Origin of the sequence: Candidatus Pantoea gossypiicola (assembly GCF_008632075.1) — a bacterium.
GTDB classification, from domain to species: Bacteria; Pseudomonadota; Gammaproteobacteria; order Enterobacterales; family Enterobacteriaceae; genus Pantoea; species Pantoea gossypiicola.
The window spans coordinates 1-115,343 of the sequence record NZ_VWVM01000017.1; the positions used below are offsets into that span (position 1 = coordinate 1).

107 protein-coding genes, 1 rRNA gene and 1 riboswitch (1 of these 109 running past the window's edge) are annotated in these 115,343 nt (G+C 54.4%); of the genes, 60 read left to right on the forward strand and 48 right to left on the reverse strand.

The genetic code is table 11. The features are described from left to right. The 3 genes from F3I20_RS18615 to btuB all read right to left on the reverse strand — a co-directional run. A 16S ribosomal RNA gene (locus tag F3I20_RS18615) occupies positions 1-125 on the reverse strand; the annotation flags it as partial. Positions 126-521: 396 nt separating this feature from the next. Then, positions 522-1,373 (reverse strand): glutamate racemase, encoded by an 852-nt coding sequence (gene murI / locus F3I20_RS18620; RefSeq protein WP_150038114.1) that lies wholly within the window; start codon positions 1,371-1,373, stop codon positions 522-524. Beyond that, positions 1,318-3,198 (reverse strand): TonB-dependent vitamin B12 receptor BtuB, encoded by a 1,881-nt coding sequence (gene btuB / locus F3I20_RS18625; protein ID WP_150038113.1) that lies wholly within the window; start codon positions 3,196-3,198, stop codon positions 1,318-1,320. The genes murI and btuB overlap by 56 nt, the downstream gene beginning before the upstream one ends. Before the next feature lie 70 nt (positions 3,199-3,268). Next, positions 3,269-3,451: riboswitch (cobalamin riboswitch) on the reverse strand. Positions 3,452-3,561: 110 nt separating this feature from the next. Here btuB and trmA point away from each other — a divergent pair. Beyond that, positions 3,562-4,665, forward strand: a complete 1,104-nt coding sequence (trmA, locus tag F3I20_RS18630; protein ID WP_150014046.1) for a tRNA (uridine(54)-C5)-methyltransferase TrmA — start codon at positions 3,562-3,564, stop codon at positions 4,663-4,665. 52 nt (positions 4,666-4,717) lie between these two features. Here the strand turns inward: trmA and F3I20_RS18635 are convergent, their stop codons facing one another. Together F3I20_RS18635 and fabR are read right to left on the reverse strand one after the other, a co-directional pair. Then, entirely contained in the window at positions 4,718-5,071 is a 354-nt protein-coding gene (locus tag F3I20_RS18635; RefSeq protein WP_150014044.1) for a YijD family membrane protein, read from the reverse strand. Positions 5,072-5,085: 14 nt separating this feature from the next. Further along, the gene (gene fabR / locus F3I20_RS18640) at positions 5,086-5,733 is read right to left on the reverse strand and encodes an HTH-type transcriptional repressor FabR (protein ID WP_013359449.1); all 648 of its coding nucleotides are present in this window, start codon (positions 5,731-5,733) and stop codon (positions 5,086-5,088) included. Positions 5,734-5,925: 192 nt separating this feature from the next. Between fabR and sthA the strand changes: the two genes are divergently transcribed. Continuing rightward, positions 5,926-7,326 (forward strand): Si-specific NAD(P)(+) transhydrogenase, encoded by a 1,401-nt coding sequence (gene sthA, locus F3I20_RS18645; RefSeq protein WP_013359450.1) that lies wholly within the window; start codon positions 5,926-5,928, stop codon positions 7,324-7,326. Here sthA and oxyR read toward each other — a convergent pair. Beyond that, positions 7,309-8,226, reverse strand: coding sequence for a DNA-binding transcriptional regulator OxyR (gene oxyR, locus F3I20_RS18650; RefSeq protein ID WP_033734435.1), 918 nt, complete (start codon positions 8,224-8,226; stop codon positions 7,309-7,311). The two genes, sthA and oxyR, sit on opposite strands and share 18 nt — an antisense overlap. Before the next feature lie 124 nt (positions 8,227-8,350). Between oxyR and F3I20_RS18655 the strand changes: the two genes are divergently transcribed. Then, a complete protein-coding gene (locus F3I20_RS18655) occupies positions 8,351-9,085 on the forward strand; it encodes a glutathione peroxidase (RefSeq protein WP_150038112.1) in 735 nt (244 codons plus the stop codon). 118 nt (positions 9,086-9,203) lie between these two features. Here the strand turns inward: F3I20_RS18655 and argH are convergent, their stop codons facing one another. The 4 genes from argH to argC form a co-directional block, all read right to left on the reverse strand. Then, positions 9,204-10,577 (reverse strand): argininosuccinate lyase, encoded by a 1,374-nt coding sequence (gene argH / locus F3I20_RS18660; RefSeq protein WP_150014038.1) that lies wholly within the window; start codon positions 10,575-10,577, stop codon positions 9,204-9,206. Between the two features lie 90 nt (positions 10,578-10,667). Next, entirely contained in the window at positions 10,668-11,885 is a 1,218-nt protein-coding gene (locus F3I20_RS18665) for an argininosuccinate synthase (protein ID WP_150014036.1), read from the reverse strand. Positions 11,886-11,909: 24 nt separating this feature from the next. Further along, positions 11,910-12,686: an acetylglutamate kinase gene (gene argB / locus F3I20_RS18670; protein ID WP_061061094.1), complete on the reverse strand. Its 777-nt coding sequence runs from the start codon at positions 12,684-12,686 to the stop codon at positions 11,910-11,912. A 14-nt stretch (positions 12,687-12,700) separates the two neighbouring features. Beyond that, positions 12,701-13,705, reverse strand: coding sequence for an N-acetyl-gamma-glutamyl-phosphate reductase (argC, locus tag F3I20_RS18675; RefSeq protein ID WP_150014034.1), 1,005 nt, complete (start codon positions 13,703-13,705; stop codon positions 12,701-12,703). A gap of 167 nt (positions 13,706-13,872) precedes the next feature. Between argC and argE the strand changes: the two genes are divergently transcribed. After that, the gene (gene argE / locus F3I20_RS18680; RefSeq protein WP_150014032.1) at positions 13,873-15,021 is read left to right on the forward strand and encodes an acetylornithine deacetylase; all 1,149 of its coding nucleotides are present in this window, start codon (positions 13,873-13,875) and stop codon (positions 15,019-15,021) included. A 352-nt stretch (positions 15,022-15,373) separates the two neighbouring features. Next, a complete protein-coding gene (ppc, locus tag F3I20_RS18685; protein ID WP_150014030.1) occupies positions 15,374-18,025 on the forward strand; it encodes a phosphoenolpyruvate carboxylase in 2,652 nt (883 codons plus the stop codon). A 95-nt stretch (positions 18,026-18,120) separates the two neighbouring features. Here the strand turns inward: ppc and metF are convergent, their stop codons facing one another. From metF to metB, 3 genes are all read right to left on the reverse strand, one after another. Continuing rightward, positions 18,121-19,020 carry a methylenetetrahydrofolate reductase gene (gene metF, locus F3I20_RS18690; RefSeq protein WP_150014028.1) on the reverse strand — a complete coding sequence of 300 codons (900 nt, stop codon included), beginning with the start codon at positions 19,018-19,020 and terminating at the stop codon, positions 18,121-18,123. A gap of 202 nt (positions 19,021-19,222) precedes the next feature. Further along, positions 19,223-21,658, reverse strand: a complete 2,436-nt coding sequence (locus tag F3I20_RS18695) for a bifunctional aspartate kinase/homoserine dehydrogenase II (protein ID WP_150014026.1) — start codon at positions 21,656-21,658, stop codon at positions 19,223-19,225. 2 nt (positions 21,659-21,660) lie between these two features. Beyond that, positions 21,661-22,821: a cystathionine gamma-synthase gene (gene metB / locus F3I20_RS18700; protein WP_150038111.1), complete on the reverse strand. Its 1,161-nt coding sequence runs from the start codon at positions 22,819-22,821 to the stop codon at positions 21,661-21,663. 273 nt (positions 22,822-23,094) lie between these two features. Here metB and metJ point away from each other — a divergent pair, with 273 nt between their 5' ends. The 3 genes from metJ to F3I20_RS18715 all read left to right on the forward strand — a co-directional run bounded on the left by metJ (position 23,095) and on the right by F3I20_RS18715 (position 27,086). Further along, positions 23,095-23,412 (forward strand): met regulon transcriptional regulator MetJ, encoded by a 318-nt coding sequence (metJ, locus tag F3I20_RS18705; protein ID WP_013359463.1) that lies wholly within the window; start codon positions 23,095-23,097, stop codon positions 23,410-23,412. A 287-nt stretch (positions 23,413-23,699) separates the two neighbouring features. Continuing rightward, the gene (locus F3I20_RS18710; protein WP_150038110.1) at positions 23,700-25,415 is read left to right on the forward strand and encodes a ShlB/FhaC/HecB family hemolysin secretion/activation protein; all 1,716 of its coding nucleotides are present in this window, start codon (positions 23,700-23,702) and stop codon (positions 25,413-25,415) included. 66 nt (positions 25,416-25,481) lie between these two features. Then, a complete protein-coding gene (locus F3I20_RS18715) occupies positions 25,482-27,086 on the forward strand; it encodes a filamentous hemagglutinin N-terminal domain-containing protein (protein ID WP_150014020.1) in 1,605 nt (534 codons plus the stop codon). Positions 27,087-27,160: 74 nt separating this feature from the next. Here the strand turns inward: F3I20_RS18715 and rpmE are convergent, their stop codons facing one another. Beyond that, complete coding sequence (gene rpmE, locus F3I20_RS18720) at positions 27,161-27,376, reverse strand: 50S ribosomal protein L31 (RefSeq protein WP_003851227.1); 216 nt, start codon at positions 27,374-27,376, stop codon at positions 27,161-27,163. Between the two features lie 225 nt (positions 27,377-27,601). Here rpmE and priA point away from each other — a divergent pair, with 225 nt between their 5' ends. From priA to rraA, 6 genes are all read left to right on the forward strand, one after another. Continuing rightward, entirely contained in the window at positions 27,602-29,797 is a 2,196-nt protein-coding gene (priA, locus tag F3I20_RS18725) for a primosomal protein N' (protein ID WP_150014018.1), read from the forward strand. Between the two features lie 164 nt (positions 29,798-29,961). After that, positions 29,962-30,999 carry a DNA-binding transcriptional regulator CytR gene (gene cytR / locus F3I20_RS18730; RefSeq protein ID WP_061061101.1) on the forward strand — a complete coding sequence of 346 codons (1,038 nt, stop codon included), beginning with the start codon at positions 29,962-29,964 and terminating at the stop codon, positions 30,997-30,999. A 152-nt stretch (positions 31,000-31,151) separates the two neighbouring features. Continuing rightward, positions 31,152-32,135 (forward strand): cell division protein FtsN, encoded by a 984-nt coding sequence (ftsN, locus tag F3I20_RS18735; RefSeq protein ID WP_150038109.1) that lies wholly within the window; start codon positions 31,152-31,154, stop codon positions 32,133-32,135. An 88-nt stretch (positions 32,136-32,223) separates the two neighbouring features. After that, a complete protein-coding gene (gene hslV / locus F3I20_RS18740) occupies positions 32,224-32,754 on the forward strand; it encodes an ATP-dependent protease subunit HslV (protein WP_003851234.1) in 531 nt (176 codons plus the stop codon). A 10-nt stretch (positions 32,755-32,764) separates the two neighbouring features. Then, on the forward strand, positions 32,765-34,102 hold the full coding sequence (gene hslU, locus F3I20_RS18745; protein ID WP_150014014.1) for an ATP-dependent protease ATPase subunit HslU: 1,338 nt from the start codon (positions 32,765-32,767) through the stop codon (positions 34,100-34,102). 158 nt (positions 34,103-34,260) lie between these two features. Then, positions 34,261-34,746, forward strand: coding sequence for a ribonuclease E activity regulator RraA (gene rraA / locus F3I20_RS18750; RefSeq protein WP_009088032.1), 486 nt, complete (start codon positions 34,261-34,263; stop codon positions 34,744-34,746). A 53-nt stretch (positions 34,747-34,799) separates the two neighbouring features. Here the strand turns inward: rraA and zapB are convergent, their stop codons facing one another. Beyond that, positions 34,800-35,039: a cell division protein ZapB gene (zapB, locus tag F3I20_RS18755; protein ID WP_003851242.1), complete on the reverse strand. Its 240-nt coding sequence runs from the start codon at positions 35,037-35,039 to the stop codon at positions 34,800-34,802. A 405-nt stretch (positions 35,040-35,444) separates the two neighbouring features. Here zapB and F3I20_RS18760 point away from each other — a divergent pair, with 405 nt between their 5' ends. From F3I20_RS18760 to glpX, 3 genes are all read left to right on the forward strand, one after another. After that, on the forward strand, positions 35,445-36,299 hold the full coding sequence (locus F3I20_RS18760; RefSeq protein ID WP_150014012.1) for an MIP/aquaporin family protein: 855 nt from the start codon (positions 35,445-35,447) through the stop codon (positions 36,297-36,299). 30 nt (positions 36,300-36,329) lie between these two features. After that, complete coding sequence (gene glpK / locus F3I20_RS18765) at positions 36,330-37,841, forward strand: glycerol kinase GlpK (protein ID WP_150038108.1); 1,512 nt, start codon at positions 36,330-36,332, stop codon at positions 37,839-37,841. Positions 37,842-37,937: 96 nt separating this feature from the next. Further along, positions 37,938-38,948: a class II fructose-bisphosphatase gene (gene glpX, locus F3I20_RS18770; protein ID WP_150014010.1), complete on the forward strand. Its 1,011-nt coding sequence runs from the start codon at positions 37,938-37,940 to the stop codon at positions 38,946-38,948. On the opposite strand, the gene emrD is transcribed toward glpX, so the two are convergent. Further along, the gene (gene emrD, locus F3I20_RS18775) at positions 38,938-40,131 is read right to left on the reverse strand and encodes a multidrug efflux MFS transporter EmrD (RefSeq protein ID WP_150014008.1); all 1,194 of its coding nucleotides are present in this window, start codon (positions 40,129-40,131) and stop codon (positions 38,938-38,940) included. The genes glpX and emrD overlap by 11 nt on opposite strands. A gap of 273 nt (positions 40,132-40,404) precedes the next feature. On the opposite strand from emrD, the gene fpr reads away from it, so the two are divergent. Next, positions 40,405-41,151, forward strand: a complete 747-nt coding sequence (gene fpr, locus F3I20_RS18780) for a ferredoxin--NADP(+) reductase (RefSeq protein ID WP_150014006.1) — start codon at positions 40,405-40,407, stop codon at positions 41,149-41,151. Here fpr and F3I20_RS18785 read toward each other — a convergent pair. Then, positions 41,142-41,576 (reverse strand): DUF805 domain-containing protein, encoded by a 435-nt coding sequence (locus F3I20_RS18785; protein WP_150014004.1) that lies wholly within the window; start codon positions 41,574-41,576, stop codon positions 41,142-41,144. The genes fpr and F3I20_RS18785 overlap by 10 nt on opposite strands. Before the next feature lie 96 nt (positions 41,577-41,672). On the opposite strand from F3I20_RS18785, the gene F3I20_RS18790 reads away from it, so the two are divergent. Continuing rightward, positions 41,673-42,263, forward strand: coding sequence for a DUF1454 family protein (locus F3I20_RS18790; protein WP_150014002.1), 591 nt, complete (start codon positions 41,673-41,675; stop codon positions 42,261-42,263). A 120-nt stretch (positions 42,264-42,383) separates the two neighbouring features. Then, on the forward strand, positions 42,384-43,151 hold the full coding sequence (tpiA, locus tag F3I20_RS18795) for a triose-phosphate isomerase (protein ID WP_150014000.1): 768 nt from the start codon (positions 42,384-42,386) through the stop codon (positions 43,149-43,151). Positions 43,152-43,179: 28 nt separating this feature from the next. Here tpiA and F3I20_RS18800 read toward each other — a convergent pair whose 3' ends face one another. The 6 genes from F3I20_RS18800 to cpxP all read right to left on the reverse strand — a co-directional run bounded on the left by F3I20_RS18800 (position 43,180) and on the right by cpxP (position 48,675). Beyond that, positions 43,180-43,953, reverse strand: a complete 774-nt coding sequence (locus F3I20_RS18800) for a CDP-diacylglycerol diphosphatase (protein ID WP_150013998.1) — start codon at positions 43,951-43,953, stop codon at positions 43,180-43,182. 159 nt (positions 43,954-44,112) lie between these two features. Further along, positions 44,113-45,102 carry a sulfate ABC transporter substrate-binding protein gene (locus F3I20_RS18805; RefSeq protein ID WP_150013996.1) on the reverse strand — a complete coding sequence of 330 codons (990 nt, stop codon included), beginning with the start codon at positions 45,100-45,102 and terminating at the stop codon, positions 44,113-44,115. A gap of 143 nt (positions 45,103-45,245) precedes the next feature. Next, a complete protein-coding gene (gene pfkA / locus F3I20_RS18810) occupies positions 45,246-46,208 on the reverse strand; it encodes a 6-phosphofructokinase (protein WP_150013993.1) in 963 nt (320 codons plus the stop codon). A 207-nt stretch (positions 46,209-46,415) separates the two neighbouring features. Beyond that, positions 46,416-47,318, reverse strand: coding sequence for a CDF family cation-efflux transporter FieF (fieF, locus tag F3I20_RS18815; protein WP_150038107.1), 903 nt, complete (start codon positions 47,316-47,318; stop codon positions 46,416-46,418). Positions 47,319-47,554: 236 nt separating this feature from the next. Next, the gene (locus tag F3I20_RS18820; RefSeq protein WP_010258211.1) at positions 47,555-47,710 is read right to left on the reverse strand and encodes a con-10 family general stress protein; all 156 of its coding nucleotides are present in this window, start codon (positions 47,708-47,710) and stop codon (positions 47,555-47,557) included. A gap of 455 nt (positions 47,711-48,165) precedes the next feature. Continuing rightward, positions 48,166-48,675 carry a cell-envelope stress modulator CpxP gene (cpxP, locus tag F3I20_RS18825; RefSeq protein WP_150013988.1) on the reverse strand — a complete coding sequence of 170 codons (510 nt, stop codon included), beginning with the start codon at positions 48,673-48,675 and terminating at the stop codon, positions 48,166-48,168. Between the two features lie 148 nt (positions 48,676-48,823). Here cpxP and cpxR point away from each other — a divergent pair, with 148 nt between their 5' ends. From cpxR to trmL, 3 genes are read left to right on the forward strand one after another with little or no spacing between them, the layout of a single operon-like run. After that, entirely contained in the window at positions 48,824-49,522 is a 699-nt protein-coding gene (gene cpxR, locus F3I20_RS18830) for an envelope stress response regulator transcription factor CpxR (protein ID WP_150013984.1), read from the forward strand. Then, positions 49,519-50,898: an envelope stress sensor histidine kinase CpxA gene (gene cpxA, locus F3I20_RS18835; RefSeq protein ID WP_003851276.1), complete on the forward strand. Its 1,380-nt coding sequence runs from the start codon at positions 49,519-49,521 to the stop codon at positions 50,896-50,898. The genes cpxR and cpxA overlap by 4 nt, the downstream gene beginning before the upstream one ends. Positions 50,899-50,933: 35 nt before the next feature. Further along, the gene (gene trmL, locus F3I20_RS18840; protein WP_150013981.1) at positions 50,934-51,407 is read left to right on the forward strand and encodes a tRNA (uridine(34)/cytosine(34)/5-carboxymethylaminomethyluridine(34)-2'-O)-methyltransferase TrmL; all 474 of its coding nucleotides are present in this window, start codon (positions 50,934-50,936) and stop codon (positions 51,405-51,407) included. On the opposite strand, the gene cysE is transcribed toward trmL, so the two are convergent. From cysE to F3I20_RS18865, 5 genes are all read right to left on the reverse strand, one after another. After that, positions 51,404-52,225 (reverse strand): serine O-acetyltransferase, encoded by an 822-nt coding sequence (gene cysE / locus F3I20_RS18845; protein ID WP_090967199.1) that lies wholly within the window; start codon positions 52,223-52,225, stop codon positions 51,404-51,406. The two genes, trmL and cysE, sit on opposite strands and share 4 nt — an antisense overlap. Positions 52,226-52,293: 68 nt before the next feature. Next, entirely contained in the window at positions 52,294-53,310 is a 1,017-nt protein-coding gene (gene gpsA / locus F3I20_RS18850; protein WP_190285966.1) for an NAD(P)H-dependent glycerol-3-phosphate dehydrogenase, read from the reverse strand. Continuing rightward, entirely contained in the window at positions 53,310-53,780 is a 471-nt protein-coding gene (gene secB / locus F3I20_RS18855) for a protein-export chaperone SecB (protein ID WP_150013975.1), read from the reverse strand. Before secB ends, gpsA begins: the two co-directional genes overlap by 1 nt. Positions 53,781-53,818: 38 nt before the next feature. Beyond that, positions 53,819-54,073, reverse strand: a complete 255-nt coding sequence (grxC, locus tag F3I20_RS18860; RefSeq protein ID WP_008926942.1) for a glutaredoxin 3 — start codon at positions 54,071-54,073, stop codon at positions 53,819-53,821. 19 nt (positions 54,074-54,092) lie between these two features. Beyond that, positions 54,093-54,524, reverse strand: a complete 432-nt coding sequence (locus F3I20_RS18865) for a rhodanese-like domain-containing protein (protein WP_013359488.1) — start codon at positions 54,522-54,524, stop codon at positions 54,093-54,095. A gap of 252 nt (positions 54,525-54,776) precedes the next feature. Here F3I20_RS18865 and envC point away from each other — a divergent pair, with 252 nt between their 5' ends. The 4 genes from envC to F3I20_RS18885 all read left to right on the forward strand — a co-directional run bounded on the left by envC (position 54,777) and on the right by F3I20_RS18885 (position 59,220). Beyond that, entirely contained in the window at positions 54,777-56,078 is a 1,302-nt protein-coding gene (envC, locus tag F3I20_RS18870) for a murein hydrolase activator EnvC (RefSeq protein ID WP_150019516.1), read from the forward strand. Between the two features lie 3 nt (positions 56,079-56,081). Next, a complete protein-coding gene (locus F3I20_RS18875) occupies positions 56,082-56,984 on the forward strand; it encodes a divergent polysaccharide deacetylase family protein (RefSeq protein WP_150038106.1) in 903 nt (300 codons plus the stop codon). Between the two features lie 102 nt (positions 56,985-57,086). Next, positions 57,087-58,316, forward strand: a complete 1,230-nt coding sequence (locus F3I20_RS18880) for a glycosyltransferase (protein WP_150013966.1) — start codon at positions 57,087-57,089, stop codon at positions 58,314-58,316. Beyond that, a complete protein-coding gene (locus F3I20_RS18885) occupies positions 58,309-59,220 on the forward strand; it encodes a hypothetical protein (RefSeq protein WP_150013963.1) in 912 nt (303 codons plus the stop codon). Before F3I20_RS18880 ends, F3I20_RS18885 begins: the two co-directional genes overlap by 8 nt. 31 nt (positions 59,221-59,251) lie before the next feature. On the opposite strand, the gene tdh is transcribed toward F3I20_RS18885, so the two are convergent. Then, on the reverse strand, positions 59,252-60,280 hold the full coding sequence (gene tdh / locus F3I20_RS18890) for an L-threonine 3-dehydrogenase (protein WP_150013960.1): 1,029 nt from the start codon (positions 60,278-60,280) through the stop codon (positions 59,252-59,254). A 10-nt stretch (positions 60,281-60,290) separates the two neighbouring features. After that, positions 60,291-61,487, reverse strand: a complete 1,197-nt coding sequence (locus tag F3I20_RS18895; protein WP_150038115.1) for a glycine C-acetyltransferase — start codon at positions 61,485-61,487, stop codon at positions 60,291-60,293. Positions 61,488-61,717: 230 nt separating this feature from the next. Between F3I20_RS18895 and rfaD the strand changes: the two genes are divergently transcribed. From rfaD to coaD, 11 genes are all read left to right on the forward strand, one after another. Next, the gene (gene rfaD, locus F3I20_RS18900) at positions 61,718-62,650 is read left to right on the forward strand and encodes an ADP-glyceromanno-heptose 6-epimerase (RefSeq protein ID WP_150038105.1); all 933 of its coding nucleotides are present in this window, start codon (positions 61,718-61,720) and stop codon (positions 62,648-62,650) included. Positions 62,651-62,667: 17 nt separating this feature from the next. Then, complete coding sequence (gene rfaF, locus F3I20_RS18905; protein ID WP_150038104.1) at positions 62,668-63,723, forward strand: ADP-heptose--LPS heptosyltransferase RfaF; 1,056 nt, start codon at positions 62,668-62,670, stop codon at positions 63,721-63,723. After that, entirely contained in the window at positions 63,711-64,688 is a 978-nt protein-coding gene (gene rfaC, locus F3I20_RS18910; RefSeq protein WP_150013951.1) for a lipopolysaccharide heptosyltransferase RfaC, read from the forward strand. The genes rfaF and rfaC overlap by 13 nt, the downstream gene beginning before the upstream one ends. Next, on the forward strand, positions 64,685-65,761 hold the full coding sequence (locus F3I20_RS18915) for a glycosyltransferase family 9 protein (RefSeq protein ID WP_150013948.1): 1,077 nt from the start codon (positions 64,685-64,687) through the stop codon (positions 65,759-65,761). The genes rfaC and F3I20_RS18915 overlap by 4 nt, the downstream gene beginning before the upstream one ends. Positions 65,762-65,770: 9 nt before the next feature. After that, positions 65,771-66,775 (forward strand): glycosyltransferase family 8 protein, encoded by a 1,005-nt coding sequence (locus F3I20_RS18920; protein ID WP_150038103.1) that lies wholly within the window; start codon positions 65,771-65,773, stop codon positions 66,773-66,775. Between the two features lie 328 nt (positions 66,776-67,103). Next, positions 67,104-68,090 (forward strand): glycosyltransferase, encoded by a 987-nt coding sequence (locus tag F3I20_RS18925; protein WP_304621849.1) that lies wholly within the window; start codon positions 67,104-67,106, stop codon positions 68,088-68,090. Positions 68,091-68,163: 73 nt separating this feature from the next. Further along, positions 68,164-69,240 carry a putative lipopolysaccharide heptosyltransferase III gene (rfaQ, locus tag F3I20_RS18930; protein WP_150038101.1) on the forward strand — a complete coding sequence of 359 codons (1,077 nt, stop codon included), beginning with the start codon at positions 68,164-68,166 and terminating at the stop codon, positions 69,238-69,240. After that, the gene (locus F3I20_RS18935) at positions 69,233-70,366 is read left to right on the forward strand and encodes a glycosyltransferase family 4 protein (RefSeq protein ID WP_150038100.1); all 1,134 of its coding nucleotides are present in this window, start codon (positions 69,233-69,235) and stop codon (positions 70,364-70,366) included. Before rfaQ ends, F3I20_RS18935 begins: the two co-directional genes overlap by 8 nt. 92 nt (positions 70,367-70,458) lie before the next feature. Beyond that, on the forward strand, positions 70,459-71,733 hold the full coding sequence (waaA, locus tag F3I20_RS18940; RefSeq protein ID WP_150013933.1) for a lipid IV(A) 3-deoxy-D-manno-octulosonic acid transferase: 1,275 nt from the start codon (positions 70,459-70,461) through the stop codon (positions 71,731-71,733). After that, positions 71,733-72,509: a glycosyltransferase family 2 protein gene (locus tag F3I20_RS18945; RefSeq protein WP_150013930.1), complete on the forward strand. Its 777-nt coding sequence runs from the start codon at positions 71,733-71,735 to the stop codon at positions 72,507-72,509. Before waaA ends, F3I20_RS18945 begins: the two co-directional genes overlap by 1 nt. Then, the gene (coaD, locus tag F3I20_RS18950; RefSeq protein ID WP_033734511.1) at positions 72,506-72,985 is read left to right on the forward strand and encodes a pantetheine-phosphate adenylyltransferase; all 480 of its coding nucleotides are present in this window, start codon (positions 72,506-72,508) and stop codon (positions 72,983-72,985) included. Before F3I20_RS18945 ends, coaD begins: the two co-directional genes overlap by 4 nt. On the opposite strand, the gene mutM is transcribed toward coaD, so the two are convergent. From mutM to radC, 4 genes are all read right to left on the reverse strand, one after another. Next, positions 72,982-73,791, reverse strand: coding sequence for a bifunctional DNA-formamidopyrimidine glycosylase/DNA-(apurinic or apyrimidinic site) lyase (gene mutM, locus F3I20_RS18955; protein ID WP_150013928.1), 810 nt, complete (start codon positions 73,789-73,791; stop codon positions 72,982-72,984). The two genes, coaD and mutM, sit on opposite strands and share 4 nt — an antisense overlap. A gap of 69 nt (positions 73,792-73,860) precedes the next feature. Further along, positions 73,861-74,028, reverse strand: a complete 168-nt coding sequence (gene rpmG, locus F3I20_RS18960) for a 50S ribosomal protein L33 (protein ID WP_001051798.1) — start codon at positions 74,026-74,028, stop codon at positions 73,861-73,863. Between the two features lie 19 nt (positions 74,029-74,047). Beyond that, positions 74,048-74,284 carry a 50S ribosomal protein L28 gene (rpmB, locus tag F3I20_RS18965; RefSeq protein WP_013359508.1) on the reverse strand — a complete coding sequence of 79 codons (237 nt, stop codon included), beginning with the start codon at positions 74,282-74,284 and terminating at the stop codon, positions 74,048-74,050. 241 nt (positions 74,285-74,525) lie between these two features. Beyond that, a complete protein-coding gene (gene radC, locus F3I20_RS18970) occupies positions 74,526-75,182 on the reverse strand; it encodes a RadC family protein (RefSeq protein WP_150013925.1) in 657 nt (218 codons plus the stop codon). A gap of 180 nt (positions 75,183-75,362) precedes the next feature. Here radC and coaBC point away from each other — a divergent pair, with 180 nt between their 5' ends. The 3 genes from coaBC (at position 75,363) to slmA (ending at position 77,735) form a co-directional block, all read left to right on the forward strand. Next, the gene (gene coaBC, locus F3I20_RS18975; RefSeq protein WP_150013922.1) at positions 75,363-76,583 is read left to right on the forward strand and encodes a bifunctional phosphopantothenoylcysteine decarboxylase/phosphopantothenate--cysteine ligase CoaBC; all 1,221 of its coding nucleotides are present in this window, start codon (positions 75,363-75,365) and stop codon (positions 76,581-76,583) included. After that, positions 76,561-77,019 carry a dUTP diphosphatase gene (dut, locus tag F3I20_RS18980; RefSeq protein ID WP_013359511.1) on the forward strand — a complete coding sequence of 153 codons (459 nt, stop codon included), beginning with the start codon at positions 76,561-76,563 and terminating at the stop codon, positions 77,017-77,019. The genes coaBC and dut overlap by 23 nt, the downstream gene beginning before the upstream one ends. A gap of 119 nt (positions 77,020-77,138) precedes the next feature. Further along, positions 77,139-77,735, forward strand: a complete 597-nt coding sequence (gene slmA / locus F3I20_RS18985; protein WP_150013919.1) for a nucleoid occlusion factor SlmA — start codon at positions 77,139-77,141, stop codon at positions 77,733-77,735. Positions 77,736-77,770: 35 nt separating this feature from the next. Here slmA and pyrE read toward each other — a convergent pair whose 3' ends face one another. Both pyrE and rph read right to left on the reverse strand, forming a co-directional pair. Continuing rightward, complete coding sequence (pyrE, locus tag F3I20_RS18990; RefSeq protein ID WP_003851333.1) at positions 77,771-78,412, reverse strand: orotate phosphoribosyltransferase; 642 nt, start codon at positions 78,410-78,412, stop codon at positions 77,771-77,773. A 49-nt stretch (positions 78,413-78,461) separates the two neighbouring features. After that, a complete protein-coding gene (gene rph / locus F3I20_RS18995) occupies positions 78,462-79,178 on the reverse strand; it encodes a ribonuclease PH (protein ID WP_003851334.1) in 717 nt (238 codons plus the stop codon). A 150-nt stretch (positions 79,179-79,328) separates the two neighbouring features. On the opposite strand from rph, the gene F3I20_RS19000 reads away from it, so the two are divergent. Then, a complete protein-coding gene (locus tag F3I20_RS19000; protein WP_150013916.1) occupies positions 79,329-80,513 on the forward strand; it encodes a NupC/NupG family nucleoside CNT transporter in 1,185 nt (394 codons plus the stop codon). Between the two features lie 38 nt (positions 80,514-80,551). Here the strand turns inward: F3I20_RS19000 and F3I20_RS19005 are convergent, their stop codons facing one another. After that, a complete protein-coding gene (locus tag F3I20_RS19005) occupies positions 80,552-80,977 on the reverse strand; it encodes a DUF3574 domain-containing protein (RefSeq protein ID WP_150013913.1) in 426 nt (141 codons plus the stop codon). 155 nt (positions 80,978-81,132) lie between these two features. Here F3I20_RS19005 and F3I20_RS19010 point away from each other — a divergent pair, with 155 nt between their 5' ends. The 7 genes from F3I20_RS19010 to F3I20_RS19040 all read left to right on the forward strand — a co-directional run bounded on the left by F3I20_RS19010 (position 81,133) and on the right by F3I20_RS19040 (position 87,676). Further along, on the forward strand, positions 81,133-81,996 hold the full coding sequence (locus tag F3I20_RS19010; protein ID WP_150013910.1) for a YicC/YloC family endoribonuclease: 864 nt from the start codon (positions 81,133-81,135) through the stop codon (positions 81,994-81,996). A gap of 413 nt (positions 81,997-82,409) precedes the next feature. After that, complete coding sequence (gene lpxP / locus F3I20_RS19015; protein WP_150013907.1) at positions 82,410-83,333, forward strand: kdo(2)-lipid IV(A) palmitoleoyltransferase; 924 nt, start codon at positions 82,410-82,412, stop codon at positions 83,331-83,333. A 205-nt stretch (positions 83,334-83,538) separates the two neighbouring features. Next, positions 83,539-84,681 carry an alanine racemase gene (locus F3I20_RS19020; protein WP_150013904.1) on the forward strand — a complete coding sequence of 381 codons (1,143 nt, stop codon included), beginning with the start codon at positions 83,539-83,541 and terminating at the stop codon, positions 84,679-84,681. 135 nt (positions 84,682-84,816) lie between these two features. Next, positions 84,817-85,212, forward strand: a complete 396-nt coding sequence (locus tag F3I20_RS19025; protein WP_150013901.1) for a polyketide cyclase — start codon at positions 84,817-84,819, stop codon at positions 85,210-85,212. Positions 85,213-85,646: 434 nt separating this feature from the next. Then, a complete protein-coding gene (locus F3I20_RS19030; protein WP_223811732.1) occupies positions 85,647-85,835 on the forward strand; it encodes a hypothetical protein in 189 nt (62 codons plus the stop codon). A 161-nt stretch (positions 85,836-85,996) separates the two neighbouring features. After that, a complete protein-coding gene (locus tag F3I20_RS19035; RefSeq protein ID WP_150038099.1) occupies positions 85,997-86,641 on the forward strand; it encodes an oligosaccharide flippase family protein in 645 nt (214 codons plus the stop codon). Positions 86,642-87,058: 417 nt separating this feature from the next. After that, positions 87,059-87,676: a trimeric intracellular cation channel family protein gene (locus F3I20_RS19040; protein WP_013359520.1), complete on the forward strand. Its 618-nt coding sequence runs from the start codon at positions 87,059-87,061 to the stop codon at positions 87,674-87,676. Here F3I20_RS19040 and ligB read toward each other — a convergent pair. Continuing rightward, a complete protein-coding gene (gene ligB / locus F3I20_RS19045) occupies positions 87,614-89,365 on the reverse strand; it encodes an NAD-dependent DNA ligase LigB (protein ID WP_150019643.1) in 1,752 nt (583 codons plus the stop codon). The two genes, F3I20_RS19040 and ligB, sit on opposite strands and share 63 nt — an antisense overlap. A 239-nt stretch (positions 89,366-89,604) precedes the next feature. Here ligB and gmk point away from each other — a divergent pair, with 239 nt between their 5' ends. The 7 genes from gmk (at position 89,605) to F3I20_RS19085 (ending at position 98,738) form a co-directional block, all read left to right on the forward strand. Beyond that, positions 89,605-90,228 (forward strand): guanylate kinase, encoded by a 624-nt coding sequence (gene gmk / locus F3I20_RS19050; protein ID WP_150013892.1) that lies wholly within the window; start codon positions 89,605-89,607, stop codon positions 90,226-90,228. Positions 90,229-90,282: 54 nt separating this feature from the next. Next, entirely contained in the window at positions 90,283-90,558 is a 276-nt protein-coding gene (rpoZ, locus tag F3I20_RS19055) for a DNA-directed RNA polymerase subunit omega (protein ID WP_003851346.1), read from the forward strand. 20 nt (positions 90,559-90,578) lie between these two features. Beyond that, positions 90,579-92,684 carry a bifunctional GTP diphosphokinase/guanosine-3',5'-bis pyrophosphate 3'-pyrophosphohydrolase gene (gene spoT, locus F3I20_RS19060; protein WP_150038098.1) on the forward strand — a complete coding sequence of 702 codons (2,106 nt, stop codon included), beginning with the start codon at positions 90,579-90,581 and terminating at the stop codon, positions 92,682-92,684. Between the two features lie 2 nt (positions 92,685-92,686). Further along, entirely contained in the window at positions 92,687-93,385 is a 699-nt protein-coding gene (gene trmH, locus F3I20_RS19065) for a tRNA (guanosine(18)-2'-O)-methyltransferase TrmH (RefSeq protein WP_150038097.1), read from the forward strand. Continuing rightward, positions 93,382-95,460 carry an ATP-dependent DNA helicase RecG gene (gene recG, locus F3I20_RS19070; RefSeq protein ID WP_150013885.1) on the forward strand — a complete coding sequence of 693 codons (2,079 nt, stop codon included), beginning with the start codon at positions 93,382-93,384 and terminating at the stop codon, positions 95,458-95,460. The genes trmH and recG overlap by 4 nt, the downstream gene beginning before the upstream one ends. Before the next feature lie 106 nt (positions 95,461-95,566). Next, positions 95,567-96,940 (forward strand): nucleobase:cation symporter-2 family protein, encoded by a 1,374-nt coding sequence (locus F3I20_RS19075; protein ID WP_150013883.1) that lies wholly within the window; start codon positions 95,567-95,569, stop codon positions 96,938-96,940. Positions 96,941-97,058: 118 nt separating this feature from the next. Then, the gene (locus tag F3I20_RS19085) at positions 97,059-98,738 is read left to right on the forward strand and encodes an AsmA family protein (protein WP_150038096.1); all 1,680 of its coding nucleotides are present in this window, start codon (positions 97,059-97,061) and stop codon (positions 98,736-98,738) included. Between the two features lie 32 nt (positions 98,739-98,770). On the opposite strand, the gene fabY is transcribed toward F3I20_RS19085, so the two are convergent. From fabY to typA, 5 genes are all read right to left on the reverse strand, one after another. After that, positions 98,771-99,718: a fatty acid biosynthesis protein FabY gene (fabY, locus tag F3I20_RS19090; RefSeq protein ID WP_150038095.1), complete on the reverse strand. Its 948-nt coding sequence runs from the start codon at positions 99,716-99,718 to the stop codon at positions 98,771-98,773. A gap of 56 nt (positions 99,719-99,774) precedes the next feature. Beyond that, positions 99,775-100,212 (reverse strand): D-aminoacyl-tRNA deacylase, encoded by a 438-nt coding sequence (dtd, locus tag F3I20_RS19095; RefSeq protein ID WP_150013877.1) that lies wholly within the window; start codon positions 100,210-100,212, stop codon positions 99,775-99,777. Further along, entirely contained in the window at positions 100,209-101,078 is an 870-nt protein-coding gene (locus F3I20_RS19100; RefSeq protein WP_033734547.1) for a virulence factor BrkB family protein, read from the reverse strand. Before F3I20_RS19100 ends, dtd begins: the two co-directional genes overlap by 4 nt. Before the next feature lie 3 nt (positions 101,079-101,081). After that, entirely contained in the window at positions 101,082-101,678 is a 597-nt protein-coding gene (yihX, locus tag F3I20_RS19105; protein WP_013359531.1) for a glucose-1-phosphatase, read from the reverse strand. A 199-nt stretch (positions 101,679-101,877) separates the two neighbouring features. Then, positions 101,878-103,701 carry a ribosome-dependent GTPase TypA gene (gene typA, locus F3I20_RS19110; protein WP_150013875.1) on the reverse strand — a complete coding sequence of 608 codons (1,824 nt, stop codon included), beginning with the start codon at positions 103,699-103,701 and terminating at the stop codon, positions 101,878-101,880. Positions 103,702-104,138: 437 nt separating this feature from the next. Here typA and glnA point away from each other — a divergent pair, with 437 nt between their 5' ends. The 3 genes from glnA to glnG all read left to right on the forward strand — a co-directional run bounded on the left by glnA (position 104,139) and on the right by glnG (position 108,153). Further along, on the forward strand, positions 104,139-105,548 hold the full coding sequence (gene glnA, locus F3I20_RS19115) for a glutamate--ammonia ligase (RefSeq protein ID WP_013359533.1): 1,410 nt from the start codon (positions 104,139-104,141) through the stop codon (positions 105,546-105,548). Positions 105,549-105,686: 138 nt separating this feature from the next. Continuing rightward, entirely contained in the window at positions 105,687-106,736 is a 1,050-nt protein-coding gene (glnL, locus tag F3I20_RS19120; protein WP_013359534.1) for a nitrogen regulation protein NR(II), read from the forward strand. A gap of 7 nt (positions 106,737-106,743) precedes the next feature. Continuing rightward, positions 106,744-108,153, forward strand: a complete 1,410-nt coding sequence (glnG, locus tag F3I20_RS19125) for a nitrogen regulation protein NR(I) (RefSeq protein WP_010258440.1) — start codon at positions 106,744-106,746, stop codon at positions 108,151-108,153. A gap of 41 nt (positions 108,154-108,194) precedes the next feature. On the opposite strand, the gene hemN is transcribed toward glnG, so the two are convergent. Then, a complete protein-coding gene (gene hemN / locus F3I20_RS19130) occupies positions 108,195-109,568 on the reverse strand; it encodes an oxygen-independent coproporphyrinogen III oxidase (protein WP_150013873.1) in 1,374 nt (457 codons plus the stop codon). 233 nt (positions 109,569-109,801) lie between these two features. Then, positions 109,802-110,326 carry a Der GTPase-activating protein YihI gene (gene yihI / locus F3I20_RS19135; RefSeq protein WP_150013871.1) on the reverse strand — a complete coding sequence of 175 codons (525 nt, stop codon included), beginning with the start codon at positions 110,324-110,326 and terminating at the stop codon, positions 109,802-109,804. Between the two features lie 550 nt (positions 110,327-110,876). On the opposite strand from yihI, the gene yihA reads away from it, so the two are divergent. Then, positions 110,877-111,512: a ribosome biogenesis GTP-binding protein YihA/YsxC gene (gene yihA / locus F3I20_RS19140; RefSeq protein ID WP_013359537.1), complete on the forward strand. Its 636-nt coding sequence runs from the start codon at positions 110,877-110,879 to the stop codon at positions 111,510-111,512. A gap of 85 nt (positions 111,513-111,597) precedes the next feature. Here yihA and spfP read toward each other — a convergent pair whose 3' ends face one another. From spfP to dsbA, 3 genes are all read right to left on the reverse strand, one after another. Further along, the gene (gene spfP / locus F3I20_RS24605) at positions 111,598-111,645 is read right to left on the reverse strand and encodes a small protein SpfP (RefSeq protein WP_071892919.1); all 48 of its coding nucleotides are present in this window, start codon (positions 111,643-111,645) and stop codon (positions 111,598-111,600) included. Positions 111,646-111,929: 284 nt separating this feature from the next. Beyond that, positions 111,930-114,716 carry a DNA polymerase I gene (gene polA, locus F3I20_RS19145; protein WP_150013869.1) on the reverse strand — a complete coding sequence of 929 codons (2,787 nt, stop codon included), beginning with the start codon at positions 114,714-114,716 and terminating at the stop codon, positions 111,930-111,932. A gap of 377 nt (positions 114,717-115,093) precedes the next feature. Continuing rightward, positions 115,094-115,343: the 3' end of a thiol:disulfide interchange protein DsbA gene (dsbA, locus tag F3I20_RS19155; protein WP_150013867.1), read on the reverse strand. 380 nt of this gene lie beyond the right edge of the window; 250 of the gene's 630 nt are visible here — the last part of the coding sequence; its start codon lies beyond the right edge, outside the window — the gene reads right to left on this strand; it ends in the stop codon at positions 115,094-115,096.

Here is a 115,343-nt window from a genome sequence, read left to right on the forward strand (position 1 = left end):
CCAGACATTACTCACCCGTCCGCCACTCGTCACCCGAGAGCAAGCTCTCTGTGCTACCGTCCGACTTGCATGTGTTAGGCCTGCCGCCAGCGTTCAATCTGAGCCATGATCAAACTCTTCAATTTAAGTTTGATTTGCTGCAACAAGTGCAGCGATGCTCATCTGTAAAACGTCATAATGAATTTCATTATGTGTTCACTCGTGAGGCTTTGATATTTTTGTGCGTCCAAAGACGCTGATATCAATCCTGCGAGTGCCCACACAGATTGTCTGATAAATTGTTAAAGAGCATGCCGCGATTTACTGCGGCGCGGGCTGCGTATATTACGCTTTCCGCATTGTCAGTCAAGCATTTATTTTCGCTTAACTCACTGGCTCGTATGATTTCGAACCTACTCAACCCGGCGCTTCGTAAGCCATTGTGCCGTGTCAGTGGAGGCGCATTATAGGGAGTTCTCGAAGGCTGACAAGTGCTAATTTCAAATAAAATTCCGAGTGCTGATTTTTTCAGCTAAAAGCCGCTAAAGCGCCAGTTTTTCGAGCATCGGGAAGCCATAACGCTGCAAAACGGGTGATAATTGTACAGCTTCGCCATCCAGTGCCGTACAGAATGCGACATTCTGCTGCAAGGAGTGCACCTCAGGCGCTTCATGCTCAAGCAGCCAGACGGTACGTCGGGCGATTGCCGCACCGGAATCGATCAGACGCGTCCCTTCAGGTAATACCTGCTGCAGCTCTTCGCGCAGTAAAGGAAAATGCGTACAGCCTAAGACCACCGTATCCGGTGGCTCAGCCATCCTCAGCCACGGCTGAACAATGCGGCGCACCTCGTCCAGTGCAACCTCCTCACCGTGCAGCTTCGCTTCTGCCAGCTCCACCAGCTCCGCCGAGCCCAGCATCTCGATGCTGCAGGAACCAGCAAACTGCGCCACCAGCTCATGTGTATAAGGACGGCGTACGGTTGCACGCGTTGCCAGTAATCCCACCACGCCATTACGCGTCAGGCGCGCGGCTGGTTTAATCGCCGGCACCACCCCTACGACAGGAAACGCAAAGCGTTCACGTAAAGCGGGTAATGAAACCGTGCTGGCCGTATTACAGGCGATGATGACCAATGAGAGAGGATAGCGCTGCGTAATAGCCTCAACGATAGCGACCACCCGCTCCACGATGAAGGTTTCGCTTTTCTCACCGTAAGGAAAGCCTGCGTTATCGAAGGCATAGAGGTAATGCAGGTCCGGCAGCAGCTGACGGACCTCGTCATAGACAGAAAGCCCACCGACGCCGGAATCAAACACCAGCACGGTAGGGCGCAAATCAGAAGTTGTAGCTGCCGCTGAGGTAATACTCTCGTCCTGGGGTCTGATAGCCATACACTGTCTCGTAATCTTTATCGAACAGGTTGGCAATTCTACCACGAACCGTGAGCTGTGAAGTGACCGGATATGAGACGGCGAGATCCCACAGGCTCACTCCCCCTGGCTTCACGCGTCGGCTGGGCGTGCTGTTAAAGTCGGTATCATAGCGGTCACCCAGATAATGATAAGTCACGGACCAGTCAAACTCATACAGCGTCCAGTCAAGCTGATACTTCACCTGCTGCTTAGCCCGGCGAATAAGTGGCTGATCGGTGCTGCCATCCCGCGCATCAACATAATCATAAGAGAGCTGATGCGTCAGTGGCCCGGTATCAAATCCGGCGGTGGCTTCAACGCCTTTAATACGCGCCTGCTCAATGTTGTAGTAGCGGAAGGTCTGCGGATCGCCTTCAATCAGATTATCGATATCATTGCGATAGCCCGACACGCGCCAGTTCACCGGTCCGCTCAACCCTTCGAAACCGCCCTCCCACTGCTTACTTTTTTCCGGATCGAGGTCGCGATTACCATAAAACGGACTGTAAACCTGCGACAGATTCGGTGCTTTAAACGCAGTGCCATAAGAGGCGAACGCACGGTAGCCGGAGATAAACTCCCATGACGCCGCCGTCTGCCAGGTGTTATGCCAGCCGAACTGATTGTTGTCATCACCGCGTACCGCACCTTCAAGGGTAACGCTGCCAAACTGCTGCTGGCCAGTCAGGTAGAGGCCGGTGTTACGCTGCTTATAACCATCTGACAGATAGTTCGTGCCCGGCTCGGTCGTCTCTTTCTGCCAGTCGACACCGGCGCTGATCGCGCCCTGCCCCACCTGCACGGTGTTACCCCACTGCAGGTTGTACTGCGTGACATCATCAAAGGTGGACGCGGCACCGTAGCGGCCATTGCGTGGGTCATAGTTAATGTCTTTGGTATGACCGTAACTGGCGACGAGCTGGGTAGAGTAGAAGTCACGGTTGAAGCGTAGCCCGGTGTCCCAGGTCTGGCTGTAGAGCTGACGGGTATCAGCCAGTCCGACGATGCGGGTAAAACTGTCATCGTAGCTGTATGACCCGTCGTAGGCGGTACGGTTATCAAATCCGTATCCGCGCACAAAACCACTCAGTTCATCGCTGAAGTGATGCTCAAGGTTGCCATACAGGGTTTTGCTCATGAAGCCGTCGCGATCGTGCTGTGCCGGACCATAATCATTGGGATAGCCCGCCACCACGTCATACCCTTTGGTATAGGTGTAGTAGCCAGCCAGGGTAAGCGTTGTCGCATCACTTAGTTTCTGCTGGGTGGAGCCATCGTAAGTCTGATAACCATTGGACCCCATGCCCGCCGTCAGCGTGGTGCCCGATTGCGATCGACCCGTAATAATATTCACCACGCCGCCAATCGCATCAGAACCGTAGACCGCAGACCGCGCGCCGCGAACATATTCGATGCGTTGCACCAGCGACAGAGGGATCTGGCTGAGGTCAGACGAACCGCTGATACCCGCCTGATTAAGCCGTATACCATCAATCAGGATCAGCACATGTCGGGACTCGGTTCCCCGGATAAACAGTGAACTCTGCTGCCCCAATCCACCATTCTGCGCGACATCGACACCCGGCAGACGCCGCATCACATCCGTCAGGCTTTTGGCCTGCCAGCGATCGATCTCATCTCGCGTCACAACCGTTGTGGGAGCCAGTACACCTGAAACGGGTTCAGCAAAACGGTTGGCGGTAACGATTTGCGTATCATCATTTCCCTGCGCAAAACCGTTTTGCGCCCAGAGAGAAATCGCCGTTGCGCTCAGCGCGAACAGCGATGCGGTTTTTTTTGTCATTTTTAATCGCATCCATAAGACGAAGCAGGATGCCGCGGGCCGACAATCAATAGAACGCGATGATTGAACGAGTAGCGACGTTACACCGGCAGGTCTTCGGGCTGGGAACCATAAGTGATGATGACTTCCCATCCCAGAGGACAGTGTCTGCACTTGCACACATCACGACATTCCTTACCGCTGCGCGTCAGCTCCAGATTCACACTGGATTCCCTATTAACTCGGGCTTGAGGCCGGCGTCTGCAGTCTACGGAGTGGAGATACGGAAGTCCAGACTGCTAAATATCTTCTCGCTGCGGGACTGGACATCAGCAAGTGAATGCCTACAATCGCCCGCTGGTAAGCTATTAATCAGGATTGCTCATGACACCCGAACATCTCCCCATTGAAGAGTATGACGCACAGCTGGCAGAAAAAGTCAGTCGTTTAGAGACGATGATGACGCCGTTTGCTGCGCCCGACGTGGAAGTGTTCCGTTCGCCGGTCAGCCACTATCGGATGCGTGCTGAATTTCGCCTGTGGCACGACGGCGATGATATCTATCACATCATCTTTGATCAGCAGACACGCGAGCGGATCCGTGTTGATCAGTTCCCGGCGGCCAGCCAGTTGATCAACCAGCTGATGCCAAAGATGATCGACGCGATCCGCGATAACCGCACCCTGCGCCATAAACTGTTTCAGATCGACTATCTGTCGACCATGAGCAATCAGATTGTGATTTCACTGCTCTATCACCGCAAGCTGGATGATGAGTGGCAGCAGGCAGCTGCGGCGCTGCGTGACCAGCTGCGCGCGGAAGGGCTGGATGTGCAGCTGATTGGCCGTGCGACCAAAACCAAAATCTGTCTGGATCGCGACTATGTAGATGAGCGTTTGCCGGTGGCGGGTCGTGAGATTATTTATCGTCAGGTCGAGAACAGTTTTACCCAGCCCAATGCGGCGATGAATATTCAGATGCTGGAGTGGGCGCTGGATGTGACGCAGGATTCACAGGGTGATCTGCTGGAACTCTACTGCGGTAACGGCAATTTCTCGCTGGCGCTGGCGCGTAATTTCCGCCGCGTGCTGGCGACTGAAATCGCCAAACCCTCTGTTGCGTCGGCGCAATACAACATCGCCGTGAACCAGATTGATAACGTGCAGATCATTCGCATGGCAGCGGAAGAGTTTACGCAGGCGATGAATGGCGTACGCAGCTTTAATCGTCTGGAAGGGATTGACCTGACCAGCTACGAATGCGAAACGATTTTTGTCGATCCGCCGCGCAGCGGACTGGATGAAGAGACGGTGAAAATGGTGCAGGCCTATCCGCGCATCCTTTACATCTCCTGTAACCCGCAGACCCTGAGCGACAATCTGCAGACGCTGTCAGAAACGCATGAGGTAACGCGACTGGCACTGTTTGATCAGTTCCCCTATACCCACCATATGGAATGCGGCGTTTTGCTGACGCGTAAAGCGTAAACAAAAACGGGAACCCTGAGGCTCCCGTTTTTATATATTTCTGATGATATCCCTACTGATTACGCTTGCGCTTTAATCGCGTCGCAATCCAGAACACCAGCGCCACCATCAGAACGGTGGGCACAAAGTTGGAGCCAATATCCGGGTATTCCGCCCGCACCAGCGCGCTATACACCAGAATCCCCAGCAGGAAAAACGCTGCCGCCAGACCTGGCATACCGTCCGGCATGTTGGTGTTGAGATAACGCTGATGCAGACACCAGGCCGCCAGACCCAGCGCAATCAGCGGAAAAATCGAAAAGGGAACAAAAGCGCTGAACAGCACAGAAAACGAGCCGTTAATCGCTAAGCCGGTAATAAAAGCCAGTACCAGAGTGCTTTTATCGCGGATACCTGGGTGGGTCATGGACGGATCCTTACTCATTGCTCTTCGGGTTTTTCCAGGGTGACCGCCAGTCGTTCCTGCTCACGGCGATACCAGTAATAAGCGCCTTTGGCGATCATACGTAGCTGCAGCACCAGCCGATCCTCAAGCTTACGTCGCTGCTCAGCATCAACATCCAGTGCTTCTGCACCGGCGCTGAAAACAATGGTCACCATCGCTTCCGCCTGCGCTTCGGTAAAACTACGCGGCATGCGATTTTCGACCTCAAGATAATCGGCCAGTTCAGCGATGAAGTGCTGAATTTCACGCGCCACGGCGGCACGAAAAGCGGCAGAGGTACCGGAACGTTCACGCAGTAAAAGGCGGAAAGCGTTGGGGTTGTTGCCGATGAACTCCATAAAGGTCGCCACCGACGTTTTAATAATGCTGCCACCCTTGGCGATACGCTGGCGCGCCTGACGCATCAGTTGCCGCAGCATCAGTCCGCTTTCATCCACCATCGTCAGTCCAAGCTCATCAACATCCTTAAAATGACGATAAAAAGAGGTGGGGGCTATCCCCGCTTCACGGGCAACTTCCCGCAAGCTCAGACTGGTAAAACTGCGTTCGGCGCTGAGCTGACTGAAAGCTGCTTCAATCAGTGTACGTCGTGTACGTTCTTTTTGTTGCGCTCTGACGCCCATGCTCTCTGCCTTTAGCGGTATTGAGTGGGCACTATAACAAAATTTTCAGCGTACAGATTGGCAATCTTTGTCACCGCCTGTGAACCTCACTCTTTGTCAAAATGTGATGAAAATCGCTGTTAGAATTCAGAAGTGCGCGACGAGATGTTAGAATCTCGTTGTAAAAATGTATAAATAATAGGACGTATCGGTATGCAAAAGTCTTACGATTACGATGCCATTGTGATTGGCTCAGGACCCGGCGGTGAAGGGGCGGCGATGGGGCTGGTAAAACAGGGAGCGCGCATCGCCGTGATCGAACGCTACCACAACATCGGCGGCGGTTGTACGCACTGGGGCACTATCCCTTCTAAAGCCCTTCGCCACGCCGTTAGTCGCATTATTGAATTCAACCAGAACCCACTCTACAGCGATCATACCCGACTGCTTCGCTCCTCTTTCGCCGACATTCTCAATCACACTGAAAACGTGATCAGCCAGCAGACAGCCATGCGTCAGGGCTTCTACGAGCGTAACCGCTGTGAACTTTATCAGGGTGATGCGCATTTTGTTGATGCCAATACCATTGAGATTGAGCAACCCGATGGCACGCGTGAGACACTGACGGCAGAGAAGTTTGTTATCGCCTGCGGTTCACGACCTTACCATCCTGACGATGTCGACTTTACCCATCCCCGCGTTTATGACTCTGACTCTATCCTCAACCTGCATCATGAACCGGGTCACGTCATTATTTATGGCGCGGGTGTAATTGGCTGTGAATATGCGTCCATTTTCCGTGGCCTGAACGTTAAAGTTGACCTGATTAACACCCGCGATCGTCTGCTGGCATTCCTTGATCAGGAGATGTCTGACTCCCTCTCTTACCACTTCTGGAACAGCGGCGTAGTCATTCGTCACAACGAAGAGTTTGAGAAGATCGAAGGCGTGGAAGATGGCGTAATCATGCATCTGAAGTCCGGCAAGAAAGTGAAAGCAGACTGTCTGCTTTACGCCAACGGCCGTACCGGTAACACTGATTCGCTGTCGCTGGAAAATGTCGGTCTGGAAGCGGATGGTCGTGGCCTGCTGAAAGTGAACAGTATGTATCAGACCGCTCAGCCGCACATCTATGCTGTGGGTGACGTGATTGGCTATCCCAGCCTGGCCTCTGCTGCCTACGATCAGGGCCGTATTGCCGCGCAGGCGATTATCAAAGGAGAAGCGTCAGCGCACCTGATTGAAGATATCCCGACCGGCATCTACACCATTCCGGAAATCAGCTCCGTGGGTAAAACCGAGCAGCAGCTGACGGCGATGAAGGTGCCTTACGAAGTGGGTCGCGCGCAGTTCAAACATCTGGCGCGCGCGCAGATCGTCGGCATGAACGTTGGCAGCCTGAAGATTCTGTTCCATCGCGAAACGAAAGAGATTCTGGGGATCCACTGCTTTGGTGAGCGTGCCGCCGAGATTATTCACATCGGTCAGGCAATCATGGAGCAGAAAAATGGTGGCAACACGATTGAGTACTTCGTGAATACCACCTTTAACTATCCGACCATGGCTGAAGCTTATCGCGTTGCCGCGTTGAACGGCTTAAACCGCCTGTTTTAAGGCAGCGTCGAAATAGTGCGCCATGTGGGTTTTAATCGCCTCTGCCAGCTGTTCATAACGGCTGCGCAGAGGTGACCCCGGACGATAGACCAGCGCAATCGTACGCTGTGGCACCGGTTTGTAGCAGGGTAGATAGCAGACGCCGTCGCGGACGCGTTCCGGCGGGACTGCCAGTGCCGGTAACAGCGTAATCCCGCTGCCAGCCGCCACCATATTGCGCAGCGTCTCAAGGCTGGTCGCGCGGAAGTGGGTATCTTCATCTGCACCCGCCTCAAAGCAGAAACCCATCGCCTGGTCACGCAGACAGTGCCCGTCTTCAAGCATCAGCAACTTCTCGCCAGCCAGATCGGACATCGGTACGCGATCGCGATCGCACCACGGATGATCGGCATAGACTGCCAGCTTCATCGGCTCATCAAATAGCGGCACTTCGATAAAGGCCTGACTCTCTTTGACCAGCGCGATAATCGCGCAGTCCAGCTTGCCGCTGTCGAGCTGAGACAACAACTGCTGCGTCTGCGCTTCGTGCAGGTACATCTCCAGTTTCGGGAATGTCTGGTGCAGCGTAGGGATAATCTGTGGCAATAAATAGGGCGCGGTGGTCGGAATGAGGCCGATATGTAGCGGACCTGACATCGCTTCCCCTTGCTGACTGGCCATCTCTTTCAGCACTTTCACTTCACGCAGTACCGTTCGCGCCTGATCCACCAGCAGCAGACCTGCCTGTGTGAACAGCACTTTACGGCTTGTGCGCTCCAGCAGCATTACACCCAGCTCATCTTCCAGCTTACGGATCTGCCCGCTTAACGTCGGCTGACTGACATGACACGCATCCGCCGCACGGCGGAAATGACGGTGTTCAGCAAGCGAAACCAGATATTCAAGATCACGAATATTCATTATTACCCTCCAGACCACGATAGCCCGTGGCGATAGATAGAATAGCAATGAACGATTGGCCCTATCAAGGGTGGTTGGGAATAATGCGCGCATCAAATGGAACGCAGCAGGTCAGGAGCAAAAAATGTTTGCAAGTCAGGAAGGTAAAGCTATTCCGTCAGTCACTTTTCACACGCGTCAGGGCGATCGCTGGGTCGATGTCACCACAGAAACGCTGTTTAAAGACAAAACGGTGATCGTTTTTTCACTGCCGGGTGCATTTACACCCACTTGCTCCTCCAGCCATCTGCCGCGTTACAACGAATTAGCGGGTCTGTTTGCCCAACAGGGTGTGGACAGTATTCTGTGCGTCTCAGTGAATGACACCTTTGTGATGAACGCCTGGAAAGCCGAACAGCGTGCAGACAATATTACTTTTATTCCTGATGGCAACGGCGAGTTCACGCGTGGAATGGAGATGCTGGTTGAGAAGGCCGATCTCGGTTTTGGCCCGCGTTCATGGCGTTACTCAATGCTGGTGCGTAACGGCGTGGTCGAGAAAATGTTCGTTGAGCCGAACAAACCTGGCGACCCGTTTGAGGTCTCCGATGCCGACACCATGCTGCGCTATCTGGCACCGGAGTGTAAAGCCCAGGAGTCGGTCGCCATATTCACTAAACCTGGCTGCACCTTCTGCACTCAGGCAAAACAGATGCTGATAGATCAGGGTATTCAGTACGAAGAGATTGTGCTGGGGCAGGATGCGACAACCGTCAGTCTGCGTGCCGTATCAGGCCGGGCGACGGAACCGCAGATCTTCATGGGCGGTCGTCATATTGGCGGCAGTGAGGAGCTGCAACAATACCTGCTGTCAGCGTAAAGAATCTGAGCGTCGGCCGGGAGAGCAGGCGCTTTGATGATGTGCCTATAATAAAGTAGTAATTCTGAAGCTAGAGGTTGGCGGGCATAGACTATGCCCGCTTTTTTTTACCTGCTATCTACGCAAGACGTTGCTTTGCGTCACCGATGGCACGCGCAACCTGCTGCGGCGAGACACCGCCCTGCGCATTACGCTTATCCAGACAGGATTGCAGCGCCAGAATCGGATAAACATCCTCGCCAATCACCGAGCTGAACTGCTGCAGCTGCGCCAGCGACAGCGCTTCCAGCGCCACGCCCTGCCCGATGGCAGCCACCACCACTTCCCCGACGATATGGTGTGCTTCACGGAACGGCACGCCTTTAGCGACCAGATAGTCAGCCAGTTCGGTGGAGTTTGCGTAACCCTGTTCCGCCGCTTCCTGGCAGCGTGGACGCTTAACCTGCAGGCCATCCAGCACCAGTACGGACATATGCAGACAGTCGAGCCAGGTGTCGAGCGCGTCAAACAGCCCCTCTTTGTCTTCCTGCATATCTTTGTTGTAGGCCAGTGGCAAACCTTTCAGCGTCATCATCATGCCGGTCAGTGCGCCCTGCACCCGACCACACTTGCCGCGAATCAGCTCCAGCGCATCCGGGTTTTTCTTCTGCGGCATGAGTGAGGAACCAGAGGTGACTTTATCTGACAGCTCAATAAAGCCCGCTTCGCCGGTATTGAAGAAGATCATATCTTCAGCAAAGCGCGACAGATGCACCATGCCGATAGCCGCGTCAGAGAGTAGCTCCAGCACGTGATCGCGGTCTGATACGGTATCCAGACTGTTACGCGTCGCAGAGGCAAAGCCCAGCCAGCCAGCCAGCTGCTGACGATCAATCTCGTAGGCGGTACCAGCCAGAGCGCCACAGCCCAGCGGGCTGACATCAAGCCGTTTCAGGGTATCCTGCAGACGGCTCTCATCACGCGCCAGCATTTCAACGTAGGCCAGACACCAGTGCGCAAATGTCACCGGCTGCGCACGCTGCAGGTGGGTGTAGCCCGGCATCACCGCATCCTGATTCGCTTCGGCGGTGACCACCAGCGCCTGCTGCAGCTCACGTGTCGCGCCCAGCAGCGCCTCAATCTGCACCTTGCACCACAGTTTCAGATCGGTCGCGACCTGATCGTTACGGCTACGGCCGGTGTGCAGTTTTTTGCCCAGCGCACCGACTTTGTCGATCAGCTTGCCTTCAACCCAGCTGTGGATATCTTCGGCGTCGCTCTGCAGGATCTGCTCAGGATTCTCACGCACTTCATCCAGTAACGCATTCAGCGCTGCTTCCAGCTGCTGCTGCTCATCCTGAGTCAGCACGTTGACCGTCACCAGCGCTTTGGACCAGGCAACAGAGCCAATAATGTCCTGCTCTGCCAGGCGGTAATCGAAGCGAAGCGAGTCATTAAACTGTTTAAAACGCTGATCCGCTGCCTGAGTAAACCGTCCACCCCAAAGTGCCATGTGAAAACTCCTCTGAATCGTTAAACAAGAGGCGGCATAAATGCCGCCCCTGAATGAAAACTGTGAGGCGAGGCGCACCCCGCCTGAAAATTACTTCTTCTGCTCGTTCAGGGCGCGGATACGCGAAGAGAGCGAGAACAGACGGATAAAGCCGCCCGCATGACGGTGATCGTAGACCTCATCTTCACCAAAGGTGGCGAACTCTTCTGAGTAGAGGCTGTTCGCGGAACGTTTCTGGGTGGCTGTTGCCTGGCCTTTATAAAGCTGCAGCACCACTTCACCGTTAACGTCTTCCGCCAGCGACTCAGCAGCAGCCTGAATCGACTTACGCAATGGAGCGAACCACCGTCCGTCATAAACCACGTAAGACATCTCGTGGCCCAGCTGCTCACGCCATTTGAAGCTATCGCGATCCAGCACCAGCTGCTCAACCGCACGCAGCGCGTTCACCATGATGGTGCCGCCAGGGGTTTCATAGCAGCCGCGGGATTTAATGCCCACCAGACGGTTTTCAACGATATCGATACGGCCAACGCCATGCTTTGCGCCCAGCACGTTGAGTTTTTCCAGACACTGGAACGGACTCAGTTTTTCACCGTTAACCGCCACAACCCGACCTTTCTCAACGGTCACGGTCACCTCTTCAGGCTGGTCAGGGGCTTCCAGCGGATCGACAGTCCAGACCCAGCAATCTTTATTCGGTGCATTGGCCGGGCTTTCCAGCACGCCACCTTCGGTGGAGATGTGCCAGGCGTTTTCGTCACGGCTGTAGATTTTCTCCAGCGACGCGGTGGTCGGGATGTTGCGCTCTTTCAGGTAGTCCAGCAGCGCTTCACGTGAACGCAGGTTCCATTCACGCCACGGTGCCACCACTTTCAGCTGCGGTGCCAGCGCGGTGTAGGTGGTTTCGAAACGCACCTGGTCATTTCCTTTACCGGTTGCGCCGTGACACAGCGCATCTGCGCCCACTTTCAGCGCCAGCTCAACCTGGGCTTTAGCGATGATAGGACGCGCCATAGAGGTGCCCAGCAGATAGGTGCCTTCATACAGCGCACCGGTCTGCAGCACCGGATAGACGTAGTCGCTGATGAACTCTTCACGCAGGTCAACCACGTGACATTCAGATGCGCCAGACTGCAGCGCTTTCTTCTCCACACCTTCCAGATCGCCGCGCTCCTGACCGATGTCTGCTACGAAAGCGACCACTTCACAGCCACCGTAGTTCTCTTTCAGCCATGGAATGATGGCTGACGTATCAAGACCACCGGAGTAAGCCAGAACGATTTTTTTGATGTTTTGCGTTTGCATTTCGTAATCCTTGAATCAGAGTCGTTAAGCGAGAATCCGGGTGCCAATCGACACACCGTTAAACAGGTCAGGCAGCCGCTCAGCGTGACGCCAGCTGGCAATATCCACCGGTCGGCCCAGAGTACGTGCCGCATCCAGCGCAGCGTGTACTTTCACAATCATGCCGTCAGTAATAATGCCCTGAGTAATCAGCTGCTCGGCTTTGTCGGCGGTCATCTCTTCGATACGCTGACCTTTGCCATCGAGAATACCACTGACGTCTGACAACAGAACCAGATCGGCACCCAGCGTCGAGGCCAGTGCGGTCGCTGCCTGATCCGCGTTGACGTTCATCAGGTCGCCGCTGTCAGTAATACCAATCGAGCTGACTACCGGCATGTAACCGGCCGCCAGCAGGGTGTTCAGCAAGGCCGGATCACCCGGCGTTGCGTGGCCAACATGGCCGAGTTCTTCATCAAATGAGGCGACATTGACGATACCTGCATCGCCCAGGCAAAGACCCACTGCGTTGATACCCGATTTTTTTGCCCAGGCCAGCAGCGTTTTGTTGGCAGTTCCCGCCAGCGCACCGGTAATGATGTCGATCTGATCGGCCGGGGTGACGCGCAGGCCATTTTTCTTCATCACCGGCAGCGCCAGCTTTTTCATCAGCTCATCCACCAGGCAGCCGCCGCCGTGGACGATGATCAGCGGACGTTGATGAGCGCTACGATAGTTAAGCAGTGCTTCAAACAAGCGCGCCAGCGCTTCCTCGCTGTCTAACAGCACACCGCCCAGCTTAATAATCAATGGATTGGTCATGGTTTAGTTATCCGTTAAATCAGTGACTGCGTTTCAGGGAAGCCGAACCGGATGTTCAGGCACTGTACTGCCTGCGATGCCGCCCCTTTCAGCAGATTATCTTCGGCTGCTACAACAATCAGATGCTCGTCCTGCACTTCAAAACCGATATCGCAGTAAGGCAGACCGACAACGGCTTTCAGCGCCGGTACACCCTTATCGTAGAGGCGCACCAGCGGCTTGTCGTCATAGGCACGATGGAAGACAGCAGCGATATCTTCGCGGCTGACACCCGCTTTCAGACGGCAGGTGATGGTCGCCAGGATACCGCGCGGGAAGCTCCCCAGATGCGGTGTGAAGATCACTGGCGTACCGAGGTGCGCGACAATTTCCGGGTGGTGACGATGATTGAACAGTCCGTAAGGCTGCAGGCTCACTTCGCAGAAGCTGGTGCCGACATTGGCTTTACGTCCGGCACCGCTCACGCCGCTGGTGGCGTTGATAACCGGCCACTGCGCATCGTTTAACAGTCCCGCATCCACCAGAGGTTTCAGTGCCAGCTGAGCAGCGGTCGGGTAGCAACCCGGCACGGCCACCAGCTGCGCCTGCTGAATTTTCTCATGCTGATATTCCGCCAGGCCGTAAACGGCTTTATCGAGCCAGTCGCCATGCTGATGAGTGAAACCGTAGAAACGGGTGTAAAAATCAGCGTCGTTAACGCGGAACGCACCCGACAGGTCGAATACCACACAGCCAGCCTTGAGGAATTCCGGGGCCAGGTCGTGGCTGACTTCGTGGGCCGTCGCCAGGAACACGACATCCACTTTGTCTGCCCACTCCGCCGCGCTGCTCAGCGGCTGCAGCGGTAAATCCACCACGCCTTTCAGCTGCGGATGGAGATCGGACAGGCGCTTGCCGGCATCAGGGCTTTGCGCCGAAAGCGCCAAAGCGGTTATGTTGATATGTGGATGGCGATTCAGGAAGGTGGCAAGCTCAACACCAGCATAACCACTGGCACCAACGATCAGCGTATTCAACATCAGGCTGTAACCCTTTTTACAGTCGCACGTTCCGGGTCGCGGCCTTGCCCCGTTACCCACCCTGTCATCTGCAGTGATTTATGGTTCCCTTGCAGAGGACGTTAATGTATTTTTATTCACTATTACTGCATGAATATGGATACATCCTAACCCAAGGACCGCCAACAGTGAAGACAAAATTACCGCCTTTTATTGAACTGTACAGCCAGTTAATCGCTACACCATCGATCAGTGCAACCGATGCCGCACTGGATCAGAGTAATGAAACTTTAATCAATTTGCTGGCCGGCTGGTTTCGCGACCTTGGCTTCAGCGTTGAAGTGCAGCCGGTGCCCGGCACCCGCAATAAATTTAACATGCTGGCGCGAACCGGCAGCGGAGCGGGCGGCCTGCTGTTAGCGGGTCATACGGATACCGTTCCCTTTGACGATGGCCGCTGGACGCGCGATCCCTTTACCCTGACCGAGCACGACAACAAGCTCTATGGTCTGGGCACGGCAGACATGAAAGGGTTCTTTGCCTTTATTCTCGATACGCTGCGCGATGTGGATGTCAGCACGCTGAGCAAGCCGCTCTATATCCTCGCCACGGCCGATGAAGAGACCACCATGGCGGGTGCTAAATATTTCTCGGAATCGACGCAACTGCGTCCCGACTGCGCCATCATCGGTGAACCGACCTCGCTGAAACCGGTGCGCGCGCACAAAGGCCATCTGTCGAATGTAATTCGTATTGAAGGGAAATCGGGCCATTCCAGCGATCCGGCGCGTGGCGTTAATGCTATTGAGCTGATGCATGAGTCGATCACCCATCTGATGCAACTGCGCAACACGCTGCAGGAGCGTTATCATCATGACGGCTTTGCCATCCCCTGGCCCACCATGAATTTCGGTCATATTCATGGCGGCGACGCTGCAAACCGTATCTGCGCCTGTTGTGAACTGCATATGGATATCCGACCACTGCCGGGCCTGTCGCTGAGCGATCTGGATGGATTACTGAACGAGGCGCTGGCACCGGTAAGTGCCCGCTGGCCGGGCCGTGTCACGGTGGCTGAGCTGCATCCGCCGATTCCGGGCTATGAGTGCCCGGCTAATCATGAACTGGTGAGCGTGGTAGAGAAATTGCTGGGTACGCCAACTGAGGTGGTGAACTACTGCACCGAAGCGCCGTTTATTCAGCAGCTCTGCCCGACGCTGGTCCTGGGTCCGGGTTCGATTAATCAGGCACACCAGCCAGATGAATTTATCGATACGGCATTTATTAAGCCAACGCGGGCACTTATCAGTCAGGTTGTGCAGCATTTTTGTCACTGATTGACAGTAAATGGGGCATTTCACTGTATTAACAGCAAAATGCCCCCTCATTCTGCGGGATTTAACAATAAGAATAACTTATCCCGCTTCCTTCCCAATAAATTCTGTGAATTTCCGTTAGTTAGCGCCATCTTCTGCACACTTTAACGCATTTGACGAACGCAACATTACGTGGCTAGATAAAAGACGATGTTATGCCCACCGGGTGATTATCCAGAACGTTTCAGAATGCGGACAGGCGGCAACGGAGCCGGTTCCCTTTAGAGTAGCGGGAACACGATGTTGCTGATTTTTTGCTGCCTGAAAGGTCGGGTGTAGAAGTTTTTAAAGACGATAAGGGTGTCAGGGTCCAATGAACGAACAATATTCCGCAATGCGAAGTAATGTCAGTATGCTCGGCAAACTGCTCGGGGATACGATTAAGGATGCACTGGGTGAGAACATCCTCGACCAGGTGGAAACCATCCGTAAGCTCTCCAAGTCATCCCGTGCAGGCAATGATACTCATCGTAAAGAGCTGCTCAATACGCTGCAGAACCTCTCCAACGAGGAGCTTCTGCCGGTTGCACGCGCATTCAGCCAGTTTCTGAACCTCACCAACGTGGCGGAGCAGTATCAGACCATCTCGCAGAGCGGTGAAGGTGAGAACCATCCTGAACTGCTGAAAAAGACTTTTGATACCCTGAAGCAGCAGAAAGATATCAGCGAAACTGACATCCTGGCGGCCATTGAGTCGCTGTCGCTTGAGCTGGTGCTGACTGCGCACCCGACCGAAATCACCCGTCGTACGCTGATTCACAAGCTGGTTGAAGTGAACAGCTGTCTGAAACAGCTCGACCACAGCGACGTCTCCGACTACGAGCGTAACCAGATTATGCGCCGTCTGCGTCAGCTGGTGGCACAGGCGTGGCACACCGATGAAATCCGCAAATACCGTCCGACCCCTGTCGACGAAGCCAAATGGGGCTTTGCCGTTGTTGAAAACAGCCTGTGGGAAGGCGTTCCCGCCTTCCTGCGTGAGCTGAATGAGCAGGTCGAAGAGGCCTTTGGTATCAGGCTGCCGGTCGATTTCGTGCCGGTTCAGTTCACCTCATGGATGGGTGGCGACCGCGATGGTAACCCGAACGTCACGGCATCGATCACCCGCCATGTGATGCAGCTAAGCCGCTGGAAAGCTACAGACCTGTTCCTGCGTGATATCGGCGTGCTGATCTCCGAGCTGTCGATGTCCGAGTGCAGCGAAGAGATCCGCGAACTCAGCGGCGAGCCGGAAGCGCTGGAACCTTATCGCGTAATCCTGAAACGCCTGCGCAGCCAGTTAATGTCTACCCAGTCATTCCTGGAACGCCGCCTGAAAGGTGAGCGTCTGCCGCGTCCGGCCGATCTGCTGGTCTCCAACGAGCAGCTGTGGGACCCACTGTTTGCCATCTATCAGTCACTGCAACAGTGCGGCATGGGCATTATCGCCAACGGGCAGTTGCTCGATACGCTGCGCCGCGTGAAATGCTTCGGCGTGCCACTGGTGCGTATCGATCTGCGTCAGGAAAGTACCCGCCACACAGAGGCGATTGCTGAAGTGACCCGCTACCTGGGTCTCGGCGATTATGAAAGCTGGTCCGAAGCGGACAAGCAGGCCTTCCTGATCCGTGAGCTGAACTCCAAACGTCCGCTGCTGCCTCGTCACTGGGAACCCAGCGATGAGACGCGTGAAGTGCTGGAGACCTGCCGCGTTGCGGCTGAAGCGCCACAGGGTTCTATTGCCGCCTATGTTATTTCGATGGCGAAAACCCCTTCCGACGTGCTGGCCGTACATCTGCTGCTGAAAGAAGCCGGTATCGGTTATGCGATGCCGGTTGCCCCGCTGTTTGAAACGCTTGATGACCTGAACAACGCGAATGACGTGATGAGCCAGCTGCTGAGCATTGACTGGTATCGCGGCTTTATTCAGGGCAAACAGATGGTGATGATTGGCTATTCTGACTCGGCAAAAGATGCCGGGGTGATGGCTGCCAGCTGGGCGCAGTATCAGGCACAGGATGCGCTGATTAAGACCTGCGAAAAAGCCGGGATTTCCCTGACGCTGTTCCACGGACGCGGCGGCAGTATTGGCCGCGGCGGCGCGCCTGCACATGCCGCACTGTTGTCACAACCGCCAGGCAGCCTGCGCGGCGGTCTGCGTGTGACCGAACAGGGCGAGATGATCCGCTTTAAATATGGCTTACCGGCCGTGACGATCGCCAGCCTGTCGCTCTACACCGGCGCGATTCTGGAAGCGAACCTGATGCCACCACCGGAGCCAAAACGCGAGTGGCGCGACATCATGGATCAGCTCTCTGCAGACTCCTGCGCAATGTATCGCGGGTATGTGCGTGAAAATGCGGACTTCGTCCCCTACTTCCGTTCGGCGACGCCGGAGCAGGAACTGGGTAAATTACCGCTCGGCTCACGTCCGGCTAAACGCCGCCCTACCGGTGGCGTGGAGTCGCTACGTGCGATTCCGTGGATTTTCGCCTGGACGCAGAACCGTCTGATGCTGCCTGCCTGGCTCGGTGCCGGCGCTGCTCTGCAGCAGGCGATGGCGGCTGGTCATCAGGATCAGCTGGAGGCGATGTGCCGCGACTGGCCGTTCTTCTCTACCCGTCTGGGCATGCTGGAGATGGTGTTCTCGAAAGCGGACCTGTGGCTGGCGGAATATTACGATCAGCGTCTGGTCGATAAATCACTCTGGCCGCTGGGCAAACAGCTGCGCGATCAGCTTGATGCCGATATCAAAGCGGTACTGACCATTGCCAATGACTCTCACCTGATGGCTGACCAGCCGTGGATTGCCGAGTCGATTGCACTGCGTAACGTCTATACCGATCCGCTCAACGTACTCCAGGCAGAATTGCTGCATCGTTCCCGTGCACAGGAAGCGCGGGGTGAAGAACCGGATGCCCGCGTTGAGCAGGCTCTGATGGTGACGATTGCGGGTGTCGCGGCAGGCATGCGCAATACCGGTTAACCCTGGTCAGGCGCGAACCACACTTCGCGCCGCCAGAGAGCAGCAGTAAAAAAGTCGGGTGATTCCCGACTTTTTTACTGGCTCAGGCAGAGCGGTTAAGCCGCTGCCGCAACCGGGCGTACTCCTAACGTGTGGCAGATGGCGTAACTCATTTCGGCACGGTTCAGCGTGTAAAAATGGAAATCTTTCACCCCTTCGCGTGACAGGATTTTCACCATATCCATCGCGATATTTGCCCCCACCATTTTGCGCGTTTCCGGATCGTCATCCAGACCGGCAAACATCGCGCTCATCCAGCCCGGCACGCGCACATTGGTCAGCGTGGCAAAGCGTTGCAGCTGTTTAAAGTTAGAGACCGGCAGGATGCCCGGCACAATTTCCACATCAATGCCGGTCGAGACACAGCGATCGCGGAAACGCAGATAGCTTTCGACGTCGAAAAAAAACTGGGTAATAGCCCGATTTGCGCCTGCATCAATTTTTCGTCTGAGATTAATCAGGTCAGCCTGGGCGCTTTTCGCCTCGGGATGGACTTCCGGATAGGCAGCGACAGAAATATCAAAATCGCCGACCTCTTTCAGCAGCGACACCAGATCGCTGCCGTACATTTCTGGCTTACCGCTGCCAGGTGGCAAATCGCCACGCAGCGCCACAATATGGCGGATGCCGTTGTTCCAGTAATCCTGAGCGATGTTGCGCAGTTCACCACGCGTCGCATCGACACAGGTCAGATGGGGTGCCGCTTCCAGGCCAGTGCGATCTTTAATGCCTTTGATAATGCTGTGAGTGCGATCGCGTTCACCTGAGTTCGCACCGTAAGTGACAGAAACGAATTTCGGTTTCAGACTGCTCAGGCGATCAATTGAGGACCACAGAGTCTCTTCCATTTCGCTGGTGCGCGGCGGAAAGAACTCAAAAGACACATTAATCTGCCCGTTCAGTTCAGCCAGGCTCTGGTTTAGCGCTTCGCGCTGATTAGCATGAAAGAAACTCATCCTGCACCCTCACTGATTAATAATCGACCCGTAAACATCTACACGTTCAGACGTCCAGATGTTCAAAATGACGCAATCTCAGTGTGCCGTCAACGTAAAAGTGGTCAACAGGCGTGATCAATTTTCAATCAACATGAAGGGATTTCAACAGGGAGGAGACAACACGTTGAAAACAGGCGCCGAAGCGCCTGATGAGGAAGGATTACAACAGCTGTGCGAGGCGATTTATATCTGACTGAATAGCGCCTGCGGTGACATCCCGGCCTGCGCCTGGCCCACGGATCACCAGTGGATTATCGCGATACCAGCGACTCTCAATGGCAAAGACGTTGTCGCACGGCAGCAGCGCGGCCAGCGGATGCTCTGGTCGCACCGCTTCAACACCTACGCGCGCCTTGCCGTTAGCATCAAAACGGGCAACGTAGCGCAGCACCAGGTCCATCTCCCGCGCGGCTTCCAGCCGCTGCAGCATCTGCTCGTTCAGCTCTTCGCCATTCTCAAAGAAGTGATCAATCGATCCCTGAAGACAGTTATTCGGCACCAGCGATTCAACCCGCACCTGATCCGGCTCGATGTTATAGCCCGCCTCACGCGCCAGGATCACCAGCTTGCGCATCACATCCTGACCCGAGAGATCGGCGCGCGGATCAGGCTCGGTTAAGCCCTGCTGCCACGCCTGATCCACCAGCTCGGTAAACGGCACCGTGCCATCAAACTGCAGGAACAGCCACGACAGCGTACCGGAGAAGATCCCGCTAATTGCCAGAATGGTATCGCCGCTGTCGCGCAGATCGCGCACCGTATAGTTAATCGGCAGGCCGGCACCAACAGTGGCGTTATAGAGCCAGTGACGTCCGGTTTTGGTGAAGGCATCGCGAATCTGCCGCCAGGTCTGGCTGTCAGACGCACCCGCAACCTTGTTGGCGCTGATCACATGAAAACCGTGACTGGCAAAGTCAAGATACTGCTGCGCCAGCGGTGTACTGGCCGTAACATCCAGTACCACCAGGTCATCGAAAGGGTGAGCACGCATCCACAGGAACAGCGACTCTTCATCGCGCTCCACCGCTTCATCATCAAAGAAGGCGAGCGCACGACTGGCATCCAGCCCGTTATAGCTCAGCAGGCTGCGGCTGCTGTCCGCGACGCCCGCCAGCACAAATTCAAAGCCGGTGCGCGCTGACAGCGTTTCCTGATCGCGGGCAAACAGCTCAAGCCAGCGTGAACCGATATTGCCTTTGCCAAACAGCATCAGACCGATACGCTTTTCTGCGCGGAACAGTGACTGATGCAGTCCCTGAATCAGGTGCTGAGTCGGCCCGACGCGCAGCACCGCGACTACGCTGATGTGATCTTCTGACTGCCAGATGAACTCAACCGGCTGATCTTTTAACTGCTGCCAGAAGCGATGAGTATGCAGCGGATTGCGGGTAACGCCTGCCCCAACCAGTGCCACCAGCGCCAGGCCGTCGCGCAGCTGCAGATGACCCGGCAGTCCGGCATCCTGTAGCAACGTGAAGGCGCTGTTAACCACCTCAGAGGTATAGCAGAGCTGCAGCAGCTGACGATCAGGATGGACGCCAAACGCCAGCGGGCGCAGCTGCGCACGCTTCAGCAGCAGGTCGATCTCTTTGTGCAGGATGGCGAAGTCATGCTGCTCTGGCAGCTGAATCTCAATCAGGCAAACATCATCGTGGCTGGTTACGATGCGCGCCCCGGTCCCGGAAGCCAGCACACGCTCGATGCGGGTTGAGCCCTGCTCTGGCTGATAGCTGCAGCGCAGTTGCAGGTCGATATCGCTGCCAGAGACCGGCTGCAGCGTGCGGGTATGCAGCACCGGAGCCGCCAGGCGAGCCAGCTCACTGGCTTCATCCAGCCTTAACAACGGCAGCAGACAGGCATCAGAAACTTTGCGGGGATCGGCGCTGTAAACGCCCGCGACATCGCTCCAGATGGTCACGCGTCCGACACCCGCCAGCGCGCCAATCTGTGTGGCGGAATAGTCGGAGCCGTTGCGGCCAAGCAGGACGGTTTCACCGGCATCGTTGCGGCTGATAAAGCCGGTCACTACGATGCGCTTTTGCGGATGCTGCGCCAGCAAAGTCTGCAGCAGGGGCCAGGATTTACCCTCATCCACCTGCGGCTGAGCAGCGCGTTCAGCACGCAGAAATTCACGCGCATCCAGCCAGCAGGCCTGCAGGTCACGCTGGCTCAATACCGCTGACATCAGGCGTGCCGACCATATTTCACCGTGCCCGACCACTTCGGCATAGACCGCATCGGTGATAGGCGCATCCAGCAGTACGGCAAGCTTTTCCAGATCGCGGATAAATGCAGTGATTAAAGGTTCGGCGATCTCAGCAGGCAGCAGCGCACCGATTAGTTCGCTCTGGTAGCGCCGTAAAGCCTGTTGCACCTGATGCGCAGAGAGCCGATCGTTCTGGCTCAGCTTCAGCCAGCTAATCAGCTGGTTGGTGGTTGAGCCTGCCGCGGAGACCACCATCAGATCGCCTGGCTGGCTGTAGTCCGCCATAATGCTGGCAACGCGCTGATAGCAACGCGCATCGGCCAGACTGCTGCCACCAAACTTATGCAACTGCCTGATGTTCGGCGTTCCCGCGCCTGCTGAAATCGTCATGCTTAACCCTCGGCTGCGATCCGGAATGCATTATCCAGATCGGCAATTAAATCTTCGTGATCTTCAATACCAACAGAAACCCGTAGCAGCGTATCGGAAATGCCTGCTGCCGCGCGTGCTTCTGCCGACATCCCCGCGTGCGTCATGGTGGCGGTATGGGAGATCAGACTTTCTACGCCGCCCAGCGATTCCGCCAGCGTAAATAGCCGCAACGCTTTCAGGAAGCGGCGCAGCAGCGCCTCATCACCGTCGACCTCGAAACTCAGCATAGCGCCAAAGCCGCGCTGCTGACGTACGGCATGTTCGTGCCCGGCGTTTTCCGGCAGCGAAGGATGATACAACTTTTTCACCCGCTTCTGCTGCTTCAGATACTCAACAATCGCGAGTGCATTGCGTTGTGCGGCTGCAATGCGTGGTGAAAGGGTACGAATGCCGCGCAGCAGCAGATAACTGTCAAATGCTGCGCCGGTCACGCCAATGTTATTTGCCCACCAGGCCAGGTCAGTCGCCAGTTGTGGATCTTTGGCAATGACAGCGCCCGCCACCACATCGGAGTGACCATTGAGGTATTTGGTACAGGAGTGGATCACCAGGTCCGCACCCAGCGCCAGAGGATTCTGCAGCGCCGGACTCATAAAGGTGTTGTCCACCACGCTGATGGCACCTGCCGCACGCGCAGCGGCGCAAATCGCGCTGATATCCACGACGCGCAGCAGCGGATTGCTGGGGCTTTCAATCAGCACCAGTTTGGGGTTTTCATCCAAGGCCGCCTGCAGCGCCACCGGGTCGCCCTGATCGACAAATTTCACCCGATACGCGCCGCGCTTGCTCAGGCTGTCAAATAACCGATAGCTGCCGCCATAACAGTCGTGTGGCGCAACCAGCAGATCGCCAGGCTTCAGGAATACCGTCGTGACCAGGTGAATAGCTGACATGCCGGTATTGGTCAATACCGCACCCGCTCCGCCTTCCAGTTCCGCCAGCGTACGTTGTACGACATCACGTGTGGGGTTACCACGACGGGAATAGTCATGTGCACGAGGCTCATTGAAATCCAGGAAGTTATAGGTTGTTGAGAGGTGGATGGGCGGGACAACGCAGCCATATTGCTCGTCATCATTCAAACCGCTGCGCACTGCGATGGTTGCCGGTTTACGCGTCATGAGCGAATTGTTCCTGAAGAGTTAAGAAAATGTAGTCCACAGAATATCACCCTCTAATTAGACGTCAATACATCTGGACATCTAAATGTCTTTGCGTATAGATTGAGCAAAAACGCAATAAACGCTAAAATTATGCGTCATCGCCTGGCGTTCCTCTCTGTGATGCAGAGGCGGCGAACGAAGAAAACCCGCCATATCAGGGGTCAGGCAGGAAAAAATCAGGCATAATCCGCTGATTTCCTCACATTTAACGTTTATTAATTAAGGTAACCCATGGCTGAATGGAACGGCGAATATATCAGCCCGTACGCTGAGCACGGTAAGAAGAGCGAGCAGGTCAAGAAGATTACAGTTTCTATCCCATTGAGCGTGCTGAAGATTTTAACGGATGAGCGTACCCGTCGTCAGGTGAATAACCTGCGTCACGCCACCAACAGCGAGTTGCTTTGCGAAGCCTTTTTACATGCCTTTACGGGCCAGCCGCTGCCGGATGACGTCGACCTGCGCAAAGAGCGTAATGATGAGATTCCGGAAGAAGCAAAAGCAATCATGCGCCAGATGGGTGTCGACCCGGATACCTGGGAGTATTGATTCCCGGGGTCCGGTTTCGCTTAACCCCGCTTCAGAGGAGCAGGCTCCGCTCAGGGAGCCGCTTTCTGATCCGATATGAACTGCTTTTGCTGCTTTCCGCAATTTGATTGACCCTTCTTAATATTACCCGTCAGACTTATCATAAAAATCCAGCCTGTTCTCATATTATTCCGTTATTTCTGTTGCAATAAAAATGCCTTTTTATTTCGATAATAGAATAATTACTATTGTTCACTAATATCTGCATCCGTAAAATTTTGTCTGAGCGACTATTTTACGGAAAGACAATGAGCATTAAATATAAAATAACGTCATCTGTATCTGCTTTTATTATTATCCTGGTCGCCTCAGTAGCCCTCTTCTCTTCTGATCGGGCGAAAGCTGCACCCGCTCTCACAGAGCCAAATGGGAATATCAATGCACTGCAACAGGATCGGGTACGCAAAGCGCAACTGATCCCTGAACCGCAGCGGGCAGCGTCTGAACAACAGCGCTTCCGGCAAGAAGAGATTCTCTTTCCGCATGAAAAAGAATGCTATCTTATCGATAAGGTTTCTTTAAAGCAGGATAACAAAAAACTTCATCTCGAAAAGTTAAGGTATTTTACTTCTCAGGCAGAAGGAAAATGTCTGGGTATCGCGGGTATAAGACTGCTGGCAAAAACCCTGCAGAATGAAATCATCCGGGCGGGTTATATCACCACACGTGTTAATTTACCGGAACAGAACCTGTCAGGTGGCGAATTAAAATTTGATATTAATGCTGGTAAAGTGGGAAAAATCGTTCTTAATAAATCCGGGGACGACTATATCAATTTAACCAGCACATTACCGTTCAAAGCGGGTGATGTGCTTGAACTCAGCGACCTTGAACAGGGTAGCCTTAATCTTCAGCGAGTACCGGGATCGCAGGTTAATGTCAATCTGGTGCCTGGCAGTGGCAAAGGTGAAAGTGACATCTATATCCAGCGCAGGCAGGATAAATACTGGCAGGTGGGTGCATGGCTCAATGATGCTGGCTCAGTTGCAACAGGCCGTTATCAGGGTGGTGCAGCGCTCTATCTGAATAATATCACCTCACTCAGTGACACCCTTTATGTCTCTTATGGCCACGATATTGCCCCGAAGCACACGATAAAAGGTAACAGTAATAAATCGATGGGTTATTCAATCCCCTGGGGATACTGGTGGCTCGATCTCTACGCCAGTCACAGTGATTACCGGCAATTTATGACCGGAAACTGGGCAAAATGGACGCTCAATAATAAGAACCGTTATTACAGTGCGCAACTCAATCGCCTGCTTTCACGAACCGTACATCAGACCAGTACGGTTGGCCTGCAAATATTTGACACGGAATCGCGCTACTCTCTGGATGATTTTGACCTTGTCAGCATGCATAAAAGAAGTGCGGGCTGGAAAGCGGTGCTGCAACATCAAATCAATGTTGATAATGCAGGTCTCGCAACCACACTAAGTTACCAAAGAAAGATGCCCTGGTTTAACAGCAGCAATACTGTTGAGCAGGAATATGGACTTATTGATAAGCAAGGCCGGATTGTCAATTTAGATCTTGAGGGTTCCGTCAACTTTCGTGTCTATGAAAACTGGCTGAATTACTCCCCTCATTTCAGCCTGCAATATTCGCCCGATAGCCTCTCGTCACTCAATCGCTTTTCGCTGGCAAACCGCTGGACGGTGCGCGGTTTCGATGGTGAATATTCTCTTCAGGACAATAAGGGATGGTACTGGCGCAACGATCTTAGCTGGATAATTCCCGGCAAACCGATTCAGCCCTATATCGGTGTTGATGCAGGCCAGGTCTATGGCAATTACAACCAGCAGTATTATACCGGGAAAACCGCCATAGGCAGCGCTGTCGGCCTGCGGGGAAAACTTCTGCAAACACGCTTTGATCTTTTTGCCGGTACCCCGCTAAAGAAACCACAAGCCTTTCACACTGATCCACTTACGCTGGGTTTTTCATTGCAATGGAAATATTAAAAAAGATGGAGATTTTTTAATAAAAAAGGCTTTAAAAAAACACTCACACAAAAAAGGATAGAAATAATGAAGAAGCATAAATTTAACCTGTTATTCGTGGCTACCGTAGCCACATTATGCAGCCAGCCTGCGCTGGCTGCACTCAATACTTACACGCATGCAAATGGATCGACGGTCGTTAATATTAACCAGGCTGATGCAAATGGTCTTTCACACAATATGTATCAGAACTTTAACGTCACCAGTGATGGAATGGTCCTGAATAATAGCACCGCAGATTTAGTGCGCGAAAGCGGTAATATTGCGCGAAACAGCAATCTGGATAAGTCAGCCAGCCTTATCCTGAATGAAGTTATCTCAAAAAGCTCATCTTCACTGAACGGCTATATTGAAGTCGCCGGTCAAAAAGCGGATGTCATTATCGCCAATCCGAATGGTATTACCTGCTCAGGCTGTAGCTTTATTAACACCGGACGCGCCACGCTGACCACCGGAACGCCTACTTTTACCGATGGTGCATTGACGGGTTTCAATGTGGCGAAAGGCACGATTACGGTTAATGGTGATGGTCTGAAAGGTGCTGATTACACCGACCTGCTGGCACAGAAAATTAATATCCAGGGACAGATCGCTACTAATCAATTGCAAGCGATTGCCGGTATCTATGATTACAATATCGCTTCCGGTTCGGCGACAGCGAGTGGAACGGCCAAAGCCTACGGCAACACCATTGATGTCAGCGCGCTGGGTGGGGCAACTGCGGGAATTATTCAGCTGCAGACTACTGATGCCGGTGCGGGTGTCAATAATAGCGGCATACTGAATGCGACTAATCTCTACATTACAGCTAATGGCACATTAACCAACAACGGCGCGATTGAAACCGGACTCCTGAGCGCCACCGCAGGTGGCAGCATAACGAACAGGGGAAAATTGTCTGCCAGCCAGGCTGTACTGCAGACAACGGACGCGTTCACCAATAACGGCACCATTAAAACGACGGATTACGCCACCATCGTCAGCCTGGGAAAAATTGCCAACAACAATAACGCACAAATTGAAGCTGCTGGCGCTGTAAATATTGCTTCTCTGGCCGGTAATATTGAGAACAGAGGAACAATCACGACACCAAAAAATTTGGCCATGCAGACCGGTTATAATACGGTTGACGGCGTCGTCACGGCTGTCGCCAACACCAGCCTGCTCAATTCAGGGACAATTGAGGCAGGAAATCTGAGTATGAATGCCGTTAAAGAGATCAGCCTCCTGTCTGGCGGAAACGTGACTTCACAGGGAATAGCCTATGTTTCTGCAACAAAGGTCTCTAACGCGGCGACTCTGACTGCTCAGAATGCCTCTGTTATGGCGAATGAGGTCAGCAATCAGGGCGTCATGCAGGCAACCGGACTGTTAAACGTGTCCGGTAAAAACGGCATCTCTAATAGCGGTACCATGAAGGCGGCCACACTGACGCTGGCCACAGACGAGAAAATCAGTAACTCATCCTGTTTATTCTGGGTGCTGTGCAGTAAAGGTACGATGTCAGCCGATAAAATCTCGATTACCGCACCGAAGATCGCCGCGATTGGTGATTTAGATGGTACTTATACGACGCAGGTACTTGAACTGAATAAGCCTGCGGCGACCCCGACAACGGACACCAGCCTGTAACAGCCATAAAAAAACCCAGCCGAAGCTGGGTTTTTTCTTGCCGCCGAACCCGCAGGTTCAGGTGCCTTTTAATCTTATTTTTTAGCGCCTGGCACGCTGAAACGCTTGTTAAAGCGGTCAACACGGCCACCAGTTGCCACTTCACGCTGCTTACCGGTATAGAACGGGTGGCATTTGCCACAAACGTCCAGGTTCAGTTCGTGAGTCAGTGTTGAACGGGTGTGAATCTCGTTGCCGCAGGTACATTTGATAGTAACTGCTTCATATTTCGGGTGAATACCTTGTTTCATGGGAAACCTCATAGAAGGCCGTGTCGCTCTCCGTGCCAGGCGTTAACCTGCACAGCACCACACGCGGTTGAACATTATAGGGTGTACTCCGGCCAGATATTTCTTACCGAAGGCCGCATATTATACAGATAAGTTTGGATTGCTGCAAATATATGCTGAGATACCCGCCATAGGGGCCAGCGTGTACACTAGCTTCCCCGATGATTGAGCCGGAAAGAGAGAGTTATGCCCGTTGTTCAGGTTGCCCTGCCCGTCCCCTTGCCCCGCCTGTTTGATTATCTGCCGCCTCAGGGTGCGCAGCCGGTCATTGGCGGGCGCGTGAGTGTGCCCTTTGGCAATCGCAGAATGATCGGGATTGTGGTTGCCTTTCGTGACAGCAGCGATCTGCCGGAAGCACAGCTCAAGCGCGTGGCTGAGGTGCTGGACAGTGAGTCTCTCTATCCCCCGTCGCTGTGGCGCATCCTGAACTGGGCTGCCAGCTACTACCATTCGCCGCAGGGTGAAGTGCTGAGCCACGCGATTCCGGTGCTACTGCGCCAGGGCAAAGCAGCGCAGGACAATCCCCTGTGGCGCTGGGAAATTACCGAGCAGGGCCGTGAAACCGCACCGGAAAGTTTAAAGCGGGCACCAAAACAGCAGCAGGCGCTGGCAGCACTGCGTCAGCAACCGCTTTATCGGCATCAGGTCAGTGAACACGATCTCACCGAGGCGACATTACAGGCATTGCGGGCTAAAGGATTATGCGAACTGCATGAGCACCAGCCGCAGATGCACGACTGGCGCACCACTTATGCTGTAAAAGGCGAGCGGCTGCGACTGAATACCGATCAGGCGATGGCCGTGGGTGCGATTCGGGCAGATGATGAACACTATTCCGCCTGGCTGCTGGCGGGCATCACCGGCTCCGGCAAAACTGAGGTTTACCTCAGCGTGCTGGAAAATGTGCTGGTACGGGGTAAACAGGCGCTGGTGCTGGTGCCGGAGATTGGCCTGACCCCGCAGACGATTGCCCGCTTTCGCGAACGTTTTGATGCACCCATCGATGTGCTGCACTCCGCATTAAATGACAGTGAACGGCTGGCCGTCTGGTTACGTGCGCGGCGCGGCGAAACGGCGATTGTGATTGGCACCCGCTCGGCGCTGTTTACGCCGCTGGCTCGTCCCGGCGTGATCATTATTGATGAAGAGCATGACAGCTCCTATAAACAGCAGGAAGGCTGGCGCTATCAGGCGCGCGATCTGGCTGTGTTCCGTGCCCATGAAGAGGATATCCCGATTGTCATGGGCTCGGCGACACCGGCTCTGGAGACGCTGCACAATGTCCGCAGCGGCAAGTATCGCCAGCTCGACCTGACAAAACGCGCCGGCAACGCCCGACCGGCGCTGCAACAGCTTATCGACTTAAAAGGCGTGCAGCTGATCGGCGGCCTGGCACCGGGTCTGATTGGTAAAATGCGCCAGCATCTGCAGGCCGACAATCAGGTGTTGCTGTTTCTTAACCGCCGCGGTTTTTCTCCAGCCCTGCTATGTCACGACTGCGGCTGGATTGCCGAGTGTACACGTTGTGATCGCTACTACACCCTGCATCAGCACCACCGTCAGCTACGCTGCCATCATTGCGACAGCCAGCGGCCGCTACCTAATCAGTGTCCACAGTGTGGCTCGACCCATCTGCTGCCGGTCGGCGTCGGCACTGAACAGCTGGAGCAGCAGCTCGGCACACTCTTCCCTGGCGTGCCGGTATCGCGCATTGATCGTGATACCACCAGCCGCAAAGGGGCGCTGGAGCAGCACCTGGCTGACGTCCATCGTGGCGGCGCACGTATCCTGGTCGGCACCCAGATGCTGGCCAAGGGCCATCACTTCCCCGATGTCACACTGGTCTCGCTGCTGGATGTGGATGGTGCCCTGTTCTCAGCCGATTTCCGTGCGGCGGAGCGCTTTGCTCAGCTTTACACTCAGGTCGCCGGCCGTGCTGGCCGTGCCGGAAAGCAGGGCGAGGTGGTGCTGCAGACTCACCATCCGGAACACCCTTTACTGCAGACACTGCTGCATCAGGGTTATTCGGCCTTCGCGCAGCAGGCACTGCTGGAGCGACAGGCGGTTCACCTGCCACCCTGGAGCCGCCATGCGCTGTTCCGCGCGGAAGATATGGATAACCAGCAGGCAGCCGAATTTTTGCAACAACTTCGTAACCTGCTGGAAGCGAGCCCGCTGAATGATAAGGCAATGTGGTTTATGGGCCCGTTGCCCGCTTTGCAGCCCAAACGCAGTGGACGCTGGCGCTGGCAACTGCTGTTACAGCATCCTTCCCGGCAACGTCTGCAACAGTTACTGAGCAGTTCGTTGCCGCTGGTTTCAACGCTCCCCGCTGCGCGCAAAGTGAAATGGACGCTGGATATCGACCCGACCGAGAGCTGATTTTTGCTGACACTGCGAGCCAGATCGAAAAACGTCGCATAAGTCACAATTTTTATGCAAATTAAGTAACAACCAGCCGGGCAATCGTTAACAATGTTGCCCGAATTGCTTTCAGGTCAGGCAAAAACAGAATCGAACGCGCCATAACGCGTCAGGAGCATGTGTTGGAGCAGAATCAACAACCGCCCGCCGCCACAATGAAGGATGTCGCGGAGCACGCAGGCGTCTCAACCGCCACCGTATCGCGTGCGCTAATGAATCCGGAGAAGGTTTCTGCGGCGACCCGCCAGAAAGTCGAGCAGGCAGTTGCCGCCGTCGGCTATGCAGCACATGGCCCCACACGCAACGCGCGGCGTAACGAAACGCGAACCATCCTCGTTATTGTCCCTGACATCTGCGATCCCTTCTTTAGTGAAATCATTCGTGGCGTCGAAGTCACGGCAGCCGAAGAGGGCTATCTGGTCCTGATTGGTGACTGCGCTCATCAGAATCAGCAGGAGCGAACCTTTCTCAATCTGATGGTCACACGACAGATCGATGGCATGGTGCTGCTCGGATCACAGTTGCCCTTTGATGCCAGCATTGATGAGCAACGTAACTTGCCGCCCATGGTGATGGCGAATGAGTTTGCGCCGGAAATGTCACTGCCCACGGTTCACATCGATAATCTGACCGCCGCATTTGAAGCGGTGAATCATTTACTGCAGTTAGGCCACACGCAGATCGCTTGTATCGCCGGGCCGGAAGAGATGCCGCTCTGTCAGTATCGGTTGCAGGGCTATGTACAGGCGATGCGTCGCAGCGGGCTGACGGTCGACCCCACCTATATTGTGCGCGGTGATTTTACGTTTGAAGCAGGCGTTGCCGCCATGAATCAGCTGATGACCCTGCCCCAACCCCCGCGCGCCCTGTTCTGCCATAGCGATATTATGGCGCTGGGGGCGATGAATCAGGCCAGACGTTGTGGGCTGCGGATACCGGAGGATCTCTCTGTAGTGGGATTTGATGACATTGAACTGTCACGTTACTGCGAGCCACCGCTGACCACGGTGACACAGCCACGTTACCAGATTGGTCGGGAAGCGATGTTGCTGCTGCTGGATGAGTTAAATGGCAAACGGGTGATCAGCGGATCGCGGTTGCTGGATGCCGGCTTAACGATTCGTGGCAGTACGGCGCGCGCAAAAAAACGTGAAAAATAAGCCTGTTCGTCTGGTTTTTTCAGTAGATTCTTAAAGCGAACACTGCTGGTCAAAGTTCCGACCCTTGAGTAACATGGCGGACTCCTTGCCGGGCGCGTAAAAATCATCATTTCGCCCATCTGGCACTATTTTTGAAGGGTATAAGAACGAGAGTGGCACAAAAAGATTACGTAGGCCGCGGGCGTTCAACAGGGACGCGTCGCAAAAAAAGCCCCAGCCGTGGCAAGAAGAGCAAAGGCGGTTCGGGAACATCTAAACTGATGATTGTACTGGCGGTCGCAGTGTTAGTGACCTTTGCCGGTGGTTTATGGTTCCTGGCGCATCACAAGAAAGAAGACGTGCCGGTCATTACGGATCATAAAGCCAACGGCAATGGCTTGCCGCCGAAGCCAGAAGAGCGCTGGAAATATATTAAAGAGCTGGAGAACCGTCAGGTCACCGTGCCGACGCCTATCGAACCCTCTTCTGGTGGCGAAGTGAAGTCGCAGACCCAACTGACCGACGAGCAGCGCCAGTTGCTGGAGCAGATGCAGGCGGATATGCGTCAGCAGCCCACGCAGCTCAACGAAGTGCCGTGGAACGAACAGACCCCGGCACAACGTCAGCAAACGCTGCAGCATCAGCAGCAGTTGCAACAGCTGCAACGTCAGCAGCAGCAGGTTCAGCAGCAGCAACTGCAACAACAGCGCCAGCAGTTGCAGGCCCAGCAGCAGCAACGCCAGCAGCAGTTGCAGCAACAACAACAGCGTCAGCAACAGCAGCAATTACAACAACAGCAACGTCAGCAGCAGCAGCAGCAGCAGCAAAACGTACAGCGCCAGACGCAGCCTGCACCTATCACGCGGGAGCCGGACGTACAGTCAAAACCGCAGGAGACCGCGAAGGCGAAACCAGCGGAGAAAGCCTCTTCGCAGCGCTGGATGGTGCAGTGTGGTTCGTTCAAAGGCACCGACCAGGCTGAATCGGTGCGTGCAGGCTTAGCCTTTGAAGGTTTTGAAAGCCGTATTACTACCGGTGGCGGCTGGAATCGCGTGGTTATCGGTCCTTATAAAGACCGCGCATCCGCTGACAGCACCCTGAAACGCCTGCGCAGTTCCGGACACTCCAGCTGTATTCCACTCTCCGTCGGGGGTTGAAACCCGTCAAACCCGCCCCATATCTGTTGCATGATACTCCGCGCCCCGTGCGCGGAGTCCTTTTCCGACTGCAACAAGGGGTCTGCCCGTGACAACAATAGTAAGTGTACGACGCAACGGCCAGGTAGTGATTGGCGGTGATGGCCAGGCTACGCTCGGCAATACCGTGATGAAAGGCAACGTTAAAAAAGTGCGTCGTTTATACAACGATAAGGTGATTGCCGGATTTGCTGGCGGCACCGCAGACGCCTTCACCCTGTTTGAACTTTTCGAACGCAAACTGGAAATGCATCAGGGCCACCTGGTGAAAGCCGCGGTGGAGCTGGCGAAAGACTGGCGTACCGACCGTATGCTGCGTCGCCTGGAAGCCTTACTGGCCGTCGCAGATGAGTCAGCCTCTCTGATCATCAGCGGTAACGGTGACGTCATCCAGCCTGAAAACGACCTGATCGCCATCGGCTCCGGTGGGCCTTTCGCCCAGGCAGCGGCACGTGCGCTGCTGGAGAATACCGAAATGGGCGCACGCGACATCGTCGAGAAGTCGCTGAATATCGCGGGTGATATCTGCATCTACACTAACCACAACGTTAATTTTGAAGAATTAACGTCTAAGGCGTAAGGGTATAAATATGTCTGAGATGACTCCACGCGAAATCGTCAGCGAACTGAACCGCTTTATCATCGGCCAGGACAGCGCCAAGCGCGCCGTGGCTATTGCACTGCGCAACCGCTGGCGCCGCATGCAGCTCGACGAAGAGCTGCGCCATGAAGTGACCCCTAAAAACATCCTGATGATCGGTCCGACCGGTGTCGGTAAAACCGAGATAGCGCGTCGTCTGGCTAAGCTGGCCAACGCACCGTTCATCAAAGTTGAAGCGACTAAATTTACCGAAGTGGGTTATGTCGGTAAGGAAGTGGACTCTATCATTCGTGATCTGACCGATTCGGCCATTAAGATGGTTCGCAGTCAGGCGATTGAAAAGAACAAATACCGTGCCGAAGAGATGGCCGAAGAGCGTATTCTCGATGTGCTGATTCCGCCTGCGAAAAATAACTGGGGCCAGGCAGAGCAGAGCGCTGAGCCGTCTGCAGCACGCCAGTCGTTCCGCAAAAAGCTGCGCGAAGGCCAGCTGGACGATAAAGAGATTGAGATCGATCTGGCCGCCAGCGCGCCTGGTGTTGAGATCATGGCACCTCCTGGCATGGAAGAGATGACCAGCCAGCTGCAGTCAATGTTCCAGAACCTCGGCGGTCAGAAGCAGAAAGCGCGCAAGCTGAAGATCAAAGAAGCGATGAAGCTGCTGATCGAAGAAGAAGCGGCAAAGCTGGTTAATCCGGAAGAGCTTAAGCAGGACGCGATTGATGCGGTTGAGCAGCACGGTATCGTGTTTATCGATGAGATCGACAAAATCTGTAAGCGCGGCGGCCAGAATGCTGGCGGCCCGGATGTTTCTCGCGAAGGTGTTCAGCGCGACCTGCTGCCGCTGGTTGAAGGCTGTACCGTCTCGACCAAACATGGCATGGTGAAAACCGACCACATTCTGTTTATCGCTTCAGGCGCGTTCCAGGTGGCCAGCCCTTCCGACCTGATTCCGGAATTGCAGGGTCGTCTGCCAATTCGTGTAGAGCTGCAGGCGCTGACCGTGAATGATTTCCAGCGCATCCTGACCGAGCCGAATGCCTCCATCACCGTGCAGTACAAAGCGCTGATGAATACTGAGGGCGTGAACATTGAGTTCACCGAAGAGGGTATCCGCCGGATCGCTGAAGCCGCATGGCAGGTCAACGAAACGACCGAAAACATCGGTGCGCGCCGTCTGCATACCGTGCTTGAACGTCTGATGGAAGATATCTCGTATGAGGCCAGCGATCGTCACGGTGAATCCGTGACCATCGATGCTGATTATGTCGGCAAACATCTGGATGAACTGGTGGCTGACGAAGACCTTAGCCGCTTCATTCTCTGATTCACTGAATCAGCGCTTTTCAGACGCCCAGCCCATCCGGCTGGGCTTTTTTATGCATGTTCTTGATCGAACGATGCTTTTTTCATACTGATGATTTTGCCAACAATCTGCATATAGCGATATACTTACCCTTCCTGTGGCAAACAGACGAAACCCTTATGAAATACGATACATCTGAACTCTGCGATATCTACCATGAAGAAGTGAATGTTGTTGAACCGCTTTTTTCAAACTTTGGTGGGCGCACTTCATTCGGTGGTCAGATTACCACAGTGAAATGCTTTGAAGACAACGGCTTACTCTACGACCTGCTGGAAGAAAATGGCCGCGGCCGGGTGCTGGTGATTGATGGCGGCGGTTCTGTGCGTCGGGCGCTGGTGGATGCGCAGCTGGCACGTCTGGCAGCCACTAACGAGTGGGAAGGCCTGGTCATCTACGGGTCAGTACGTCAGGTTGACGAGCTGGAAGAGCTGGAGATTGGTATCCAGGCCATTGCCGCGATTCCGGCAGGCGCTGCGGGTGAAGGGATTGGCGAGAGCGATGTGCGCGTCAATTTCGGCGGCGTCACTTTCTTTTCCGGCGACCATCTCTATGCCGATAACACCGGTATCATTCTGTCAGAGGATGCGCTGGATCTCGAATAGGCCAGACATGAAAACGGGTGCCTGAGCACCCGTTTTTCACATCAGCTGAGGCTTCAAACCTCTTCCATTTTTCCCAGCAAGGCACGCAGACGTTCCTGCCATACGTGTTGCTCTTCTTTCAGGTGCTGATTTTCACGCATCAGCGCATCGTGGTTGCCCGCGACTTGTTGCGCATCGTTACGCAGTGAGTTGTTCTGCTCTTTCAGCTCTTCGATTTCCATCTGCAACAGGGTGATGGTATCAATCGCCTGCTGTACTTTCGCTTCCAGTTTCTCAAACACTTCAAATGACATCTTTCTGACCTCTCCTAAATTCCTGCAAGGCGTTGATGATGCCAGCTTAAGCCAGCAACGTTGTCCCGATTGTATGTAGCCTCACCCCGCAAGTCCAGCAACGCGGCCTTTGCGGGCGTAGTCTGTAACACTTTTCAGCCAATACCTGAAATTACGCTGCGCTTACTGCAGCTGCGTTCTGGCACTGGCCCGTTAATGCTGTAAAGAGGCGCGAATAATGGGTTAAGAAAGCCAGAATACGCGAAAACGCGCATTTTTATGACACAGTACACAAAAAACGATTTCGCTATTTCTCGTTTATGTTCGTTAACGATAAATTCACATCAGCCCTACATAAAAGCTGGGTGCCTCATGGACTGAGAACAAAAACTGATAAAATTTAACCTCGCTTCAGGAACCACTATTATGAGTCAGACAACTAACACGCTCAAAGGTCAGTGTATTGCCGAATTTCTGGGGACAGGCTTGATTATTTTCTTCGGCGCAGGCTGTGTGGCTGCTCTGAAACTTGCCGGTGCCGCCTTCGGTCAGTGGGAAATCTGCATTATCTGGGGCTTAGCCGTCTCAATGGCTGTCTATCTTACCGCTGGGGTTTCAGGTGCGCATCTCAACCCTGCCGTTACGGTTGCGCTCTGCCTGTTCGCCAACTTCGAAGGCCGTAAAGTGGTGCCGTTTATTCTGGCGCAAATCGCCGGGGCATTCTGCGCGGCCGCGCTGGTTTATGGCCTCTACTACAGCCTCTTTTTCGATTACGAACAAAGTCATCAGATGGTACGCGGTACGGTTCAGAGTCTGGATCTGGCGGGTATCTTCTCAACTTATCCCAACCCGCACATCAGCGTAGGTCAGGCGTTCCTGGTCGAGATGGTGATTACTGCCGTGCTGATGGCAGTGATTATGGCGCTGACCGACGATGGCAACGGTGTACCACGTGGGCCGATGGCACCGCTGTTAATCGGCCTGCTGGTCGCGGTCATTGGTGGATCAATGGGTCCGCTGACCGGCTTTGCTCTTAACCCGGCACGTGATTTCGGACCTAAGCTGTTCGCCTTCTTCGCTGGCTGGGGTAACGTTGCCTTCACAGGAGGTAAAGATATTCCTTACTTCCTGGTCCCTATTTTTGGCCCGCTGGTCGGTGCCTGCCTGGGTGCAGTCGGTTATCGCACACTGATTGGCCGCTACCTGCCAGGTGCCGCGAAAGAACCTGCAAATATTCCAGCAGACAAACCGGTTGCACGCGCTCAGCAGCGTAAAGCGTAAGTTTCACTTTTTATCATCAGGACTGAATTTATGACTACCACAGATAAAAAATATATTGTCGCGCTCGATCAGGGTACAACCAGCTCACGCGCCGTCGTTCTCGACCACGATTCCAATATCTTTGCGGTATCGCAGCGCGAATTTACTCAGATCTACCCGAAAGCGGGCTGGGTTGAGCATGATCCAATGGATATCTGGGCTTCACAAAGCTCTACGCTGGTTGAAGTGCTGGCCCATGCCGATATCCGTTCTGATGAGATTGCGGCAATTGGTATCACTAACCAGCGCGAAACCGCCATCGTGTGGGAAAAAGAGACCGGCAAACCTATCTATAATGCCATCGTCTGGCAGGACCCGCGCACCGCTGACTACTGTAACAAACTGAAGAAAGAGGGTCTGGAAGAGTACATCCAGCACACGACAGGTCTGGTAATTAACCCCTACTTCTCCGGGACGAAAGTGAAGTGGATCCTGGACCATGTTGAAGGCTCACGTGAGCGTGCAAAACGTGGTGAGCTGCTGTTCGGTACCGTTGATACCTGGCTGGTCTGGAAAATGACTCAGGGCCGCGTTCACATTACTGACTATACCAACGCCTCGCGTACCATGATGTTTAACATTCACAAGCTGGAGTGGGATCAGCGCATGCTCGATATCCTGGATATCCCGCGTGAAATGCTGCCAGAAGTGAAGTCCTCGTCTGAAGTCTACGGTCAGACCAACATCGGTGGTAAAGGCGGTACACGTATTCCTATCGCCGGTATTGCCGGTGACCAGCAGGCCGCGCTGTATGGCCAGCTGTGTGTACAGCCTGGCATGGCGAAAAACACCTACGGCACCGGTTGCTTTATGCTGATGAACACCGGTACTGAAGCGGTAACCTCGACCCACGGCCTGCTGACCACAATCGCCTGTGGCCCGCGCGGTGAAGTGAACTATGCGCTGGAAGGTGCCGTATTTATCGGGGGTGCCTCTATTCAGTGGCTGCGCGATGAGATGAAGCTGATCAGTGAAGCGGCTGACTCTGAATACTTCGCGATGAAAGTGAAAGACACCAATGGCGTTTACATGGTGCCTGCTTTCACCGGCCTGGGTGCACCCTACTGGGACCCGTATGCTCGTGGCGCAATCTTCGGTCTGACGCGCGGCGCGAACGCTAACCACATCATCCGCGCGACGCTGGAGTCGATCGCTTATCAGACGCGTGACGTGCTGGAAGCGATGCAGAATGATGCCAACACCCGCCTGCAGGCGCTGCGTGTGGATGGTGGTGCGGTGTCCAACAACTTCCTGATGCAGTTCCAGGCTGACATCCTCGGCACCCGTGTTGAGCGTCCGGAAGTGCGTGAAGTCACGGCGCTAGGTTCTGCCTATCTGGCGGGTCTGGCTGTCGGCTTCTGGCAGGATCTGGATGAAGTGCGTGCTAAAGCGGTTATTGAGCGTGAGTTCCGTCCAAGCCTGGAAACTACCGAGCGTAACTTCCGTTATGCCGGCTGGAAAAAAGCGGTTGCCCGCGCACAGGCGTGGGAAGATCAGGAGTAATCTCTGTGCCCGCGACGCTGGCCGTCGCGGGCCTTTTCCCCGCCCTGCTGCCCCGCTGTGTTACACTGCCTGCCGGTTTTTTGTCAGGTAGATGCCATGAAACGAGAACTTGCCATTGAATTTTCCCGCGTAACCGAAGCTGCCGCCCTGGCAGGCTATCACTGGTTAGGACGCGGCGACAAAAATGCAGCTGACGGCGCGGCTGTCCATGCCATGCGTCATGTCCTGAACTCCATTGAAATTGACGGTCAGATTGTGATCGGTGAAGGCGAAATCGACGAAGCGCCAATGCTCTATATTGGTGAAAAAGTCGGTACCGGTCGCGGCGATGCGGTCGATATTGCCGTCGATCCGATTGAAGGCACCCGCATGACGGCGCTTGGCCAGGCTAACGCGCTGGCCGTGATGGCCGTCGGCGATAAAGGCAGCTTTCTGCACGCCCCTGACATGTACATGGAGAAACTGATTGTCGGTCCGGCAGCGCATGGGGCGATCGACCTCGACCTGCCGCTGGAAACCAACCTGCGCAATATCGCGATAGCGATGAACAAGCCGCTGTCGCAGCTGACCGTATCGATTCTGGCAAAGCCGCGTCACGATGCGGTGATCGGCCAGTTGCAGCAGCTGGGCGTGCGGGTCTTTACCTTCCCGGATGGTGATGTCGCCGCCTCGATTCTGACCTGCATGCCGGACAGCGAAGTGGATGTGATGTATGGCGTTGGCGGCGCGCCGGAAGGCGTGGTCTCTGCGGCGGTGATCCGCGCACTGGATGGCGATATGCAGGGCCGCTTGCTGGCGCGTCATCACGTCAAAGGCGACAGCGCTGAAAACCGTCTGCTCGGCGAGCAGGAACTGCAGCGCTGTGCAGAGATGGGGATTGAAGCGGGTAAGAAGCTGACACTGAGTGAGATGGCGCGCAACGACAACGTGGTGTTTGCCGCCACCGGTATTACCAGTGGCGAGTTACTGAAAGGTATTACGCGTCAGGGCAATATCGCCACCAGCGAAACGCTGCTAATTCGCGGTAAATCACGCACCATTCGCCGCATCCAGTCGATTCACTATCTCGACCGTAAAGATCCGGCGCTCCATCCGTTTATCCTGTAACCGGCTGGTTGCCGCGCTCCGGCTGACGTGAGAGCGGCAACCAGCAGAGCAGCATCACCAGCGCCGTGAAGAACATCAGCATGCCAAGGCTGAACTGATCGCGCTGCGGCATCATGGCTGAGAGCCACGCCACCAAACCCGATCCCAGATTCTGCATCCCGCCAATCAGCGCGCCCGCGCTTCCCGCCAGCCAGGCATACGGCTCCATCGCGCCTGAAGTCGCCAGCGGAAACAGCATACCGGCACCAAAGAAGAATAGCGCGGCAGGGACCAGCAGCGTCCAGATATTCATCACGCCGAACCACGCCGGGATCCACATCAGAATGCCCGCCAGCAGGCAGCTATTCACACCCCACCACATCAGGCTGTGCCATGAACCCTGCTCGCGTCCGGCAAACCAGGCACCGAAGAACGCTGCCGGAATCGGCAGGATGAACAGGATGCTGACGGTCAGGCTGTGCAGGCCGAGCACGCCGCCCAGCAGAACGCCACAGCTCGACTCAAAGACCGCAATCCCGGCGAGCGCGCCGATCAGCAGCACAATGTAGCGGACGAAATTCGCGTCGCTGAGCAGGCGGGCGTAACGTTTGAAGAAAGGGGTCACTTCTGCACTCTGCGGCCGGGTCTCCGGCAGCCAGCGCGCCATGGAACCGGTCACCGCCAGACAGAGCAGCAGCAGAAAGGCGAAACAGGCGTGCCAGCCAAAGAGCTGGGTCAGCAGCGCACCAATCACCGGTGCCAGCAGCGGGCTGACCAGAATGCCCATGTTAAGCAGGCTGTTAGCGCGGCGCAGCGCGTGCCCCTCGTAGAGATCACGCGGCATGGTACGAGCCATCACGCCTGCCACGCCGGTTCCCAGTCCCTGAATCGCACTACCCAGCACCAGCATATCGAGTGAGGTCGCCATCAGAGCCGTGATTGCGCCGATCATAAAGATCGTCATGCCCGCCAGGATCACCGGACGACGACCCACGCTGTCTGACAGCGGACCGTAGATCAGCTGGGATCCGCCATAGGTCATCAGATAGGCCGCCATCACACGCTGCAGCGCGCCATCCCGCACATTCAGTGCATCCGCCATCACCGACATCGCCGGGACGTAGATAGTCTGTGCCATCTGCCCGACAGCCACCAGCACAATGAGCATCACCATCAGTGGGCGATTTTCCAGTTTACTAATCATGATTATGCAAAATTTCTTTCTGTGAAAGGAGGTTAAAATAGCGGTTCACCCGCCAGTCATCTTGTTATGGCGGGCAAAATATCAGGATTAGACGATAAAGCGAGAGGTAAGCGAAAAGGACCCGGCTTGCGCCTGTCAATTTTATGGGCCAGCCTGTAAAGACAAAGCAACAGTTTGTCGATTAGAGCCTTTGCCAGGGCGCAGGCTGGCAATCTCACCGGCTAGTCGCGAAAATAGTGACCTGCCTGAATAATTAACAACCAGGGAGTGATTATGGCTGAGTGGGTCAATGGTGAAGTTAAGGAAGTCAAAAACTGGACGGATGCATTGTTCAGCCTCCGGGTAAAAGCGCCCATCGATCCCTTTATTGCCGGGCAATTTGCCAAGCTGGCGCTGGAAATCGACGGTGAGCGGGTGCAGCGCGCTTATTCCTACGTTAATGCGCCAAAAGATGACCTGCTGGAGTTTTATCTGGTCACGGTGCCAGAGGGCAAGCTGAGTCCGCATCTGCAGGCACTTCAGCCGGGCGATCGGGTGATGGTCACCAAAGAAGCCGCGGGATTCTTTGTGCTGGATGAAGTCCCGGAGTGCAAAACTTTATGGATGCTGGCAACCGGCACCGCGATTGGTCCCTACCTGTCGATGCTCCAGCAGGGCGAAGGGTTGGATCGCTTTGAAAACATCGTGCTGGTGCATGCCGCACGCTATGCGGCCGACCTGAGCTTTTTGCCACTGATGCAGCAGTTGCAGCAGCGCTATCACGATAAATTGCACATCCAGACAGTGGTGAGTCGTGAAGCGATCCCCGGTTCGCTGACGGGCCGGGTCCCGGCGCTGATCGAAAACGGCGAGCTGGAGCGTGCCACCGGATTAACGCTGGATGCCGACAGCAGCCATGTGATGCTGTGCGGCAACCCGCAGATGGTGCGCGATACTCAGCAGTTACTGAAAGAGACGCGCGAGATGCGCAAACACCTGAAGCGTAAGCCGGGCCATATCACCAGTGAACATTACTGGTGAGCCATTTGCCGGTATCGCACCGGCTGCGTCGCGGTACCAAACCGGTTAGCGCCGGGGGTACCGCGAAAGACGCCAAGATCCAGCAGCAGACCAGCCATTAACACAAACGGAATGGCGCGGCCCAGCAGCCAGGGCAAAACACTACCCAGCATGCTCCAGTTTCCCGCCACCAGCAGCCAGGCAACAATCACCAGAAATCCCCAGTAACCGCGTCGATTGCGATCGTGCAGTCGTTTAACCATAACCGCGCTGGCGGGCCATAGCAGGCAGACCACGCCAAAAGCCGCCATCTGGCTATCAATCCAGTCGTTTGCTGCTAAGACGAATAATAGTGTCGTGGTCAGCAACCAGACCGCCTGCCAGATCCAGAAATCACGTCGTCCCAGTCGACCGCGCCAGGAAAAACACCATTGTTGTAACGTCATGCATTATCATCCAGAGAAGAGAACCGCCGCGCTTTTGACCTCGCGGATAAAAACCGTTTTAATTTGCGCCTGAGTTTACGGGACAGGATCGACAAAATGAAGAATTTGCCTGGCGCACTGCTGTTATCGTTTGCGCTGACGGTTCCGGTCTTTGCCGCCGATTCGCCACCGCCGGAACGGCCTGATGCGTTGCCCACCGCGCCTTATCTGCTGGCGGGCGCTCCCACCTTTGATATGACTATCGGCCAGTTTCGCGAAAAATATAATCTGGCCAATGCAGCGCTGATGCTGCCTGAGTATCGCGCTATTGATAATCGGGGTGATAAAAGCAACCTGACGCGCGCCGCCAGCAAAATTAATGAAACGCTCTATGCCTCTACCGCGCTGGAGCCCGGCACCGGCAAAATCAAGACGCTGCAGATTACCTGGCTGCCACTGCCTGGCCCTGACCAGAGCGCCTCGCAGCAAAAAGCACTGGCCTACATGACCGCCATGCTGCGCTTCTTTGTACCGGGATTAAGTGCCGACGAAGGGCGTAAAAAGCTGGAAGGTCTGCTGAAGGAAGGTAAGGATTTACCCTACTTTGCGCAGGTCGACGGCGCGCTCCGTTTTGTCGTCGCTGACAACGGCGACAAGGGGCTGACTTTCGCCATTGAGCCGGTAAAACTGTCGCTCGCAAACCCCTGAGGATGTGGCTGAAAATGACGAAAAGCAAAGCCATCACTGCATTTGATCTCTATACTGTCTGGCAGACAACGCTGCCAGCTGGCAGCGATTTTTCATGTATCGCGTTATGCGGAGGATAGAATGCGACATCCACTGGTTATGGGCAACTGGAAGTTGAATGGCAGCAAGCAGATCACGGCTGAACTGATCGCCGGTCTGCGCAAGGAACTCTCTGGCGTTGACGGTTGTGGCGTCGCCATTGCGCCGCCAGCGCTCTATCTTGAGCAGGCAAAACACGCCATCTCCGGTAGCCACATCGCCCTGGGTGCGCAGAACGTAGACGTTAACCTGTCTGGTGCGTTTACCGGTGAAGTTTCCGCTGAAATGCTGAAAGATATCGGCGCGAAATATATCATTATCGGTCACTCAGAACGCCGCACTTACCACAAAGAGAGCGACGAGTTTATCGCGAAGAAATACGCGGTACTGAAGTCAGTGGGTCTGGTCCCGGTGCTGTGCATTGGTGAAACCGAAGCAGAAAACGAAGCGGGTAAAACCGAAGAAGTCTGCGCGCGTCAGCTGGATGCCGTTCTGGAAACTCAGGGCGCTGAAGCATTTAAAGATGCGGTCATCGCGTATGAGCCCGTCTGGGCCATCGGGACCGGCAAATCTGCGACCCCTGCTCAGGCTCAGGCCGTGCACAAATTCATCCGTGCTCATATCGCGAAGAAAGATGCAGCTATCGCAGAACAGGTCATCATTCAGTATGGTGGCTCGGTTAACGACAAGAATGCAGCTGAACTGTTCACCCAGCCTGACATCGATGGTGCGCTGGTTGGCGGTGCATCACTGAAAGCAGATGCTTTCGCAGTAATCGTTAAAGCTGCGGCTGCTGCAAAAAGCGCCTGAGTATTAACGAAAAGAGCAAAGGCGGCGCTTAAGCCGCCTTTTTTATGGGCGCTATCAGCTGACAGGCGTGATCCTGCAACTCCTCGGCCGAACCACTGTTCAGCAGCAACCAGTTCCGCTCAATTGCCATCAAGACCAGTCGCCCATCGCTTAATTCAGCTAGTGCCAGCCCATATTTCCCCATCTCTGTGCGTGCCTCAGGCCGTTCTTCGGCCAGTCGGATAAATGCACTCTGCTGGGTCAGCTCATCGGTCGTCAGGGCTCGCAGCCAGTAACGGTGCTTACGCAGCGTGATGTCCTGCCACTGACCACTAAGCTGCGGCGTCAGCTGATCCAGTTTTTGACGCACATCGGCTCGCAGACAGGAGAGATGAATATGAAGCTGATTCTGTGTGCGGCCATATTGTGAATTGATAGCCAGTGACAGGACCCGATCATCAATGGGTGAGCCGCGTCGCTGTGCAAGCAGGGTTCGTTCATGCCACGCAAGGGCAAAGTAGTCAGGCGTCGCGGGTTGCAGTAACCGCGGGCTTTCGATACCGGGGATTTTGTCGAGCGGGATCAGCAGATACTGCAACGGCCCGTTCATATCTTTCAGCATGGCATAGTGATGCTGCTGATCAACACGCTGACAGGGCGCAGGGTCTCCGCTGCTTTTCTGATGAGGCAGGCATTTCTCGCTGACGATCTGCCAGAGTGCATCACTGTTCTTTTTGAAATGCAATGCAGTGGCCAGCATCCCTACAACAACCAGCGCAAGCAGAACGGCAACCAGGCGGGTTGCACGACGATTTGTCGGCATAACAACGCTTCCTGAGTGGATGAGCAGACTGCATCCTCGCCTGGCGAGAATGGAATGTCACGGGGAATTCGGGCAGATAACCCAGCCGCTGGGCAGAGAAGAGAGAGACGTGAGGGTGGCGGATAAACGGTCAGCGCAGAGCGCGCTGACCGTTATGCCTTACGGTTTCATAACCTGGTCATAGCTGCCGCCATCGGCAAAGTGGGCTTTCTGAGCCTGCGCCCAGCCACCAAACTTGTCCTGAATGGTAAACAGCTTCACCGGCGCAAAGGTGCTGGCAAACTTCTTCGCGATTTCAGCATCACGCGGACGATAGTAGTTTTGTGCAGCGATGGTCTGGCCTTCTGGTGAGTAGAGATATTTCAGATAAGCGTCAGCGACTTTACGCGTGTCCTTTTCATCCACCACTTTATCAACCACTGACACGGTCGGTTCAGCCAGAATCGATTCGCTTGGGGTGACAATCTCGAACTTGTCTTTGCCCAGCTTGTTCACCGCCAGATAGGCTTCGTTTTCCCAGGCGATCAGCACATCACCAATCCCGCGTTCAACGAAGGTGTTGGTTGCGCCACGCGCACCGGAATCCTGCACTTCAACGTTTTTAAACAGTGCTCTGACGTATGCCAGCGCTTTAGCCTGATCGCCATTGTTATGATCCAGCGCCCAGCCCCAGGCCGCCAGATAGTTCCAGCGAGCGCCTCCGGACGTTTTCGGGTTAGGGGTAATCACAGATACGCCTGGCTTCGTCAGGTCACTCCAGTCATGGATGCCCTTGGGATTATCTTTACGGACCAGGAAGACAATGGTGGAGGTGTAAGGCGCAGAGTTATCCGGCAGACGTTTGATCCAGTTCTTATCAATACGACCACGTTCGGCAATGGCATCAACATCGGATTGCAACGCCAGTGTGACCACATCCGCCCGGATGCCGTTAATCACGGAGGTCGCCTGCTTGCCGGAACCGCCATGCGACTGGCGGACCACGACATTGTCGCCGGTTTCCTGTTTGTAGTGCGCACTAAACGCTTTGTTGTACTGTTCGTACAGTTCACGCGTTGGATCGTAGGAAACGTTTAACAGCTGAATGTCTTTCGCCAGGACGCTGGTTGAGGCCAGCAACAGGGTAACGCCAATACTCCACTTGTTCATTACGCACTCTCCCAATGTCGTTATGGGCTAAGCGTGACATAAACCATTACAGAGCTAAAAGAATTAAAAATAAGCTGTTATAACCGAGGGGAATATAGAAGGGAAATGCCGGGGCATGCTGTGCAGCACACCCCGCAGGGGAATTAATAGAGTTTTTTCGCGGTGTCGAGCCAGTCACGTTTAAACGGACGCTTCATGTTTTCAATCGCATCGATAATGTCGTGATGCACCATCTTCTCGTTCTGAATGCCGACGCAACGGCCACCGTAACCCTGCATCAGCAGTTCGATGGAGTAAGCGCCCATGCGTGACGCCAGGATACGGTCATACGCACAAGGTGCACCGCCACGCTGAATATGGCCCAGAACGGTCGAACGGGTTTCACGTTTGGTTTCTGTTTCAATGAAACGCGCCAGATCGTCGATATCGCAGATGTGCTCGGTAATCGCCACGATAGCGTGCTTTTTACCTTTGGCGATGCCCGCTTTGATTTCCGCTACCAGCTCTTCGCGGGTATACGGGAACTCTGGCAGGACGATGAACTCGCAGCCACCGGCAATCGCCGCCGCCAGGGTCAGATCGCCACAGTAGCGGCCCATCACTTCAACAATCGAAATACGCTGATGCGAAGAAGAGGTGTCACGCAGGCGGTCAATCGCTTCAACGACAGTTTCCAGCGCAGTGAAATAACCGATGGTGTAATCCGTTCCGGCCACGTCGTTATCGATGGTGCCTGGCAGACCAATGCAGGGGAATCCCATTTCAGTCAGGCGCTTAGCACCCATGTAAGAGCCGTCCCCACCAATCACAACCAGCGCATCAATACCGCGCTTTTTCATGTTCTCAATGGCAACCTGACGCACATCTTCATTACGGAACTCAGGGAAGCGCGCTGAGCCCAGGAACGTGCCGCCACGGTTAATCATGTCGGAGACGCTGTAGCGATCCAGATTGATCATGCGATCTTCGTACAATCCCAGATAACCGTCATAGATCCCAAAAACTTCCAGTCCTTCACTCAGCGCGGAACGTACCACTCCACGAATAGCTGCGTTCATGCCTGGGGCGTCACCGCCGCTGGTCAATACACCAATTTTTTTGATCATGACAACCTCTGGATTGTTCAAAACTAAGGGTTAATCCTGCCTGTCGATCGCTGCTGAAGATCATTTTACGATTAGCGCGACATGTGATGGCAGATAGTATATCAAAGGCTTGCTGCTGAATTGATTCAGGTCAGACAACTTTTCACTATTTTTTGCAGCAATGTTAGCGTTACGTCATTCCTTTCGTATCGATTTGATTCATTTACGTTAAAAACCTAAAGAATCTTCTCTCTCGAACGGTACCACAGAACAGGGATCCTGATGGATAATTACGTCTGACCCAGGAAATTCTTTGCGTAACGCCTTCTCAACCTGATCGGCTACCCGGTGCGCCTGCACCAGTGGTAACTGGTCTTCCAGTTCCAGATGGAGCTGAATAAATTTAGTCGGGCCGGACTGGCGGGTTCGCAGATCGTGGACGCCCTGCACCTGTGGCCAGTTTGTCGCCAGCGTCAGAATCTGCTGCCGCTCCTCTTCCGGCAGCGCGCGATCCAGCAATGACTGCACCGCCTCATAGCCCATACGTAATGCACTGTAGAGAATGAAAATGCCAATCCCCAGCGCGAACAGGGCATCTGCCCGGACAAAGCCATAGCTGCTCAGGAGCAGCGCGATCAGAATGGCACCATTCATGATGACGTCCGACTGATAGTGCAGCATGTCAGCCCGAATCGCCTGGCTGCGGGTTTTACGCACCACCCAGCGCTGAAAGGCGACCAGCACCAGCGTTGCGCTCAGTGCCACAACGGTCACCACAATGCCGATGCCGGGTGCCCGCATCTCACCGGGCGAAGCAAGATGCTGGAGGCCGGTCAGAAACAGAAACAGCGCTGAGCCGGAGATAAACATACTTTGCGCCAGTGCTGCCAGCGACTCCGCTTTGCCGTGCCCGAAAGTATGATCTTCGTCAGCCGGTTGCAGCGCATATCGCACCACCAGCAGATTGGTCAGCGATGCGGCAATATCCACCAGCGAGTCCACCAGGGAAGCCAGCAAACTCACCGAACCGGTATACCACCAGGCAAAAATTTTCACGATTAACAGCAAAGACGCAAGTATGGTGGCGGCCAGCGCAGCACGCTTTACCAGTCGGCCATAAGAGGGTTGCATGCCAGATTCCCTATGCAGCATCAGCGATGATGCGTACTCAAATGAAAGAATGGCTAAAGTTTAACACCAGGAGGCGGGCAGTGCTTAGCGGGTCATCCAACGGTTCAGTCTCTTTTGGCGAAGCGCGGCAGGCATAAAAAACAAGCCCCGACCTCGGAGAGGACGGGGCAAAGTGTCATACACATCAGCGTCAGACCACAGTCAGATACTGGTCTGTGCTGAGAAAAAAGCGACGATTACTTTTTGCCGCCCTTTTTCCCTGCTTCTGATGCTTTTTCACGATCGTTTTTAAAATTTCCGCCGCCGCTGCTCTGGCCGCCTTTCTTACCGGCTTCAGACGCTTTTTGCGGATTATCTGCGAAATTACCTGAACCACCACGATGCTCTGCCATAACTTACTCCGTTAATAGATTCATTCAGGACTACATAATGTGGTTGTTGCTCCCTGAGACTTCGCAAAGACACTTAACTTCCCTGCAGTGACAGAATTAAGTGTAGAGGGTGCGCCTGAACCGGCAAGCGTAACGCGGGAAAAGCAACGCATTGAAAGTAAAGATAAAAGCCTCTATGAGAAGGCTGTAAGTCTATTATTTTCAGTGGCTTAAATTATTTAAATAGCCTTGCGATGCTTGCCGGTACGTTTAAAATTACGCAATAGCCTGAATAGTCAATAATCATCGAGCCTGACAAACAAACGTTAAACAAGCGCTAATAAAATGGGGGTTTTGTTGCGTGGTGATGATTCCGGTCAAATTAAAAAAAGCGAAAAAAAGATAAAAAAAACCCCCACCATCATGGTGGGGGAAGACAGGGATGTGTCTATGGCAAGGAAAACAGGGATACTATGTTACTGGTTACTGCTGGTACTACTCACTGCCTGCAGCGATGACGCTGACTGCAGATTCGAAAACTGTCGCAGCTCATTAAGTCGCCGCTGGTAATTCTTCTGCAACGTGGCCTGCTGGTCCGGCGTTAGCAGTTGAAACATTTGATTCTGTACGCGCGCCATCTCAACCTGCTGTTCAACCTGAACTCTGGCGATGACTTCCGCCTTTGCGCGGATGGCCGCTTCGTTAAACTGGTCTGCAGTCACCAGGTCGTGTAGTGCTGCGATATCGTCAATATGAACGACCGGGCGCTCATGTCGGGCCTGTTGCATCAGGTCTCGCATCTGCTGACGCTGTTCTTCGGTCAGCTCGATACCATCGAACATGTGGCTTTGCGGATTTTGCGTCATACTGCCTGTCGGCAATCCGCCATGATGCATCTCGTCAATCGTCGTCGCATCTTTAGCACCTGCGCTGGCGACGCTCAGAGCCATCGCTGAGGCAAGGACGACGGCGGTTAATTTGCGCATCGTGTACTCCAGTTCGTTCCGTTTTGCGATTCAACGAGAGCCAGTGTACGGCGACAGCTGCAAACATCCGTCAGGGGGTGTAAAACTACGTAAAGCGATAGATAGGTGCGCCAGGAACACGGTATTTTGCCTGCGGAGGGCTACAAAAATGAATAAAATCCTGTTGGTAGATGACGACCGCGAATTAACTTCGCTTTTAAAAGAACTGTTAGAAATGGAAGGGTTTGAAGTGTTGGTAGCCAGCGATGGTGAACAAGCGCTGAACCTGCTCGATAACTCTATTGATTTGCTTTTACTGGATGTCATGATGCCGAAGAAAAACGGTATCGACACTCTGAAAGAACTGCGTCAGCAACATCAAACCCCCGTCATCATGCTAACGGCACGCGGCAGCGAGCTGGATCGCGTACTGGGACTCGAACTCGGCGCAGATGACTATCTGCCTAAACCGTTTAACGATCGTGAACTGGTGGCGCGTATCCGCGCGATTCTGCGTCGCTCAAACTGGAGTGAACAGCAGCAGCAACACGACAACAGCTCGCCCACACTGGAAGTGGACTGCCTGCGGCTCAATCCTGGTCGCCAGGAGGCGAGTTTTGATGATGTCACGCTGGATCTCACCGGCACAGAGTTCACCCTGCTTTATCTGCTGGCGCAGCATCTGGGCCAGGTCGTATCGCGTGAACATTTAAGTCAGGAAGTGCTGGGCAAGCGTCTGACGCCGTTTGACCGCGCCATCGATATGCATATCTCGAATCTGCGTCGCAAGCTGCCTGAGCGCCGTGACGGTCATCCGTGGTTTAAAACCTTACGTGGCCGCGGCTACCTGATGGTTTCGGCATCATGATTGGAAGTCTGACCACCCGTATCTTCGCCATCTTCTGGTTAACGCTGGCGCTGGTGTTGATGCTGGTGCTGATGGTGCCCAAGCTCGATTCACGACAGATGACCTCGCTGCTGGAGAGTGAACAGCGGCAGGGCATCATGATTGAGCAACATGTCGAAGCAGAGCTGTCACAGGATCCCCCTAATGATCTGATGTGGTGGCGTCGTCTGTTTCGTGCCGTAGAAAAGTGGGCACCGCCGGGTCAGCGGCTGCTGTTAGTGACCAGTGAAGGTCGGGTGATTGGGGCGCAACATAACGAAATGCAGGTTATTCGCAACTTTATCGGCCAGTCTGATAACGCCGATCATCCGCAGAAAAAGAAATATGGTCGAGTTGAGCTGGTAGGGCCTTTCGCCGTACGGGATGGCGAAGATAACTACCAGCTTTACATGATCCGTCCCGCCAACAGTTCCCAGCTCGATTTCGTTAATCTGCTGTTTGACCGTCCGTTGCTGTTGCTTATTGTCACCATGCTCATCAGCTCACCGCTGCTGCTGTGGCTCGCCTGGAGTCTGGCACGGCCGGCGCGTAAGCTGAAATATGCCGCCGATGAAGTCGCAAGCGGAAACCTGCGCCAGCATCCGGAACTGGAGTCAGGCCCACAGGAGTTTCTGGCAGCGGGTTCCAGCTTTAACCAGATGGTGAGTGCGCTGGAGCGAATGATGACCGGTCAGCAACGTCTGCTATCGGATATCAGCCATGAACTCCGCACCCCGCTTACCCGCCTGCAACTGGCTACCGCGCTGCTGCGCCGGCGTCAGGGCGAAGGTAAAGAGCTGGGCCGCATTGAGATGGAAGCACAGCGTCTCGATGGCATGATCAACGATCTGCTGGTGCTGTCGCGCACCCAGCATAAAAATGCGCTGGTCAGCGAAGCGATGAAGGCGAATCAGTTGTGGAATGGGGTGCTGGAAGATGCCCGTTTTGAGGCTGAGCAGATGGGTAAGAAGATGGATATCCCCTACCCGCCCGGTCCATGGCCGCTCTACGGCAACCCTCATGCGCTGGAGAGTGCGCTGGAAAATATCGTCCGCAATGCGCTGCGCTATTCACACACGCACATCAGCGTCAGCTTCTCCGTCGATATTTCCGGTATCACGGTACATGTTGATGATGATGGTCCTGGCGTGAGTCCGGAAGACCGTGAGCAGATTTTCCGGCCCTTCTACCGTACCGATGAAGCGCGCGATCGCGAATCAGGCGGCACGGGACTTGGCCTGGCCATTGTTGAAACGGCAGTGCAGCAGCATCGCGGCTGGGTTAAAGCCGATGACAGTCCACTGGGCGGCCTGCGTCTGACCCTCTGGTTGCCGCTCTACTCCTCCGGTCGTCAATAATTTGCTATGCTTCGGCCCCTGTCATCGGGGGCCTTATGCTTAACATTGTCTTGTTTGAACCAGAAATTCCGCCAAATACCGGCAATATCATTCGCCTGTGCGCCAATACGGGCTTCCAGCTTCATCTGATTCAGCCGCTCGGCTTCGCCTGGGATGACAAGCGTTTACGTCGCGCCGGGCTGGATTACCACGAATTCACGTCCATAAAATTCCATGCTGACTATCAGGCATTTATCGCCACGGAGTCGCCTGAACGTCTGTTTGCGCTGACGACCAAAGGTACGCCCGCACACAGTGCCGTCGCGTATCAGGCGGGTGATTATCTGCTGTTTGGACCTGAGAGCCGTGGACTGCCCGCTGAGATCCTGGCGGCGTTACCCGCGCAGCAGAAAATCCGCATCCCAATGAGAGCGGAAAGCCGCAGCATGAATTTATCGAATGCCGTCTCAGTAGTGGTCTATGAAGCGTGGCGCCAGCTTGATTACGCGGGCGCACTGATTAAAGACTAGATGCCGTCGCCAAACTGAAAACCGGCCAGGCTGCCATTGAAGTGCTGATCCATATCCATTGACGGCTTTTCACTGCCTGGCTTGCCGACGATACGCGCGGGTACGCCTGCTGCCGTGGTGTGTGGTGGCACAGGCTGTAACACCACAGAGCCCGCGCCGATTTTTGCTCCCCTGCCGACTTCAATATTCCCCAGCACTTTCGCACCGGCACCAATCATCACCCCTTCACGGATTTTCGGATGACGGTCGCCGCTGGTTTTGCCGGTACCGCCCAGCGTCACCGACTGCAGGATAGAGACATCATTCTCAACCACGGCGGTTTCACCAATCACAATGCCTGTAGCATGGTCGAGCATGATGCCATGGCCTATATTCGCGGCGGGATGAATGTCGACGGCAAAGGAGACAGAGATTTCATTCTGCAGATAAACCGCCAGCGCACGCCGGCCTTCATTCCACAGCCAGTGACCAATGCGGTAGGCCTGAAGCGCATGAAATCCTTTGAGATAGAGCAGCGGCGTAGAGTATTTGTCCACTGCCGGGTCGCGCTGGCGCACCGCCTGAATATCGTAAGCCGCAGACATAATCATCGATGGATCTTCACGGTAGGCTTCTTCAACGATTTCACGAATGGCGATAGCGGGCATAATCGGGTTAGCCAGCTTGTTGGCCAGCATATAACTCAGTGCGCTACCGAGATTTTCATGCTTGAGCAATGTCGCGTGGAAGAAACTGGCCAGCATCGGCTCACAATCAGCCAGGGCGCGCGCTTCTGCTTTGATATTATTCCAGACCAGTTCTAACTCATCAGACGACATTGCTGTTTTCTCCCGATAAAAAAAGCGCCTGATTGGGCGCTGCAGGTGATGATGCTACGCGTCCTGCGTTAGCTGATGCTGTTTTCGTCCTTCCTTGTTCGTCCCAGCAGGCTCAATGCTGCATCTCTCGCCGGTTTTTCGCAATACAACACCTGATAAATCTGCTCAGTGATCGGCATTTCAACACCAAAACGTGCAGCCAATGCTTTGACTTCTTTGGTATTTCTGTAGCCTTCTACAACTTGTCCGATAATGCGTTGTGCGCTATCTACATCCTCGCCCTGGCCCAGCATCATGCCAAAACGACGATTTCGCGACTGATTATCGGTACAGGTCAGCACCAGATCGCCCAGACCGGCCATACCCATAAAGGTGGTGGGATCGGCACCCAGCGCTGCGCCCAGCCGGCTCATTTCAGCCAGACCGCGGGTGATCAATGCAGTACGCGCATTCGCGCCAAAACCAATTCCGTCGGACATCCCGGCACCAATAGCGATGACGTTTTTTACCGCGCCGCCCAGCTGTACGCCGATGAAATCAGGATTGTTATAAACGCGGAAGCTTTTACCGCAGTGCAGCTTCTGCTGCAGGTCGTCCGCAAACTGCGCATCTGTAGCGGCCAGTGCGATGGCTGTGGGTAATCCTGCCGCCAGCTCTTTCGCAAAGGTCGGCCCGGAGATCACGGCCAGCGGAATAGCATCGCCCACAATTTCACGTGCCACGTCCTGCAGCAGACGCCCCGTCTCTTTTTCCAGTCCTTTGGTCGCCCAGACAATACGCGAGTCTGGACGCAGATGAGGTTTAATCTGCTGCAGCACATCGCCAAACACATGACTCGGCACCACGATTAATAAATCGCGGCTGGCGGCAATGGTTTTGGTCAGATCAGGCTCAAGGGAGAGATTGTCGGGGAACGAAACATCGGGCAGGAAAGCAGTGTTGCAGCGGTCAGTCTGAAGTTGCGCCAGATGCGCCGGGTTATGTCCCCACAACAGCACCGGGTGGCCGTTACGGGCCAGCGTAATCGCCAAAGCGGTGCCGTAAGAACCGGCACCGATGACGCTAATCGAAGCGTGAGTTGTCATCAGGCATCCTGATGTGGTTCAGCACCTTCTTCACCTTGTTGCTGCTGCAGGTAGTTCATGAACAGCGCATCAAAGTTAACCGGTGCCAGGTTCAGCTGCGGGAAGGTACCACGTGATACCAGGCTGGTAATGCATTCGCGTGCGTATGGGAACAGAATGTTCGGGCAGTATGCCCCCAGGCAATGTGCCATCTGCGTTCCTTCGATACCGCTGATGGTGAAAATACCGGCCTGTTGAACTTCACACAGGAAAGCGGTTTCTTCGCCCACATTTGCGGTTACAGTCACACGAAGTACCACTTCGTAAACTTCGTCAGCCAGCTGAGAAGATGCAGTGTCCAGGTCCAGCTTAACGTCCGGTTCCCACTCTTTCTGGAAAACCTGCGGGGCATTTGGCGCTTCAAAAGAGATATCTTTAGTGAATACGCGCTGAATCTGGAACTGCATTTCGTTGGTGTTGTGTTCTGACATGTGACCAAATCCTATATATGAGGTTGTCCGGCGTAAAATTACGCCTGCAGTAAGGGATCTAAACCTTCGCGATTATCGAGTGCGAATAAGTCATCGCAGCCGCCAATGTGCTGCGCATCAATAAAAATCTGAGGCACGGTGGTACGACCGCTACGCTTGATCATCTCTTCGCGCTTCGCCATATCACCATCGATAGGGATTTCCTGAAACGAAACGCCTTTTTGCGTTAACAGCGCCTTCGCACGATGGCAGTAAGGACAGGTGGCCTTGGTATACATTTCAACATTTGCCATGATCAGCACCTTTGTAAGATTATTTACCGCGAACTAACGGCAGATTTTCGCCGCTCCAGCCACTGATGCCCTCTTTCAGCACTGAAACCTGCTCAAAGCCTGCCGCGCTGAGATGTGCAGCAGAATCGCCTGCGCTTTGTCCGGTTGCACACACCACAATTATGGGCTGCGCTTTATGCTTTGCCAGTTCGTCGAGGTTGCCTTTTTTAATCTCAGCGGCTGCCACATTCAGCGCACCTGAAATATGCCCCCTGCGGAAATCGTCGCGCGAACGCACGTCTACTACTACCGCGTCCTCTTTGTTAATCAGGCGGGTGGCTTCACCGCGGCTGATCGTTTTTACCTTAGAGAACATTCCTTTAACGGTAGTCACAATCACCATAACGAGTAAAACGACCCATGCCAGACTCAGGATGGGGTGATTGCTTGCAAACTGCATAATTTCTTGCATGAGGGGTAACGACTCCAGACCGGGCTAATAAGCTAAAACAAGGGTTCTGAGTATACCTGCGCCACTTCGCATGTACAGATGCTATGCGGCCAGAGTATCGATTTGTGCTCCATTTTCCAAAAAAAGTGGCTGAAAGGCAAAAATGGCGTAAGGGTTAATCCATGTCATGGCGAAAGTGGACATAACTGGAAAAGCAAATGCCCGCTGGCAGCACTGGTAAGCGGCGGTTCATCGTGGAATAATCATTGGCCTATGAAGGGAAAAACAACCGTTTCGCACACAAGGACCCGTCCCAACGGCGATAACCTGCCGTTGTTCACACACCTGTCCAGCCTCTCCCTTAGTCTGCTTTGCGCGGGAGCCCTGTTGTTGCCTGCCGCTGCTCACAGCGCAGAGGACAGTAAATCTCAGCTGCAATCCATTCAGCAAAACATTGCGGCAAAAGAGAAAAGCGTTAAAGCGCAGAAACTGCAGCGCAGCAAACTGCTGGATCAGTTGCAGAGCCAGGAGAAAGTCATCGCGCTGGCGAGCCGTCAGTTGCGTGACACCCGCAATAGCCTCACCGCTCTGAATGACGAAATCAGGCAGCTCGCTGCCTCCATCGCCCGCCTTGAAAAACAGCAAACTCAGCAGGAAAGCCTGCTTTCTGAGCAACTTGATGCGGCATTTCGTCAGGGTCAGCACAGCGGCGTACAGCTGTTGATGGGCGGTGAAGAGAGCCAGCGCAGTGAGCGTATTCTGGCCTATTTCGGCTACCTGAACGCTGCCCGCCAGAAAAGTATCGAATCGCTGCAAAAGACTCGTGAGGATTTGGATCAGCAACGTGCCTCGCTGGAGCAGAAGCAACAGCAGCAGAAAGAGTTATTAGCACAGCAGCAGGGCCAGCAGCAGAAGCTGCAACAGGCGAGCGAAGCGCGTAAAAAGACCCTGACGTCACTGGAAAGCGCGCTGGAAAAAGATCAGGCCGATCTGGTCGAGATGCGTCAGAACGAAAGCCGTCTGCAGGATAAGATCGCTCGCGCGGAACGCGAGGCGCGTGAGCGGGCAGCACGTGAAGCCCGTGAGGCGGAAAAAGTGCGTCAGCGTCAGGCGCAGGCGAAAGCCAAAGGCTCCAGTTATCAGCCAACCCAGAGCGAACGTGAACTGGTAGCCCGCACGGGTGGACTGGGGCGCGCGGGCGGACAGGCGTTGTGGCCGGTGCGCGGACGTATTGAACATCGCTTTGGTGAACAGCTGCAGGGTGAACTGCGCTGGAAAGGACTGGTGATTGATGCGCGGGAAGGTACCGAGGTGAAAGCTATCGCGGATGGTCGTGTGCTGATGGCCGACTGGTTGCAGGGCTACGGACTGGTGGTTGTGCTGGAGCACGGCAAAGGTGATATGAGCCTGTATGGCTACAACCAAAGCGCGCTGGTGAGCGTGGGTACGCAGGTGAAGGCAGGACAGCCTATCGCACTGGTGGGCACCAGTGGTGGCCGCGGTACCCCGTCGCTCTATTTTGAAATCCGACGTCAGGGACAGGCCGTCAATCCACTCCCGTGGTTAGGAAAATAAGTTTTGCTGCAACGTCGAAAAATTTCCATTCTGTTGAGCGCCTTACTGTTCAGCTACGCTGCACAGGCGGGCAAACTGGCTATTGTCATCGATGATGTCGGCTATCGCCCTGCTGAAGAGAACAAAGTCCTGCAGATGCCGCAGGCTATTTCAGTGGCGGTCTTGCCCAACGCGCCCCATGCCCGTGAAATGGCGACTAAAGCACATCAGAGTGGTCACGAAGTGCTGATCCATCTGCCGATGGCACCACTGAGCAAACAGCCGCTGGAAAAAGATACCTTAACGCCGGAGATGAGCAGCGAAGAGGTGACCCGCATCATGCGTAATGCGGTTAACAACGTGCCTTATGCTGTCGGTCTGAACAACCACATGGGCAGCAGGATGACCTCAAGCCTGCCCGGCATGCAAAAGGTGATGCAGGCGCTGAACCACTACAATCTCTACTTTCTGGATAGCATGACCATCGCCAACAGTCAGGCGATACCTGCCGCGCAGGGTACCCAGGTCAAAGTGTTAAAACGCCGGGTATTCCTTGATGACAGCCAGGATATTAACGCCATTCGTCAGCAGTTCAGCCGGGCAGTGAAACTGGCACAGCGCGACGGTTATGCGATTGCGATTGGTCACCCTCACCCGACTACCGTACGGGTGCTGCAGCAGATGTTACCCACACTGCCAGCCGACATTACGCTGGTTCGACCCAGCCAGCTGCTGAATGAATCACTCCGAAGCGGCTCACGGACACCTGCGGCTCCGGCAAAACCGATACCACCACGTTTCCAGCCTGCCGCCCAGTGTCAAGCGAAGCAACCGCTGGCACCGGTTGCGGCGACCCGAGCCTTAGGGGTCATCGCTGAAAGTGTGAATCACAGCCCACTGTTTACCACGCTAAAAAATCTGTTCTGATTTGCTATGAATGCTAAGTCTCCGTCTTAGCGTTCATTTATACGCAGAAATTACTATAATCCTGGGTCGGGCGATAACGGCTGTGCGGAAACAGTGATAGGGATGACGATAAATAAACAAAAAATCCTGCTGCTGGATAACGGCAGAGAGTGGGGCGGCGGCACCAACAGTATGCTGGAGCTGCTGAAGCGTATCGATCGTCAAAAATTTGATATCACCTGCTGCTTCTACCATAACTACAGCCGTGGCAACGACGAAACGATTGAGGCCACGTTGAATGCGCTGGCCATTCCGGTCTTTTTTATTCCGCAAATCAAACAGCCACGCTGGGCAAAATTTGTTAAAGAAGCCGTGCGCGCGCTGCTGTTTTTCAATAAACAGCTCAAGAAGCGCGCTATTGATGAGATTGATACGCGCTGGCGAATTATGCCCAATGCCAGCAAAATCAATTCACTGCTGCAGTTGGGTAACTTCGACACGCTCTATATGAATAACCAGCCCAGCACCAATGTGGAAGGTTATCTGGCCGCGCGCAGCCTCGACGTTGCGGTGGTTCAACACTGCCGTATCGATCCGGTTCTGGAACCGCGGCTGGTCAGCATGGTGAATCAGGATTGTCAGGCTGTGATTGCCGTTTCTCAGGGCGTCAATAACACCCTGCGACGCCATGGTATCGATGCGGAACGCTGTTTTACCGTCAGTAATGCTATCGACGTTCACCAGACTCTGCCTGACCGCCTTGAAGTCCGCCAGCGTTTTAAACTCTCTCCTTCGACCTTTGTATTTGGCACTATCGGCTCCCTGATATTGCGCAAATCTAATCACCATATCCTGCAGGCGCTGGGCCGTTTTAAACGCGCAAATCCCGATGCAGACTGGCGGATGGTGATTGTCGGCGCGGGTCCGGAACTTCAGCATCTGCTGCAGCTTGCTACAGCAGAGCACATCCAGCAGCACGTGGTTTTTACGGGCTTTCAGAATAATGCTCTCGATTACCTCACGGCTTTTGATGCGTTTATTCTGGCCTCACGCAGTGAAGGTTTACCCCGGGTTGTGCTGGAGGCGATGCTGGTGAATACCGCCGTTGTGGGATCCCGTGTGGTCGGCACTGCCGAATTGATCAGTCATGACGAAACCGGGCTGCTGTTTGATTATGGCAACGTGGTACAACTGACCCAGCACCTGACCGCACTGTGGCAGGATACGGAATTGCGTCAACGCCTGACCAATGCGGCAGCGAAACGCGTACGTGAACAGTACGCCATTGAAACCTATATCAGCGGCGTCGAGAATATTCTGCAAAGCGTCGCCAAAAAGAAACCTCATGCTTAATTTTTTAAATCCCCGTTACCGCCATATCAGAGCGCGCCATAACCTGCCTTATTCGCAAAAAGAGGTTCAGGGCACTGTGCCGGTCACGTCTGTCGTGATCCCCTGCACGGGCGCGGACTATATTGAAGAAGCCCTGCTCAGTGCCGATTTTGCGGCGCGTTTCGCGACGGAGACAAAAGAGGTCGTGATTGTCAGCGATCAGCCAGCGCACGCCTTTGGCAGCCTGCCGGCTAAAACCCGCGTGGTGACGCTGGATGTTCCGCATCGGGAAGAAAATTATCGCTATAAGCAAATCTATCGCAGTCGTTTGATCAAGTTGCAGGCACCTTTGCAGGCAGAAGGCGACGGTATTCTGATGATCGATTCCGACCTCAATCTGCTTAAGATGCCGCAGATTATGATGAAACCCGGCCATCTCTATTCCAGCTTCCGTCAGGGGAAAATGATTGCCAAGCTGGACGGTGCGCCGGAAGCGGCGATCCCCGCCTACTATCCGCATAGTATCCGGCCTTATCTGGCAGACCACGTAAATGGCGCTTACCTGGCTGCCACCCGTGAAGTCTGGCAGCGCATTTCGCCGCTTTGGCTGACGCTGTTTAATGATACCTGGAATTTAATGAACGACAGCCAGCCGCCTACTGACCAGCTGCCGCTCGCGGTGTTGCTCGACATGCTGGATATTAAAACTGTCAATCTGGGGGAATGGGCTAACTGGCCGGTCTCAAAAAAAATTGGCGGTCAGTCGGCAGTCATCCCGCCGGATGTGGTTGGGGCGCATGGCGGCTTTCCGCTGTCGGAATGGCAAAAATACCTGGCCGACCCGCAGCAGCCGCTGAACTTTAAAGGTCAGGATTACACGCGCAAAGTGCGCTACCTGACCGACGAAGAGAAGAAGCAAAGCTAATCAGGCGGCCGCCACATTGGCGGCCGTTGCTTTAATCCCAGCTCAGTATCACTTTCCCCGATCGTCCTGAACGCATCTCATCGAAGCCCTGCTGGAAATCGTCAATGCCAAAGCGATGGGTAATCACTGGCGTTAAATCGAGGCCGGACTGAATCAGCGCCGCCATTTTGTACCAGGTTTCAAACATCTCACGGCCATAGATGCCTTTGATGAAAAGCCCCTTAAAGATTACCTGGTTCCAGTCGATTGCCATTTCACCCGGCGGGATACCCAGCAGTGCGATACGCCCACCGTGATTCATCACCTCCAGCAATGAACGGAAGGCAGGAGGTGCGCCTGACATCTCCAGCCCGACATCAAATCCTTCCGTCATACCCAGCGAATGCATCACTTCCCGCAGGTCTTCATTCGCCACATTGACCGCGCGCGTGACGCCCATTTTCCGCGCCAGTGCCAGTCGATACTCATTGATGTCAGTAATCACCACATTGCGTGCGCCGACATGCCGACAGACCGCGGCGGCCATGATGCCGATAGGACCCGCGCCGGAGATCAGTACATCCTCGCCGACCAGATCGAACGAGAGTGCGGTGTGCACCGCATTGCCGAACGGATCAAAGATTGCCGCCAGTTCATCGGAAATGTTGTCGGGAATTTTAAATGCATTAAAGGCGGGGATGACCAGATACTCCGCAAAGCAGCCCTGACGGTTAACGCCCACGCCCATCGTGTTGCGGCATAAATGGGTGCGTCCGGCGCGGCAGTTGCGGCAGTGTCCACAGGTAATATGCCCTTCGCCCGAAACCCGGTCTCCAATCGTAAAGCCTTTCACTTCCTGTCCAATCGCCACCACCTCACCCACATACTCATGCCCGACAATCATCGGCACCGGAATGGTTTTGCGCGACCAGTCATCCCAGTTGTAGATATGGACATCGGTGCCGCAGATGGCGGTTTTACGAATCTTAATCAGCAGATCGTTATGCCCCGGCTCTGGAACCGGGGCATCGGTCACCATCCAGATGCCCGCTTCCTTCTTCAGCTTGGCGAGTGCTTTCATGACGGACTCCTCAGGCGATGACGCCCAGTTGTTTGCCGATGCGGGTAAAGGCCGCCACCGCACGTTCCAGCTGTTGCTGGGTGTGCGCCGCAGAGATCTGGGTGCGAATGCGTGCCTGACCTTTTGGCACCACCGGATAGAAGAAGCCAGTCACATAGATGCCTTCCAGTTGCAGCAGGCGGGCAAACGCCTGGGCGACGCTGGCTTCTCCCAGCATCACCGGGATAATGGCGTGATCGGCACCGGCCAGCGTAAAGCCCGCCGCCGTCATCTGCTCGCGGAAGTAACGGGCGTTGTCCCACAGACGCTGACGCAGTCCGTCGCCTTCACTGAGCAGATCCAGCACCCGCAGCGAGGCGGCCACAATGGCCGGAGCCAGCGAGTTAGAGAACAGATAGGGACGGGAACGCTGGCGTAACCACTCCACGACGTCGGCTTTTGCTGCGGTATAGCCACCTGATGCGCCGCCAAGCGCTTTACCCAGCGTGCCTGTAATGATGTCTACCCGGCCCATGACGTCACAATATTCATGGGTGCCGCGTCCGGTGTTCCCGACAAAGCCCACCGCATGGGAATCATCCACCATCACCAGCGCGGAGAACTCATCAGCCAGATCGCAAATGGCTGACAGATTCGCAATCACCCCATCCATTGAGAAGACACCATCGGTGGCAATCAGAATATGACGGGCACCTTTATTGCGCGCTTCCTGTAAACAGGCACGCAGCTGCGCCATATCGTTATTGCCATAGCGATAACGCTGCGCTTTGCACAGCCGGACGCCGTCGATAATTGAGGCATGATTCAGCGCATCCGAGATAACGGCATCCTGCGCATCGAGCAGGGTTTCAAACAGGCCGCCGTTCGCATCGAAACAGGAGGAGTAGAGAATGGCATCCTCCATGCCGAGAAACTCAGCCAGCCGCTTTTCCAGCTGTTTATGGCTGTCCTGCGTGCCGCAGATAAAGCGCACCGACGCCATGCCGAAACCGTGCGAATCCATCCCCTCTTTCGCCGCCTGAATCAGCGCCGGATGGTTCGCTAAACCTAAGTAGTTATTGGCGCAGAAGTTAATCACTGCCGGCTCGCTGCCAACCGCGATCTCCGTCTGCTGGGCAGAGGTAATGATCCGCTCCTGTTTAAACAGTCCTTCCTGACGTGCATCATCAAGTTGCTGACGAAGTTGTTGATAAAATTGCGCAGGCATCATTGCTCTCCTCAGATGGCAAAAATCTGGCATATCTTACTGAACAGGCCGCTTCTTCACGATAAATCGCCCAACAGAATGTCATTTTTGCAGCATAGTTCACGCCGCGACGATGTACGCACAACGCGTTACAGAGTCATCTGGCTGTCTGCACTCTGATGAAATGTTATGATGTGAGGTATTCGTGTGTGAAACCTCCTGTTTCACCCCACAACGTTGAAGGTAACAACATGATTATCGTAACTGGCGGCGCAGGAATGATTGGCAGCAACATCGTCAAAGCGCTGAACGATCGCGGTCACACCGACATTCTGGTGGTGGATAATCTGAAGGATGGCACTAAGTTTGCCAATTTAGTCGACCTGGATATCGTCGATTATATGGACAAAGAAGAGTTTCTGATGAGCGTGATCGCGGGCGACGATTTAGGCCCGATTGAAGCGGTATTCCATCAGGGTGCCTGCTCCTCCACGACCGAGTGGGATGGCAAGTACATGATGGAGAACAACTATCAGTACTCTAAAGAGCTGCTGCACTACTGCCTGGAGCGCGAGATCCCGTTCCTTTACGCCTCTTCTGCTGCGACCTACGGCGGACGCAACGAGAATTTCATCGAAGAGCGCCAGTATGAGCAGCCGCTGAATGTGTATGGCTACTCCAAAATGCTGTTCGACCACTACGTTCGTCAGATGCTGCCGGAAGCGAACTCGCCGGTGTGTGGCTTCCGCTACTTCAACGTCTATGGTCCGCGTGAAGGCCACAAAGGCAGCATGGCAAGCGTGGCGTTTCATCTGAACACCCAGATCAGCAACGATGAAAATCCAAAACTGTTTGAAGGCAGTGACGGCTTTAAGCGCGATTTCATCCACGTTGATGATGTGGCAGCAGTGAACCTGTGGTGCTGGGAAAACGGCGTCTCCGGGATCTACAACTGCGGCACAGGCCGCGCCGAATCGTTCCAGGAAGTGGCTGATGCAGTTCTGAAATTCCATCAGAAAGGTCAGATCGAGTACATCCCGTTCCCGGAAAAACTCAAAGGACGCTATCAGGCCTATACCCAGGCCGATCTCACTAAACTGCGTGCTGCCGGTTACGACAAGCCATTTAAAACGGTGGCGCAGGGTGTCACTGAATATATGGTCTGGCTGAACCGCAACGCATAAAGGAAGCTGCTCCGGCGATGAAAATTCTGGTAATCGGCCCGTCGTGGGTCGGCGATATGATGATGTCGCAAAGTCTCTATCGCACACTCAAGGCCGAACATCCGGATGCAGTGATTGATGTGATGGCACCCGCGTGGTGCCGCCCATTACTGTCACGCATGCCGGAGGTGAATCAGGCGCTGGCGATGCCGCTCGGGCATGGCGCACTGGAGATTGGTGAGCGTCGCCGGTTGGGAAAAGTACTGCGCGCCAGTCACTACGACCGTGCTTATGTGCTGCCTAACTCCTTTAAGTCGGCGCTGGTTCCCTTCTTTGCCGGAATAAAACGCCGCGTCGGCTGGCGAGGTGAAATGCGCTATGGCCTGCTGAACGATTTACGGGTGCTGGATAAAGCCGCGTTTCCACTCATGGTTGAGCGCTACGTTGCGCTGGGCTATGACACCGCTGTTACCTCGGCGGCGCAGCTGCCACAGCCGCTGTTGTGGCCAAAATTGCAGGTTGAAGAGCAGGAAAAGATTGAAACCGCCGCACAGTTTCAGCTCGCAGCGACTCGTCCGATCATCGGTTTTTGTCCGGGCGCTGAATTTGGGCCCGCCAAGCGCTGGCCGCACTATCATTATGCCACGCTGGCCCGTCAGCTGATTGCTGACGGCTTCCAGATTGTGCTGTTTGGCTCCGCCAAAGATCGTCCGACCGGCGACGAGATTATCGCTGCTCTGCCAGAGGATGCACGCGGCCACTGCCGTAATCTGGCCGGTGAAACCCAACTGGAACAGGCAGTGATTCTGCTGGCGCAATGCCGCGCCGTGGTCAGCAACGACTCCGGCCTGATGCATATCGCTGCGGCGCTGGACCGTCCGCTGGTGGCGCTCTATGGGCCGAGTAGCCCTGACTTTACGCCGCCGCTTGCAAAACAGGCGCGTATTATTCGCCTGATTACCGGCTATCACAAAGTGCGTAAAGGCGATGCCGACCAGGGCTATCACCAGAGCCTGATCGACATTCAGCCTGAGCGCGTACATCAGACGCTGAGCGAACTGCTCGCACCACAGGAGGTGCCATGCACGTCCTGATTGTTAAAACCTCTTCAATGGGCGATGTGCTGCATTCACTGCCGGCACTGACCGATGCGATGCATGCTATCCCCGGCATCCGTTTCGACTGGGTGGTGGAAGAGAACTTCGCGCAGATCCCTGGCTGGCATCCTGCGGTCGATAAGGTGTTACCGGTTGCAATCCGCCGCTGGCGCAAACACTGGTTTGGCAGTCAGCAGCGTGAAGAGCGTGTGCTGTTTAAGCGCGCGTTACAGTCGCGTGAGTACGATGTCGTCATTGATGCGCAGGGACTGATCAAAAGTGCCGCGCTGGTTACCCGCTTATCGAAAGGGTTAAAGCACGGTCAGGACAGCCGCAGCGCGCGTGAGCCGTTTGCCAGCTGGTGGTATGACGTCCGCCATGAAGTCAGTAAGCAACAACATGCGGTTGAGCGGACGCGCGAACTGTTCGCTAAAAGCCTGGGCTATGAAAAGCCGCAAAACCAGGGTGACTACGCGATTGCCGGACACTTTCTGCATCATCTGCCCGCTGACGCACATCATTACCTGGTCTTTCTGCATGCCACGACGCGTGACAACAAGCACTGGCCGGAATCCCACTGGCGACAGCTGATCGAGCAGATGAAGCCCGGCGGGCTGCGGGTGAAGCTGCCCTGGGGTGCTGAACACGAGCATCAACGCGCACTGCGGCTTGCAGAGGGCTTTGAGCATGTTGAGGTGCTGCCTAAGCTCACGCTGGAGGCGATAGCCCAACAGCTGGCGGGCGCACGGGCGGTGGTCTCGGTAGATACCGGATTAAGTCACCTGACGGCGGCGCTGGATCGTCCCAACCTCACGCTGTATGGCCCGACCGATCCTGGTTTGATTGGCGGTTACGGGCAGAACCAACAGGCACTGAGCGCCCCGAATCATAATCTGGCGGAGCTGACTGCTGACACGGTGGCAGAAAAACTGCGGGCCGTTATTACGGAAAATACGCCATGAACTATGTGCTGATCTATCTGCTGCTTCTGCCTTTCCGGGCCATAATGCGGCTATTTTACCGGCCAACCGGACGCAGCTTAATCATCCAGACGGCGAAGATTGGTGATTTTATCAATATTACACCCATGCTGCGCGCCCTGGGTCAGTCTGAGCTGCTGATCAGCAAAGCAGTGGAGCCGCTGGTACGTCATGATGACACGGTCAGCCGCTATTTTCTGATTGAAGACGCAAAGCGCAGCTTTTTTGCCAAACTGAAGCTCGCGTTCACCCTGATGAACCGCTATGACAACGTCTATCTGGTGCAGCCTAACAGCGTAAACCTGTTCTTTGCCGCGTTATGCAACGCACCGAATAAGCAGTTTCTGCGCACCTATGTGCGTAAGTCTTACCATAAGACGTTCTATCGCAGCGCCAGCGGCATTGTTGATCACACTAAGACAGATTTGACGCTCGACAGTTACCTGAAGCTGATTAACCGCGACTATCGCTACACCGATTTCCCTAAACACGCGACCTCGCCGCTCTGGGAGCCGCCCGTGCCGCCCGCTGCACTGCGTAATCCGCACAGCGGCATTAAAATAGGTATCAGCATTTCTGCCGGTAATCGGGCCAAAACTATTCCTGCCAGCATCTGGCAGCAGCTGATGGCATCACTGGCTGACCTGCCCTGCACCTTTTATGTGTTTGGTCCGCCATCTGAGCAGCCGTGGCTGGATGAGTTATTGAGTCTGACCGGCCCAAAAGAGAATATTGTCAGTCTGATTGGTGAACTAAAGCTGGAAGAGGTTCCGTGGGCCATTTCGCAGATGGATTTCTATATCGCCTCTGACTCTGGCAATGCGTATATTGCGGATGCCCAACAGATACCCGTGATCATGCTTTACGGGCCGTGTGAAGTCAGGGAGCAGCGTCCGGTCAATAACGTCTTATTTATCGGACCGGATAATATTGACGCTTCGACGTTCGTTTTTGCCACCCGTTTTAAGTTTGATCAGCCTGCTGAAAAATTATTCGGGCTGGATCACGATAAACTGACTAGAATACAAACGTTTATTACTCATAATCTGGAATAGTAAAGCGTAATGGCAATTACCCCTCTTGCTGATGCCGTTCAGCAAAGTCAGCTGCTGGTCAACACGCTTGCTGACACGGATGATAATCAGGTTCACGTTGCGTTTGGCATCAACCACGCCTATGCGCGTGGCCTGGGCATTACGCTGTTTTCACTTCTCCATCATCATCCTGATACCGCTTTCCACGCCCATATTTTCTCAGATTCACTACGCGACGAAGATGTAGAAAAATTGCGCTCGCTGGCCACAGGCCACCGTCTGGCGATTACGTTGCATATTTTTAACAGTGCCTGGGTTGATCAGTTGCCTGCAGTGGGCCGCTATCCTAAAAGCATCCACTACCGCTTCCTGATCCCTGAAACGGTAGCGAACTATAGCGATCGGGTGATCTATATTGATGCAGATACCCTGGTGGTGGGCGATTACTCTCCTCTGTTCGCCCTGAATATCACGGATTACACGCTGGCGGCCTGTAACGACACACCACGTGCGCGGCAGAACCAGTGCGCAAGGCTGGGGCTGAAGCATCATCACTACTTCAATTCCGGCTTTATGCTGATCAATATTCCACGCTGGCTCGAAAGGCAGACTACCGCGCGCATTACCGACGTGCTGGTGACGCAGGGCGCAGAGTTTGGTTTTCCCGATCAGGATGCGCTGAATATTGTGCTGGAGAATGAGATTCTGATTCTGCCGGACCGCTATAACCATATTTACGACATCATCGCCAATAAAGTCTGGGATCACTCTGGTGTACCAGATGAGACCGTCATGATTCACTACACCGGTAAATGCAAACCCTGGCATGCATGGGCCGGCAGCGATCTTTCACAGCTCTACTATCGCTATTACCATCGATCACCCTGGGCTTCACAACCGCTTGATACGCCCAGACATTATAAAGAGATGAAGCGATTCGCCCGTATAAAGTGGCATCAGAAACAGTATGCCGAAAGCATGAGCTGGATGATGAAGTATGTCAGTCTCAAGTTTTTTAAGCAGAGCGAGCAGTAGCGCACTCAGATTTATCAGGTTGATGCAGGCGCTGTTATTTCAGCGCCTGACTTTCCCGTCACTTCTCCCGCCTGCGGTTTGCTACGATCTCTTATAAAAAAGACGCTGAATGAGCACCGGCATAATAACCGGTTTACCTGCCCGCCTACTTTGCGTAAAAAAAGCGCATATAACGCATTATTACTGGCGGGCGTGGTTTTTAGTAAAGCAGGAAAGCCACACCGTCTTATAATCGTGAACTTCCTGATTCCACTCTGCTGATTTGGAAATGATTTATGACGAGGCAACGCCCTTTCACAGTGAATTCAACGCGGGTGCAGATAGCGTGATGAGTACTTCTCCTTTGCTGAGTATCATTACGCCGATGTTCAATGCGGGCAGCATGTTTGATGAGTTCATGCAGTCACTGCTGGCGCAGACGCTGACCTCGCTGGAGATCATCATTGTCGATGACGGTTCAACCGACGGCTCAGGTGAGCGCGCTGACCAGTATGCACAGCAGCACTCTCATATTCGTGTGATTCATCAGGAAAACGGCGGCGTGTCGCGCGCCCGTAACGCGGGTCTGGCGATTGCCCACGGGAAATATGTCACCTTTCCGGATGCAGATGACACCATGCAGCCCGATATGTATCAGACGCTGGTGACGATGGCAGAAGCGGACAATCTTGATGCTGCACAGTGCAACGCCGAGTGGTTCTTTAAACACAGTCAGCGGGTAAAACCGTTGATTCCGCTGGACCGCCTGCGCAGCACTCCGGTGCTGAGCGGTGCCGACTGGCTCAATACCGCGCTGAAAACGCATCGTTATATGCATGTGGTCTGGCTTGGCATCTATCGCCGGGAACTGATCGAGCAGCATCAGTTGCAGTTTGAGCCGGGCCTGCATCATCAGGATATTCCCTGGACCACCGAGTTTATGCTGCTGGCAAAACGCGTGCGGTATACCGAAGCAGTGCTCTATCGCTACTATATGCACGACGCTTCAATCAGCAACCGCAAACGTACCGGCGAGCGTAACGTTGAATATCAGCGTCACTACCTGAAGATTGCGCGTCTGCTGGAAGAACTCAACACCCGCTATCGTGACCGTGTGAAAATCTACCCATCATTTCACTATCAGGTAACCCATGAAGCGCTGAGCGTTTGTCACAGTGTGAGGCGTGAGCCTGAGGCCCGCGCACGTCAGGCGATCATTGCCGATCTTTTCACGACCAGGACGCACCTGCGCATGCTACGGAATGCCAGGGGAATTAAGCAGTGGTATCAGCTGCTGTTATGGCTGGCGCGGCTCTATCGCTGGCGTGATAAATAACCTTTGAGGCTGGCTTTATCCTAAAAAGGGTTTGCCCTACAATCGGTTCACTGAATTCTGAGAACTCCTGTTTATGGCCAGCCTGACTCCAGCAAACATCTCTCCAAAAAATATATTACTGATTAAGCTGCGCCACCATGGTGACATGCTGCTCACAACGCCCGCCATTAATGCGCTTCGTCAGCGTTACCCGCAGGCCAGCATTGACGTATTGCTCTATCAGGAAACGCGTCCGATGCTGGAAGCGCATCCGGCCATCCGCCATTTGCACGTCATCGATCGCAAATGGAAACAGGAGGGAACCTGGCGCAAGCTGGGCCATGAGCGTGCATTAATTCGCGCCATACGTGACGCGCATTATGATCTGGTGATTAACCTGGCCGATCAGTGGCGCGCTGCCCTGATTACGCGGTTGTCCGGGGCACCCGTTCGTATCGGTTTCGCATTCAAAAAACGCGATAACGCCCTGTGGCGCTGGTGTCACAATCGGCTGGTCCCCACACACAATCACAGCAAACTGCATACCGTTGAACAGAATATGTCGGCGCTGGCCCCCCTCGGCATCAGCAGCGATGGCGCACGTGTCTCCATGCATTACAGCGACGCTGATCGGCAAATCGTGCTGGCCCGACTGGCGGAACATCATATTACCGCGCCCTATATTGTGGTGCAGCCGACCTCACGCTGGAGCTTTAAATGCTGGGAAGAAGAGAGCGTTGCGGCCACACTTGATCAGCTGGCGCAACCGGGCCGCAAAGTGGTGCTGACCGCCGGGCCGGACAAGCAGGAGCTGGCGATGATTAACCGCATTCGCGCGCGCTGTGCGTCGCCTGACGTGGTTTCGCTGGCGGGTCAGTTCACGCTACCGCAGCTGGCGGCATTGATCGATCATGCCCGGCTATTTATTGGTGTCGACTCTGCGCCAATGCATATGGCTGCCGCGCTTGATACGCCCTGTATCGCACTTTTTGGCCCGACCAAGCTGCAGCACTGGCGGCCCTGGGGGAACAACAACCATGTCATCTGGGCGGGCGATTATGGCCCGCTGCCCTCACCCGATTCCATCGACACCAAAACTGACCAGCGTTATCTCTCGGCCATTCCGGTAAAGGATGTGGTCGCGGCAGCGAGGAACTACCTGAATGAGTAAGTTACGGCTGGCCATTGTCCGGCAGAAATATCGTCCGGATGGCGGTGCTGAACGTTTTATCTCACGCGCCCTGGAAGCGCTGGGCAGCGAAAAGCTCGATCTCAACATCATTACCCGCAGCTGGCAGGGCACGCCCAATCCAGACTGGCATCTGCATATCTGTAATCCGGCAAAGCTGGGCAGGGTTTCCCGCGAGCGCGGCTTTGCCCGTGCCGCACGTGCCTGCTGGGAGCGAGAAAAGTTCGATATTGTACAAAGCCATGAGCGCATCGCTGGCTGTGACATTTTCCGTGCGGGTGATGGCGTGCATCGTGTTTGGCTGGAACAGCGCGCCCGTATTGTCTCATCGTGGCAGCGGATGAGTGCTACATTCAGTCCTTATCACCGCTATGTTCTGCAGGCGGAAGCGGAAATGTTTAACTCTCCGACGCTGAAAGCGGTGATCTGTAATTCAGAGATGGTAAAGCGCGATATCCTGCGCTGTTTCGCGCTCGACGCCGGAAAAATCCATGTTATTCATAATGCTATCGATGCCAGTCGTTTCCAGCCCGCTACAGAAACAGCACGTCGCGCCACCCGCCAGCAGCTGTCACTGCCCGATGCCGCTACCGTACTGATCTATGTCGGCTCCGGCTTTGAGCGTAAAGGGCTGAAAGCGGCGATACAGGCGCTGGCTGCCAGCGATCGTTATCTGATTGTGGTGGGCCAGGATAAACAATTACAACGTTACCAGCAGCTGGCAAACCAGCTTCACTGCCTGGACCGCCTGCGCTTTGTCGGCGTACAGCAGGATGTGCAGCCGTTCTATCACGCGGCGGATGGCTTGTTACTGCCCACACTCTATGACCCCTTTCCGAATGTGGTGCTGGAGGCAATGGCCTGCGGCTTACCGGTGATAACAAGCACCGGTTGCGGTGGCGCAGAATTTATTACCGCTGGTCAGCAAGGCTTCGTCTGTGATGCCCTGGATATCAATGGGTTAAACCAGGCGATTAATGCAATACCGGCGCTTTCTGTCGATTCACGAATGGGTGACGCGGCGCGACGTAAAATTGAGCCTTATGGTCCACAACAGCTGGCGCAGGCGCTGACTTCGCTTTATCAACAGGTATTGAGTACCAACTGACAATCCGGGATGAGTGCATGCGGGGTTTCTGATAACATGCCGCCATCTCATTTTAATCTGTTTTTAGACGCGAACCTGTTGTAACGGTAACTATGACGACCATTTACACCGCATTGCTCTACTTCATTCAGCCACTGATCTGGCTGCGCCTGTGGCTGCGCGGTCGTAAAGCGCCTGCCTATCGCAAACGCTGGGCAGAACGCTATGGTTATTGCGTCGGCAAAGTAAAGCCCGACGGCATTGTGCTGCATTCGGTCTCTGTAGGTGAAACTCTGGCCGCGATTCCGCTGGTGCGCGCGCTGCGTCATCGTTATCCGACCCTGCCGATTACCGTCACCACCATGACGCCGACCGGCTCTGAGCGGGCGCAATCTGCGTTTGGCAAAGATGTGCATCACGTCTATCTGCCTTATGATCTGCCAGGTTCGATTAATCGTTTTCTGGATACGGTTAATCCACGGCTGGTGATCATCATGGAAACGGAGCTGTGGCCGAACATTATCCGCATTCTGCACCAGCGTAACATTCCGCTGGTTATCGCCAATGCCCGCCTCTCGGCCCGCTCCGCCAAAGGCTATCGCAAGCTGGGTAAATTTATGCGCCAGCTGTTGCAGAGCATCACGCTGATTGCGGCGCAGAACACGGAAGATGGCGACCGCTTCCTGAGTCTGGGCCTGAAACGTTCACAACTGGCGATTACCGGCAGCCTGAAGTTTGATATTTCCGTCACGCCAGAGCTGGCCGCCAGAGCGGTAACGCTGCGTCGCCAGTGGGCACCGCGTCGCCCGGTGTGGATCGCCACCAGCACGCACGAAGGCGAAGAGGTCATCGTGCTGGATACCCATCGTCGCCTGCTGCAGACGTTTCCGGATCTGCTGCTGATTCTGGTTCCCCGCCATCCTGAACGTTTTAACGATGCGCGCGAGCTAACGCAGGAACGCGGCTTCAGCTTTATCCTGCGCAGCAGCGGTGAGATCCCATCCGGTTCCACGCAGGTGGTCATCGGCGACTCAATGGGTGAACTGATGCTGCTTTACGGTATCGCCGATCTGGCGTTTGTCGGCGGCAGCCTGGTTGAGCGGGGCGGACACAACCCGCTGGAACCTGCTGCCCATGCGCTTCCGGTCCTGATGGGACCACACATCTGGAACTTCAAAGATATCTGCAGTAAGTTGCAGGAAGGCCAGGGTCTGATCACCGTCACCGACGTGATTTCGCTGGAAAAAGAGGTCACCAACCTGTTGCAGGATGATGATTACCGCCGTTATTACGGACGCCATGCGGTAGACGTACTGCACCAGAACCAGGGTGCGCTTCAGCGTCTGCTACAGTTACTCGAACCGCATCTGCCACCACGGGCCCACTAATGTCAGCACGCCAGCGTCTTTCTGTGGTGATGATCGCCAAAAATGAAGCGGAGCTGCTGCCGGATTGTCTGGCTTCAGTCAGCTGGGCCGACGAAATTATTGTGCTGGATTCTGGCAGCAGTGACGACAGTGTTGAGATCGCCACGCAAGCCGGAGCGCAGGTCTATCAAAGTGATGACTGGCAGGGCTATGGCATCCAGCGCCAGCGTGCGCAACACTATGCCACCGGCGATATGATTCTGATGATCGATGCGGATGAGCGCGTTTCACCCGAACTGCGCGCCGCGATTGAGCAGGTGCTGGTCGCCCCACCCAGCCGCACTGTTTACAGCCTGGGCCGCAGTAATCTGTTCCTCGGCCGCTTTATGCGCCACAGTGGCTGGTATCCCGATCGCGTGATGCGCCTCTATCCACGCACCTTCCGTTACAATGATAATCTGGTGCATGAATCACTGCAGAGTGACGGCGCACCGGTGGTGGCGTTGCCTGGCGATCTGGAACATCTGACCTGCCGCGATTTAATCGCCTTTCAGCGCAAGCAACTGGCCTATGCCGAAGCCTGGGCCACGGAACGTCACCAGCGCGGTAAGCGTTGCGGTCTCTTTTCGGTGTTCAGCCATACGCTTGGCGCGTTTGTTAAAACGTTGCTGCTGCGTGCCGGTTTTCTCGACGGCAAACAGGGCTGGATTCTGGCGGTAGTCAACGCGCAATATACCTTCAATAAATATTCAGCCCTCTGGGCGCTGAATCACGCTGCGAAAAAAGGGCGAGTATGACCACTAAAGCCATCTATCCCGGTACGTTTGATCCTGTAACGCTTGGTCATCTCGACATCGTGACGCGGGCAGCGCAGATGTTTGATCAGGTGATTCTGGCCATTGCTGCCAGCCCCAGTAAAAAACCAATGTTCAGCCTGGATGAGCGCGTGGCGCTGGCCGGTCAGGTGGTGGCGCATCTGCCGAACGTTGAGGTGGTCGGCTTCAGCGACCTGATGGCAAATTTCGCCCGTGACCAGCAGGCGAATGTGCTGGTCCGTGGATTGCGTGCGGTATCAGACTTTGAATATGAAATGCAGCTGGCGCAGATGAATCGTCACCTGCTGCCAACGCTGGAGAGTGTGTTCCTGATGCCGTCTGAAGGCTTCTCGTTTATCTCCTCTTCGCTGGTCAAAGAGGTGGCGCGTCATAGCGGCGATGTTTCCGCCTTTCTGCCCGCGCCCGTGCATCAGGCACTGCTGGCTAAACTGGCTTAATGTTGGCAGTTGGGGCACCAATAGGTGCTGCGCTGCCCATGTCTGCCGCTGATAATCGGCGTACCGCATGCGCGGCAGGGTTCACCGGCGCGGCCATAAACCTGCAGCTGCTGGGCAAAATAGCCTGGCTTGCCGTCGGTCTGTAAGAAGTCTCGCAGCGTAGTACCGCCCTGCTCAATTGAACGTAACAGCACCGCTTTAATGGTGTTGACCAGCAGCTCCGCTTCAGCCTGCGACAGACTTCCTGCGGCACGATCGGGAAGGATCCCGGCGGTAAACAGTGACTCACTGGCGTAAATGTTGCCTACGCCCACCACCACTTTGTTATCCATCAGCCACTGCTTGATGAGCGTGCGTTTGCCACGCGATTTATCAAACAGGTAAGCGCCGTCAAACTGGTCGCTAAGCGGCTCAGGTCCGAGATGCGCCAGCACGCTGCTGCCCGCCAGATCGCTGCTCCAGAGCCAGGCACCAAAGCGGCGCGGGTCGGTGTAGCGCAGCACTTTGCCGTTACTCATGACCAAATCAACATGGTCATGTTTAGCCGCTGGCAGCTCTTCGGATAGCACACGCAGGCTGCCCGACATACCCAGGTGGATAATGACCCAGCCATGCGGCAGTTCCAGCAGCAGATATTTCGCCCGGCGCTGTACGCTGAGCACCGGCTGATCGCTTAGCGCCAGGATTTCCTGCGAAACAGGCCAGCGCAAACGTGAATTACGTACCACAGCGTGAAGAATGGTTTCACCAACCAAATGCGGCTCGATACCGCGGCGGCTGGTCTCAACCTCTGGCAACTCTGGCATACCCTCTCCTCAGCGTTTTACACAAACAAAAAACCCGGCCGGAGCCGGGTTTTTAGCAGAACACTAAAATTACTTAATTTTAGCTTCTTTGTAGATCACATGCTGACGTACAACCGGATCGAACTTTTTCAGTTCCAGCTTCTCTGGTTTAGTACGTTTGTTCTTCGTGGTGGTATAGAAGTGACCTGTACCAGCAGAGGAAACCAGCTTGATCTTCTCACGAATACCTTTAGCCATGATTCAGTTCCTTAGTACCTTAGTACTTCTCACCACGGGCACGCATGTCGGATAAAACCGTATCAATGCCCTTTTTATCAATAATGCGCATACCTTTAACAGATACACGCAGAGTAACGAAGCGCTTCTCGCTCTCAACCCAAAAACGGTGTGAGTGCAGGTTCGGAAGGAAACGGCGTTTCGTCGCGTTCATTGCGTGGGAACGGTTGTTACCCGTTACCGGACGCTTTCCAGTTACCTGGCAGACTCGTGACATGTCTATATCTCCAAAAATCAAATCAGCTCGAGCTTTAAAAATTAGGTTTTGGCCGCCTCGTCAGGCTTGCAGCCCGCCAGGCGAGTTCCATGGAACCCGCTAAGCTGGCCTAACCGCCAAACCCGAGATTCTCAAAGGTGGCGTAGTATACGCCGCTCAGCCCAAGTGCTCAAGTCCCGAACAGATAAAGATCCCGAATGATCGGGCAAAAAGCCGCCACCTGGCGCGAAATTTCCCTGAATCAGAGCCATCCCCGCTCAGCAAAGGAGACATATTCGCCATGGCCAATCACCAGATGATCGAGCAGACGGATGTCGAGTAGCTGACAGGCTTCGCTGACTTTATGGGTCACTTCACGGTCTGCACGGCTCGGTTCCGCCATCCCCGAGGGATGATTATGCGCCAGTATCAGGGCGGCTGCGTTGAGCTTCAGCGCTTCCCGGACGATCTCGCGAGGGTGCACTTCCACGCTATTAATGGAGCCAGAGAACATATTCTGTGCCCGTAGCACCCGATGCTGATTATCCAGAAACAGGGCCATAAAGATCTCCCGCTCCTGGTGGGCTAACAGGCTTTGCAGATACTGGCGCGTAATCTGTGGATTTTCCATCACGCTTTCTCGCGCCAGCTTACTGGCGAAAAAGCGCTTCGCCAGTTCGGCAATCGCGTGCAGTTGCGCCAGCTTGGCATCGCCGACACCTTTAATTTTGCATAATGCCGCTTTGTCTGACGTCATGAGCTGATAAAGCGAGCCAAATCCCTCCAGCATCTGCCCGGCCAGTTCAAGGACGTTCTGCCCTGGCGAGCCGGTGCGGAGAAAGATGGCCAGCAGTTCGGTATCGCTGAGCGAATGCGCACCCAGTTTCTGCAGTTTTTCCCGTGGTCCCTTGATTTTCATCGTTGCTCTCCCTGAGATGAGTTTAAGAGTGGCCCATCCTGAAGCATGCCGCTATCAGTGGCGTATCAATCTTCGAGACGGCTCGCAAACGCAGTTGGTGAAAAGGCGCGTCCACGCTTTTATGATAAAGTCCGTGCATTCGCCGCCGCGGGCGGCAGAGAGCTTAGTGAGGCCAACATCATGATGGGATTAGCCGGCAAAAAAATTCTTCTTGGCGTGAGCGGCGGTATCGCCGCTTATAAAGCACCTGAGCTGGTGCGTCGCCTGCGCGACCGCGGCGCTGATGTCCGCGTAATGATGACGGAGGGGGCAAAGGCCTTTATTACTCCGCTCAGCCTGCAGGCCGTTTCAGGCTATCCGGTGTTTGACGATCTGCTTGATCCGGCAGCGGAAGCCGCGATGGGTCATATTGAACTGGCAAAGTGGGCCGATCTGATTGTTTTGGCACCGGCCACTGCCGACCTGATTGCCCGTATAGCTGCCGGTATGGCAAACGATCTGGTGACCACGGCTGTATTAGCGACGGCCTCACCCGTGGCGGTGGTGCCCGCTATGAATCAGCAGATGTATCGTGCGGCGGTGACCCAGCACAACCTGCAAACGCTGCATGAGCGTGGCGTGTTGATCTGGGGGCCGGACAGCGGCAGCCAGGCCTGCGGAGACGTCGGGCCGGGACGGATGCTTGATCCGCTGGCGATTGTTGACCATGCGGTGCAGTGGGCTGCACCCGTCAACGATTTGCAACATCTCAACATTATGATAACCGCCGGTCCAACCCGTGAGGCGCTGGACCCGGTACGCTACATCTCGAATCACAGCTCCGGAAAAATGGGCTTTGCGATTGCCGCCGCCGCTGCCAGGCGCGGCGCACAGGTAACGCTGGTCAGTGGTCCGGTCAGCCTGGCGGCGCCAGCGGGTGTGAGACGCGTTGATGTTACCAGTGCGCTGGAGATGCAGGCCGCCGTCATGAGCGAGATAGCTAAACAACATATTTTCATTGCAAGCGCAGCCGTGGCAGACTACCGGGCAGCCGATATTGCGGCCGATAAAATCAAGAAACAGGGCGGCGATGATAACGTCACGCTGAACCTGGTAAAGAATCCCGATATTGTTGCCGGGGTCGCCGCACTTCAGGAAAACCGGCCATTTGTGGTTGGATTTGCTGCTGAAACACAGAATGTGGAAGAATACGCCCGGCAAAAACGGGTGCGCAAGAATCTGGACCTGATCTGCGCTAACGATGTCGCTAAAGCCGGACAGGGATTTAATAGCGACACCAATGCTCTTCACCTTTTTTGGCAGGATGGAGAAAAACGCTTACCGCTCAGCGATAAGTCTCTCCTTGGCCAACAATTAATAGACGAGATTGTCAGCCGTTATGATGAAAAAAATAGACGTTAAAATTCTGGATGCGCGTGTTGGCAAAGAGTTTCCATTGCCGACCTACGCCACTTCAGGTTCCGCTGGGTTAGATTTACGCGCCTGTATTGATGAGGTGCTCGACATCGCACCAGGCACAACAACGCTGGTCCCGACCGGACTGGCGATTCATATCGCCGACCCCGATCTGGCCGCTGTAATCCTGCCGCGCTCAGGCCTTGGCCATAAACACGGCATTGTACTGGGCAACCTGGTCGGGCTGATTGACTCCGACTATCAGGGACAACTGATGGTGTCGGTCTGGAATCGCGGCCAGGAAAGTTTCTCTCTGCAACCCGGCGATCGCATGGCACAACTGGTCTTTGTACCGGTGGTACAGGCGGAATTTAACCTGGTCGACGATTTCGACGCCAGCCTGCGCGGCGAAGGCGGCTTCGGCCACTCAGGTCGCCAGTAACCCGCATTACCGACTTTCACTTACGCCCGTTATTTTTCCTCATCGCCATGGGACGCGTTCCTGTGGCAGATGCGTAGGTGTTGCCTGTTTTTAGGTGAATTTCAGGGGTCTTTAAGGTCATGGCAGAAAAAAAAGTCGCGAAGCGGAACCGTCGCGAAGAGATTTTGCAGGCGCTGGCACAGATGCTGGAGTCGGGTGATGGCAGTCAGCGCATTACCACCGCCAAACTGGCAGCCACGGTAGGCGTTTCCGAAGCGGCGTTGTATCGTCACTTCCCCAGTAAGACACGCATGTTCGATAGCCTGATTGAGTTTATCGAAGACAGTCTGATTACCCGCATCAATCTGATCCTCAAAGATGAAAAAGAGACCATGACGCGCCTGCGTCTGATCGTGCAACTGATTCTGGGATTTGGTGAGCGTAATCCGGGACTGACGCGCATCCTGACCGGTCATGCGCTGATGTTCGAGCAGGACCGGCTGCAGGGACGTATTAATCAACTGTTTGAGCGGATTGAAGTGCAGCTGCGACAGGTGATGCGTGAACGAAAAATGCGTGAGGGCGAAGCTTTTCAGGCTGATGAGGCGTTACTGGCAAGCCAGCTGCTGGCTTTCTGTGAAGGTTTACTGTCGCGCTATGTCCGTTCTGAGTTTCGTTTCAGTCCTACTGCAGACTTTGAAGCTCGCTGGCCGCTGATTGCCGTACAGCTGGTGTAAAGAGTCAAAGAAGGCGGGCATCGCGCCCGCCTCTGTTAAATCCCGTATGCTTTCTGATAGGCACGAACCTGAGCCAGATGATCGGCCATCTCCGGCTTCTCTTCCAGCCAGCTAATCAGGTCGGCCAGTGTGATAATTGCGGTCACTTTGCAGCCATAATCACGTTCGACTTCCTGAATCGCCGACATCTCTCCACGTCCACGCTCCTGACGATCAAGCGACACCAGCACGCCTGCCAGGGTTGCGTTATGCGCACCGATAATATCCATCGACTCACGAATCGCTGTGCCTGCCGTGATCACATCGTCCACCAGCATCACTTTGCCCTGCAGCGGGCTGCCCACCAGCAAGCCACCTTCACCGTGATCTTTGGCTTCTTTGCGGTTGAAGCAGTAAGGCACATCGCGGTCATGATGATCCGCCAGCGCCACCGCCGTGGTGGTCGCAATCGGAATGCCTTTATAGGCCGGACCGAACAGCAGATCGAAGTCGACAGCGCCATCCACCAGCGCCTGCGCGTAGAAGCGTCCCAGCAGCGCTAAATCCCGTCCGCTGTTGAACAGACCGGCATTAAAGAAATAGGGGCTTTTACGCCCTGACTTCAAAGTGAACTCACCGAACTTCAGCACCTGCTTGTTCAGGGCGAATTCAATAAACTGACGCTGCCAGGCTTTCATTTCTCACTCCTCAAATAAAGAAAAGGCGACCCTGAGGTCGCCTGTTACATCAATTTTCCAGCGCTGCTTTCTGCGCCTGAATCAATTCCTCAATGCCGCCGCGTGCCAGCGCCAATAGCGTCAGCAGCTCTTCATGGCTGAACGGTTCGCCCTCGGCAGTGCCCTGCACCTCGATCATGCGACCATCTTCCATCATCACGACGTTCATGTCGGTTTCTGCCGCGGAGTCCTCAACGTACTCCAGATCGCACAGTGCTTCGCCTTTAACGATACCGACTGAAATCGCCGCGACCATGCCCTTCATCGGATTGGCTTTCAGCTTGCCGCTGGCTACCAGCTTGTTCAGCGCATCAGCCAGCGCCACACAGGCACCGGTGATTGAGGCGGTACGGGTGCCGCCATCGGCCTGGATCACGTCGCAGTCGAGCGTGATGGTAAATTCACCCAGCGCTTTAAGATCAACTGCGGCACGCAGTGAACGGGCGATCAGACGCTGAATTTCCAGCGTACGACCACCCTGCTTGCCTTTTGCGGCTTCACGCGCCATACGACTGTGAGTAGAACGCGGCAGCATGCCATATTCAGCCGTGACCCAGCCCTGGCCCTGGCCTTTAAGGAAACGCGGAACCCCTTCGTCTACGGAGGCAGTGCAAAGCACTTTCGTTTCGCCGAATTCCACCAGAACGGAACCCTCTGCGTGTTTGGTGTAATTGCGGGTCAATGTGACTGGACGCACCTGTTGTGCGCTACGGCCTGCTGGACGCATGGGTATTCTCCGGCTTGCTAATGATTGGCTGCGCATTATACGGACTTCCTTGCCCGCTGTCTCTTGCGCCGGTCTGGCGCAGGCATCAGATGAAATTCCCTGCCAGCTGTGGCTAAATGCGCTTTCCTTTCTCTCTGATAAAAAAGACATATGGCCGCCATTCTTCATTTCCTGCTGGCGCTGGTGGTGATTTTCGCCCTTGCGCTGCTGGTCAGTCATGACCGTAAACAGATTCGCCTGCGCTTTATTGTTCAACTGATTGTGGCAGAAGCCGCGCTGGGCTGGTTCTTCCTTCACTCTGCCGGGGGGCTGGCGCTGGTCGGCTCGTTTGCGGGATTCTTTGAAACGCTGCTGGGCTTTGCCGCACAGGGTACAGAATTCGTGTTTGGCGGAATGAGCAAACAGGGGCTGGCATTTATTTTCCTTGGCGTACTCTGCCCGATTGTCTTTATTTCCGCGTTGATCGGCATATTGCAGCACTGGCGCATCCTGCCGCTGCTGATCCGTATTTTCGGGACGCTGCTGTCGAAAATTAATGGCATGGGCAAACTGGAGTCATTTAATGCCGTCAGCACGCTGATTCTGGGTCAGTCGGAAAACTTTATCGCCTATAAAGGGATTCTGGGTGATATCCCGCCGCGCCGGCTCTACACCATGGCAGCGACTGCGATGTCCACCGTTTCGCTGTCGATTGTCGGTGCTTATATGTCGATGATTGAACCGAAGTATGTGGTTGCCGCACTGCTGCTTAACATGTTCAGCACCTTTATTATCCTGTCGATCATCAACCCGATGAAAAGCCAGGATGAGCAGCCTATCGCGCTGGAAAAGCTACATGAAGAGCAAAGCTTCTTTGAAATGCTGGGCGAGTACATCCTGGCTGGTTTCAAAGTGGCGATGATCATTCTGGCGATGCTGATTGGCTTTATCGCCCTGATTGCTGCCGTGAATGCCGTGTTTGCAGCGGTCTTTGGCTATAGCTTCCAGCAGTTGCTCGGCTACCTGTTCTATCCTCTGGCATGGCTGATCGGCATTCCCAAAGCGGATGCCCTGCAGGCGGCCAGCATCATGGCGACCAAGCTGGTGGCAAATGAGTTTGTGGCGATGATTGAGCTGCAGAAAGTTGCGGCGGGCATGAGCGCGCGCGGGCTGGGTATTCTGTCGGTGTTCCTGGTCTCCTTTGCTAACTTTGCCTCGATCGGCATTGTGGCGGGTGCCATAAAAGGCCTGAACGAAAAACAGGGGAATGTGGTTTCCCGGTTTGGCTGGAAGCTGGTCTATGGCTCCACGCTGGTGAGCCTGCTCTCTGCGGCTTTTGCCGGTCTGTTTATCTGACTATTCCGTGGGCGGCCTCGCTGCCGCCCGCTTTCGTCCTAGAATCCGACGCAGACGGGTGCATCCACCCGCATCACCGACTCCTGAGCAAAGCGTTTCTTATAGAGGGTACGTAGCGCCTCAATATCCTGATTGGTGGCAGGGTCGATACCGTGGATCAGCATCAGCGCTTTACTGTTCTCCCGTGCCAGTTTGCCGTTCTCGCCCAGCCATTGCCCTTTAGCGTCATAAACCGACAGTCCCGCTTTGAAGCGTGGCGTAACCTCATTGTCCACAAAGTTCATCCAGTCAAGCGAACTCACCCTGCCGCCGTCTGGCTTGCTTAGTCCAAACCACAGCGTGGTCTGCATCATCATGTCGCCACCCGCACAGATGGGTTGCGGTTTCGTGGGCGGCGCATGGCGCGTCTGGCAACCCGCCAGCAGCAGAGCCATCACAACAGGAAGGGCAATAACGCGTGACATAGATCGGTCATCCTCACAAGGGGTCAGTGGTCATCATAAGTGGCTCTCGCGGAAAGCGGAAATGGTTCGTTATTTTCCGGTGAGACGCTTATGCCTGTTATGCCGTGGCTCGCCTCGCTATACTTCACACATCTTTCCGCAAATGAGTACCGCTTATGATCCGCAGTATGACCGCTTATGCCCGCAGCGAAGCCAAAGGCGAATGGGGCAGCGCCGCCTGGGAGCTGCGTTCTGTTAACCAGCGTTATCTGGAAACCTACATCCGCCTGCCGGAACAGTTTCGTGGGCTGGAGCCGGTTATCCGCGAACGCATTCGCCAGCGTCTGACGCGCGGTAAAATTGAGTGCAACCTGCGTTTTGATGCCGACCCCAGCGCGCAGGGCGAGCTGATGCTCAACGAAACGCTGGCGAAACAGCTGGTGCAGGCGGCCAACTGGGTGAAAATGCAGAGCGATGAAGGCGCGATTAATCCGCTGGATATTCTGCGCTGGCCCGGTGTGATGTCTGCACAGGAGCAGGATCTGGATGCCATTAACACGCAGTTGTTGAAGGCGCTGGATAGTGCGCTGGATAATTTCATTGCAGCACGCGAAAGTGAAGGCACCGCACTGAAAGCGATGATTGAGCAGCGTCTGGAAGGGGTTTCGCAGGAAGTCAGCAAAGTGCGGGCGCAGATGCCTGAAGTCATCAAATGGCAGCGTGAGCGTCTGGTCGCCAAACTGGAAGATGCTGAAGTCCAGCTGGAAAACAATCGCCTGGAGCAGGAACTGGTGATGATGGCGCAGCGCGTTGACGTCTCCGAAGAGCTGGATCGTCTGGATGCGCACGTCAAAGAGACCTACAACATCCTGAAAAAGAAAGAAGCGGTTGGCCGTCGGCTCGATTTCATGATGCAGGAGTTCAATCGTGAATCGAATACGCTGGCATCGAAGTCGATCAACGCCGACATCACCACTTCTGCGATCGAACTGAAAGTGCTGATTGAACAGATGCGCGAGCAGATTCAGAATATCGAGTAACACCAGCCCGGCAGGTCAGTAATGAAGCGCCAGCGATGGCGCTTTGTTCATTTTTCAGGCAAGCTACACTAGCTCATACGGCCTTTAATGGACGTGGCTGGCCTCAACATTACGTAAAGATTAATAAATATTCATTTCCGGACTCTTCCTGAACGCCTGTCAGTCACACTTCGCTTTTCAGGTCTGTCTTTTTAATACCCTGAATTTAAAATATTTTTTCTGTTGCGAACACTTTTTTGGCACCCGAAACGCTGGCTCCCTGAAACAGGTCAATCCTGTAGATTCCGCAGATTCTCTTTCTTTGAAGGCACTTTTTGATAAAGTGCTGGTCGAAATCAGTACAGCTGTAGCGCCTGGAGACTTTATGGAAGTGTTCTTTATGCGATGCATCCATTTATCTCATGAAGGTTTTAATGAAAAACACCGGAAAATTTAGCAGCTCGCTGCTGCATCCGCGTTATTGGTTTACCTGGTTTGGTCTTAGTGTGCTGTGGCTCATCGTCCAGCTTCCCTATCCTCTCCTTATGCGTCTCGGTGCTGGTGCGGGCAAAATTTCCCGCCATTTCCTGCAGCGCCGTGAGCGAATCACCCGCCGTAACATTGAGCTCTGCTTTCCTGGCATCAGTGAAGAAAAAACAGAACATATGATCGCCGGTAATTTTGCGTCGTTAGGCATGGCGCTGGCTGAAACCGGTATTGCCTGGTTCTGGTCTGACCGTGCGGTAAAACGTCTGTTTAAAGTGTCAGGTATGGATAATCTCCACGCTGCGCAGAATGAAAAGCGCGGTGTGATGCTGATTGGCGTGCATTTCATGTCACTGGAGCTGGGCGGCCGCATCAGCGGTCTCTGTCAGCCGATGATGGCGATGTATCGCCCGCACAACAATCAGGCAATGGAATATGTGCAGACCAAAGGCCGGATGCGCTCGAACAAAGCGATGATTGACCGCCGCGATCTGCGCGGCATGGTTAACGCTCTGAAACAGGGTGAATCTGTCTGGTTTGCGCCGGATCAGGATTACGGCCCGAAAGGCAGTACCTTTGCGCCGCTGTTTGCGGTAGAAAAAGCGGCCACCACCAACGGCACTTTTGTGCTGTCGCGTCTGGCGAAGCCGGCGATGGTGCCGATTATGCTGATCCGTAATGCAGATAATGATGGCTATCATCTGATCATTGAGCCATTGCTGGAAAATTATCCGCATACGGACGAGGCTGCAGCAGCAGCTTATATGAATAAAGTGATCGAGAATCAGATTCTGCGCGCACCGGAACAATACCTCTGGCTGCATCGCCGATTCAAAACCCGTCCGCCGGGTGAACAATCACTCTACGTCTGAGTAAGCAGATAAAGCAGGCACCGCGCCTGCTTTATTTTTTTCATCTTTCTAAACCTATCGCCCTCTTCACCTGGTGAGGTGCTTTCTTGCTCTTTATCATTGTTTCTGTTTTTCAGCACTCGGGTTTGCATCCGGCAATCTGGCCTCAGCGAAAGAATTGAGAGAATATGAACCCTCTTATTCCGTCAATGGCCCGAGGATTTTTTTGGATACCAACAATGCCCAACAGTGGCAGAGGCCGCTGATTGATGACCGCCTTACGCCCTATATTGAAGTGGATGCAGAGCGCCTGGAGCAGAATCTGCAGCATATGCAGCGCAAAGCCAGTGCGGCAGGCGTCGCATTGCGTCCGCATATCAAAACACATAAAAGCGTCTGGATTGCTCAGCGTCAGCTTGAATATGGTGCTCAGGGCATCACGGTCTCTAAACCCAGCGAAGGTATCAGCTTTATTCAGGGTGGCGTTCGTGATCTGCTTTTAGCCTATCCGGTTGTGCAACCGCAAAGCGTGGCTGAATTGCTGCGTCACGCCGTGCTTCATCAGGCAAAACTTACCCTGATCGCGGACAGGCTGCAGGGTGTGGCAGCGATTGCGGATGCGTGGCAGCAACAACCAGACTGCGAGCTGGCGGTGGCGATTAAAGTGGATGTTGGATTACACCGCATTGGTGTTAATCCTGATAGTGATGAAGCGGTGCTGATTGCTCAGGCGCTGCGGGACAGAGGCGTACGCTTTGCCGGATTAGTGTCGCATGCCGGCCACGCTTATGGTGCCGGTAATGCCGCGGCTATTGTTGATATTGCCAGGCAGGAAACGGTATTGATGCAGCAGCTTCAGACAAAACTGCAGGCGGCAGGATTTACTGACTGTCCGCTCTCTGTGGGTTCAACGCCTACGGCTCTGGCAGCCGACGTTGCGCCCTGCATCAGTGAAATCCGGCCCGGCAACTATGCACTGCTGGACCTTACCGCCTGTCGCCTCGGGCTAAGTCACGTCGAACAGCTGGCAATGAGCGTCATTACCCGAGTGGTAGCGGTAAACGATCATTTCGCGATTGTGGATGCCGGATCGAAAATGTTGAGTTCAGATAAAGGGCCACACGGCACCAATGCCAGCGGCTTTGGTGTTGCAGCCGACGAAGCGGGCCACACGTATGAGGTGACAAAGTTATCTGAGGAGCATGGTTTTCTGCTTTATCAGGATTGCCGTCCTGAAGTCGGCACGCTGCTGCGTATCTTCCCGAATCACAGTTGCGCAGTGATGGCACAGTCGGATGGCTTTGTTCTGCGTCGCGCCAGGGGGCATAGCGAAGAGCACGCAGTTTCTGCACGCGGCAATTTTATCTGAGTCAGCGGCAGACAGCCTTATCCGTTGTCTGCCGTTTGTACGAAACCCTGCCAACACCACACTTCTGCTGTTACAACGTATTAACGAGCCGGACCCCATGCTTTAATGCTTTTTTAGCTTATTCCCGGAGGTTGTATGCTCTCCTCGCGCACGCTGAGCCTGACGATTCCGCGTCACTGGTTAGATCTTTATGAAACTATCTGGAAGCCGGAATTTTTTCCAAAGTGGGCGTCCGGGCTGACGAATAGTGCATTAGAACCTGATGGCAATCGCTGGCGTGCCAGAGGTCCTCAGGGAAATGTAAAGCTACGGTTCTCGCCACATAATCCGTTTGGCGTAATGGATCACTGGATTGACAGTGGCTCAGGAAAAGAAATCTACGTGCCAATGCGCGTGATCGCTAACGAGCAGGGTGCCGAGGTGATGGTGACGGTTTACCGCCAGCCATTTACTTCAGATGAGAGATTTAAGCAGGATATTGAATGGGTTAGCAACGATCTTGAGAAGCTTAACCAGCTTCTGACACAATAAATCAATGACTTAGCTCGATTTTTTCTCTGTACTTATCACTGGCTGTTTATGAAAAAAAACAGAAAAACTTTCAAAGATAAAGCATAAAGCCTTTATCTGATTGCATGCCCCTTTTACACATTTACCACCAACCCTGCTTAAGCATTGTTGCCAGGAAAATTCCTGGCAACATTGTCTGACAGACAGGCAATCCCCGCTGATTTCAGGCATCTTCATCTGCTGTATAAACACTTTCGCTAAAACGCATACATTAATCATCAACAATTGTTTATTACTGACGTGCTGGATATTTAATATTTATCATGCATGAATTGAAACCATTTATTTCTGCTGGCGCGTAATCAGACTTTTCTTATGGTGTTAAATTAAATAAAACAATGTATAAATCATTCCACACACAGCAATACCTATAATGATAAAGCAGGAAAAAAGTCATGGACCGCTCTGCGTATCCTTTGTTATCAGGAAAAGAATGCGTTGAGATTGCCGCAAGGATGCTGGCAGGAGAATATAAAACTACAACAGGATTTATTCGTGATCTGGCGGAATTCTTTTTAGCTGCAGGGGATTCCTGCCATGACACGAAACAGAGAATTTACCAGGGATATCTCTTTTTTATCTGAGCATCATTTGATTGAATCAATAATAACATGGCAAGCCTGGAAAGGTATTTCAGGACTCCGGCCAGAAAAATTGCACTAACTAACGGTGTAACAGCAATCTCTCATTGCCGTTACTCAACGATTTAATTGTCACAGAGTCAATGAACTCTAACGAGTATATTATGGCAATACGTGAAAGCAGTCTTAATAGTGCAAAGTGGTCTCTGCTCTCTTCAATAAAAATTATTGGCATCGGCGTACTGCAGCTCTCGTTGCTGGCGCAAATCCTGCAGGCGAATGAACTGAACCTGCTGGCGATCGCCGTGATAGCCTTACTGGCTATCGATACGCTGGCCGATCGCGGCTTCTCAAATAAGCTGATCCGCCGCTGTATGCTCTCTATCAACGACCTCTCCACGATCTACTGGGGTAATATGTTGATGGGTGTCACGGTGTTTGGTCTGTTATTGACGGGCAGCCACCTGCTGAACAGCCTGTTTGGTCAGCCTAAACTGGCGTTAATGCTGCAGATGGTCTCAGTGGTGTTTATTATCATCCCACAGGGTCAGCATTACCGTGCAATATTACAGCGCGAAAAACAATATACCCGTATCGCCTTTGCTGAAACCTCATCAGTATTAGCCGGTCTTGCCGTCACTTTATTTACCGTCTGGCTGACACCTTCAGTACTGTGTGCGATCTGGGGTTACCTGGCGATGGCATCCATTCGCATGCTGATTTACTGCTACTATGGTCGTTCATGGTTCCAGCCAGAATACCATTTTAGCCTGAAAGCCTTTTCTAAAATTCGTGCAAGAAACAAATAATAAAATAAGTCTGTATGGTGGGCTCTGAGCATCCGAAACGATGCGTTGGCGTGCTGTTAATCAGCACGCCTTTTCTTTTTATTAAGTCTGTCGTTTTACTTCCTTCATCAATTCCTTACTTTACCCGCTGCATCCAGCTTTTTTATCTTCTTTATAAACTGATTTACGTCCAGCGATAGCCTGGCAGTCACAGTCGGTTAACCCCCATAGTCCAGAGCGATTAAACATCCGGGCTGTAACGTACAAATCTGCTGTACATTCTTTCCCCTCAGATGTCTGCGCAGGCCCTCTCCAGAAAAGTCTTTCTATGCTGACGCCGGGGCTGGCTGGTATAAACTGCGCTAATCCCGGACGCCGATCGCCAGAAATCTCAGTCGCCGTCTCCTGATCTATGCCGTCGCCTTACTGGAGCCTGCTATGTTACTGACCGTTCTCTATATTATTGGTATTACTGCTGAAGCGATGACAGGCGCGCTGGCGGCGGGCCGCCGCAAAATGGATCTGTTCGGTGTCATTATTATTGCGTCAGTGACTGCCATCGGTGGCGGCTCCGTGCGCGACATCCTGCTGGGTCACTATCCGCTGGGCTGGGTGAAAAATCCCGAATACATCATGATTGTGGCAGCAGCAGCGGTCATCACCACTTTCCTGGCACCACTGATGACGCACCTGCGCAAAGTGTTCCTGGTACTGGATGCGCTGGGACTGGTGGTCTTCTCTATTATTGGTGCACAGGTTGCGCTCGATTCCGGCCACGCCATGATTATTGCCGCGATAAGTGCGGTGATTACCGGCGTCTTTGGTGGCGTATTGCGTGACATGTTCTGTAATCGTATTCCGCTGGTGTTTCAGAAGGAACTCTACGCCGGTATCGCTTTCGCCTCAGGCTGGATCTATATCCTGCTGCTGAAAACTACGCTGGCGCATGAAGCGGTGATTATCATTACCCTGCTATTCGGCTTCTTTGCCCGTTTACTGGCGCTGCGCTTCCGCCTTGGTTTGCCGATTTTCAACTATCCCCATCCCGAGCACTGATGATGCAGGAATGTTCTGCTGCTGCAGGAACGTGATCAGCCCTTGCACACGGGCATCATGCAACTGCGCCACCAGCCGCTTTGCCAGCGCAGGGCCAACGCCCGGTAACGCCTGCCAGCCCGCAACATCCCGCTGCATTAAACTCTCCCACTGCTGATCGGGCAGTGACTTCAGGGCCTTCCGCGGCAGTGAAATACCTAAGGCATCCACCCAGCGACGAAACGGCTGCTGACGGGTGAGATTAAAACGATGCCAGAGCTGACCCGCCTGTTCCGAAGAGAAGCCCGTTGCGACGGCGATCTGTTCCGGTGTTAACGTCAGCCAGCCGAACAGATGCGTCATACGGCCGGTTTCCAGTAAGCGCAGCCAGGTGCTGCGCTCAACGCCCGCAATATTCAGCACCGTTTTCTGACTGAGCCAGCGTAATTTTGCCAGTAACTGCTTCTGGCACTCCGCACTGAAGGTGTAACAACTTAACGGCGTGTAATGCGACGCGTCGGGAGGCTGAGGATAGTCACGCTCTGCTACGCGCCAGATAACCCGCTCCAGCCGGGGTATCCCCTGACCCGCCAGACTCAGCGTGATCACATCGCCCGCCACGATATCGCTTTCCTGCCAGCGACGCAGAGATCCGACATTGACCCGTCTGACGGTCTTGTCATCCAGCTGCACCGGCTGCAGATTAAGGACGGCAGCTATTTTCCCGGTACGGCCAACAGGAAAATCGACTGAGAGCACTTCAGCGCTGACTTCCGGAGGCTGATACTTCCAGGCAACAGCCCAGGTTCCCTCTCCCGGCAGCCAGTTTTTGCCCGCAGGACGAAGGCTCTGATGCACCACCACGCCATCAGTGACAAAGGGCAGCGCAGCATGGAACCAGCGATCCCGCCAGGCGGCGACCTCCTCTTCATCTTTGACGCGGTGACTCCATTTTGCGGCAACGCCCAGTCCCCAGCGGCGGAGTTGCTCAAGGCGTTCTGCCATTTTGTCGGGACCATCTGGCCAGGCCCAGATAAAAACATCGAGCGAGTCCAGCAGGGGAACGCGCTGTTTACTCATCATGGCCCCGGCTACCTGTGCGCGTGCATTTTTACCGCCATCAACGGCCTGTTGATGACCGGTCATCGACAGAAATAACTCACCCTGCAGCACAACGTCGTCGAGATGGGTGTCGATATGCAGCGGAATCGCCGGGATCCAGGCGGCTTTAGTCAGCCACTCTTCACCCAGTAATCCGTCGCCGCGACTTAACAGGGAGACCAGCCTGCCGTGGCGATACACCAGTGAAACGGCGATGCCATCAACTTTGGGCTGCACCCAGAGATCGCTACGCCCCTGCATCCAGTAAGCCAGCGCCAGCTTGTCACGCATCTTTTTTACGCCAGTATGGGCGACCGGATGCAATGACTTGCCATTACCCGGCAGTTGCGGTTCGTAAGCCGGCTGATAAGGGCTAAAGCAGTGCTGCCACTGAATCAGTCGCTGCTGAAGAGCGTCATAATCCGCATCCGCCACTGGACTCAGCCCCTGACGATAGTAAGCGTCATCCCAGTGTTGCAGTTGCTGCTGCAGGCGGCGGACCTCTTCCGTCGCCCGGATCGGTGTCCAGACCGGACAAACAGCGCTGTGCGCAGGCCATGTGACGATCCACAAAATAGCCGCAAACAGCGGCCAGCCGAATCCTTTCATACTCTCTCTCCTGACGTTTTGCGGTATTCAATATCAACGCTTTGGTGTCAGCCAGAGATGATGTTTGATAGCGGAAGGGATGCCGTGGCAATAAGGTATTAATTGCAGAGGCCTGACAGACAGTTGCGCGAAGATGCGCAAAAGTTGGCTGTTGCCGCTGCGCAAACGCTGCGTGGCAGCGGGAAGCTGTGTATACTGTGCAGGAAATCGACTCCGCTTTTAATCAATTCAAGAAAACCATGGCTCAAGGCACGCTCTATATTGTTTCTGCCCCCAGCGGTGCAGGGAAATCCAGCCTGATTCAGGCACTGTTAAAGACCCAGCCGTTGTATGATACGCAGGTCTCTGTTTCGCACACGACGCGCGGCATGCGTCCGGGTGAAGCCCATGGCGAACACTATTTTTTCGTTGAGAAACATGAATTTGAGCGGATGATCGCGGAAGATGCCTTCCTCGAACACGCTAAAGTTTTCGACAACTATTACGGTACGTCGCGCCATGCTATTGAGCAGGTGCTGGCAACCGGTGTTGACGTGTTTCTCGACATCGACTGGCAGGGTGCGCAGCAAATCCGCGCTAAAATGCCGGGCGCACGCAGCATCTTTGTATTGCCGCCGTCGAAAGAAGAGCTCGATCGCCGTCTGCGCGGTCGTGGTCAGGACAGCGAAGAGGTCATCACGCGTCGCATGGCTCAGGCAGTAGCGGAAATGAGCCACTACGCCGAGTATGACTATTTAATTGTGAATGATGATTTCGATCTGGCGCTGTCCGATCTGAAAACCATTATTCGCGCCGAACGTCTGCGTATGGCGCGCCAGAAGGCGCGTCACGATGCTTTAATCAGCAAACTGTTGGCAGTCTGAATACAGTTTCAGTATGATGCGCAGTCATTTCTTCATCTGTGGAGTAGCACACCTATGGCACGCGTAACCGTTCAGGACGCAGTAGAAAAAGTTGGTAATCGTTTTGACCTGGTGTTGGTCGCTGCACGTCGTGCACGTCAGATGCAGGTTGGCGGCAAAGATCCGCTGGTTCCGGAAGAGAACGATAAGCCTACCGTTATCGCTCTGCGCGAAATCGAAGAAGGTCTGGTCACCAATCAGATTTTAGATGTGCGTGATCGTCAGGAACAGCAAGAGCAGGAAGCCGCTGAATTACAGGCCGTTACCGCTATCGCTGAAGGTCGTCGTTAACAGCCACCTGCAGGTCGCCCTTGTATCTGTTTGAAAGTCTCAATCAACTGATTGAAAAATACTTGCCAGAGGAGCAGATCAAGCGCCTCCAGCAAGCCTACCTTGTCGCACGTGATGCCCACGAGGGACAGACGCGCTCCAGCGGTGAGCCTTATATCACCCATCCTGTTGCCGTGGCCTGTATTCTGGCGGAAATGAAGCTCGACCATGAAACCCTCATGGCCGCGCTGCTGCATGACGTGATCGAAGATACGCCTGCCACTTACCAGGACATGGAACAGCTGTTTGGTAAAAGCGTGGCGGAGCTGGTCGAAGGCGTTTCCAAGCTGGATAAGCTGAAATTCCGCGACAAGAAAGAAGCGCAGGCAGAGAACTTCCGCAAGATGATTATGGCGATGGTGCAGGATATCCGCGTCATTCTCATCAAGCTGGCTGACCGCACCCACAATATGCGCACCCTGGGGTCGTTACGCCCGGACAAATGTCGCCGCATCGCGCTGGAAACGTTAGAGATTTACAGTCCGCTGGCGCATCGACTGGGTATTCATCATCTTAAAACGGAGCTGGAAGAGCTCGGGTTTGAGGCTCTTTACCCGAACCGGTATCGGGTAATTAAAGAGGTGGTGAAAGCCGCGCGCGGTAATCGTAAAGAGATGATCCAGAAGATTCTTTCTGAGATTGATGGCCGTTTGCAGGAAGCGGGCATTCCCTGCCGCGTCAGCGGTCGCGAAAAGCATCTTTACTCTATCTACCGCAAAATGACGCTGAAAGAGCAGCGTTTTCACTCGATCATGGATATCTATGCCTTTCGCGTCATCGTGAAAGATCTGGATACCTGCTATCGCGTTCTGGGCCAAATGCACAGCTTGTATAAGCCGCGTCCGGGCCGCGTGAAAGATTACATCGCCATCCCCAAGGCTAACGGCTATCAATCGCTCCATACCTCCATGATCGGTCCGCACGGCGTGCCGGTTGAAGTGCAGATTCGCACCGAAGATATGGATCAGATGGCGGAAATGGGGGTCGCTGCGCACTGGGCTTATAAACAGGCGGGCGAAAGTGGCACCACCGCACAGATTCGCGCTCAGCGCTGGCTGCAAAGCCTGCTGGAGCTGCAGCAGAGTGCGGGCAGTTCGTTTGAATTTATCGAAAGCGTGAAGTCCGATCTCTTCCCGGATGAGATCTACGTCTTTACGCCTGAAGGCCGCATTGTTGAGCTGCCAACCGGCGCGACGCCAGTGGACTTCGCCTATGCGGTTCACACCGACATCGGCCATGCCTGCGTCGGCGCACGCGTTGACCGCCAGCCTTATCCGCTGTCGCAATCCCTGACCAGCGGACAGACGATTGAGATCATCACCGCGCCAGGCGCCCGTCCCAACGCCGCCTGGCTCAACTTTGTCGTCAGCTCCAAAGCCCGCGCCAAAATTCGCCAGCTGCTGAAAAACCTCAAGCGTGAAGACTCGGTTAATCTGGGTCGCCGCCTGCTCAGCCATGCGCTGGGCGGCAGCCGTAAACTGGCTGAGATCCCGGCTGAGAATATCCGTCAGGAACTGGACCGTATGAAGCTGACCTCGCTTGACGATCTGCTGGCGGAAATTGGTCTGGGCAATGCGATGAGCGTGGTCGTGGCGAAGAACCTGCTGCAGGCGGACAGCAAGACGATCAATAACAGCAAACGCGGTAAGCTGCCGATCAAAGGCGCTGATGGCGTGTTGATTACGTTCGCCAAATGCTGCCGACCGATTCCCGGTGACCCGATTGTTGCTCATGTCAGCCCTGGAAAAGGACTGGTGGTGCATCATGAATCCTGTCGAAATATTCGCGGCTACCAGAAAGAGCCGGAAAAATTCATGCCGGTCGAGTGGGATAAAGTCACCGAGCAGGAGTTCGTGGCGGAAATCAAAGTCGACATGTTTAACCATCAGGGCGCACTGGCAAACCTGACGGCAGCAATCAATACGGCCGGTTCCAATATTCAGAGCCTCAATACCGAAGAGCGTGATGGCCGCGTCTACAGCGCCTTTATCCGCCTCACCGCACGCGACCGTGTCCATCTGGCGAATATCATGCGTAAAATTCGCGTGATGCCGGATGTGATCAAAGTTCACCGTAACCGTAATTAGGCATGAACGATCAACGTTTTGCCCGGATTCAGGCGATGCTGGCACTGCGCCAGCACGACCTGACGGTCTGTATGGAGCAGGTGCATAAGCCGCACAATGTGTCGGCGGTTATCCGCACGGCCGACGCTGTGGGCATCCACGAAGTACATGCTGTCTGGCCCAGCCAGCGGATGCGCACCCAGGCTTCCGCGTCTGCCGGAAGCAACAGCTGGGTGAAAGTGGTCACCCATCCCACCATCGGCGATGCCGTAAAACGGCTTAAACAGCAGAAGATGCAGGTTCTGGCGACTCATCTTTCTGACGATGCCGTGGATTTCCGTGAGATCGATTATACCCTTCCCACCTGCATCCTGATGGGACAGGAAAAAACCGGCATCACTGCAGAAGCACTGGCGCTGGCTGACCGGAAGATCGTAATTCCCATGGCAGGAATGGTGCAGTCACTGAATGTTTCGGTTGCCTGTGCGCTGATCCTCTATGAAGCGCAGCGGCAGCGGCAGAATGCCGGTTTTTATTTGCGCGATTACAGCCTGCTGGATGATGATGAGCAGCAACGCCTGCTGTTTGAAGGCGGATTCCCGGTGCTGGCGCGGGTCGCGAAGCAGAAAGGTTTACCCTATCCGCGCATCAATGCCCAGGGCGAAGTCGACGCCGATCCCAGCTGGTGGGCAACCATGCAATCAACCGGTAAAAAAAGATGAAAGGCCGTCTGCTGGATGCCATCCCGCTCAGTACCCTGACCGGCGTCGGTGCCAGCCAGGCGGCAAAACTGGCTAAAATTGACCTGCACACCATTCAGGATCTCCTGCTTCATCTCCCGCTACGCTACGAAGATCGTACCCAGCTTTATGCCATTGACGATCTGCTGCCCGGTATCTGGGCCACCGTAGAAGGCGAAGTGCTGCACACAGACATCACCTTTGGTCGCCGCCGGATGATGGTGTGCCAGATCAGCGATGGCAGTGGTGTCCTGACCATGCGCTTCTTCAACTTCAATGCCGGGATGAAGAACAACCTGTCGCCGGGCCGGCGCGTCACCGCTTATGGCGAGATTAAGCGCGGTCAGCGCGGCGCTGAGATCATTCATCCCGAATACCGCATCCAGGGCGAACAGAGCAATGTAGCGCTGGAAGAGACCTTAACACCGGTTTATCCCACCACTGAAGGCATCCGACAGGCCACGCTGCGTAATCTTACCGATCAGGCGCTGACGCTGCTGGAGAGCTGCCCGATTGCCGAGCTGCTGCCGAAGGAACTGAGCGGCGGCTTGATCAGCCTGCCTGATGCACTGCGCACACTGCATCGTCCGCCGCCCGATCTCCGGCTCAGTGAGCTGGAGAGTGGCCGTCATCCGGCGCAACGCAGGTTAATTCTGGAAGAGCTGCTGGCGCATAACCTCAGCATGCTGGCGGTACGCGCCGGTGCTCAGCGCTATTACGCGTTACCGATGCCGCCGCGACACAACCTTAGCGATCAGCTGCTGGCCGCGCTGCCCTTCTCACCGACCAATGCGCAGAAACGCGTGGTGGCGGAGATAGAGAAAGATCTGGCCAACGATTTCCCAATGATGCGGCTGGTGCAGGGCGACGTCGGCTCGGGTAAAACGCTGGTAGCCGCGCTCTCTGCGCTGAATGTTATCGCCCATGGCAAACAGGTTGCGCTAATGGCACCGACCGAACTGCTGGCGGAACAGCACGCCAGTAACTTCCGTCAGTGGTTTGCGCCGCTGGGCATAGAAGTGGGCTGGCTGGCCGGAAAACAGAAAGGCAAAGCCCGCCAGGCACAGCAGGAAGCAATAGCCAGCGGCCAGGTGGCGATGGTAGTCGGCACACACGCGCTGTTTCAGGAGCAGGTGCAGTTCAAGGGTCTGGCGCTGGTCATTATTGATGAGCAGCACCGGTTCGGCGTCCACCAGCGACTGGCTTTGTGGGAAAAAGGCGAGGAACAGGGTTTCCATCCGCATCAGCTGATCATGACCGCCACACCCATTCCGCGCACCCTGGCGATGACGGCTTATGCCGATCTGGATACCTCAACTATCGATGAGCTGCCACCGGGACGTACACCGGTGACCACCGTCGCCATCCCCGATACGCGACGCGATGAGATTGTAGCGCGGGTTGAGCATGCCTGCCGCGAGGGACGTCAGGCCTACTGGGTCTGCACCCTGATTGAAGAGTCCGAATTGCTGGAAGCGCAGGCGGCAGAAGCCAGCTGGGAATCCCTGAAAATGGCGCTTCCCGACTTGAACATCGGACTGGTACATGGCCGGATGAAGCCCGCGGAAAAGCAGGCGGTGATGCAGGCCTTTAAAGCGAATGAGCTGCAGCTGCTGGTGGCGACGACAGTCATAGAGGTCGGCGTTGACGTGCCGAATGCCAGCCTGATGATTATCGAAAACCCGGAGCGGTTAGGGCTGGCGCAGCTGCATCAGCTGCGTGGCCGTGTAGGTCGTGGTGCTGTAGCATCGCACTGTGTGCTGCTCTATAAAGCGCCGCTGAGCAAGACGGCGCAGAAGCGTCTTCAGGTGCTGCGCGACAGCAATGATGGCTTTGTCATTGCTCAGTTCGATCTTGAGATTCGCGGTCCGGGTGAACTGCTGGGCACGCGTCAGACCGGCAACGCTGAATTCAAAGTAGCCGACCTGCTACGTGATGCCGCGATGGTGCCGGAAGTTCAGCGCGTGGCGCGCCACATCCACCAGCACTATCCCGAGCAGGCCAGCGCCCTGATTGAACGCTGGCTGCCAGAGAACACCCGCTATACCAACGTCTGAGTGCGTTCCATTCTGGTACGGCCTTTTTTATCCTCACCGGGCAAACGATTGCTTTTAGCCTGCGGATGATTACAATCGCCACACTATTTTTTGGGAAGAACAGAAGATGTCCACCACTCCTCAGCCAGACCAGCCTTCCGCCACGAAAAGTGAACTGATTTATCGTCTTGAAGATCGTCCCCCCCTGCCGCAAACGCTGTTTGCCGCCGGTCAGCACCTGCTGGCAATGTTTGTCGCGGTTATTACGCCTGCGATTCTGATTTGTCAGGCGCTGGGCCTGCCTGCAGAAGATACCCGGCACGTGATCAGTATGTCGCTGTTTGCATCGGGCGTGGCATCACTGCTGCAAATCAAAACCTGGGGACCTGTAGGTTCGGGCCTGTTGTCGATTCAGGGCACCAGCTTTAACTTCGTAACGCCTCTGATTATGGGCGGGATGGCGCTGAAAAATGGCGGTGCTGATGTGCCCACCATGATGGCGGCACTGTTTGGCACGCTGATGGTAGCCTCCTGTACCGAAATGGTGCTGTCGCGCGTATTGCATCTGGCGCGCCGGATCATTACCCCACTGGTTTCCGGTATCGTGGTGATGATTATTGGCCTGTCGCTGATTCAGGTCGGCCTGACCTCCATTGGCGGCGGTTTCAGTGCGATGAGCGACCATACCTTTGGCGCGCCGAAAAATCTGATGCTGGCCGGAGCCGTGCTGCTGGTGATCGTGCTGCTGAACCGACAGAAGAATCCCTACCTGCGCGTCGCCTCCCTGGTGATTGCCATGGCGGTGGGCTATCTGCTGGCCTGGGCGATGGGCATGCTGCCTGCGACAGGTATTCCTGCCGATCAGCCGTTAATCATGGTGCCAACTCCGCTCTACTACGGACTGGGCTTCGACTGGAATCTGCTTATCCCGCTGATGCTGGTATTTATGGTCACCTCTCTGGAGACCATCGGCGATATCACCGCCACCTCGGATGTTTCAGAGCAGCCGGTGAGCGGACCGCTCTATATGAAACGCCTGAAAGGTGGCGTGCTGGCGAATGGTCTTAACTCCTTTGTCTCCGCGCTGTTTAATACCTTCCCTAACTCCTGCTTCGGTCAGAACAATGGCGTGATTCAGTTGACCGGCGTGGCCAGCCGCTACGTGGGCTTTGTGGTCGCGCTGATGCTGATTGTGCTGGGGCTGTTCCCGGCGGTCAGCGGTCTGGTTCAGCTCATTCCTGAGCCGGTGCTCGGCGGCGCAACCATTGTGATGTTCGGCACCATCGCCGCCTCGGGCGTTCGCATCGTGTCACGCGAGCCGCTTAACCGTCGCGCCATCATGATCATCGCGCTGTCGCTGGCGGTGGGGCTGGGTGTTTCTCAGCAACCCTTAATCCTGCAGTTTGCGCCCGAGTGGCTGAAAACCCTGCTCTCTTCCGGCATTGCGGCAGGTGGCATTACCGCCATCGTGCTCAACCTGATTTTCCCGCAAGAGAAGTAAGTCCACAGGCAGGCTTCGGCCTGCCTGCTAATTATTCGGATTTACATCCAGGCTGTTGAGCTGTAACGGTAATTCAGGCATAACAACCTCTCACCGGATTTAACTCGGGAAGGATGCGATGAAATTTATTGGAAAGTTTTTCCTCACCTTACTTTTGCTGCTGCTTTTCATCCTTGTGGTGATCTATGTGTTGCTGCAGACCCAGTGGGGTGCAGGCTGGTTTAGCCGTTGGGTGAGCGACAAAACTGAATGGCATCTCTCCCTGAGTAAAATTGAACACAATTTCTCTTCTCCCTCTCATATCATTCTGGATGACTTCAGCTTTGGTCATGATGGGCAGCCTGCGGTTCTGGTAGCGAAACAGGTCGATCTCGGTCTGGCTCTGATTCAGTTCAGCGATCCACTGCATTTCAGCAGCCTTGAATTGCGCGACGGGGAAGTGAATCTGGCCAATCTGACGCCAGGCAGTGCGCTACCCATTCAGGCCGACCGGCTGCAGCTCAATAACATGCGTATCGACAGCCCTGACAGCGCGTTACCGCTGTTTGCTCAGCAGGTTAATGGTGGCATTCTGCCGTGGAAACCCACAGCCCTCGATATGCTGGGTCGCGATGCCCGCTTCCAGATGAGTGCAGGCAGCATGACGCTGAATAAGGTGCCCGCTGAAAACGTCCTGATTCAGGGCAGTGTTTCCCAGGGCCGGATGCGCTTTGATAATATTGGTGCCGACCTGGCGCGTGGCTCCATGACCGGCAACGGTGAGCGTGATGCCCAGGGCAACTGGAAAATTAATCAGTTGCGACTGAATGACATTCGTCTGCAGACCGCCAGCAGCCTGAAAGATTTCCTGCATAGCCTGCAGGTGGTTCCCTCGATTGCCATTACGCGCTTCGACATGACCGATGCCCGCCTGCAGGGACCTGACTGGGCGGTGACAGATCTTGATCTGACGCTGAGAAACGTTAACTGGCAGGGCGATGACTGGCAGAGTAATGATGGTTCGCTGGCGCTGAATGCCAGTAATTTTATCAACGGTGGATTCGAGCTTAATGATCCTATCGTTAACCTGGATTTCTCGCCGCAGGGCCTGGCGCTGACGCAGTTCAGTTCACGCTGGGCGAATGGGGTCATTCGGGCTGACGGTGACTGGTCACGCAGCGATAAACGCCTGACGCTGAAAAATCTGGCTGTTGCCGGCCTGGAATATACCCTGCCGCAGGACTGGCGCGACCGCTGGCAGGCGGCACTGCCCGCGTGGCTGGATAGCGTAGCGGTGACGCGTTTCACCTCTAATCGTAACCTGATTATCGACATCAATCCGGCGTTTCCCTTCCAGCTGACTTCACTGGATGGATCCGGCGAGAACCTGCTGCTGGCGCAGCAGCATCAGTGGGGGATCTGGTCGGGTAAGCTCAGCCTGAACGCGGCAGAGTCGACCTTTAACCGCACCGATCTGCGTCACCCGTCGATTGCGCTGAGTGCCGACCCACAACAGATTCAGGTGACTGAGCTGAGTGCGTTCAGTAACAAGGGCCTGCTGGAAGGGACGGCTACCGTCGGCCAGCAGCCAGCGCGCCCGCTGACGCTGCAACTGACGGGTCGTGCAGTGCCGGTGAATGTGTTGCAGAACTGGGGATGGCCCGTCTTGCCGTTAACCGGTGACAGTAATATGCAGCTGCAACTGAGCGGCGCTTTAGCCGCAGGCCAGCCATTACGGCCGACGGTCAATGCCACGCTGTCGGTGACAACGGACAGTCAGCAGGTGCAGCAGACTATGCAGGCTGGAGAGGTACGTTGATAACTTAAGGGCCGCAGATGCGGCCCTTATGATTAGTTGATACGTGCGCCGGAACCCCCCTCTTCCAGCGGCCCATCCGGATCGGCGGGCAGAACGATGTAAACGCCCTCAAACACCGCGCCACATTCATCATCGCCAAACAGCTCCACTTCAAGCTGCACGCGAGCTTTACGCCCGCGAGCCAGACGGTCAAGGTCGCCACTTAGTGAGCCGAGGTCGGCAATCGCGCCAGGCCGTCCGCTGATCGGGTGGCTATATCGAATGTGCGCATCTGCCAGAATAATGGTGCCGCCGAGATGGCGCTCGCGCAGCAGCAACCAGATCAATCCCCAGCCGGTCAGCGTGGCCAGCGAGAAAAGGCTGCCAGCAAACAGGGTGTGATGTGGATTCTGATTGCCCGCTTCAGGCATGGTGGTGATAAATTTCTGCCCGGTAAACTGCAGGATACGCACACCCATCTTCTCGCTGAGCGGAATATGATCATACCAGGCCTGTTGTAGCTGACCGCACCAGTCGGCGCGATGCAGGATATCATCAAGCGTAATGACCGGCTTGATCATCAGAAAGTGGCGTACCGGCGTCGTCTGCGGCGCGGTAATCTCACCCTGATTGATGTAGCCGAGCTTGGCGAAGAAAGCGACCGCATCTTCGCGGGCACTACAGGTTACCCGCTTCGCGCCTTCCTGACGCGCTACCGACTCCAGGGTCATGGCCATCAGCGTACCTAGCCCTTTGCCCTGTACAGATGGATGAACAGCCATGAAGCGGATAGCGGCCTCATTATCAGCATTGATGTAGAGACGGCCAATGGCGACCGGATTTCCCTGCTCATCAACCACCATCTGATGATGCGCCAGGGCATCCCAGGCGTCACGTTCCGACCCCTGCGGCTGACGCAGCGGTTTACGCAACATCTCCCAGCGGAACTGATAATAGATATCCAGCTCTTCCGCCGTCTGTGGCACGCGAAGATGATACATGTAATGTTTCTCCCGCTCGGCCAGGTGGCCTGTCCCCTGCCGCTCCGCTTGCGATCTCACACCTGTAACCAGAAGGTTACAGGACCATCATTCACCAGCGAGACCTGCATATCCGCAGCAAAACGGCCATTTGCCGTGATCATGCCCTGCTGACGACAGCAGTCGCTGAAGTATTCATACAGGCGTTCGGCCTCGGCAGGCTCCGCGCCACCTGAAAAGGAGGGGCGCATCCCTTTTTGCGTATCTGCGGCCAGCGTAAACTGCGATACCACCAGCACGCTTCCGCCCGCCTGGCGGACACTCAGGTTCATTTTGCCCTGTTCATCACTAAAGATGCGATAGCCCAGTACGCGTTCTGCGAGACGTTCCGCACGCGCATTGTCATCACCCTTTTCCACGCCCAGCAAAACCAGTAAACCGGCACCGATTTCGCCGATTACGTTCTGATCGACGCTGACGCTGGCGCGCTGCACGCGTTGAATCAATGCAATCATGTTTCCTCGCGTTGTTCTTCTTTGTGCTGCTGTTTTAACTGCCGATAGTCGGCTAACGCGACGGTAATTTCAGCGCCTAACAACACAATACACCAGGTCCAGTAGACCCAGAGAAACAGAATGGGGATCACGGCCAGTACGCCGTAGATCAGCTGATAAGAGGGGAACATAGTAACATAGAGCGCAAAGCCCTTTTTACCCAGCTCAAACAGCGCACCCGCCACCAGCGCGCCAATCAGCGCATCGCGCGGCGGTACCCGCTGGGTAGGCACAATGCTGTAGAGCAACCAGAAGGCGAGCCACGACAGCAGAAGCGGGAAAATGCGCAGCATCTGATCGACCAGGCTGGTAACGCCGGTCGCGTTAATCCAGCGCAGTGACAACAGATAGGAGCTTATCGCCAGGCTGGCACCCGCCAGCAGCGGGCCGAGCGTCAGGATCATCCAGTAGACCGCAAAGGAGTAAACCATTGGCCGCTTCTTATTGCTGCGCCAGATGGTATTTAATGCGGTATCAACCGAATGCATCAGCAGTAAGGCTGTCACGATCAGGCCGACGGCCCCAACCGCCGTCATCCGGTTTACGTTAGCCACAAACTGCTCAAGATAGCGTTGCAGCGTGTTGCCTGCAGCCGGCATCAGGTTGTTAAAGACAAACTGTTTCAACTGCACGCTGATATCAGAGAAGACCGGGAACGCCGCAAACAGGGCAAACACCACCGCAATCAGCGGCACCAGCGCCAGCAATGAGACATAAGCCAGATTACCGGCCTGCGTCGTCATGCCATCCTCATCAATGCGTTTCCACAACAATTTGAGCCACAACCAGAACGCATGCAGCCCGGGACGAAATTTACGTGACATCATGAGTTACGGTTGACCTGCAAACCAGTCAGGTACCGTTTTACTGTCAGTAACCAGTACACTTTCAATGCCCAGGGCGCGCGCCGCCTCAATATTCTCCGGGTTATCGTCGAAAAACACCGCCTGATCGGCAGTCACACCCTCCGCGTCCAGCACATGCTGATAAATCCGGGCTTCCGGTTTACGCATACCCAGCTCCTGCGAGAGATAGAGTTTGTCAGCCGCCTGCTGTACGTCGGGATACTGCGTTGGCCAGAATTCACAATGCAGCTTATTGGTGTTAGAGAGAATCACCACCCGATGACCTTCAAGTCGCAGCCGGTTCATCAGCGCCAGGGTTTCAGGACGCACATCTACGAAGACCGCCTGCCAGCCAGCAGTAAACTGTTCATAACTCAGCGCGATTTCCAGCTTTTCACACAGCGCCAGCGCGAAGTCTTCATCGCTGAGTTCTCCACGTTCGTGTTGTTCAAACGCTTCATCCATCTGGAAATGGCTTTGTAGCGAGGCCAGTGGCACACGGCTAAGGTCACTCCAGACACCCAGCACGCGGTTAAAGTCGATATCAATAATCACATTGCCCAAATCAAAGATATACAGCATGGTGTGTCTCCTTCTGTTCCCTGGAGTATTCACTCTAGCGGCAAAAGTGCAGGCTGAACAGGCACGCGTGGAGAGAAAAGCGTAAACGCCAGAAGGTGGAGAGAACGCACCCAAATATTTACTGGCCCGACTGGAGAAGCCGGAATTTCAGGCAAAAAAAAGCCCCGCATGCGGGGCTTTTTATCAGTTAAAGGCGCACTTATGCGTCTTTAGGACCACGTGAAGCACGTTTACGGTCGTTTTCAGTCAGGTGACGTTTACGGATACGCACTGACAGCGGTGTTACTTCAACCAGTTCGTCATCATCGATGAACTCGATCGCCTGTTCCAGCGTCATTTTCTGCGGTGGAACAAGTGTCGTTGCTTCATCAGTACCGGAAGCACGCATGTTGGTCAGCTTCTTACCGGTCAGACAGTTTACAGTCAGGTCGTTAGAACGGCTGTGAATACCAATGATCTGGCCTTCATAGACTTCTGCACCGTGACCCAGGAACAGCTTACCGCGATCCTGCAGACCGAACAGGGCGAACGCGACGGCTTTACCCTGACCGTTAGAGATCAGTACGCCGTTCTGACGCTGGCCCACTTCGCCTGGACGGATATCGTCGTAGTGGCTGAAGGTGGAGTAGAGCAGACCGGTACCGGACGTCATGGTCATGAATTCGTTACGGAAGCCGATCAGACCACGGCTTGGGATCACGTAGTCGAGACGTACGCGCCCTTTACCATCCGGATCCATGTTTTTCAGATCGCCCTTACGCTCACCCATGGCTTGCATAACGGAACCCTGATGCGTCTCTTCGATATCCAGCGTAACGTTCTCGAATGGCTCCTGTTTACGGCCTTCGAATTCGCGGAAGATAACTTTCGGACGGGATACCGCCAGTTCGAAACCTTCACGACGCATGTTTTCGATCAGAACTGACAGGTGAAGTTCACCACGACCCGATACGCGGAAGGCGTCAGAATCTTCAGTTTCTTCAACACGCAGTGCCACGTTGTGAACCAGTTCTTTGTTCAGACGCTCAAGGATCTGACGTGAAGTCACGTACTTACCTTCTTTACCGCAGAACGGTGAGGTGTTGACGTTAAAGAACATGGTTACGGTTGGCTCATCAACGCTCAGGGCTGGCAGCGCTTCCACATTCTGCGTGTCACAGATGGTGTCAGAGATGTTCAGCTCGCCCAGACCGGTGATAGCAATGATATCGCCCGCTTCTGCCAGATCGCTGTCGATACGCTCAAGACCCAGATGAGTCAGGACTTTACCGACTTTAGCGTTACGGGTTTTGCCTTCGCTATCGATGATAGTGACCTGCTGGTTAGGCTTCACTTTACCACGCTTGATGCGGCCGATGCCGATCACGCCCAGGTAGTTGTTGTAGTCCAGCTGAGAGATTTGCATCTGCAGTGGCGCTTCAACTTCAACCTGCGGAGGTGAAACGTGATCAACGATAGCCTGGTACAGCGGGGTCATATCGTCAGCCATATCGGTGTGCTCAAGACCTGCAATACCATTCAGCGCAGAGGCGAAAATGATAGGGAAGTCGAGCTGCTCGTCAGTGGCATCCAGGTTTACGAACAGGTCAAATACCTGATCCACAACCCAATCCGGACGCGCACCCGGGCGGTCTACTTTGTTGATAACCACAATCGGCTTCAGACCATGCGCGAACGCTTTTTTGGTCACGAAGCGGGTTTGCGGCATAGGGCCATCCATCGCATCTACAACCAGCAGCACCGAGTCCACCATGGACATGACGCGCTCAACTTCACCACCGAAGTCGGCGTGTCCTGGGGTATCAACGATGTTGATACGGTAGTCATTCCACTTAATGGCGGTGTTTTTTGCGAGGATGGTAATCCCACGCTCTTTCTCCAAATCATTGGAGTCCATCACGCGCTCTGTTGCTTCGGTACGGGCATCAAAAGTACCGGATTGTTGCAGCAGTTTGTCAACCAGGGTGGTCTTTCCATGGTCAACGTGCGCGATGATGGCGATGTTACGCAAATTTTCGATCACAGCTTTGCCTCAGGCATTAGAAATAGCGCGGTATTGTACACGGATTAAGCGGAAGACTGAACAGGATCACACTTTTCACTGAAAGTTTATTGCATCGGCGCAAATTTGCCCTGTTCCCGGTGCAGAAAATGCACTAAGTTGGTCCCATGCACCAAAATAGTGCTAATAAAACACCGTTAAGCACCTTAATGGTGCATTAAGACCATCGTGGTGCAGGCGCTTTATGACAAAAAGGTGCATCACAAGGCGATTTAAGCAACATCAAAAAAGTTGGCACAGAATTCGCTTTATCTAATACAAGCGTAAACGCCAGTCAGATGTCGGTTGAAGAGCGTGCCGGAAAAGATGAGTCAGGGAGTGGTTTTCCCAAACGCATTCCGGAAACGACGTTTCCTCGCCATGTAGATAATGAAAGACCATTTCCAGGAGAGTTGAGTATGTCCGCTGAACACGTTCTCTCGATGATGAACGAGCATGAAGTTAAGTTTGTTGACCTGCGTTTTACCGATACCAAAGGTAAAGAACAGCACGTTACGATCCCTGCTCACCAGGTTAACGCTGACTTCTTCGAAGAAGGCAAAATGTTCGATGGTTCGTCTATTGGCGGCTGGAAAGGCATTAACGAATCAGACATGGTGCTGATGCCTGACGCTACCACGGCAGTCATGGATCCTTTCTTCGAAGATTCTACGCTGATCATCCGTTGTGACATTCTTGAGCCAGGCACTATGCAGGGCTACGATCGCGATCCACGCTCTATCGCCAAGCGCGCTGAAGATTACCTGCGCTCTTCCGGCATCGCGGACACCGTGCTGTTTGGACCAGAACCCGAATTCTTCCTGTTCGATGACATCCGTTTCGGTTCATCAACATCCGGCTCACATGTGGCTATCGATGATATCGAAGCGGCATGGAACACCGGTAAAGAGTACGAAGGCGGTAACAAAGGTCACCGTCCAGGTCTGAAAGGCGGTTACTTCCCGGTTCCACCGGTTGACTCATCACAGGACATCCGCTCTGCCATGTGTCTGACCATGGAGCAGATGGGCCTGGTTGTTGAAGCGCATCACCACGAAGTGGCGACCGCAGGTCAGAACGAAGTGGCAACCCGCTTCAATACCATGACCAAAAAAGCAGACGAAATTCAGATCTACAAATATGTCGTTCACAACGTTGCGCACGCTTACGGCAAAACGGCGACCTTTATGCCGAAGCCAATGTTTGGCGACAACGGTTCAGGCATGCACTGCCACATGTCACTCTCTAAAGGTGGCCAGAACCTGTTTGCCGGTGATAAGTACGGCGGCCTGTCTGAAATGGCGCTGTTCTACATCGGCGGTATCATCAAGCACGCGAAAGCGATCAACGCCCTGGCGAACCCGACAACCAACTCTTACAAGCGTCTGGTCCCGGGTTACGAAGCACCGGTTATGCTGGCTTACTCTGCCCGTAACCGTTCTGCCTCAATCCGTATTCCGGTTGTTGCCAGCCCGAAAGCCCGTCGTATTGAAGCGCGCTTCCCGGATCCAGCCGCTAACCCATACCTGGCGTTCACCGCGCTGCTGATGGCTGGCCTGGATGGCATCATCAACAAAATTCATCCTGGCGACGCGATGGATAAGAACCTGTATGACCTGCCACCGGAAGAAGAAGCTGAGATTCCAAAAGTTGCAGGCTCGCTGGAAGAAGCACTGAATGCACTGAATGAAGACCGCGAGTTCCTGACCCGTGGCGGTGTATTCACAGACGAATCGATCGATGCTTACATCGAACTGCGTAAAGCAGAGATGGATCGCGTTCGCATGACGCCACACCCGGTTGAGTTCGAGCTTTACTACAGCGTTTAACTGGTCAGACGTTTTTGTTGCCGTGGAAACTTTTAGCCCATCTTCGGATGGGCTTTTTTCTCCGCGAATTCACCGTTCATTCGCCCTCTTTTCGGCTTAAAGACTAAAATGCACCTGACTGGTGCAGAGGAACGTTGTATGGCAACTGGCTCTCTGCCCGATGCGGGGCAGATTCTCAACGCGTTAATCAACAGTATTTTGTTGGTGGATAACGATCTGGTTATCCATTACGCCAACCCGGCGGCGCAGCAATTACTGGCGCAAAGCTCACGCAAATTGTTCGGCACACCATTACCGGAATTAACCGGCTACTTTTCGCTGAATATTGAGGTGATGCGCGAGAGTCTTGAGGCTGGCCAGGGATTTACTGACAGTGAAGTCACGCTGGTAGTCGATGGTCGCGCACATATTATGTCGCTGACCGCCCAGCGGTTACCCGATGGCTTGATTCTGATGGAAATGGCACCGATGGATAATCAGCGTCGCCTCAGTCAGGAGCAGTTACAGCACGCGCAGCAGGTGGCCGCTCGTGACCTGGTTCGCGGTCTGGCCCATGAGATTAAAAATCCGCTGGGCGGATTACGCGGCGCGGCACAGCTTCTATCCCGCGCCCTGCCCGATCCGTCACTGAATGAATACACCAAAGTGATTATTGAACAGGCCGACCGGTTACGAAATCTGGTGGATCGTCTGTTAGGACCGCAACAGCCAGGCATGCACATCACGCAGAGCATTCATCAGGTGGCCGAACGCGTGGTCAATCTGGTGTCAATGGAGCTGCCGGAGAATGTTTCGCTGGTTCGGGATTACGACCCCAGCCTGCCGGAACTGCCGCATGACCCCGACCAGATCGAACAGGTACTGCTTAACGTGGTTCGCAACGCACTTCAGGCGCTGGGCGATGATGGCGGCACCATTGTTATCCGCACCCGCACCGCTTTCCAGTTGACGCTGCACGGCACACGTTATCGCCTGGTGGCACGTATTGATATTGAAGATGATGGCCCCGGTATTCCGGCCCAGCTGCAGGATACGCTCTTCTATCCGATGGTCAGCGGACGTGAAGGCGGAACCGGTTTAGGCCTCTCCATCGCCCGTAGCCTGATTGATCAACATTCAGGAAAAATAGAATTTAACAGTTGGCCGGGACACACCGAATTTTCGGTTTACCTGCCTATTCGCCAGTGAGGTTTCTATGCAACGAGGGATAGTCTGGATCGTCGATGACGATAGCTCCATCCGCTGGGTGCTTGAACGCGCGCTCACTGGAGCCGGTTTAAGCTGCGCGACGTTTGACAGCGCAAGCGAGGTGCTGGATGCCCTCTCAACCAAGACCCCGGACGTTTTACTGTCAGATATTCGCATGCCCGGTATGGATGGCCTGGCGCTGCTGAAACAGATTAAACAGCGTCATCCGATGCTTCCGGTCATCATAATGACGGCACATTCGGATCTGGACGCAGCCGTCAGCGCCTATCAGCAGGGGGCGTTTGATTACCTGCCCAAGCCGTTCGATATCGATGAGGCGGTTGCGCTGGTCGAACGAGCCATTAGTCACTATCAGGAGCAGCAGCAGCCGCGTAATCAGCCGGTCAGCGGACCGACCACCGATATTATCGGGGAAGCGCCCGCGATGCAGGATGTGTTCCGCATCATCGGGCGGCTGTCACGCTCCTCGATCAGCGTCCTGATCAATGGTGAGTCGGGCACCGGTAAAGAGCTGGTCGCCCATGCGCTGCACCGGCACAGCCCGCGCACCAAAGCGCCTTTTATCGCGCTGAACATGGCGGCGATTCCCAAAGATTTGATTGAGTCCGAATTGTTCGGTCACGAGAAAGGTGCTTTTACCGGCGCAAACCAGATCCGTCAGGGCCGTTTTGAGCAGGCGGATGGCGGCACGCTGTTTCTGGATGAAATCGGTGATATGCCGCTGGATGTGCAGACCCGTCTGCTGCGCGTGCTGGCCGATGGTCAATTCTATCGCGTTGGTGGCTATGCACCGGTCAAAGTGGATGTGCGTATTATCGCGGCGACCCACCAGAATCTGGAATTACGCGTGCAGGAAGGCAAGTTTCGTGAGGACCTTTTCCACCGCCTGAATGTGATTCGCGTGCATCTGCCACCGCTGCGTGAGCGTCGTGAGGACATCCCGCGTCTGGCACGTTATTTCCTGCAGGTGGCGGCCCGTGAGCTGGGGGTAGAAGCGAAGATTCTGCATCCGGAAACCGAGACAGCCTTAACCCGGCTTCACTGGTCCGGTAACGTCCGTCAGCTGGAGAACACCTGTCGCTGGCTGACCGTGATGGCGGCGGGCCAGGAAGTACTGATTCAGGATCTGCCCGGGGAACTTTTTGAATCCAGTACCCCGGAAAATCCGGTGCAGTCGCTGCCTGACAGCTGGGCAACCCTGCTGGCACAGTGGGCCGACCGCGCCCTGCGTTCCGGTCATCAGAATCTGCTGTCAGAAGCCCAGCCAGAGATGGAGCGTACGCTGCTCACCACTGCGCTGCGTCATACGCAAGGCCACAAGCAGGAAGCAGCACGTCTGCTGGGCTGGGGACGAAACACGCTGACGCGCAAGCTGAAAGAGCTTGGCATGGAATAAGCGGTTCAGTACGGGCTGGTGTGGTCTGCCAGCCCGTTTCTCTAGATAACGCGTGAGAACTGCTGCTGACGCGCTTTCTGACGAAGATAACGATCAAAACACATGCAGATATTGCGGATCAGTAACCGGCCAATCCCCGTCACCTCCAGCCCGCCAGCCGTTTGTACCACCAGCCCATCGGCAATTAACGGTTTCAGCAACGCCAGATCTTCAGCAAAATAGTCGCTGAAGCAGATTCCCCATTGCGCTTCTGTCGCGGCAAAATCCAGCGAGAAGTTACAGATCAGCGTCTTAATCACGTCACGACGCAGGCAATCATCGTCCGTTAAGGCAATGCCGCGCCACAGGCCATTCCCCTGCTGTTCCACACTCTTGTACCAGGTGTTGAGGTCTTTCTGGTTCTGCGCATAGCTGTCGCCCGTCATACTGATGGCTGAGACGCCAAGCCCCAGTAAATCGCTGTCGCCCTGCGTCGTGTATCCCTGGAAATTGCGATGCAGCTGACCTTTCCGCTGTGCGATGGCCAGTTCATCCTGCGGCTTTGCAAAGTGATCCATCCCGATAAACTGGTAGTCGTGCTGAGTCAGCGTCGCGATGGTCTGCTGTAAAATATCCAGCTTTTGCTGAGCGGATGGCAGTTCATCCTCTTTAATTTTACGCTGTGCCGCGAACATGGCCGGCAGATGCGCATAATTAAACACACTAAGGCGATCGGGATTGAGTGCCAGTACCCGTTCCAGCGTCCAGGCAAAGCTGGCGGGTGTCTGCAGGGGCAAGCCATAGATCAGGTCGATGCTGACAGAACTGAAGCCCTGGTCACGGGCACGCGCCATCAGGCCGAATATCACCTCTTCGTCCTGTACCCGGTTAACCCGTTCCTGCACCGATTTATTGAAATCCTGCACCCCCATACTGAGACGATTGAATCCCAGCGATCGCAAATGATCGATCATATCCAGCGCAATTTCACGGGGATCAACCTCGATCGACATTTCAGCATCATCAGCCACGCTGAAGTGCTGCTTCAGTAAACCCACCAGCCGTGAAATCTGCGCATTGTCGAGAAAGGTTGGCGTGCCGCCGCCCCAGTGAAGCTGCGTGACCTGACGCTGACGAAACAGCGGCGCACGCTGAATAATCTCCTGCTCAAGCACATCCAGATAACGGTCCGCTTTGTGGCGCTGACGGGTCACAATCTTATTACAGCCGCAGAAGTAGCAGAGACGATGGCAGAAAGGAATATGGACGTAGAGTGACAGCGGACGATGAGGGTAACGCACCACGGCTCGCTGAAAATCGCTTTCCGCGTAGTGCTCGCTGAACTCCAGAGCGGTGGGATAAGAGGTGTAACGCGGGCCGGCATAATTATACTTTTCAATTAACGCCTGATCCCACTCAATCTGCTGCGATGGCATGCTCACTCCTTCCGGTGACGTCGTCTGAGAGAAGGTCGCGAAGAAGAGGAGATGAAAGGTGAGCGGGTTGAGACCCGACGTAAACGTTGCTTCAGCCGCGACAGGCGTCGTAGTTTAAACAATAACCACAGCAGATAACATGTCGCCAGCAGCGCGAAAATTGATCCAGGCCAAAACATTGTTGTTTACCTGATAAGTACGGCATGCGGAAACCGCATGCCGATCAAATCTGCTTAGTTGCCCTTCAGCAGACGGTACATATCTTCTTCAGCCTGCTCATCGTCGGCGTCATCCATCACAATGCCTAACTGCTCCATCAGTTCGTCGATACGATCCAGCGAGGCATCCAGCCAGCCCTGATCTTCAGCCGACAGCGTTTCGCCATTTTCCAGACGATCCAGCAGCGCGTCCAGACGCTCGTCATTTTCCAGCTTCGCCAGCTCTTCTTCAGGCGTCAGACGCACTTTCTTCTCAGCTGCTGATTTTGCCACGCTTTTCTTTGGCTTAACGGCTGCGGTTTTCCCCTCAGCAATCAGGGCCACCGGTTTTTTACTTCCGATACGCGGATCTTTTACGTTGCTCTCCTGACGTCCGCCGTTGCTTTCGGACGCAGCCGGATTAGCACGGCTGCCAGATGCGTGTCCGCGATGCTTTTTATCACGTTTACGATCGCGTGATTCATGGTTGATATCGTCACGCGATTTGCGTTTGGCTTTGGCGGCAGGTTTGCCGTTCGCAGCTCGTGCAGGTTGCTTCATAGTATTCGGTCCCGGCTTTTTTTATTCAGTATAGAATTGCGGCGAAATCTAGCAGAAACCAGACAAAGAAAAAAGGCGACAGCTTAAGCTGTCGCCTTATTTCATACCTTCATAAGAAGGAATCATGTTTTAAGTCCTTTTCGGCTCGTAACATCCCGGTCAATCCCGCGCCTGCTCAACTCCTGAGCTTTTCCTTATCCCTGTCTGGCCGTATCCCTGACCGTTTCCATTCCACCGCTCGTTGTCTTCCTGACATCCCTGAGCGCATCATCCTGATGTGTGCTGCCATTCACTGCACAATAATGTAGACCAACTGGTAAAAGCCTCAAGTCGGTGTCAAAAATAGTTAGTTCAAAAAAAGAACGATTAAATACAACTAACTGAATTTTAATATTTTTTATTTTTAATAATTAAAGTAAAAAACGAGATAACCCGCAACCTTAATGGCCAATCACTTACACACGTTGTTATCGAGATGTGATTGAGCACTTTCGCGCCATAACGCGTATAATCGCCGCCATTGCCTTAATGTGTTTTCTGGAGTGTTACCTTGTCTGAATTGAATTATCACGTTACCCACTTTGTCATGAGCGCGCCGGATATCCGTCATCTGCCTGCCGATACCGGAATTGAAGTGGCTTTTGCTGGCCGTTCGAACGCGGGAAAATCGAGTGCGCTGAATACGTTAACCAATCAGAAGGGTCTGGCACGTACCAGTAAAACGCCGGGACGTACGCAGCTGATCAACCTTTTCGAAGTGAAAGAGGGTAAGCGTCTGGTCGACCTGCCCGGTTACGGTTATGCCGAAGTACCGGAAGAGATGAAGCTAAAGTGGCAACGTGCGTTAGGGGAATACCTGCAAAAACGTCAGGCACTGAAAGGACTGGTCGTATTGATGGATATCCGTCACCCGCTGAAAGACCTTGACCGACAGATGATTCAGTGGTCAGTGGAAAGCGGTATTCCGGTGCTGTTGCTTCTGACTAAAGCAGACAAACTGGCCTCAGGTGCTCGCAAAGCGCAGCTCAATGTCGTACGTGAAGCCGCACTCGAATTTGTGGGTGATGTGCAGGTAGAACTCTTCTCCTCGCTGAAGAAAATCGGCGTGGATAAGGTTCGTCAGAAGCTGGACAGTTGGTTTAATACGCTTGAACCGGCGGTTGAGGATCAGGACGGGGAAGAGTAAGGGGCAACGCTGTACCACTGAAGCTGGCGGTGCAAAAAGCCCAATAAAAAATGCCCCAGTCACAGAATGACTGGGGCGGCTAAATTCAGCCAAATCCGATTACGTGAAGTAAAAGGTCTGAAAGATAGAACATCTTACCTCTGTACCCTACGCGACGAACTTTACCTGATTTTCTGTGCGTGACAAAGGCTTTTTTGTTGCTTACTTACATCAAACAGGGCTTTTTTTACCATATACATCACAAAAATAGCGTTGCGGTGTAGTTAAATAACGAAAAAAGTGTTTAGCCGATAAGCAGTTAGAAAAGCGCGTAATCTCAGTACCAGCGCTGGCCGGGTTAAACCCGGTAATTAAACGATTTACTTATACCTGATTAAGGGCCGATTCCGTTCTGTGGAACCGACCTGAAGCCGTGAATCAGTGGGCTTCATCCCAGTTGTCACCTACCCCGACTTCAACCAGTAAAGGCACATCGAGCTGCACGCTACCCTCCATCAGCGCACGGATTTTCTGGCTGGCTGCTTCAACGGTCTCCGCTTTTACTTCGAACACCAGTTCATCGTGAACCTGCATGATCATTCGGACGGCATTGTCGTTTTGCTGTTCCAGCCACTTATCCACGTCAATCATTGCCCGCTTGATAATATCTGCTGCCGTTCCCTGCATTGGCGCATTGATCGCGGCGCGTTCTGCAGCTTTCCGGCGAATGGCGTTGCTGGATTTAATATCCGGCAACCACAGTCGACGGCCTTCAATTGTTTCGACATAGCCTTTACTTGCCGCCAGCTGACGAGTGTTCTCCATGTAGCGCATTACGCCCGGATAGCGTTCAAAGTAGAGATCCATATACTTTTTCGCTTCGCCTGCGCCAATGTTCAGCTGACGCGACAGACCAAATGCGCTCATGCCATAGATCAGACCGAAGTTGATCGCTTTCGCACTACGGCGTTGTTCGCCGCTGACCTTATCCAGCGCCACACCAAATACTTCGGATGCCGTAGCACGGTGAATATCTTCGCCCTGGGCAAAAGCGTCCAGCAATCCTTTGTCCTGAGAGAGATGCGCCATGATACGCAGTTCGATTTGTGAATAGTCTGCCGCCACAATGCGGTAGCCTTTGGCCGCCACAAAGGCCTGACGGATTCGGCGTCCTTCGTCATTACGCACAGGAATGTTTTGCAGATTCGGGTCGGCAGAGGATAAGCGACCGGTTGCGGTAACGGCCTGATGATAAGAGGTGTGCACACGCCCGCTCAGTGGGTTGATCATCAGCGGTAATTTATCCGTATAGGTCGACTTAAGTTTGGATAAGCCGCGATGCTCCAGAATCACTTTGGGCAGCGGATAGTCGAGCGCCAGCTCTGCTAACACCTCTTCGCTGGTTGACGGTGCGCCGCCCGGTGTTTTTTTAGTGGGTTTGATACCCTGCTTTTCAAACAGGATCACCTGAAGCTGTTTGGTGGATGAAAGGTTGAAGGGTTCCCCCGCCAGCTCATGCGCTTTTAATTCAAGCTCAGCCAGTCGGGCAGTCAGCTCTTTCGAGTGTTGCGCCAGAATAGCCTGATCGATTAACACGCCATTGCGCTCAATCCTGGAAATTACCGTCAGTAACGGCATCTCAATCTGCTCGAAGACTTTTCTCGGGCCCGCTTCTTTCTCCAGCTCTGGCCACATCTTCAGATGCAACTGCAGAGTCACATCAGCATCTTCGGCAGCATAATGGGATGCCTGCTCCAATGCGATTTGATTGAACGTCAGCTGATTTTTGCCTTTACCGGCGATCTCCTGAAAGGTGACCGTTTTGTGGTTAAGCCAGCGAGCAGCCAGGCTATCCATGTCATGTTTACCCACCACGCTGTTAAGAATATAGGACTCAAGCATGGTGTCGAATTTGATACCGGCCAGTTCAATATCGTAGTTTTTCAGTACGCCACGATCGTATTTCAGGTTCTGGCCCACTTTCCAGGCGCTGTCATCTTCCAGCAGGGGCTTGAGCTGTGCCAGAACGGCCGCGCGATCCAGTTGATCAGGCGCATCGAGATAGTCGTGGGCAACCGGAAGATAGGCGGCTTCACCGGGCGCAATTGCGAAGCTGATGCCTACGATGTTAGCGCTCAGGGTATCCAGCGCGTCGGTCTCCAGATCAAAGGCAAAAACCTCGCTGTTTTTCAGCTTCTCCAGCCAGCTGTCGAAAAGATCCTGATCCAGAATGGTGACATAATTCTCGGTCGGTAATACGCTGCTGGTTTCAGGCACAGGAACCGGCTCATCGGAGAGCGCTTTCTGTGCCTGAGTATTGCTCTTCTTGCCCTGCAGCCATTTCCCATCCTGCAGGTCACTCAGCCAGCGTTTGAATTCGTACCGGCTGAACAGGGCCTGCAATGCTTCGACATCGGGTTCAGTGACCGTAAGCTCTTCACAGGGCAGCGCCAGCTCAACGTCGGTCTTAATGGTCGCCAGCTGGTAAGAGAGAAAGGCTACGTCACGATTCTGCTCAAGCTTGGTCGCCATGGTTTTGGCACCACGAAAGCCGAGATCGGCTACCTTGTCCAGATTGTCATAGATGGTCTGCATGCTGCCCAGACCCTGCAGCAGAGCCTGTGCGGTTTTCTCACCGACACCCGGTACGCCAGGGATGTTATCTGAGCTGTCGCCCATCATGGCCAGAAAATCGATGATCAAAGCTGGCGGCACACCATATTTCTGCTCAACCTCTTCCGGTCCCAGAATAGTATTGCTCATGGTGTTAATCAGCGTGATGGCTGGCGTGACCAGCTGCGCCATATCTTTGTCGCCTGTGCTGATTAACACCGAGAGACCCTTTTTCTCGGCTTCAAGTGCCAGCGTACCGATAACATCGTCGGCCTCTACGCCGCTCACAGCCAGTAACGGCAGACCCATTGCCCGCACCATCTCATGCAGCGGCTCGATTTGCGCCCGCAGTTCGTCGGGCATCGGTGGACGGTGAGATTTATAATGCTCGAACAGCTCGTCCCTGAAGGTTTTGCCTTTGGCATCGAATACCACTGCAACGTGACTCGGATTATATTGCGCCAGCAGGCTTTTCAGCATGTTGAGCACGCCATACATGGCGCCAGTGGGTTCACCTGCACTATTGGTCAGCGGCGGAAACGCGTGATACGCGCGATAAAGATAGGATGAGCCATCGACCAGAATGAGGGGATTTTCTGCTATTTGCGCCATAAGTCTTTGTTGTCTTCGTTGCTATGGGTTGGTCTATAAGGATGCCACAAGCTGGCGGAAATGGTGAACTAAGGCGCAGGATATGTCGCGTTTTTAACGGTTCTGGAGGAAAGATCGCAACGATCGTTCTGTGGATAACTTTGTGCGTAAAAATTATAACGCGCTGTTATTCAGGATCTTAAATGATTTAACTATTAATAAAATGCATAATTTTCATTAGCTTATTTAATTTCCGTGACCCGATCGCCATTTTTAATTACGTGATCCCTTGTGTGGATATTAAATTTATGCCCTGGAGATGGACAAAATTTACGTCTCTGTTTAATGGCATAAAAAAACGCCAGCAGCGCTGGCGTCAGATGGGGTGGTAAAGCAGATTACTTCTGGCTTACGAGGAATTTAACCACGTTCGCGTAATCAGCAACGAAATTGTCCATAGAGCTGGTATTGAGGCCGCCGTTGTTTACCATATATTTGCCATTAACGAACATGGCTGGCACGCCACGCAGATCAACATCCGCAGCCGCTTTCTGCTGTTGTGCAACCAGCGCTTTTACGGCAAAACTGTTCCAGGCAGCATCGTAGTCAGCAGCGGAGATACCGGCCGCTTTGACAAAAGTCTCTTTC

Excerpts from the sequence above, each read along its gene's own strand:
- murI (WP_150038114.1), bottom strand. The coding sequence starts at position 1,373 with ATGGCTATCAGACCCCAGGACGAGAGTATTACCTCAGCGGCAGCTACA.
- btuB (WP_150038113.1), bottom strand. The coding sequence starts at position 3,198 with ATGACAAAAAAAACCGCATCGCTGTTCGCGCTGAGCGCAACGGCGATT.
- trmA (WP_150014046.1), top strand. The coding sequence starts at position 3,562 with ATGACACCCGAACATCTCCCCATTGAAGAGTATGACGCACAGCTGGCA.
- F3I20_RS18635 (WP_150014044.1), bottom strand. The coding sequence starts at position 5,071 with ATGACCCACCCAGGTATCCGCGATAAAAGCACTCTGGTACTGGCTTTT.
- fabR (WP_013359449.1), bottom strand. The coding sequence starts at position 5,733 with ATGGGCGTCAGAGCGCAACAAAAAGAACGTACACGACGTACACTGATT.
- sthA (WP_013359450.1), top strand. The coding sequence starts at position 5,926 with ATGCAAAAGTCTTACGATTACGATGCCATTGTGATTGGCTCAGGACCC.
- oxyR (WP_033734435.1), bottom strand. The coding sequence starts at position 8,226 with ATGAATATTCGTGATCTTGAATATCTGGTTTCGCTTGCTGAACACCGT.
- F3I20_RS18655 (WP_150038112.1), top strand. The coding sequence starts at position 8,351 with ATGTTTGCAAGTCAGGAAGGTAAAGCTATTCCGTCAGTCACTTTTCAC.
- argH (WP_150014038.1), bottom strand. The coding sequence starts at position 10,577 with ATGGCACTTTGGGGTGGACGGTTTACTCAGGCAGCGGATCAGCGTTTT.
- F3I20_RS18665 (WP_150014036.1), bottom strand. The coding sequence starts at position 11,885 with ATGCAAACGCAAAACATCAAAAAAATCGTTCTGGCTTACTCCGGTGGT.
- argB (WP_061061094.1), bottom strand. The coding sequence starts at position 12,686 with ATGACCAATCCATTGATTATTAAGCTGGGCGGTGTGCTGTTAGACAGC.
- argC (WP_150014034.1), bottom strand. The coding sequence starts at position 13,705 with ATGTTGAATACGCTGATCGTTGGTGCCAGTGGTTATGCTGGTGTTGAG.
- ppc (WP_150014030.1), top strand. The coding sequence starts at position 15,374 with ATGAACGAACAATATTCCGCAATGCGAAGTAATGTCAGTATGCTCGGC.
- metF (WP_150014028.1), bottom strand. The coding sequence starts at position 19,020 with ATGAGTTTCTTTCATGCTAATCAGCGCGAAGCGCTAAACCAGAGCCTG.
- F3I20_RS18695 (WP_150014026.1), bottom strand. The coding sequence starts at position 21,658 with ATGACGATTTCAGCAGGCGCGGGAACGCCGAACATCAGGCAGTTGCAT.
- metB (WP_150038111.1), bottom strand. The coding sequence starts at position 22,821 with ATGACGCGTAAACCGGCAACCATCGCAGTGCGCAGCGGTTTGAATGAT.
- metJ (WP_013359463.1), top strand. The coding sequence starts at position 23,095 with ATGGCTGAATGGAACGGCGAATATATCAGCCCGTACGCTGAGCACGGT.
- F3I20_RS18710 (WP_150038110.1), top strand. The coding sequence starts at position 23,700 with ATGAGCATTAAATATAAAATAACGTCATCTGTATCTGCTTTTATTATT.
- F3I20_RS18715 (WP_150014020.1), top strand. The coding sequence starts at position 25,482 with ATGAAGAAGCATAAATTTAACCTGTTATTCGTGGCTACCGTAGCCACA.
- rpmE (WP_003851227.1), bottom strand. The coding sequence starts at position 27,376 with ATGAAACAAGGTATTCACCCGAAATATGAAGCAGTTACTATCAAATGT.
- priA (WP_150014018.1), top strand. The coding sequence starts at position 27,602 with ATGCCCGTTGTTCAGGTTGCCCTGCCCGTCCCCTTGCCCCGCCTGTTT.
- hslU (WP_150014014.1), top strand. The coding sequence starts at position 32,765 with ATGTCTGAGATGACTCCACGCGAAATCGTCAGCGAACTGAACCGCTTT.
- rraA (WP_009088032.1), top strand. The coding sequence starts at position 34,261 with ATGAAATACGATACATCTGAACTCTGCGATATCTACCATGAAGAAGTG.
- zapB (WP_003851242.1), bottom strand. The coding sequence starts at position 35,039 with ATGTCATTTGAAGTGTTTGAGAAACTGGAAGCGAAAGTACAGCAGGCG.
- F3I20_RS18760 (WP_150014012.1), top strand. The coding sequence starts at position 35,445 with ATGAGTCAGACAACTAACACGCTCAAAGGTCAGTGTATTGCCGAATTT.
- glpK (WP_150038108.1), top strand. The coding sequence starts at position 36,330 with ATGACTACCACAGATAAAAAATATATTGTCGCGCTCGATCAGGGTACA.
- glpX (WP_150014010.1), top strand. The coding sequence starts at position 37,938 with ATGAAACGAGAACTTGCCATTGAATTTTCCCGCGTAACCGAAGCTGCC.
- emrD (WP_150014008.1), bottom strand. The coding sequence starts at position 40,131 with ATGATTAGTAAACTGGAAAATCGCCCACTGATGGTGATGCTCATTGTG.
- fpr (WP_150014006.1), top strand. The coding sequence starts at position 40,405 with ATGGCTGAGTGGGTCAATGGTGAAGTTAAGGAAGTCAAAAACTGGACG.
- F3I20_RS18785 (WP_150014004.1), bottom strand. The coding sequence starts at position 41,576 with ATGACGTTACAACAATGGTGTTTTTCCTGGCGCGGTCGACTGGGACGA.
- F3I20_RS18790 (WP_150014002.1), top strand. The coding sequence starts at position 41,673 with ATGAAGAATTTGCCTGGCGCACTGCTGTTATCGTTTGCGCTGACGGTT.
- tpiA (WP_150014000.1), top strand. The coding sequence starts at position 42,384 with ATGCGACATCCACTGGTTATGGGCAACTGGAAGTTGAATGGCAGCAAG.
- F3I20_RS18800 (WP_150013998.1), bottom strand. The coding sequence starts at position 43,953 with ATGCCGACAAATCGTCGTGCAACCCGCCTGGTTGCCGTTCTGCTTGCG.
- F3I20_RS18805 (WP_150013996.1), bottom strand. The coding sequence starts at position 45,102 with ATGAACAAGTGGAGTATTGGCGTTACCCTGTTGCTGGCCTCAACCAGC.
- pfkA (WP_150013993.1), bottom strand. The coding sequence starts at position 46,208 with ATGATCAAAAAAATTGGTGTATTGACCAGCGGCGGTGACGCCCCAGGC.
- fieF (WP_150038107.1), bottom strand. The coding sequence starts at position 47,318 with ATGCAACCCTCTTATGGCCGACTGGTAAAGCGTGCTGCGCTGGCCGCC.
- F3I20_RS18820 (WP_010258211.1), bottom strand. The coding sequence starts at position 47,710 with ATGGCAGAGCATCGTGGTGGTTCAGGTAATTTCGCAGATAATCCGCAA.
- cpxP (WP_150013988.1), bottom strand. The coding sequence starts at position 48,675 with ATGCGCAAATTAACCGCCGTCGTCCTTGCCTCAGCGATGGCTCTGAGC.
- cpxR (WP_150013984.1), top strand. The coding sequence starts at position 48,824 with ATGAATAAAATCCTGTTGGTAGATGACGACCGCGAATTAACTTCGCTT.
- cpxA (WP_003851276.1), top strand. The coding sequence starts at position 49,519 with ATGATTGGAAGTCTGACCACCCGTATCTTCGCCATCTTCTGGTTAACG.
- trmL (WP_150013981.1), top strand. The coding sequence starts at position 50,934 with ATGCTTAACATTGTCTTGTTTGAACCAGAAATTCCGCCAAATACCGGC.
- cysE (WP_090967199.1), bottom strand. The coding sequence starts at position 52,225 with ATGTCGTCTGATGAGTTAGAACTGGTCTGGAATAATATCAAAGCAGAA.
- gpsA (WP_190285966.1), bottom strand. The coding sequence starts at position 53,310 with ATGACAACTCACGCTTCGATTAGCGTCATCGGTGCCGGTTCTTACGGC.
- secB (WP_150013975.1), bottom strand. The coding sequence starts at position 53,780 with ATGTCAGAACACAACACCAACGAAATGCAGTTCCAGATTCAGCGCGTA.
- grxC (WP_008926942.1), bottom strand. The coding sequence starts at position 54,073 with ATGGCAAATGTTGAAATGTATACCAAGGCCACCTGTCCTTACTGCCAT.
- F3I20_RS18865 (WP_013359488.1), bottom strand. The coding sequence starts at position 54,524 with ATGCAAGAAATTATGCAGTTTGCAAGCAATCACCCCATCCTGAGTCTG.
- envC (WP_150019516.1), top strand. The coding sequence starts at position 54,777 with ATGAAGGGAAAAACAACCGTTTCGCACACAAGGACCCGTCCCAACGGC.
- F3I20_RS18880 (WP_150013966.1), top strand. The coding sequence starts at position 57,087 with ATGACGATAAATAAACAAAAAATCCTGCTGCTGGATAACGGCAGAGAG.
- F3I20_RS18885 (WP_150013963.1), top strand. The coding sequence starts at position 58,309 with ATGCTTAATTTTTTAAATCCCCGTTACCGCCATATCAGAGCGCGCCAT.
- tdh (WP_150013960.1), bottom strand. The coding sequence starts at position 60,280 with ATGAAAGCACTCGCCAAGCTGAAGAAGGAAGCGGGCATCTGGATGGTG.
- F3I20_RS18895 (WP_150038115.1), bottom strand. The coding sequence starts at position 61,487 with ATGCCTGCGCAATTTTATCAACAACTTCGTCAGCAACTTGATGATGCA.
- rfaD (WP_150038105.1), top strand. The coding sequence starts at position 61,718 with ATGATTATCGTAACTGGCGGCGCAGGAATGATTGGCAGCAACATCGTC.
- rfaF (WP_150038104.1), top strand. The coding sequence starts at position 62,668 with ATGAAAATTCTGGTAATCGGCCCGTCGTGGGTCGGCGATATGATGATG.
- rfaC (WP_150013951.1), top strand. The coding sequence starts at position 63,711 with ATGCACGTCCTGATTGTTAAAACCTCTTCAATGGGCGATGTGCTGCAT.
- F3I20_RS18915 (WP_150013948.1), top strand. The coding sequence starts at position 64,685 with ATGAACTATGTGCTGATCTATCTGCTGCTTCTGCCTTTCCGGGCCATA.
- F3I20_RS18920 (WP_150038103.1), top strand. The coding sequence starts at position 65,771 with ATGGCAATTACCCCTCTTGCTGATGCCGTTCAGCAAAGTCAGCTGCTG.
- F3I20_RS18925 (WP_304621849.1), top strand. The coding sequence starts at position 67,104 with ATGAGTACTTCTCCTTTGCTGAGTATCATTACGCCGATGTTCAATGCG.
- rfaQ (WP_150038101.1), top strand. The coding sequence starts at position 68,164 with ATGGCCAGCCTGACTCCAGCAAACATCTCTCCAAAAAATATATTACTG.
- F3I20_RS18935 (WP_150038100.1), top strand. The coding sequence starts at position 69,233 with ATGAGTAAGTTACGGCTGGCCATTGTCCGGCAGAAATATCGTCCGGAT.
- waaA (WP_150013933.1), top strand. The coding sequence starts at position 70,459 with ATGACGACCATTTACACCGCATTGCTCTACTTCATTCAGCCACTGATC.
- F3I20_RS18945 (WP_150013930.1), top strand. The coding sequence starts at position 71,733 with ATGTCAGCACGCCAGCGTCTTTCTGTGGTGATGATCGCCAAAAATGAA.
- coaD (WP_033734511.1), top strand. The coding sequence starts at position 72,506 with ATGACCACTAAAGCCATCTATCCCGGTACGTTTGATCCTGTAACGCTT.
- mutM (WP_150013928.1), bottom strand. The coding sequence starts at position 73,791 with ATGCCAGAGTTGCCAGAGGTTGAGACCAGCCGCCGCGGTATCGAGCCG.
- rpmG (WP_001051798.1), bottom strand. The coding sequence starts at position 74,028 with ATGGCTAAAGGTATTCGTGAGAAGATCAAGCTGGTTTCCTCTGCTGGT.
- rpmB (WP_013359508.1), bottom strand. The coding sequence starts at position 74,284 with ATGTCACGAGTCTGCCAGGTAACTGGAAAGCGTCCGGTAACGGGTAAC.
- radC (WP_150013925.1), bottom strand. The coding sequence starts at position 75,182 with ATGAAAATCAAGGGACCACGGGAAAAACTGCAGAAACTGGGTGCGCAT.
- coaBC (WP_150013922.1), top strand. The coding sequence starts at position 75,363 with ATGATGGGATTAGCCGGCAAAAAAATTCTTCTTGGCGTGAGCGGCGGT.
- dut (WP_013359511.1), top strand. The coding sequence starts at position 76,561 with ATGATGAAAAAAATAGACGTTAAAATTCTGGATGCGCGTGTTGGCAAA.
- slmA (WP_150013919.1), top strand. The coding sequence starts at position 77,139 with ATGGCAGAAAAAAAAGTCGCGAAGCGGAACCGTCGCGAAGAGATTTTG.
- pyrE (WP_003851333.1), bottom strand. The coding sequence starts at position 78,412 with ATGAAAGCCTGGCAGCGTCAGTTTATTGAATTCGCCCTGAACAAGCAG.
- rph (WP_003851334.1), bottom strand. The coding sequence starts at position 79,178 with ATGCGTCCAGCAGGCCGTAGCGCACAACAGGTGCGTCCAGTCACATTG.
- F3I20_RS19000 (WP_150013916.1), top strand. The coding sequence starts at position 79,329 with ATGGCCGCCATTCTTCATTTCCTGCTGGCGCTGGTGGTGATTTTCGCC.
- F3I20_RS19005 (WP_150013913.1), bottom strand. The coding sequence starts at position 80,977 with ATGTCACGCGTTATTGCCCTTCCTGTTGTGATGGCTCTGCTGCTGGCG.
- F3I20_RS19010 (WP_150013910.1), top strand. The coding sequence starts at position 81,133 with ATGATCCGCAGTATGACCGCTTATGCCCGCAGCGAAGCCAAAGGCGAA.
- lpxP (WP_150013907.1), top strand. The coding sequence starts at position 82,410 with ATGAAAAACACCGGAAAATTTAGCAGCTCGCTGCTGCATCCGCGTTAT.
- F3I20_RS19025 (WP_150013901.1), top strand. The coding sequence starts at position 84,817 with ATGCTCTCCTCGCGCACGCTGAGCCTGACGATTCCGCGTCACTGGTTA.
- F3I20_RS19030 (WP_223811732.1), top strand. The coding sequence starts at position 85,647 with ATGGACCGCTCTGCGTATCCTTTGTTATCAGGAAAAGAATGCGTTGAG.
- F3I20_RS19035 (WP_150038099.1), top strand. The coding sequence starts at position 85,997 with ATGGCAATACGTGAAAGCAGTCTTAATAGTGCAAAGTGGTCTCTGCTC.
- F3I20_RS19040 (WP_013359520.1), top strand. The coding sequence starts at position 87,059 with ATGTTACTGACCGTTCTCTATATTATTGGTATTACTGCTGAAGCGATG.
- ligB (WP_150019643.1), bottom strand. The coding sequence starts at position 89,365 with ATGAAAGGATTCGGCTGGCCGCTGTTTGCGGCTATTTTGTGGATCGTC.
- gmk (WP_150013892.1), top strand. The coding sequence starts at position 89,605 with ATGGCTCAAGGCACGCTCTATATTGTTTCTGCCCCCAGCGGTGCAGGG.
- rpoZ (WP_003851346.1), top strand. The coding sequence starts at position 90,283 with ATGGCACGCGTAACCGTTCAGGACGCAGTAGAAAAAGTTGGTAATCGT.
- trmH (WP_150038097.1), top strand. The coding sequence starts at position 92,687 with ATGAACGATCAACGTTTTGCCCGGATTCAGGCGATGCTGGCACTGCGC.
- recG (WP_150013885.1), top strand. The coding sequence starts at position 93,382 with ATGAAAGGCCGTCTGCTGGATGCCATCCCGCTCAGTACCCTGACCGGC.
- F3I20_RS19075 (WP_150013883.1), top strand. The coding sequence starts at position 95,567 with ATGTCCACCACTCCTCAGCCAGACCAGCCTTCCGCCACGAAAAGTGAA.
- F3I20_RS19085 (WP_150038096.1), top strand. The coding sequence starts at position 97,059 with ATGAAATTTATTGGAAAGTTTTTCCTCACCTTACTTTTGCTGCTGCTT.
- fabY (WP_150038095.1), bottom strand. The coding sequence starts at position 99,718 with ATGTATCATCTTCGCGTGCCACAGACGGCGGAAGAGCTGGATATCTAT.
- dtd (WP_150013877.1), bottom strand. The coding sequence starts at position 100,212 with ATGATTGCATTGATTCAACGCGTGCAGCGCGCCAGCGTCAGCGTCGAT.
- F3I20_RS19100 (WP_033734547.1), bottom strand. The coding sequence starts at position 101,078 with ATGATGTCACGTAAATTTCGTCCCGGGCTGCATGCGTTCTGGTTGTGG.
- yihX (WP_013359531.1), bottom strand. The coding sequence starts at position 101,678 with ATGCTGTATATCTTTGATTTGGGCAATGTGATTATTGATATCGACTTT.
- glnA (WP_013359533.1), top strand. The coding sequence starts at position 104,139 with ATGTCCGCTGAACACGTTCTCTCGATGATGAACGAGCATGAAGTTAAG.
- glnL (WP_013359534.1), top strand. The coding sequence starts at position 105,687 with ATGGCAACTGGCTCTCTGCCCGATGCGGGGCAGATTCTCAACGCGTTA.
- glnG (WP_010258440.1), top strand. The coding sequence starts at position 106,744 with ATGCAACGAGGGATAGTCTGGATCGTCGATGACGATAGCTCCATCCGC.
- hemN (WP_150013873.1), bottom strand. The coding sequence starts at position 109,568 with ATGCCATCGCAGCAGATTGAGTGGGATCAGGCGTTAATTGAAAAGTAT.
- yihI (WP_150013871.1), bottom strand. The coding sequence starts at position 110,326 with ATGAAGCAACCTGCACGAGCTGCGAACGGCAAACCTGCCGCCAAAGCC.
- polA (WP_150013869.1), bottom strand. The coding sequence starts at position 114,716 with ATGGCGCAAATAGCAGAAAATCCCCTCATTCTGGTCGATGGCTCATCC.